Origin of the sequence: Brevibacterium sp. UCMA 11754, from assembly GCF_021532275.1 — a bacterium.
In the GTDB taxonomy this organism is placed as follows: domain Bacteria; phylum Actinomycetota; class Actinomycetes; order Actinomycetales; family Brevibacteriaceae; genus Brevibacterium.
Genome location: NZ_JACBOT010000036.1, coordinates 115,344 through 230,686 on the forward strand (window position 1 = coordinate 115,344; position 115,343 = coordinate 230,686).

The following is a 115,343-nucleotide window of genomic DNA, read 5'->3' on the forward strand; positions in this document are numbered from 1 at the left end:
CGATCCGAAAGGAGGTGCTAGAGCCAATGATAGACGAGTTTTGTCTGTGCGCCAAGCACTGAATGACCTGGTGGCGTCGCGTGTAGCCAGGTTCTGCACGAGAACGCGAAGGGATCCCGTCCGCAGGCTGCCCGCGCCAGAGCAACGAAGGGTCGGTGAGGACCAGCCACCTTGTGCGTTAGCATGGCGCCATGCTGCAGGAAAACGCTACACCGACCACTGTGCGAATGTTCCCGGACTATGCTGACACCGTCTTGTGGCTCGTCTACCCCGTTGACTATGCTGACACCGACTTGTCCCCGGGACTGATTCGCGAGCTGGAAGCGTGGGAACGGACGTACTACGAAGCGTTGGACGCCGACTTCAACTGGAAATCACCGAAAGATGCTCGAGCCTTTACGAAGACAGGCATCGATCTGGCCGGACAGGTCGCAAACGAACTCGGCGAGGAATTCGTCGTCGAATTCGCCTCTTACGAAACCGCTGCACCGACGTACACGGTTCACAGCCGCAGACAGGCAGACAACGAGGGGGCCTCCACAGCCTTTTCGACTATCGCTGCAGAGCTCGAAGCCGAGCAGGAACGCGTGACTCAGCTGATGGCCGAGGCCGGTCCCAGTGCCGAGTGGACGGCATACGCGCCACTTTCCGGTGATGTCTTCACCTGGGGCAGGAGAGCCCCTCAAGCAGAAGATCGTGACTGACGCACAGTTGCGCAGTCCCTATTCGGACAGTCGGATCATACGGATTTGTCCGAATTGCCGTCAACGAACAGAGAGCTCCACATCCGCTCCCGGAGTTGGAGAGAGTCAGGCGCAGAGAGGACTAGTGCCCCCGTAGGTCTCCTGCCACGATCCGACATGGACCTTGGCCATCGCATTGACATCACCAGCGACCGGGGAGCGAACGACAACAGTCATGAACGAAGATTACAACCGTGGTGCCCCCGGTCGGACTTGAACCGACGACCAAGGAATTATGAGTTCCCTGCTCTGACCAGCTGAGCTACGGGGGCGAGCAGAAATAAGATTAACACCAACTGACGACCTTGACCCATTCGGCTCACCAGCCGCTTGCCCAATCCCATCGAAGGAAGAGTCCGGTCAGGGACAGAAGACGATCAACTTGCTGAGGAGACCGGTGATATGCGCGTCAGCGCACTTCGAGCGGCATCGACACAGGTATAACGCTCGGTCGTGATGTACACGTCGAAGACGACCTGACCGTCGCTGCCGGGATCGTTGCGTTTGGAAGCGGCGACGAGACCCGACCAGTCTGGACCGACCACGACGACGCCGTGCTCATTGCGCATGGGATCTGATGCGTCGACGACCCCTGTGCGCACTCCCGGGATCGGCGGCTCTGTGAACCCACCCGAGAACATCGCCGTCAACCCGACCGTGTCGCGAATACGTTCATAGCGGTCTCGGGTGGCTTGGGAGAAGGTCTCATCTTCACCGAACACCCCGAGGGTGATTGTGGCGGCACCTGAAGCCAGGGCACGCTCTTCGAGCGCAGCGATCTGGGCGACCAGAAGCTCACGATTCATCACGAGTGGTTCGCGTCGCAGGCCCTGGGCAATCGAATAGGGAGTTCCCAGAGCCGCGAGGTTACGCGAATGATGATCGATCAATCCGTCCTCGATCGGCTCGGCGAAAGGCTCGGGCTGCTTGGTTGCGGGACCGAAGAACGGACCAGACATGAAGCGTGCGCCCAACGCGCGAACTCGGTCGAGATCGTCCTCGGTGGTGACACCCTCGGCGAGGATCACTGCGCCTGTGCGTTCGAGGTGAGCGTGGAGCAGACGATTGAGTTCGGCCAGGTGGGATTCGCAGTCGATGCGCAGCACGTCGGGATGAAGACCGACCACAGACGGATTGACCAGAGGCACGAAGGAGGTGCTGCGCAGGTCTGCCCCGACCGAGGACATGCCCACACCCCATCCCATCGAGCGCGCCTGACGAACTGCGCGGAGCACAGATGCAGGCGACGATGAAACGCGGGAGGCATCGAGCTGGAGGATGACGGAACGGTCGGGCTCTTCGGTGCGATCTTCAAGGGTGGCGAAGGATTCGTCTTCGGCGTGGAGGAAGAGTCGGTTCGACTTGGGCAGTCCGGCCGCCTCGGCGGTCCTCAGAGCTGTTGCTCGAAGCGAGGCATCGATGTCACCGATCATTGCCGAGGCATGCATCTCGCGGCGGAGATTCTCGGATTCAGCGTGCCCGAGTGCCGGGTCATCGGTGGGGGCCTGCAGGATCTGATATCCCACCTTGTCGAAGGTGTACGCATCGACGACGGGGGCGAAATAGGTTTCGATCCCACCTGAGCGCACCAACTCTTCTAGAGCCAGGTCCAGATCGTGTACCGCCTCAACCACCATATGTCCTTCCATGGGCAAACGTGCGTTCACAGTCTTCCACATGAGGACAGAAGCGATTGTCTAAATTCTGTAACATTATTGCGCTCAGAGCTGACGGCGCCGGCCTCGCCTGACCTCGGCCAAACCGACGATTCCGGCCAGAACCACGATGATCGCAATCGCTGCGAATGAGGCGATCATTCCGATGTTCCAATCGCTGACCGCCGTGACCGCAAAGGCCAAAGCGGTCATGATGGCCAATCCCATCGACGTGCCGATGCGCTGTCCGGTCTGCAGGACTCCCCCGGCCGAGCCTGCATACTTCAGTGGCACTTCCTGCAGGGTCAGGGTCTGGTTGGGGCTGATGACCATGCCCTGTGCGGCACCGATGAAGCACAGGGTCAGCAGCATCCACCATTCGCTGCCGATGCCCCGGGTGAGCAGGAAAACCACGCCGATTGTCGAGACCAGACCCACCAGGCAGGTGATGATCCCCCAGACGACGAGTCGGCGTCCGATCTGGAACACGAAACGTCCGGACACATCTGCCGATACAGCGGAGAGCAACGCAGCCGGAAGTCCGATCATGCCTGCCGCCAGCGCAGTGTGGCCCAAGCCCTGTTGCATGTACATGGCGATGAGCACCCAGACGCTCGTCACGCCCATGAAGTAGAGGGTGATGATGATCGAACCGTTGCTGAAGCTGCGAATGCTGAACAGGTTCAGATCGACCATGGGGGCGTGTCCACGGGCAGAGTACCGGCGCTCCCAACGGGTCCAGACCCAGATGGTGAATAGTCCCAGTGGCAGGCCGAGCCAGATGAACCACCCGACAGAAGACTCGACGAAGGGCAGCAGCACAAGGAGGACACCGACACCGAGCAGAATCACTCCGATGGGATCGAGGTCTCGATCCCTTTTCGGAACGTATCCCTCATTCGCCGAGGCGGCCGCCGGGTTCGCATCGGTGCCGTCGTTGGCGGCAATCGGATGCCAGGCTGATTTCGGCAGCCAGCTTCTGGCAAGGATGAGGGAGATGACCGCAAAGGGGACATTGACCAGAAAGGCCGCACGCCAACCCAGCTCCGGGCCGAAGAGAGCGATGAATACGCCGCCGAGGACAGGACCTGTTGCAACGGAGAGGCCGACGGTGGTGCCCATCAGTCCGAACGCGCGCCCGCGCTGCGGCCCTTGAAAGTACTGCTGCAGCAGTCCGACGACCTGCGGATTGAGCAGTCCTGATCCGAGTCCCATGAAGACGCGAGCAATATTGAGGGTCAATGCCCCGGGCGCGATGCCGGCGACGAGTGAGGCCAGGCCGAACAGGCCCACTCCGATCATGAACAGTTGGCCGCGTCCGAAGACGTCGCCTGCTCGACCTGCTGCCACGAGAACAACGCCGAACGAGAGGGCATAGCCGGTCAGGACCCATTGCAGAGCCGAGGACGATGCCTGGAGATCCGCCTCAATGGCGGGCAGGACGACGTTGATGATCGATACCGACAGCAGAGACATGAAGAGCGGGACGAGACCGATGAGGACGATTCGTCTCTGAATCTGATTCATCCGCTGGCCGTCGCTCACCTGATCACCTCTGTTCAGACCGCATTCCGCACAGAGGATGCCGTACGGAACCAAGTCGATTCGACAGTCCCCTATGTGGGAACTGTTTCATCATACGTGCCATGTTCAGACCTCGGGCGAAATCACACTGCGGAACCGGTCACCGGGCCAGATGTATTGGGTTGCCATCCCAGAGCAGGAGCGATGTAGCTGGCGAAGGACTCGAGGATGTGGAGGTTGTAGTCCACGCCGAGTTGGCTCGGGATGGTCAGCAGGACCGTGTCCGCGGCTTCGACCGCAGGGTCGGCCTTCAGCGCCTCGATGAGTTCGGCGGGTTCGCCCGCAGAGGTCTTGCCGAAGGTCGAGCGCGCACCATCGATGATCCCGATCTGATCACCTTCTCCACCTGAACGGCGTCCGAAGTAGAGGTCATCGAGGTTCGTGGTGATCGGGAAGATGCTGCGGCTCACGGACACGCGCGGAGTCCACTCATGGCCAGCGTCCTTCCATGCTGCGCGATAACGATCGATCTGATCGCGCTGCAGCGCGCCGAAGGATGCACCGGTGGCTTCGGTCAGCAGGGTCGAGCTCATCATGTTCACGCCCTGGGCAGCGGCCCATTCGGCGGTCGCCGCACTGCCGGCGCCCCACCAGATGCGTTGACCGAGACCTGGAGAATGAGGTTCGACGCGCAGCTTCCTGCCTGGACCGAACTGCGTCGGATCTGCTGGGGCGAGTTCTTCGCCCTTGATTGCTGACAGGAACTGCGCGAACTTCTCGCGGGCCATGCTCGCGGCCTTCGCATCGTCGCTGTCGCTGTAGCCGAAGGCTTCCCAGCCTCGGTCGGCTGGTTCCGGTGATCCCCGGCTGATGCCCAAAGCCACTCGCTGATCAGAGAGCAGGTCTAAGGCAGCGGCTTCCTCTGCCAGATAGAGAGGGTTCTCGTAGCGCATGTCGATGACACCGGTCCCGACCTCGATTCGCGAGGTCTTGGCCGCGATCGCCGCCAGAACCGCGGGGACGACAAAGGCCCCGTCCTTCTGGACGGGGCCCAAGCTGCTCCCCCGGCTGGGCTCGAACCAGCGACCCTTCGATTAACAGTCGAATGCTCTGCCAACTGAGCTACGGAGGAAAGGCGCAGTTGCCTGCGCACGTTGTGTCAGCTTAGCAAAGACACTCGGCCTGCGACAAAGCGGGCAACAGTGCTTTAGCTCACAGTTCCGGTTAACCCCACCACCAGACTGCATGGAATCCATACAGTCAGGACAAACGCAGTCAACAACCATCTCGGCGAGGTGACCGCACTGTAAAATCAAAGGGATTCCTCACCCCACCCATGCAGCGGAAGAAGTGCACGTGACCATAGTGGCAATCGCCCTCGCCGTCCTTGCGGCGGTGGCACTGGCCTATGGAGCGCTGTACCAGCATGACGCCGTCGCAGATCAGAACGACTCCCACAACGGACTGAGCTGGGCTCATTTCAAGGAGCTGCTGAGCAACAGGAAATGGCTGATCGGACTGATCATCACCGGTCTGGGCACCGTGGGCAACATCGTCGCTCTGTCGCTGGCTCCGGTCATGGTCGTCCAGCCCGTCGGTGCCTTCTCCCTCATCGTGTCCGTCCTTCTGGGCGTGCGACATCGTGGACTCAAGGTCAACCGACGTCTTATGCAGGCCGTCATCTGGTGCACCGTGGGGGTGACGATCTTCGTTGCTCTCTCAGCCACCACCGCCCGAACAGAGGTGCATCTGGGATCCGACGCGATGCCGTTGGTGTGGATCACCGCTGTCATCGTCGCGCTTGGCTTGGGCATCATGCTGTTCTTCCGCAGTGCGCCCCAACTCGTGCTCATCTTGGCTGCGGGCCTGCTGTTCGCATGTGTGGCCACGAATACACACCTCGTGAGCGTGCAGCTGCTCCGCGCAGGAATCGACCAGGTCACGTGGCTCAACGTCATCGGCCTCATCGCCGCGACTGCGATCGGAGCCTGGTTCGTCCAGAACGCATATGCGGCCGGCCCCCCGGAGATGGTCATCGCCGGCCTGACTGTCGTTGATCCCATCGGCGCAGTGGTCCTTGGTTCGGTCGTTCTCGGGGAAGCGTCATCTGCTCCGGTATGGCTCGTCGTCATGATCGCAGCCACAGGATTGGTCGCGTGTCTGGGCGTCGTTGTATTGTCGCGGTATCACCCCGATGTCAAAGATCGAGAACACCAGCGTCGAGTCGCTCGTCGCACAGACCAGTTGACCGACACCGAGGAGAGTTGAATCCTGTCCGCGCATAGCCACACCCCAGCCCGCCGCATTCTCATTCCGACGGAAACCTACGCACCCGAGGTCAATGGCGCCGCGAAGTTCGCAGAACGTCTGGCCGCCGGGCTGGCTGCCCGCGGCAATGATGTTCACGTCGCCTGTCCCTCCGCGACAGGAAAGGCCTCGGTGAGCACCGAAGACGGTGTCACGGTCCACAGACTGACTTCACATCGTTGGCCCCTGCATCCGACGTGGACCATCTGCATGCCCTGGGAGACGAAACCCGAGTTGTCTCGCCTCCTCGACTCTCTTCAGCCCGATGTCGTGCATACTCAGGCGCATTTCGTCATCGGTCGCTACGCGTTCTCGGAGGCGGGCAAGCGCGGTATTCCAGTCGTCGCCACGAACCATTTCATGCCCGATAACGTGCGGCCCTATCTGCGGGCACCGAAATCCCTCCTCGATGGTGGCACTGCCGTGGCCTGGTGGGATCTGCGCAGGAAATTCCAGTCAGCAGACTTCATCACGGTGCCCACGCAGCTCGCTGCCGACCTGCTCACGCAGAACGGGTTCACCTCCCCGATTCGCGCAGTCTCCTGCGGTATCGACCTGGAACGGTTCGCGCACCTGCGTGACGATCAGACTGCTCAGGTCGATCAAGCCGTCCAGGAAGGTCAGACTGCCCAACCCGAACAGGCGTCCGAAGGTTCGCCGACGACGTCTGAGCGAACGAAGGCGGCTTCCGGCACCGAGGCCGCGGTACCGCCGCGTGTCCTCTTCGTCGGCCGACTCTCTTCGGAAAAGCACGCCGCCGACATCGTCGAAGCGGTCGCGAAGACCGACCCTGCGCTCGGGCTCGAAGCCGACGTCGTCGGTGGCGGGGACCAGGAGGAGCCACTCAAGGAGCTGGCCGCGGCGCTCGGCGTCGCCGATCGCATCCATGTGCTGGGCAAGATCAGCGACAAAGAGCTCATGGATGCCTACCAACGGTGCACCTTCTTCTGCATGCCATCGACAGCTGAGCTCCAATCCATCGCCACGCTGGAGGCACTGGCTTCGCGCAAACCCGTCGTCCTCGCCGACGCGGTTGCGCTTCCACACCTGGTCAGGGACGGGGTCAATGGATTCCTGTTCCCGCCGCGGGATATCGAGGAACTGGCCTCGCGATTCACCCAGATCTGTGAGCTTTCGGACACAGACCTCGACACGATGGCCCGGGCATCGCTCAATGTGGTCGCCAAGCATGACATCGAGTACACGCTCGACACGTTCGAATCCATCTACAACAAGGTCATCACCGAAGGCCTTGCTGCAGCGGCCTGAAACAGTCAGATAATTGAGCCTTCAGCCATCTGCGCCTGTCGGCGGGACAAACACCGTCTCCCCTGTACGAAGACGATCGAAGTCCACGCCTGCCACCATGTCATCGAGAGATGACCACGATCCTGCTGAACCTGCAAACCCGAGGGATGAGCACATCCACGCGTAGACATCCTCGAGTCTCCAGCCTTGGGCGCGCAGCTGCTGGTAGGTGACCGCACCATCACGTTTGGCCAAGCGTCTGCCGGCTGTGTTCACGACCAGTGGAACATGCAGCCACGAGGGTTGCGGCAGGCCCAGCAGGTGGGCCAGATGAGCTTGACGAGGCGCCGAGGTGGCCAGGTCGTCCCCGCGCACCACTTCGTCGACACCGCTGGCACCGTCATCGACGATGACGATGAGGTTGTAGGCGAAGACTCCATCGCCGCGCTTGAGGACCAGGTCATCAACCGGGGACGTGATCTCGCCCAGCAGGCTGTCCTGAACCGTGACCTCAGCGTTGTCGGTCTTCAATCGCAGGGCCGGGCGGCGCCCCTGTTCGTAAAGACGCTGTCGGTGCTGAACTCGTTCGGACTCCAGCAGATCACGACAGGTCCCGGGATACGCTCCGGGCGGAGAGTGCGGTGCCGACGGCGCCTGTTGGATGTCCTTGCGTGAGCAGTAGCACTCGTAGACGAGTCCCTGCCCCTCGAGGCGGCTCAGGGCTTCGGAGTACACGTCGAGACGCTCCGACTGGACAATCGGCGGTTCATCAGGGGTGACGCCCAGTTCAGCGAAGACCTCGAGCTGGGATTGCGCCGCACCGGGCTGGACTCGATCGAGGTCCTCGATGCGCCAGAGGAAGCGTCGCCCGGTCTGTCGCGCGCGGACATACGCCAGCAGCCCCGAACGAATGTTGCCGATGTGCAGGTCGCCGCTTGGGCTTGGTGCGAATCGCCCTGCCCCAATAATCGACGTCTCGAGTCCTGTGGTCTGTGTGCTCAAGCCTGCGTCACGAGGTCGGCGTACTGCGGGAAGCGTTTGAGATAGTCCTGAACATAGCTGCACGTCGGGACGATGCGACCGCCTTCGTCCCGGATCTGATCGAGGACCGTGGTGACCAGTGTGCGGGCGAAGCCACGGCGAGAGAAGCCTTCGGAGATGATGGTGTGCTGGAGTTCGAGCGTCTCGTCGTCAATGACCCGATAGCCCAGGAAGCCAGCGAACTCGACCGGATCCTCAGCCGTGAAGATCTCAAAGCGTTCACGACCGGGATTCTTGACCACCGTGACGGGGGTGGAACTGAGCTCGGGTTGCATATGGGACTCCTTGTCAACGGCATCGTCCTTGTCACGAACATTACAGGGTGGCGCCGGGATCTTCACTCACCGACGCCACCCCGTTGCGGTCGATCAGGCGGCGGTCTGCGCCGACAGACCTTCTGCCCCGACGGGCGCGGTGGCCTTGCGCTGCAGTCGCCTCTCCAGCCAGCGGGCGATTCCTGCGACGATCATATTGATGATGATGAACAGCATTGCACCGACCAGGAACGTCGGCAGCAGGTTGTTGTACTCGCGGCCGATGAGATTCACCTGGTAGAGCAGGTCCTGGTAGGTGACGATGAATCCCAGGGCCGAGTCCTTGAGCAGCACGACGATCTGCGCAATGATCGTGGGCATCATGGCGCGAAGAGCCTGCGGCATCAGCACCAAGCTCATCACCTGCCCCGGACGTAGGCCGATGGCCATGGCGGCTTCCCTCTGCCCCTTCGGGACGGCGAGGATACCGGCACGGACGATCTCTGCGAGAACCATGCCGTTGTAGAGGGTGAGGCCGATGACGACGGACCAGAACGCTCCGATCGTGTTGCCGAAGATGAGGAACATCGCAAAGATGAGGAGCAGGACAGGGACCCCGCGGAAGAACTCGAGGACGATGGTTCCCGGTACCGAGATCGCCTTTTTGCTCGAGAGCCGCAGCAGCGCGAATACGACGCCGACGACCAACGCCAGCACGGAAGCGACGACAGCGACCTTGAGGGTGGCCCCCATGCCTTTGAGGAGCACCAACTGAATCTGGGAGAAGGTGAATGGATACCATTTCGCTGAGTCCAGCTGACCAGCATCGGCGAACTTCCAGATCACGAAGGCGACGAGGCCGGCCAACACAACGGCCGAGACGATCGAGAGGATGATGTTGTTCCGGCGAGCCTTGGGGCCGGGCTCGTCGAACAGGACCTGAGTCGGTGCGCTCATCGCAGGATCACCAGCTTCCTCTCGAGGTAGTCGAAGACGCGACCGAGGATCAGCGCCAGGATCAGGTAAGCAAGGGCAGTCCCGAACAGCAGCGGGATCACCAGATCTCCGCGCACCTCAATAGCATTGCGCATGGCCGAGATGAGTTCTCGATTGTTGAACGCCGACGCGATTGAGGTGTTCTTCAACAGCGCGATGATGACGCTGCCCAGGGGCGGGATGACGGTGCGGAACGCCTGGGGAAGGATCACCTGGCTCAGGGTCTGTCCGAAGGTGAGCCCGACTGCTCGTGCGGCTTCGGCCTGGCCCACTGGAATCGTCGAGATGCCCGATTTGAGGGTCTCGGCGACGAAACATGCTGTGTAGGCCGTCAGCGCCAGAATTGCATAGATGAAGGAGTTGAAGGAGCTGGTCGAGCCGAATCGGATGTCGAGGAACGGCAGCCCGAAGGCACAGAAGAACATCACCAGCGTCAGCGGCGTGTTCCTCACGACGTTGATGTACGTTGAGGCCGCGAACCGCAGGACTGGTGTCGGTGAGACTCGCATTCCAGCCAGGATCGTTCCCAGCACGAGGGCACCGATCAGGGCGACGGTGAAGAGTTTGATGGTTCCCCAGATGCCTGAGAGGAACATCTCGAGAAGTTGCAGAAAATCCATTCCAGATTCCTTAATCGATGCGAGGGCACCATCGGGTGCCCTCGCATCATGTCAATCTGAAGGCTGGTCAGTAACGGTCGATCTTGGGCATCTCGACATCATCGGCGGAGCCGAGGGAGTATTCGAATGCCTTCTTCCAGTCACCGTCGTCCATCCCCTTTTGGAGGGCATCGTTGACGGCTTCGCGCATGGCGTCATCGCCCTTGGGCAGGCCGGCACCGTAGGGTTCTTCGGTGAATGGCTGGCCGACGACCTTGAATTCGCCTTCGTACTGTTTGGCATAGCCACGCAGGATCGCGTCGTCTGTCGTCACAGCGTCGACTGAGCCTGACTGCAGGTCGGTGACGCACTTCGAGTAGGTGTCATAGGCTACGAGCTCAGCCTTCTTGTACTTCTCTTCGATGTTCTGTGCCGGCGTCGAGCCGTCCACGGAGCAGACCTTCTTTCCGTCCAGGTCATCAGGGCCAGCGATGTCGGAATCGGCGGCCACGAGCAGATCCTGCCCGGCGACATAGTACGGTCCGGCGAAGTCGACGACCTTCTTGCGTTCGTCATTGATCGTGTAGGTGGCCACGACCATGTCGACGTTTCCCTGCTGCAGGAAGGGCTCACGGTTGGCAGAGACAGTCTCCGTGTATTTGATCTGGTCCGGGCTGAAGCCCAGCTGCGCGGCCACCATCTTCGCAATCTCGATATCGAATCCCTCGGGCTGCTCCGAGCCGGCCTTGACGTTGCCGAGACCGGGCTGGTCGTACTTGACTCCGACCTTCAGCTCGCCGGCGTCCTTGGCAGCCTTCCAGGTCTTGGAATCTTTAAAATCGGCGCTGTCGTTGACTGTGTACTCAGGTGCTTCCGCTTGGGCGCCGTCGCCCTCGGCAGGAGCATCCGGGGTTCCGCCTTGCCCGCAGCCGCTGAGCGCGAGCAGTCCGATTGCAACAGATGCGATTGAGAGTCTGAGCTTCTTCATCGTTTCTCCTTGTGAGTGTGGTGCTGTGTGACCGACTATTTCGTTCGGTGTGATCAGCGGGTGAGGATCTTGGACAGGAAGTCCTTGGCACGCGGGGTCTGGGGGTTGGTGAAGAACTCTTCGGGCTCGGCGACCTCGACGATCTCACCATCTGCCATGAATACGACGCGGTGAGCAGCCTTCCTTGCGAAGCCCATCTCGTGGGTTACGACCACCATGGTCATGCCTTCTTCGGCGAGTCCGACCATGACGTCGAGGACTTCATTGATCATCTCCGGGTCCAGAGCCGAGGTGGGCTCGTCGAAGAGCATCACCTTCGGCTTCATGGCCAGCGCACGGGCGATAGCGACGCGCTGCTGCTGCCCGCCGGAGAGCTGTGCTGGGTATTTATCGGCTTGGTGGGCGACTCCGACGCGTTCGAGCAGAGCCATTGACTGCTCTTCGGCTTCGGCTTTGGACAGTTTGCGGACCTTGATCGGGCCGAGGGTGACGTTCTCGAGAATCGTCTTATGGGCGAAGAGGTTGAAGGCCTGGAAGACCATGCCCACGTCCGAGCGCAACTCTGCCAGGGTCGCGCCTTCAGCAGGCAGTTCCTTGCCGTCGATCGTGATCGAACCGGAGGTGATGGTCTCCAGACGATTGATCGTACGGCACAACGTCGATTTGCCGGATCCGGACGGCCCGATGACGACGACGACTTCGCGTTCTTTGATATTGAGGTTGATGTGCTTCAGAGCGTGAAAATCACCGTAGTGTTTCTCGACATCTGTGACTGACACCAGCGGTTGTGATTCAGCTCTCATGAGAGTTGATCTTAGTGAATAAAGTTCTCACATGAAAAACGTGAAGTCTTGCCAGAAAAACTGCAACCGACTTGTGACCTGGGTCAGGAGCCGGCTGCAGTCTCGTCTGCGGCCCTCACACCGTCCGCGAAAGGGCAAATCGCGCTCAGCCTGCGATCGTGCTGTGGACGATCCTCTCGCCCTCTTCGCGCAGCTCGATCTTGCGGATCTTGCCCGAGACCGTCATCGGGAAAGACTCCCGAACCTCTACGTAACGCGGGATCTTGAAGTGAGCGAGCTTGCCTGAGCAGAACTCGCGGACCGCCTCGGCGTCCAAGGTTTCCACGTCGTCCTTGAGAATCACCCAGGCCATGAGCTCCTCACCGTACTTCTCATCGGGGATCCCGACGACTTGGACGTCTCTGATCGAGGGATGATGGTAGAGGAACTCCTCGACCTCGCGGGGATAGACGTTCTCTCCGCCGCGGATGACCATGTCCTTGATCCGGCCGGAGATATCGACGTAGCCGTTTTCGTCCATGATGCCGAGGTCGCCTGTATGGATCCAACGGGACTCATCGATCGCCTCGGCGGTCTTCTCCGGGTTCTCCCAGTACCCGAGCATGACAGCGTATCCGCGGGTGCACAGTTCCCCCTTCTGTCCGCGAGGGACGGCTTGACCCGTGACCGGGTCGGCGATCTTGATCTCGAGATGGGGCATGACACGGCCGACGGTCTGAGTGCGGGCCTCGAGGGTGTCATCGACGCGGGTCATCATGGACACGGGCGAGGTCTCCGTCATGCCGTAGCAGATGGCGACCTCTTCCATGTTCATATCGGTGATGACGCGTTTCATGATCTCGACCGGGCAGGGCGAGCCGGCCATGACACCGGTGCGCAACGAGCTGAGGTCGTAGCTCGAGAAGTCAGGGTGCTCGAGTTCGGCGATGAACATCGTGGGCACACCGTAGAGCGAGGTCGCCTTCTCCCCGGAGACTGCGCTCAGACTCGCCACAGGGTCGAATCCGGGAGAGGGCAGGATGATGGCAGCGCCGTGGCTGAGAGCCGCGAGGTTTCCGATGACCATCCCGAAGCAGTGGTAGTACGGGACCGGCAGGACGACGGAGTCCTTCGAGGAGTAGCCCAGCATCTCTCCGATGAAGAACCCGTTGTTGAGGATGTTGTGATGGCTCAGCGTCACCCCTTTGGGGAAGCCTGTCGTGCCGGAGGTGTACTGGATGTTGATCGGGTCGTCCATCGCCAGCTCGTCCATGAGCTTCTGCAGGCGGACCGAATACTTAGCGCTCTCATCGTCGAGGAGGCTGCGACCGCTGCCGATCAGGCGGGCAAAGGACTGACGTTCGCCGATGACCGCATCGCCGAGGAGGTCGGACGGGAGCGTATCGAGGAAGACGAGTTCGAGTCCCGGCACCTTCGCCGCGACCTCGGTCGCGATCGCATGGAAATCCGAGTGGGGCGGGGCGGTGATCTGGGAGACGAGCATGCTCATGCCCGACTGCTTGACGACGTATTCAAGCTCGTGGCTGCGGTAGGAGGGGTTGACGTTGACGAGGATTGCGCCGACCTTCGCGGTGGCGTACTGGATCTGTGCCCATTCGGCGACGTTCTGCGCCCATATGCCGACCCGATCGCCCTTCTTGATTCCACGTTCAAGCAATCCGATGGCCAGGGCATCGGTATCGCGGTCGAATTCGGCATAGGTCCACCGACGGTCTGAATACCGGTCGACGAGCGCCAGTCCATTCGCGTGAGCAGCGGCAGTCGCCTTGATGTGCGCGGGGATGGTTTCTCCCAGCAGGGGTGTGTCCGACGGTCCTGAGGAATAGGAAAGTTCTGCCACGTCGTTGTGCTCCTTTGTACCGGTTCGATGGTGCTAGCGTGATCTACTGCACAGTATGCCTTCTGCGTCCCCGTCGCAAAAGCTGTGGAGGAAGTCGTGTCCAGGTATGTCCGACGACTGACGAGAACTCGCCGACAGGCTGGCTCCGACGTCTCCCACGGGTGCGCTGAACGCAACGCTTCCGGAGTCGATGAGCACCAGCGTGGACGCCAGTGCGGTGACGTCGTCGACATCGTGGGTGATGATGACGGCGCTTCGACCTGACAGCACCTGCCCGAGCACGCGTCGCGTCTCGACTCTGACGTCGACGTCCAGGGCCGACAGCGGCTCGTCGAGGAGCAGCAGCTTCGGATCGGTGACCAGTGCTCGGGCGAGAGCGATTCGGGCTGCCTGTCCCCCGGATACGGCATCGGGTCTGCGGTCCGCGCAGTGACCTACGCCGAGGCTCGAGAGCATGCGTCCGGCGATTCTTCGTGCGTCGCCAGTTCGCTGTCCGTGGGCTCTGAGGCCGAAGGCCACATTGTCGATGACGTTCAGATGCGGGAACAGGAGCGGGTTCTGAGCCAGGTGGACGATGCCTCTGGCGTGAACGGGCGGCCACCTGTTCGCGTCGAGGTCGAAGACGGTCTCATCGCCGACGTGCAGGGAGCCGGATTCGGCGGAGATCGCTCCGGTCATCAGCTGGAAGAGGCTGGACTTTCCCGCTCCGTTGCGACCGATGATCGCCGTCGTCGTGCCGGTCGGCATCGTGAGATCGACGTTGATACCGCGCTCAGGAAGCCGAGCCCTGAGACGAACCGCGGAGGTCTTCGGCCGCGGTCGCTCGGTGTGCGCCTCGGGGCCGAGTCCTCCGGAGAACGTCGAAGACGGTCCCGGACGGAGTGTCGAAGCCTCGACCGCCTCCGGTGCCGCGGCCGAACGCGGAGCGCGCAGTCTTGGTGCGTGAGGAGACCGGTAGGCGAGGACGATGATGACCAGGGCGACGACGATGAGGAGCAGGGACAATGCGATTGCCGACTGCGGGTCGGATTCACGGACCAGATAGATCTGCAGCGGCATCGTTCGGGTGGCCCCCGAGAGAGAGCCTGCAAATGTCAGAGTTGCACCGAACTCCCCCAGCGCTCGGGCGAAGCAGAGGATGGCGCCGGTCATGATTCCTTGGCGCAGGAGCGGAAGTGTGATGTGGAAGAACACGCGGTTGGGCGCTGCGCCGAGCTCGGCCGCGGCGAGTTCGAAGTCCTGCCCCCGGGCGGCGACCGCCGTCTCGACGGACATGACCATGAATGGAAGCGACACGAAGATCTGCGCAAACACGACGGCTGCCGTTGTATATGCCAAGCCCAGTCCCATGTCGGTGAGCAGGTACCCGAGGAAGGCTGTTCTCCCCCAGGTGTAGAGCAGTGCCAGACCGCTGACCACCGGCGGCAGGACGAGTGGCAGCAGGATGAGCGTGCGCACGACACGCTGCCCGCGGAAGGTGCGCGTCGCGAGCAGGTAGCCCAGGGGGAAGCCGATGCTCACGCTCACCAGAGCAGCGATGACGGAGGTCAGCAGTGAGAGTCCCATCGCCAATTGAGATTCCGGCGACAGAATGATCTCGCCGAGGTGGCTGGGCTCGATTCGTGTGATCATCCCGATGATCGGGACGAGGAGGAAGGCGATGCCGAGCCCGGCAGGGATCCAGAGCCACGCCGGCACCGTTGAGTGGCCGCGTCTCCTGCGCGTATTCGTCATATCAGGACTCCCAGGTCAGAACGGTCAGATCAGGGAGTCGAGAATCCGGCGTCCTCGAACAACCTGATCGCCTCGTCAGACTTCAGGAACGACACGAACTCATCGGCGGCTTCCTGGTTCTCACTCGCTCCGACCGTCGCCGCCGGGTACTTGTTGATGACCTTGTCCGCGCCGTCGAGCACGACCTGTTCGACGTCTCCGTTTCCACGGGCGACATCGGTGACGTAGACGATGCCGGCGTCGGCCTGGCCGGCACTGACCTTGCCCAGAACATCAGTGACCGAGTTCTCCTCGCTGACGGGGTCGAGTGCGACATCATTCTGGTGCGCCCACTTCTCGGTGGCGGCACCGCAGGGGACCTGGGGCGCGCAGACGACGAGGTCCTTGCCCGTGAAGTCCTTCGACGAGGCGATGTTCTCCGGGTTTCCCTTCGGCACGGCCAGGGTCAGCGTGTTCGAGGCGAAGATCTGCGGCGCCCCGGCCAGTAGGTCATCACTGTTGAGCGTGTTCATCGTCGACTCATCGGCGGTGGCGATCACGTCTGCCGGAGCCCCTTCCGAGATCTGTGCGACGAGATCGGAGGAGCCTGCGAAGGAGAACTTCACCTCGACGTCGGGCTCGGTCTTGTTGAACTCCTCGGCGACATCGTCGAAGACCTCGGTCAATGATGCGGCGGCGAAGACCGTCAGAGTTGTCTTCTCCCCCGGGTCCGAGCCCGAATCCGAGCCTGAGCCGGTCGAACAGGCGGTGAGTGTGAGCAGTGCGACGATGCACGCTGCAGATAGATGCTTCATTCGTCCATTAAACCCGCATTCGCGGATAAAATGCACATTCATCTCAGCATCTACGACAACGAGGGCGAACTTGTCAGCCGGTTGCCGCAGTGTCGATGGAGACCATCGTGGCCTTCACCGAGGCGGTGGCAAGACTGCCCGGTTCGAGCTCGAGCTGTCTGCAGGCCTCTGCTGACATCAAGGACACGACGCGGAAAGGACCGCATTGGAGACTGACCTGCGCCATTACCCCGTCGATGACCACGTCGGTGACGAGACCGGCGAACCGATTGCGGGCAGAACTCACGACACCGGTCGGATCATCGAGGGCCGCAGAACTCGACTGCGCCAGCGCCACGAGCTCGCGCCCCTCAACCACTGCCCGATTGGATCCATCCTTGTGCTGGGTGAGTTTTCCTTCGCTGACCCACCGGCGGATGGTGTCATCACTGACCCCGAGGAACCGGGCCGCATCATTGATGCGCAGTTCCGTCATTCGAGTGCTCCCACCCATTCATCGTCTCCGTCGGAGAAGAACTGATGCTTCCAGATCGCCACCCGCGCCTTGACCTCGTCGATGAGCTCCGAGCACGCGGCGAAGGAATCATGACGATGTGGTGAGGCGACGACGGCGGCCAGGGCCACGTCTCCGATCTCGAGTGCACCGACACGATGGACCACGGACAGACGCACGACCGGATGCTTCGACGCGATCTCAGCAGCCACCTCGGCGATCTGGGTCGTTGCCAGCGGATGGGATTCGTAGGACAGTCTGTGGACGCCCCGCCCGTCGTCGTGGTCTCGGATGACACCGGAGAAGCTGACCACAGCACCGCAGGTGTCGTTGAGGACATCGGGCTCGAGGGCGTCGGTGCTGATCGGGGTCTCGACGATGTCGGTGTGGATGACGCTCATGTGTCCCGGCTCCAGTCGCCGCTGCGTCCACCCGACTTCTCGGTGACCTTGATATCGCCGATGATCGCCTGATTGTCGACGGCCTTGATCATATCGAAGATGGTCAGAGCGGCGATGGAGACAGCGGTCAGCGCCTCCATCTCGACACCGGTCTTCGACACGGTCTTGACGGCGCCATTGATGCGGACGGCGTCATCGAGGAGTTCGAAGTCGACGTCGATGCCGGTCAGCGGCAGAGGGTGGCACAGCGGGATGAGCTCGCTGGTGCGCTTGGCGCCCATGACAGCGGCGATGCGGGCCACCGGCAGGGCATCACCCTTGGGCAGACCCGCCTCGGCGATCATATCGATGACCTCGCTTCGAGTGGTGATGAGTGCGGTGGCGACGGCGCGACGTTTGGTCACGTCCTTGTCTCCGACGTCGACCATATGGGCGGCGCCGGAATCGTCGATGTGCGTCAGTGTCATGTGATCTTCCACGTCTTCAGCCTATCGCCTGCGCCGGGCTCATTCGACTGCGCGCCGGACGCTGCCGGTGGGATGAAGACGAGATGCGTGCTCTGGGCATAGTTGTGGAGCAGGTGGGAGCGGGATCCGCCCATGAGCTCTAGGCCCTCACCGGTCATCACGGCCCGGCGCACCTGCAGCTTTCCGCTCGGCGGGGCTTCGTCGAGTCCCCCGAGCAGACGGTGGTATTCGGTTTCGCGCGGGTCTTCGTCCACGTCGAGTCCCAACAGTGCGGGGCGGATGAACATCTCGAAGCTGATCAGGGCACTGACCGGGTTGCCGGGCAGCGCCACCCATGCGGTTCCGGCCAGTGTTCCGCATCCCTGCGGTCCCCCTGGCTGCATCGCGATGGGTTCGAAGACCATGGTCGAGGCTTCGTCGAGGTCGGCGGCGAGCTTGACGACCTCATGCGCCCCCTTCGAGATCCCGCCGGTCGAGATGACGAGGTCGCACTCGGATGCCTGCACCGCGTCGAGAAGTGCCCGCGGATCGTCGGGCACGGTGATGATGGTCGTGTCGACGCCCAGGCGGCGGAGACTGGCACCCAGGGTGATCGAGTTTGCGTCATGGATTCCGGCGGCGGCATCGGCGGTGATCTCATCCCCGGTGCTCACGATGAGCACTCGAGGCAGGGTCTGGACCTCGAGCGCGGTGATCCCGCACGCTGCTGCAACGCCGAGGTGGGCCGGCGTGAGCATCAGTCCGGCCCTGAGCACAATGGCTCCGGCGGCAACGTCGCTGCCTCGAGAGCGCACGAAGTCACCCGGGTGAGGGCCTGTCTCCGTGGCCGGCAGGGTGATGGTGATCTCCGAGGACTCGAAGTTCCCCGGCTGCGTATCCTCGATCTTGATCACTGTGTCGGTGCCCGCAGGCAGCGGTGCCCCGGTCATGATCTCGACCGCAGTTCCGGGCGCCACCTCTCCGCCGCGCGCCCCGGCCGCAACCCTGCCGCGTACCGGGATGGGGCCGTAGACTATGTGTGCGCTGCCCTCGGCGTCTGTGTCGTGCCTCTGCTGCGCGTTGCGAAGCGTGGAGACGGCCACGGCATATCCGTCCATGCTGGAGTTGTCGAAACCCGGAACATCGATCGGTGAGCTTACGGTGGTGCTCAGGCGCCGTGGCGAGTCGAGGAGTTCGCCGATCGGCCTTGTCTGCGTGTCGAGAAGCGGGCCGATCGTGTCGAGCACACGACGACGATGCATGATGGCGGTAGTCATGGGACGATGATAACGAAGATGTTGATCAAGGAGGATGGCAGAATGCGTAAGATCAGCCTGCCCACGCCCGTTCTGAGAACTCCGACAGTGGACCCGGGCGAGACGTTTACGGCCCATCAGGAGGATTCGCTCCTGGACACCTTCGGTCGACGTGCCCGCGATATGCGCATCTCGTTGACCGACTTCTGCAACCTGCGCTGCAGCTACTGCATGCCCGAGGAGGGTGTGGAGTTCATGTCTCGCGATGCGGCGATGACGGCCGAGGAAATCATCCGCTTCGTTCGCATCGGGGTCGAGAAGTTCGGCGTCGACCAGGTCCGGTTCACCGGTGGCGAACCGTTGACCCGCAAAGACGTCACCGAAATCATCGCCGGTGTCGCCGCACTTGAGCCCCGCCCCAATATCGCACTGACCACGAATGCGATCGGTCTCGACAAGCGTGCCGCGAAGCTGCGGGACGCAGGCCTCGACCGCATCAATGTCTCTCTCGACACCGTCGATCCCGAGACCTTCGCGACGATCACTCGACGCCCGTTCCTGGGCAGAGTGCTCGACGGGATCAAGGGTGCCCAGGCTGCCGGCATGGATCCGGTGAAGATCAACGCCGTGCTGCTGCCTGGCGTCAACGACCATCAGGCTCCGCAGCTGCTGCGCTGGTGTCTCGATCGCGGGCTCAAGCTGCGCTTTATCGAACAGATGCCTCTCGACGCCGGGCATTCCTGGGAACGCGGCACAATGATCACGGCCGCCGACATCTTCGCCTTGCTCGAACCCGATTTCGTCCTCACCCCCGACTCGGCGCCGCGGGGTGGTGCTCCAGCGGAGAAGTTCCTGGTTGCAAGCAGGGACGATCCGGAGACCATCATCGGCGACGTCGGCATCATCGCCTCGGTGACCCGACCCTTCTGTGCCGATTGCACCCGCACCCGTCTGACTGCAGAGGGACGAGTGCGCACCTGCCTGTTCTCACACACGGAGGTGGATCTGCTCACCGCCATGCGGGGCGGTGCCGACGATGAAGCGATCGCGAACCTGTGGAAGGGCGCGCATTGGAAGAAGCTGGCCGGACACGGCATGGATTCCGAGAGCTTCGAACAGCCCCAACGTCCCATGAGCGCCATCGGAGGATAAGTGCCCCAGATCAGAGTCCGCTTCTTCGCAGCCGCGCGAGAGGCCTTCGGAACCAAAGAATGCAGCGCCGAGGCTGCCACCATTGACGGGCTGATCACGACCCTGACGAAGGATGCCGCCACCGAGGCGAGGACGGTCATCTCCCGCTCGAGTTTCCTGGTCAACGCGATCGCTGCCACGGATCCTCACGCCGCTCTGAGCGAGGGCGATACCGTCGATGTCCTCCCGCCCTTCGCCGGCGGCTGAGTTCGTCAGCGCGGCAGTGACAGATACGCGAGAAAGCCCCCGGAGACAGAGCTGACCTCGCTGCCCTGCGCGCGCAGCTGTGCGCAGGCCCGGGCAGAGCGCACTCCCGAACGGCAGTAGAGAGCCACTTTCCCGTCCCCCGCGATCAGCCCGGGATCGCCCAAGAGGACGTCCATCGGTATGTGCCGAGCGCCTGGTACCATCCCTGCCGAGACCTCCTCCTCGTCTCTGATGTCGACGAGGTCCGTGCCGGGTGTGATCGACCCCCACGACACGCTCGGATCACTCCCCGCGGGCGTCCCGGCGGTCATCTCAGCACCCTGGCTGCGAAGTGCATCACCATAGTCGCCGAGGTGGCTGCCCAGCTCCGTGATCGGCTCACGTTCAGGTAATCGTCGAACCGGAACGCTCTCCCAGCTGGCGTCGAGGCTGCTATGGATGGAGACCGTGTTGTAGAGAGGGGTGCCGATGCCGGTGAGGACCTTGATCGTCTCCATTGCCATGGCCGCACCGATGCTTCCGCAGAGAGCTCCGAGCACACCGGCGGTGGCGCAGTCGGGTACTGATCCGGGGGCTGGGACGACCGGATAGAGGTCGCGCAGCGTTGTCCCCTGCCTCGAGTCGAAGACCGCGACCTGCCCGTCGAAGCCGAGGATCGTGCCCCAGACGAGGGGCTTCTTCAGGATCTCGCAGGCGTCGTTGGCTAAGTACCTGGTCGCGAAGTTGTCGCTGCCGTCGATGACGATATCGGCTGGGCCGATGAGCTCGAGGGCGTTGTCCGGTGTCAACAGCACGGGGTGCGTGATGATGTCGAGGGTCGAGTTCAGTTCTCCCATTCGTGCTTTGGCGGAATCGACCTTCCGGTGGCCCACGCTCGCTTCGGAATGGATGAATTGGCGGTGCAGGTTGCTCAGTTCCACCGTGTCGGGGTCGACGATGCTGATGCATCCGACCCCGGCCGCCGCCAGGTACGTCAGGACCGGTGCCCCGAGCCCACCGGCACCGATGACGAGCACATGAGACGCAAGGAGTGCGGATTGGGCCTGCGGGCCGAAACCGTTGAGGCGGATCTGACGGGCATAGCGTTTCGTGTCCGCAGGGGTGAGTGCATGTGCTGACATGTGACTCAGTCTAGTTGGCTTCAGCAGTCGAGGACCGCGATGATGTCCCCGGTCCGAATCGTCACGGGGGCTCGAGGTGCACGGATGATGACGTCGGCGCCGGAGAAGTCGCGCAGTCGTGACCGGTCCAGGGCTTCGACATCTCCCGCTGTGGTGAATCTGCCAGGCAGCAGGCTGACGGCCTTGTTATGTCCGATGATGTCGGGACCGGCGTAGACGGCCTTCTTCCACCGCGATCCGAGGAGACGCGCCTCGATTAGAGAGCGTGCGAAGAGGTGGAAGGACAGGAAGGCTCCGGTCGGTGTGCCTGGGAGATGCAGCAGTGGGACATCACCGCAGCGTCCGTACCCCTGGGGCCCGCCCGGTCGCAGTGCCAGACGCAGGAACGACGAGTGGTCGCCGCTGAGGGCCTGTCTGACGACTTCGAAGGCACCGGCACTGATGCCGCCGGTGGTGATGATCAGGTCAACGCAGGCCTCGAGCTCGCCGATGATCTGCCGGAAGGCTTCCGGGTCGTCTCCGCAGCTGCGTTCGATGGGGACGGCTCCGGCGGCGGTGATCGCTGAGCTGAGCATGGGCAGGTTCGAGTTGTGGATGAATGGCTGCGCAGACGCGGTGAGACCGGTGTGCACCACATCCCCGGTGCGCAGCTCATCCCCTGTGACGATGAGACCGATGGTGAGAGGGCGGAGGACCCTGACGGTCTCGCGTCCCATCATGGCCAGTGTGCCCACACCGGCGGAGCTGATCGTCTTGCCTGATCGGATGACGGTGTCTCCGACCTGAGTGTCCTCCCCTACTGCTCTGATGTTCCACCCGGCTTGCAGTCCCGTTGGCCACGACGGGACACGGACGTGATCGGGAGCTGGCCCTGCGGCCTCGGCATCGGTGAGTTCGACGGGAACGACCACCACGGCGCTGGAGGGCACCTGCGCTCCGGTCATCACCCGCACGGCGGTGCCCGGTGCGATGTCCACCGGCAAAGCACCGGCGGGGATGTCACCGCTGAGGGCAACCTCGGAGCCGGCCCGGGAGCTGTCCAGTGCCGACTCATCGAAGGCGAAGCCGTCCATCGCCGCGGTGGCGAACGCTGGGATGGGCGCCTCGGCGATCACGTCGGCGGCTGCGGTTCTGTCGGTCGCCGACGCTGTGGGAATCGTCTCCACGGTGTGCGGCGGGGCCGATGAGATGATCAGTCGGCAGTATTCCTCGGGTTCCACGGGTGTCCTTTCGCCTGTGTCAGATACTACGAGGAGTTGCCGGTTCTCGGGCTCGTGTTCGGACTGTGGTGATTTAGAGTGTCAAGCGTGGACACACAAACGCGATTCGAACCTGATTCCAAACGATTCGATCTCATTTCCTGGCCGGGGCTGGCCGCAGTGCTGTTGGCGCTGTCCGCATTCGTCCTGTTCGGGCTCGGAACCACGTTTCCTGAGTTGAGGGCCTTCGGCTACGTGCCGATGGTGGCCTCCCTCATCGTCGCATGGATGGCCGACCGAGAGTTCGCACGCGACCTCAGCGTCATCGCCGGCTGCCTGGGACTGATCTCCTCAATCTCGGTGGCTGCAGACATCTCGTGGACCAACATTGCTCGGATGGGAGTTGTGCTGTCCGCCGTCGTGATCGGGCCATGGCTGATCACCCGATATGGGTTCAAGGATCGGACCATCGTCTTCCCTCTGCGTCGGGGGCAGAAGTGGTCGCGCATGGAATGGGCATGGCTGGCCTTCGTCATCGTCGTCGCCTGGCTCGTCCTCCCCCAGTACTTCATGCGCACCGGGGTCTATCTCAACTGGCCACCGGTGACTCAGTGGGATGAGATCGTGCGACTCTTCTTCGGCGTCAACGCTGTCGGCATCTGGGATGAGCTGTTCTTCATCTGCACGGTCTTCGCCTTGCTGCGCAAGCACTTCGCCTTCTGGACTGCGAACGTGTTCACCACCATCATCTTCGTGTCCTTCCTGTGGGAGCTGGGCTATCGATCGATCGGCCCGGTGCTGACGATCCCGTTCGCACTCGTCCAGGCCTATATCTTCACTCGAACGAAGTCGCTGCCCTATACCGTGACTGTCCATCTCCTCTTCGACGCGCTCGTCTTCCTCACGATCGTCCACGCACACCATCCCGAGGCGCTGCCCATCTTCATCGGGGTGTAGCCGACCGCAGTTGTCATCCAGCGGTGCCAGGCATTTCCCGCACACATGACGAAACGCCCTGGATCACGAGGTGTGAGCCAGGGCGTCTCATCGAGTCAGAGCATGCTCGCACGGGAAGCGTCCCCTGTGCGAGCACCCCGCATCAGCGGATTCCGCGCAGCGCCTTGAGCATCGGCTTGGTCAGGGTCAGAGCCAGCAGACCCAGAATGATCGATGCTGCACCGATCGAAGTCCAATACGGTGTCTGGTTGTCGGCCGAGTAGTAGCCGCCGAGGACACCCGACAGTGCGGTTCCCACGCCAGAGGCGAGGAAGAACACAGCGATCATCTGCGACTGGAACACCTTCGGTGCGACCTTCGAGGAGAAGGACAGACCGATCGGTGAGATGAGGAGTTCGGCGAAGACGAACAGCAGCAGGATGAAAGCCACCCACAGCAGCGGAGTCTCATGCTCGCCGGCATTCGCATACGGCAGGAACAGCAGAAAGGCGATGCCGATGAGGATGAGCGAGAGCCCTGCCTTGACCGGAGTCGAAATCTGACGCGTGCCCAGCTTGAACCACAGTGCCGAGAATACCGGGGCGAAGGCGATGACGAAGATCGGGGGGATGAGCTGGAGCCAGTTGATCGGCATCTGCCAGCCGAAGATCACGCGATTCATCTGCGTGTCCGAGTACGCGGTGAGCGTCCCGAAGATCTGCTGGTACAGGGACCAGAAGACCACACAGGTGATGAAGAAGGGAATGAACGCCAGCACACGTGAGCGCTCATCGGCATTCGTCTGCGGGCTGACGCCCATGACGATGAAGTAGCACGCCGCGGCACCGGCCGAGATCCCTGCTATCCACCAGTCCAGATTGTCCGGGTTCACGACACCGGAGAACCAGAGCACGACGATGAGGATGACTGCAACGACGATGGCCAGCAGGAAAAGGTAGAGCTTCGAGGACGGCAGCGGATTGACAGCACCGCGCGATTCGTCCGGCAGGTTCTTCCGCGCTGTCGCATAGATGATCAGACCCAGAGCCATACCGACGGCGGCAGCGCCGAAACCGACGTGGAAGCCGATCTCCTTCTGCAGGAGACCGGTGATGAGCGGTCCCAGGAACGCACCGAGGTTGACGCCCATGTAGAACAGTGTGAACCCGGCATCCCTGCGCGGGTCCTTCTCCGTGTAGAGCTCACCGACGAGGGCCGAGGCGTTGGCCTTGAGGCCACCGGAGCCGAGAGCGACGAGGATGAGACCGGCGGCGACTCCGCCGAAGCCGGGGATGAGCGCCAGGCATATGTGGCCCACCATGATGATGATCGCCGAGTAGAAGAGGATCTTCTCGGCGCCGAGGATCCGGTCTGCGACCCATGCGCCGAGGATCGTCGCCAAGAACACGGCGCCGCCGTAGGCGCCGACGATTCCGATGGCTGTCGGCTGAGGCATGCCCAGGCCGCCCTCGGACACCTGGAAGTACAGGTAGATGGCGAGGATGCCGTTCATGCCGTAGTAGGAGAACCGTTCCCACAGTTCGAGGCTGAAGAGCTGCATGAGCGGAAGCGGGTGCCCGAAGAATCGGGTGTCGTTCCGCGCGGCCTCGGTCGTCGAGGTGCTTGATGACATATCGTGCTTTCCGTAGTGACGTGCAATCGCGCTCTGCATGCGCGATTCACTCTGAACAAGCGGCCATGCTACTCCCCGTTATTGCTCAGGTCACACGCGCACAATGCTGGGACGTCGCGTCCCAGCAAGCGGAAACTACGAGTGAACCAGGTCTCTTTTTCGGGCTTCTTTGCCGACGAGGAGATTGAGCAGTCCGGCAACGAGGACGAGTGCGGAAGCCGCCATCGGGACAGCCATTGCGGCCGAGGTTCCGGCCTCCTCGGCGAGGATACCGTTGACCGCCGATGCCACCGACTGGCCGACGATGATCGCAGAACCCGCCATGGACATCACGGTCGCCGAGCGACCAAGCGGACTGCGTTCGGCAGCGAGGCTGAACAGAGTCACCAAGGTCGGCCCTACCGCGCAGCCCATGAGCAGGAGGGCGATGACCACGATGACCATCGAAGTCGACGACGCCATGATCACGGCTCCGATGAGCATCAGGGGTGCGAAGGACAGCAGTCTTGCCCAGAGGGCATAGCGTGGAGAGAACACCGCAACGGTGATGGCCAGAATGGCAGAGCCGATGCCCATGATTCCGTAGATGAGACCGGCTTCCTCGGGGCGCCCGAGGTCGTTCATCAGTGAAGTCAGGGCCGTCAGCGTCGACCCGAATACGAGCCCGATGCCGAAGACACCGAGGACGACGACGAAGACGCCGAAGGTGAACAGCTCCTTGGCCGGAGCCTGGACTCGTGGCTGCGCTGAGGTGCTCACAACTGCCCGGCCCGTGGGGTGGAGGGCGAAAGAGGACACGAAGACCAAGGTCATGACGACCGCGCCGATAATCGGCGCGACCGGGTGGAGGGTCGTGGCGAGGAGGCCGACGATGAAGGGGCCGAAGACGAATACGAACTCATCGGCCGCCGACTCGTAGGCCATTGTGCCGTTGAGAGTCTTCTGCTGTCTGGGGCCGTTGAGCTTGGTCATGATGATCTCAACGAGTCGTGAGCGTGACATCGGGGCGACTTGCGGGGCTGTAGCGCCGATGGCGAAGGCGGCGATGAGCACGACGGAATCAGGTAGAGGGCTGAAGACGACCCAGGCCATGAAGATCAGGGCGATGCTGTTGAGCAGACCCACGATCAGCAGGACGCGGCGCTGTCCCCAACGATCAGCTGCGGCGCCGATGAAGGAGCCGAAGATCGCCGTTCCCAGGCCGACCATGGCGGAGTTGATTCCGCCGAGGCTCAGCGAGTCACGGCCGGCGACGACGAGGGTGAGGACTCCGATGACCACCATGGCATAGGGCAATCTGGCCACGAAGGCGATCGGGAAGTAGGTGCGGCCCACGATGCTCAGCAGCGTCGGTGCTGCGATCTGATCGGGACGGGTGCGGGTTTCGTTGCTGGGCATATCAATCCAGTTTCTCCCCCATCACTGCGATGGGGATCGGTGCCGCCGTGGTGACCTGGATCAAAATCACTCGGTAGATGCACTCTTGCTGTCTGTGTCGGCGCCAGTGGGCGCTTCCTCCAGGCTACCGGGATCGGAGCCTGCAGACGAGGGTGATCGTGAACTCAGGCGTTTGAGCTTGCTCACCTTCGCTGTCTGGCACAGACCTCATTCCCATCCGCGACTCAGTAAGAATGCAGACGAGAATGGGAGGATATCTGCATGAACTTCCTCTCTCGAGTAGTCGTCAACGCATGTGCGATCTGGGTTGCGGCTTGGATTCTGCCTGGCGTTGCCATCGCAGGAAACCGAGTCGTGGAAGACCAGACCGGGCCGATCGCCGCCACGATCATCTCCTACCTCGTCGTCGGGTTGATCTTTGGTTTGGCGAACGCGTTCATCAAACCGATCCTCAGCTTCGTGTCCGCACCGATCACGTGCCTGACCCTGGGGCTGTTCTCGATCGTCATCAACGCGATCATGCTGGCGCTGACCAGTTGGCTCAGCGGCTTCACCCCGTTCCAGTTCACCATCGACACCTTCTTCCCTTCGGCCATCTTCGCCGCGATCATCATTTCCATCGTCTCCGCCCTTCTGGGCTGGTTGGTCCCGGAGAAGAGTTCCGCACGCGACTGATCGGTGCCCACCGTGACTCGGGCGTCAGCCGCACCCGGAATCTTCTCTACTGCGTGTAGACTTAATTTCAGTGTGTCAGTCTGCACCCCAATGACCGTCGGAGGAGAACATGTCCAACATCGCCACCACGAAGAGAACACGGAACTCAGCAACGTTCGCTGACGTCATCGTCTTCATCTTCTCGTTTGCCCTCTTCGTGTTCGGCCTCTACCTCTTCGGCGCTGGATTCTTCGGTGCCGCCGGTACTCAGTTCTGGCTCTTCTGGGCCGGTCTGCTCGCCTCCTGCCTCGCGTTCATCGTCCCCATGGTCTATCACTGGATCGTTGACCGTAAGGGCTGAGTCCCTGGCATGATCGAAAGGGGGCCGATGCGTTGATTCGCATCGGCCCTCTTTCGCTGTTCAATCCCTGCCGTTTCGCTGCTCAGTCCCTGCCGTTTCGCTGCTCAGTCCCTGCCGCGACAGAATCCCATGATCGCCGAGGCGGCTTCCTCGGGACGCTCATAGTGCACCAAGTGCCCCACACCGGAGAGCTCGACGGGCTGTGCACACGCCAACTCCGATACGAATTCGCGAGTCGCCGGGATCGGGGCGATGGCGTCCTTGTCTCCGGCGATGACGAGCACGGGCATCCTCAGGTCGCCGGCCACCTCGGTGACGGTGTGGGCGACCGAAACCTCGAAGGCCGCTGCCAGAGAATCCCGATCGCTGAAGGTGGAGAAATGCCGAGCATGCTGGTCGTGGATATAGCGTCGCAGCCCGCGGTCACTGGTCGTGGCCATGACCTCGCTCATCGCCCGCACGATGACCGGATTGGCCAGCAGCTGGTGACCGATCGTCTCCGGCAGCCGGGCTCCGAGGTTGTAGTAGACACGGGTCAGAGCCGTCAGCAATTTGGCGGAGCCTTCGAGCGCCGGTGTCGTGATCGGGTTGATGAGGATGAGCTCACCGACAGTCGCCGGTCGGCGCGCAGCCATATGCGCGACCAGGATCGACCCGAAGGAGTGGCCGAGAACGATCGGCGCGGCCTGCCAACGCGAAGTAACCTCTGCGATGAGCCCGCCGAGATGATCGCAGTAGCTGTCTAGACTCAGACCTGCCGACAGCGGAGGCGTGAGGCCGAACCCCGGAAGATCGCCGACGATGACATCGCGATCACGAATCGCCCCTGCCATGAGGTCCATTCCGTGGTGGTCGCCGCGGAATCCGTGGACCATGAGCACAGGACGCGCGGTCGATCCCGAGGAGTGCACCCACACAGCGGTTGGGTGACCGTCGACGGTGAAGTCGGTGCGTGTGGGAGCAGATCGGCTCACTGCGTCGAGGCGGTGCTGATCGCGCGCCGGGGCACAACGACGACGGGTACCGGCAGCACACGCAGCAGTCTCCTGGCACGAGCACCGATGAACACACGACCGCCTCGGCCGAGTCTGCTCGAACCGATGAATGCGATCTCGCCGGGTTGGAAGTCCACGTTCGCGGCAGCGTCCTCGATGTCGGCTCCGGCCTGAGACTTGACGACGGCTCGGCCCGACTCGAACATCTCGGCCGCGCGGCCGGCCAGCACCGCTCCCCCGTACTCCTCGGCGAATTCCTGAATCTCCACGGTATCGTCATCGCCGAGCCCGTCGTTTTCGATCAGGGACAGCAGCCGCAGGTCGACGTCGAGGGCCGCGGCTGACCGCACGGCGGCACCGATGAGCGCCGCTGCTCCGGGGCGGGCGCCGAAGAGTGTGGTGATTCGGGAGACGGGACCGATGTCCGAGTTGCCTGCCGGAGCCAGGACCACCGGGACCACTGAGGAATGGAGCAACGAGGTCGCGACGGTCCCGATGCGGAATGAGCGCATCAGCGTCGTGGCTCGAGCACCGATGACAATGCCGAGTGCACCTTCGGTCTCGGCGACCTCCATCAGACCTTTGGACTCATTGGACGAGGTGTGGATGACACCGCGGGCCGTGACATCGTCGGGCACCAGGGCCAGCGCCTCGTCGAGCCAGTCTTCGAGCTGCTGCGAGACGATCCCGGTGCCGTCCTGCGGAATCGAATTGCCTGCGGTGAATGTCGATGACTCCGGACGCACGATCGTCACGATGAGTTCGATCCCAGCAGAACGTGCCAGTGAGATGGCCAGAGCGATGGCGTCGCGTCCACGGTCGGTGGCGATGTATCCGACGACCAGTCGTCGAGGGGTGGCAGCAGGCTGTGACATTATCTTCTCCCAGTAAGTCGCGAGTCTGAGAAGATTCTACGTCGGCAAGTCAGCATTCTTCGACCCCACATCCCGAGCCCGATGGAAAGGTGCTCCACGTGACAGTGCGCATCGATGGTCGGCCCCATCGATGGCTGGCCCGAATAGGCCACGATTCTCATTAGCCACAATAAAGTTCAGAAAGAATGAACAAAACCTACACACAGTTCTTCACCTGTGATAAATTCGACAGTGCAATTACGGATTCGCACAAACCCCAGAATTGCACTAGTCCATCTTGAGCGCTGACGCCGCTCAAACGAGATCCACGACCAAGAAGGGAGCGCAGAACTATGCCGAAAATTATCGCATTTCCGAAATCCCAGCACTGCTGGACCGGGAACACTGCCTGCTTGATTGGCGGACAAGGGCTCGTCGGCTGAATTTCAGCCGCATCTTACGTCTTTCTCCACCGGTCATCTGAACGCCGGTACTTTCTCTGCTGCAGGATCACCCAGGCCATACCGCTGTGTCGCCACCGTTGGCGCTCACACGGTGCATTCACGCCTGAGGTGACCTCGCCCAGGACACCGTTGTTCGCCAGGTGCGTTCATTCATGAACACCACCGACCTTATGGGGTCTTGAACCACCATCCGATTGAGCCTGACTGTGGGCTGCTGCCGTCAATTCATCTGATCGACACCAAGACTCAGATGATTGCGGACATCGGTTCGTGAATTCATATCCCAGAAGTCGCTTTCATTCGAGTCTTCGGGCCTTTCTTCAGCTCATTGTCCTCGAACATTTCCACTAACCCTCATTTGGGCACTCCCCCTGCCCGAAAACATTAAGGAATCGTTTTGTCCACGGCATTTCCATTCACATATCCGCGGCGTGTGGCACTGAACACAGGGCTCAAGTTGATCCAATGGGCCCGCCGTCCGACTGCCGCCGCAAAGGATCGCAAGCAAGCCACTCGTCGAGACCGTCGTCAGGCGCAGCTTCGCAGACTCGCTCGAGATGAGCGGGTGAAGGAGCAGCGCGAACGCGAAGTCGCGAAGTATCTCTACTATGTTCGGCCCATGATCTGATGTCCGGTGGCCGGGATCGGGAGATCGTCTGGTCCCGGCCGCCATCAGGTTCCCTGTCCCGGCCACCGGCAGGTTCCCTGTCCCGGCCACCGGCAGACCACACCACCGGCTAACCACATGATGTGGCCAGCGTCACTCTCCGCCGATTTGTCGTCCCGCGTGCACCTGAGTAATATTGATCGAGCAAGCGGGGGTATGGCGCAGTTGGTAGCGCGTCTCCATGGCATGGAGAAGGTCAGGGGTTCGAATCCCCTTACCTCCACCGCGCGAAGGGCCCGGTCTCATCCTAATGAGGCCGGGCCCTTCATCGTATGCGAGACTGCCGTCAGCGACCCGCTTCGAGGTCGAGCAGTGTCCGCTTCCTCTCTTCACCCCAGGCATAGCCGGTCAGCGAGCCATTCGCCCCGATCACACGGTGGCAGGGAACGATGATGCTGATCGGGTTCCGACCATTGGCGGCTCCCACTGCGCGTGCCGCTGTCGGTCTGCTGATCCATGCAGCGAGTTCCCCATATCCGGCGGTGAGGCCGTAGGGAATCGTTGTCAGCGCCTGCCAGACTTCGCGTTGAAATTCGGTGCCCTTCGGGGCCAATGGGATGTCGAATGCGACGCGAGTTCCCGCGAAGTACTCGGCGAGCTGCTCCCCCGTCGCTGCGAACACCGTGAGTCCGTCGTCGAGGACCGGTTCGGCTTCGCCTGACATTGCCAGTCGCTCCAGGATCCGATCGAAATCATCCAGGTAGAGTCCGGTCAGGTGATCACCGTCGGAGGTGAGAAGAATCCTCCCCAGCGCCGAGTCGATGATCGAATATCGCACCACGTTCGCCGTGGGCTGGGTCAGTGTCATCGTCATTGTGTTCTCCGTTCCTGATTCGGTGTGCTGTTCATGGTTGTGGCTGGGAGTGTTGGGCCCACAGCAGGTGGGTGATGTAGGACCTCCACGGTCGTGCGCGGTCCGACTGCTGGGTCCAGCCGGTCATGTCCTTGGCTGAACCGTTGAGCTCCTCCATAGCCTTCCTGACTCCGAGGTCCGAACTGAGAAGGACATCGGGGTCTCCCAGCGCACGCATCCGAATGTAGCCAAGACTCCACGGACCGATTCCCGGGATGGCGAGCAGGCTGTCGTTGACCTCTGTCCGGTCGCATCCCGGACCCAGATCGATCGAGCCGTCTGCCAGGTGTGCACTCAGCGCTCTCAGGGTGCCGATCCTGCGGCCGGGCAGCGACCAATGCTCGTCGGGGATCTCCGCGATTGCGGCTGCGGTAGGAAACACTCGGTCGACGGTGCCGACCCTCAGTTCATCAGGCAGCACCTGACCATAGGTGGTCACCAGGCGATTCAGATGAGTCTGCGCAGCGCTGACCGAGATCTGCTGGCCCAGGACCGTTCGAATTGCGAGTTCGACGGGGTCGCCTGTTCCTGGAGAGCGGATGCCCGGGTACCTGTCGATGAGCGCGGAGAGTCCTGCCTCGGTCAGTGTCGCTCGCACCGCGATGGGGTCCGCGTCGAGGTCGAGGATTCGCCTGGCCCTGGCGACCGCGCTTCCCAGGTCGCGGGTATCGGCTAAACGGAGGTGGCATTCGATGTAGTCTCCGGCACCCGGTGTCAGGGACAGGACAGCAGGTCCGTGCGCTAAGCGCAGCGAACGGGTGTAGCGATCACCGCGGACGTCCTCGATTCCGGGAATCGCACGCACACTCAGATACCTGAACATGTGAGCATGGTCGAATGGCGGCCGGTAGGCGAGGCGGACAGTGATGTCCTGTCCGGTGTGCGCTTTCCCAGCACTGCTGCGCAGATCCCGCGGAGTCGACGAATAGACGGCGCGGAAGGTGTCGTTGAATTGTCGAATGCTCGAGAATCCGGCTGCGAAGGCGATCTCGCTCATCGATAAGCTCGTCGATTCGACCAGCGTGCGAGCAGTCCTGACGCGTTCGGTGCGGGCGATGGCAAGCGGCCCGACGCCGATCTCGGACTGCAGCACTCGTCCCAGCTGCCGTGGGCTGTATCCCAACGCCGAGGCGAGGCCGGAGATCCCCGCCCGGTCGACGAGACCATCTTGGATGAGTCTCACGGCCCGGGCGGTGACATCGGCTCGAATATCCCACTCAGGCGAATTCGGGCTGGCATCGGGTCGGCACCGTTTGCAGGCCCGGAATCCGGCTTCCGCCGCGGCCGCTGCGGTCTGGTAGAAGCCGACGTTCCTGCGCAGCGGAGTTCTCGCCGGACAGGACGGACGGCAGAAGATACCCGTTGAGTGAACCGCGGTGAAGAACATTCCGTCGAAGCGTCTGTCGCGCCCGGCCACTGCCTGGTAGCACTGATCTGTGGTGAGCATGTGACCATTCTGCTCGCCTAAGAGGGACAATACTAGCGGTTTTCGGACACGGCGGTGTCCGGGAGGAGTCGCGGGACCAGACGGACGAGGAGGAGCATGAAGACAAGCTCGACCATCGTCTGCGCGACGACGGTCGAGGGACCGATGCCGTCTGCGGTGATGGCTCGCACGATCGGGAGCATGACCAGCGAATTGCGGGTGACGGCGGTGAAGACGAGGCCTCTCCCCTGACCCACGTTCAGAGGCAGCACCCGCGCCAGGATCGCGCCGAGGCAGGTCATGATGGCCGCGAACACGACGAATGTCGCTATGGCACCACCAAGTTCCCACAGATGCGAAGCGATCAGGGGCACCTGAGCCGCGGCGATCACAGCCAAGGTGAGCATCATCAGCGGCACCATCGACCCCGAGGCACTCTGGACGCAGCGATCCACGACCGTCGACCTCCGAGACAGGAGACGCACGACGACTGAGGCACCCAGCGGCAGGAGGATGAAGATGACGAGGGCGGCGATGAAGGGCCCTGGCGCGATCAGTCCGACTGCGGTGGTGCCGAGAATGATCCACAGGTAGACCGGCAGGAGGATGATCTGGACGAGCATGAGCACCGGCGTCAGTGCCAGCAGGCTTACGTGGTCGCCGCCGGCCAATCTGGTGAAGACGAGGACGTAGTCGACGCAGGGGGTGAGGAGAACGATGAGGACAGGCAGGATGATGGGCTGAGCAGGAGGCATTACGACATAGAGGCCGGCGACGATAAGCGGGACGATCAGGAAGTTGACGAGGGCGACTGCGCCCAGGAACTTCATGTCTGTGAAGGAATCACGGACGGCATCGAACGGGATGTCGAGGAATGTCACGAACAGGAGCGCGATGAGGCAGGGCGTGATCGCAGCGGCGGCGAGCGATGATGCCACCGGCAGGCCCAGCCCGATGAGAGCACCTGTGACTATGGCGATGAGGTACCAGAGAACCTGATGTCTGGTCAGTGAAGCGAGCACGCGGGGACAGTCAGCCGTTCTCGGGCCAGTAGTAGCTGTCAGGCAGTGCCCTTTTGCCGAAGATGGCCTGGCCGACACGAACGCAGTTCGCTCCTTCTTCGATGGCCACTTCGTAGTCCCCTGACATGCCCATAGAGAGTTTCCCGGCACCGATCAGCTCGGGGTCGGTCTCCTGCGCCTGGTCCCGCAGAGTCCGCAGACCCCGGAAGCAGGTGCGGACGCGATCGAGGTCGGAGGAGAACACCGCGAGAGTCATCAGGCCTTGTACGTTCAGGGTCGGGAACTGCGGCAGTTCTCGCAGGAAGTTCAGGAGTTCTTCAGGCGGCATCCCGAACTTCGACTCTTCTGCCGAGGTGTTGACCTGAACGTAGACGTCCAAGCTGCGACCCGCCGCTTCGAGACGTCGGTCCAGAGCAGCTGCGACCTTCAGTCGGTCCAGAGCCTGGAATTCGGAGGCGAACTTCGCGACGTCACGTGCCTTGTTCGACTGCAGATGACCGATCACGGCCCAGTCGATGTCCAGGTCAGACATCTCGGCCGACTTCCGGAAGGCCTCCTGCACCTTGTTCTCGCCGAGCTTGTGGCAGCCGGCGGCAACAGCTTCCCGGATCCTCTCCTGAGGAACCGTCTTGCTCACTGGCAGCAGTTCGATCTCAGAGGAGTCGCGACCGGCCCGTGCAGCCGCGGATTCGATGCGCCGATTCACCTCGGCGATGTTGATCCGGAAGTCCTCAGCCGTCGTCGCAGTCGAATACTGTCCGTTGTGGTTGAGCCCCTCGTTCGCGGCCTGATCCTCGTCCATATCCTCATGGTACCCAGACCGTCTCAGGCGACGATCCGCGCTCGTCCGGCCGGGACACGGTCGGTGGACTTCAGAGCATCGTCCCAGGCAGCGGCGAGGCGGGGGCCGACCTCATCCAATTGCGTCTCGGAGACGGTGTATGGCAGACGGACCCACCGGTCCAGGCCTCCGGCGGGGGCGAAATTGGGTCCGGAGACCAACCCGAGCCCGTGTCTTCTCGCGGCGACGGCAAGGGCGCCCGAACGGTCCTCGGGCAGGCGGCACCACAGCGCCATGCCTCCGCTGGGCACGACGACCTGCCACGTAGGAAGATGAGCTCGCACCTGCGCGGCGAGGTTGTCCCTGGCCGCACGCAGCTTGTCGCGGTATGCGCGAACGATCGTGTCATGGTCACGCATGAGTTCGACGGCGACAAGCTGTTCAAGCACGGGTGCGCCGAGGTCGAGGCTCAGACGCGTGGATGCCATCGCCTCAATACGGTGGGCCGGAATTCGCAGCCACCCGACGCGCAGGCCGCCCCAGTAGATCTTGCTGGTGCTTCCTGCCGTGATCGAGTCGGGAACGAAGGCCGCCATCGGCGTGGGTGTCGGATCTCCTTCGAGCCCCAGCTCGACCAAGGACTCGTCGAAGATCGGCACCATGGAGTTGCGCCGAAGCATGGACCCGAGTTCGGGGCGCTGCTCTTCGGGCAGAAGCGCCCCGGTGGGGTTGTGGAAGTCGGGGATCAGGTAGGCCGATCGCACACGGGTCTGGCGTGCGATGTGGTCCATGGCCTCGATGTCCCAATGGTGTCCGGCCGGGCCCACTTCGAGCGGATAGGGAATCAGAGAGGCACCGGCGCCTTCCAGGGTCGCGATCGCATTCGGGTAGGTCGGACTCTCAATGAGCACCCGGCCTCGACTCTCGTTGAGTGCGCGCACGGCGATGGCCACGGCGCCGAAGGCTCCCGAGGTGATGAGGATCTGATCCGGATCGGTGCGGACACCGCGAGCGGTGTAGCTCTCGGCGATGAGCTCCCTGAGAACGGGAAGCCCCGAAGGATAGTAGCCGGTACCGGGCAGATAGGCGTGGATCTGCGTGACCGCGCGTTCGTAGGCTCCCAACAGCCATGGCGGCGCCACCGAGGCGGTGCAGGTGAGGTCGATCTCCGCCTCGTCGGCTCCGGCCGGGGTCAGGAGATGATCGATGCGACCGCCCGGGACTTCCGGCATCTGGACCACGCTTCCGGAACCGCGCCGGGTGAGGACAAACCCCTGTTCGCGCAGCTTCGCAAAGGCGCGGGTGGTCGTCGTCCGAGACAGGCCGGTCGCGGCTGCGACCTCACGCTCACTGGGCAGCCTGGCCCCGACCGGGATGCGGCCGTCGCCGATTGCGCGCGAGATCCCTGCCGTCAGTGAATCATAGGCTGGTCCGGGCCACGGTCCGGTGCCGATGATGCCTGCCAACCTGGGTCCGCTCATCACTGCCGTGCTCATGCCGCCCTCGCTGTGTCGATGCCTCGTCCACCCCACCGGTGGCGATATGACCACTTTCTTCCAATTGGCTCTTTTTTACAAGGCCAGTTCGAGACAAGATGGTGATATCAGTCAGAACGAACCGGAAAGACCTACGATGTCATCGACACCTGTGCCGAAGCGCGAACTCGCGAATATCGGTCCGATCCAGCAGCTCAAGAGCGGCCGACTCCCCCGTCGACTGCCGCAGCTGCTCTTCGGCCTCTACCTCTACGGCGCATCGATGGCCATGATCGTGACATCCGGGCTGGGCATGATGCCCTGGGACGTTCTCCATTCGGGCATCATCAAGCACCTGCCGCTGACATTCGGCACCATCGTCACGATCATTTCCTTCCTCGTCCTCCTCATCTGGATTCCGCTCAAGCAGCAGCCAGGACTCGGAACGGTGCTCAACGCCCTCTTCATCGGCCCCTCTCTCGACCTGACACGGCTCTTCCTGCCCCAGCCTGAGGAGCTGTGGTGGAATATCGCACTCCTCGTCGGCGGCATCATCCTCAACGGAGTCGCCTCGGCGATGTACATCGGCTCGCAGTTCGGCCCCGGCCCCCGCGACGGCCTGATGACGGGCCTGTCGCGGGTCACCGGCAAGTCGATCCGACTGGTGCGCACCCTCATCGAGGTCAGTGTGGTCATCGTCGGCTGGCTGCTCGGCGGCGTCTTCGGCGTCGGCACCGCGCTCTATGCTCTGGGCATCGGACCGATCACGCAGTTCCTCCTGCCCGCATTCACCGTCGAGCTCCGGCCGCGGCCCCGGCCTCACGCCAAGGGCTGAGCACGGCTTCACGCCTAGGGTTGAGCAGGGCCTCACGCCAAGGGCTGAGCAGCCTCAGAGCGTCGAGTCACTCCATCGTGTCAAGAATGTCGACGAGATCTTCAAAAGTCGTGAGCGGATTGACGATCGCGAACCTGGCATTGGGCCGCCCCTGGTGCGAGCTGGGTACGACGAAGGCCCGCTGATCTTCCAGCAGTCGGTCCGACCACTGCTGATAGTCCTCACGGGACCAGTCGGCACGTTCGAAGACGACGACCGAGAGTTCGGGCTCGCGGACGAGTTTGAGATTCGGACGCTTCTTGATCTCTGTGCCGATCTGCATCGCCAGCTCGATCGAATGGCCGATGGCTTCGCGATAGGTCTCGGCACCGTAGCTGGCCAGGGAATACCACAACGGCAGGCCCCGAGGTCTCCGGGTCAGTTGAATGGCGTAGTCCGAAGGACTCCACTCCTCAGCGTCGGTGAGGGTATCGAGATATTCGGCGCGCTGGGTGTGCGCTCGCCGCCCCAGCGTCGGGTCGCGGTAGATGAGCGCGCAGGCGTCGAACGGGGCGAAGAGCCACTTGTGCGGATCGACGATGACCGAATCGGCGGATTCGACGCCAGCGAACTTGTGCCGCGCCAGGGGTGAGAGCATCGCAGCCAGCCCATAGGCCCCGTCGATGTGAAGCCAGAAGTCGTAGTCATCCTTGAGCGCCGCAATTCCGGCGATATCGTCGATGGTGCCGAAGTTCGTCGTCCCCGAGGTCGCGACCACAGCGATGACGGCATCGCCGTGCTCTTCAAGCGCGGCCCTGACGCCGTCAGGACGCAGAATGCCGTCGTCACCGGTCGGTACGGGTGCCACATCGACGTCCATCACGCCTGCCGCCGAGGCGACCGAGGAGTGCGCTTCGGCGCTGCACACGATGACCCAGCGCCCCGGCTTCTCTTCGCCGAGCGCGGCCTTGCGCGCATCACGGGCCGCGACGAGAGCTGACAGGTTGCCGATCGTGCCTCCCTGGACGAAGACGCCGCCGGCGCTCGTCGGCAGCCCGAACTCTCCGGCCAGCCACGACAGGACCTCGTTCTCGGCATGGACGACGCCTGCCCCCTCGAGCCACGAGCCACCGTAGAGCGCGCTGGCGGAGACCACGAGGTCGAACGCCACGGCCGCCTTCGTCGGCGCGCTCGGAATGAAGGACAGGTATTTCGGGTGGTCAGTTGTGATGCAGGCGGGAGCGAAGATGTGCTCGAAGATCGCCAGCGCGCGAGATGACCCGACACCATCCTCGGTGATGGTCGGTCCGGCCAGTCGTCTGAGTTCGGTCTCGGTCGTCGGATGGTCAAGTGGAGTGTCGACGGCCAAGGTGCGCCGACGCGAGTAGTCGAGGACGAGGTTGACGAGGTTTCGGGTCTCGTCGGATACGACGTGCATGCGTGAATGGAGATTGTCGTTCATGGGCCCCTCCGATGTGGGAACAGTGTCATCAGGCGATCGGTTCATCCCTTCGAGAATATCCGCTCCCCTCTGATCCCGGCGGTCTCCAGGCCGCGAACATGGCAACCGATGCGAACAATGCCAGTCGCAAGTATTGATTTTTCACCAGTATTACTTGCGATCTGCGCATAGGGAAGATAGATTGGCGGCCATGAGGGATCGCAACGCAGCCGGTGTCGACGGAGCCGGTGTCACAGCCCAACGGGCCAAAGAGGCACTGCGCACCAGCGATCTGTCCCAACGACATGTGGCAGCGAGCATCGGAATCGATGAGACGAAGCTGTCGAAGTCTTTGTCGGGCCGACGCAGATTCGGCACCGAAGAGCTCCTCGCTCTGGCCACCACTACCGGAGTGACGGTCAGGTGGCTGCTCGGCGACGAATCGCAGGTGTCCGCGACTCCCCTGCGGTTCCAACCAGGAACTGACCGGAGTCCCGGGTCATCCCTGGACTCCTCGCCGCGCAGGCTCATCGTCGAGACGGCATGGGATCTGTTCGCCCGCCATGGCTATGAAACGGTGCGGATCGCGGACATCGCAGACGCCGCTGGGATCTCGAATGCGAGCATTCACTATTACTTCGATGGGAAGTCCGACCTCTTCGACGCAACACTCGACTATTCGGTCAAGCTCGCCTTCGACCGTCAGATCGCCTGGCTCGACGAGATTCCCAACCCCCACCGCCGGCTCGAACGTCTGCTCGAACTCCAGTCGCCCATCGGCCGCACCTCACGCAGCGAGTGGTCGATCTGGCTCCAGACCTGGGCTCGGCTCGGTCTCGAAGACGCCCATACCTCTGACTACCCGGCTCACTACGAACGCTGGTCGCACACCGTGCGCTCCACCATCGAAGCCGGTCAGTCCGCCGGGCTCTTCCGGCCCGGCGACAGTGAGGCCATGGCCGATGAGCTGACCTCGCTGCTCGATGGCCTCGGGGTCAAGGTCCTCACCGGAATCATGGACGTGGCAACCTTCCGCCGTCGACTCTCCAGTTACCTCAAACGCGCAATCGTCAACACCAACCCTGATGAGGAGTCATCATGAATCGCAAGGTCATACTCACCTGTGCCGTCACCGGCGCCGGCGACACAGCGAACAAGAGCGAGCACGTGCCCGTCACACCGCAGGAGATCGCCGATGATGCGATCGCGGCTGCTCGTGCCGGTGCGTCCGTCGTGCACATCCACGTCCGCGACCTCGACACCAAGCAGGGTTCCCGGGAGGTCGCCCACTACCGCGAGGTCGTGCGCAGAATACGTGCCTCCGACGTCGATCCCGTCATCAATCTCACCGCAGGAATGGGTGGAGATCTCGTCGTCGATCCCCAGGATCCGACCACTCACATGCCGGGCACGGATCTCGTCAATGCCCTCGAACGACTTCCCCACGTCGAAGAGCTGCTGCCCGAGATCTGCACCCTCGACTGCGGTTCCCTGAACTTCGGCGACGGATCGAACATCTATGTGTCCACGCCTGACATGCTGCGTGAGGGCTCGAAGAAGATCCAGACGCTGGGCGTCCGCCCCGAGCTCGAGATCTTCGACACCGGAAACCTGTGGTTCGCCAATGTGCTCGTCGAAGAGGGCCTCATCGATCCGCCGCCGCTCTACCAGCTGTGCATGGGAGTCCCCTACGGAGCACCGGTCGATGCCGGGCTCCTGACGGCCATGGTGAACATGCTGCCGACCGGTGCGCAGTTCACCTCCTTCGCCATCGGTCGCAATCAGCTGCCGTGGGTTGCCCAGTCCGTTCTCGCCGGAGGCCATGCCCGGGTCGGGCTTGAAGACAACCTGTACTTGGCAAAAGGGGTCAAGGCCACCAACGCCTCGCTGACCGAACGCGCTGTCGACATCATCGAGGATCTCGGCGCAGAGGTCGCCACACCCGACGAGGCCCGCAACATCCTCGACCTGCGGGTGCAGGCACCGATCGTGACGGGACTCGACCTGTGAGCGCGGCTGTGACTGCCCAGCCCTACCCTGACGTCGCATCCATCACCACGGTCACCTGCATCGGGGCCGGCACCATAGGCGGCGGTTGGGCCGCCTACTTCCTGGCCCAGGGCTACACGGTCAGAGTCTGGGACCCAGCACCGGATGCGGCCGAGAAGCTCACCCGCCTCATCGATGCAGCCTGGCCCGCACTGGCCGAACTCGACATGGTCGCAGGCGCAGACCGTCATGCCTGGACGGTGCACACTGACCTCGCCGAGGCTGTGGCAGGGACCGGTTTCGTTCAGGAGTCGGCTCCGGAGGACCTCGAGCTCAAACGCAGCCTCCTAGCCAGCATCGATGCCGTCTGTGACGAACACGTCGTCATCGGCTCGTCCACCTCCGGCTACAGCATGACCGAGATGGCGGTCGACGCCAGGCATCCCGAACGCCTCGTCGTCGGGCATCCGTTCAACCCGCCCTATCTCATACCACTCGTCGAGGTCGTCGGCGGAGAGTCCACTGCCGTTGCGGCCGTCGACTGGGCGGCCGAGTTCTACACCCGGATCGGGAAATCCGTGATCAGAATGGACCACGAGGTTCCCGGGTTCATCGCCAATCGGCTCCAAGAGGCGCAATGGCGAGAGGCTCTGCACATGATCGACCATGGTGAGGCCACGGTAGATCAGATCGACAGGTCGATCACCGATGGTCCCGGCCTGCGCTGGCCGTTCCAAGGACCGATGCTCACCTTCCATCTAGCCGGCGGTGAGGGCGGAATGGCACATATGCTCGACCACTTCGGTCCTTCGCTGAAATCACCCTGGACCCGTTTGGATGCTCCGGAGCTCACACAGAAGCTCCGCGATGATGTCGTGGCCGGCTGTGAAGCGGCCAGTGGTGACAAGACGATTCCTGATCTCATCGCCACGCGGGACGCAGGCATCATCGCCCTGCGCAGGCTCACGGCCGACCTCGAAGCCGCAGATGGAACGCAGCGGCGGACAACCTCGGCGGATGCCTCCGAAGCAGAAGGGGTGTCCACCGAGACCGAACTGCGCGGTCAACCAGCACCACGGAGTCAATCGCAGCCGATCGAACTCGGGACCTATCGGACCCAGGTGATTTCAGACTGGATTGACTACAACGGCCACATGTCCGAAGCCTTCTACGTTCTGATCTTCGGTTTCGCCACGGATCAGGTGATGGACCAGATCGGGCTCGGCCAGAAACATCGTGAGGCACATTCCACCTCGCTCTACACAGTAGAGTCCCACATCCGCTACCTCGACGAGGTCGGGCTCGGCGTACAGGTGGAAGTCATACCCACCCTTGTCTCCGCCGGGTCGAAGAAGATGCATCTGGCCTACGAGATGAGAGCCGCTGGGCAGCTCATCGCGACCGAGGAGATCATTGCTGTGCACGTGGACCAGAAGTCGGGCGCGGCCGCACCGTTCCCCAGCGACGTGTCGGAACGCCTCAGGAGGATCGGGTTTGCATCTCCTGACTGGGTGGGACGGAAACTGGGATGAGACCGAGACAGGCTGAGTCATCAGGCTGTCAGCAATCGAGAAGTCACGCATGTGCCAGGAGACTATCCTGGTGACCATGAGCACGAAGAAGAGCACTCCCACAACCATCACATTCTCCACGCAGTTGGAGATCATCAACGACAGACCGATCCTGCGCCTGCCCGCCGATGCCAGTGCGGAACTGCCCTCCCGCGGCCAGGTCGCCGCGCATGGGCAGGTCGGCGGGGTCGACGTCACTACGGTGGTCGAACCCGACGGAATGCGCGGACATTGGATCAATGTCACCGACGAGCTGTCTGCGCAGCTGGGTGCAGACCATGCCGACACCGTGGACGTGTCACTGACTCCGACGAAGGAATGGCCGGAGACCTCGGTTCCCGATGACTTCGCAGCAGCACTCGACGACGCACCCGATCTGGCGGAGGTGTGGGCCGGGCTGACGCCGATGGCGCGGTGGGAGTGGGTGCGGTGGATCCAAGCGACGAAGAACGCTGATACCCGCGCACGCCGCGTGGAAGTCGCGATCTCCAAGTTGGAGTCGGGGAAGCGACGCCCCTGCTGTTTCGATCTGGCCTCCTGCACCGATCCTGAGCTGGCGAAGAGCGGGAAGCTCCTCGGCATCTCCTGACACCCTCTTCTGTCCAGAGTCAGCGCAGGATCATCGACTTCGGGTGCACCGTCAGCGTCATCACCGCACCGAGGATCGAGGCCAGTGATGCAGCTGCGAAGAGGAGCCAGAATCCGCCGACGAGAGCGACGAGTCCTGCTCCCAGCAAGGGCCCCACGAGCTGTCCCAATGCGGCGGAATTGTTGACCATGCTCAGGTCCCGTGCATGGTCATCGGGATCGAGCAGCAGGTCGGTGGCAAAGGCAAGGCTGACTGCCATATAGGCACCGTAGCCGGTGCCCATGATGGCAGCCGCGATAGCGGTGGTGACGAATTCGGGGCTGATGAGGATGATGACTCCAGAGCAGGCCTGCACCAACGCCGAGGTGATCGTCCAGAAGCGACGGCTGCCCGTGCGATCCGATATGATTCCCACCACGATCGACGAGATGACGACGAAGACCGTATAGATGACGATCAGGACGAGCAGCTTGTCTTCGGCTCTCTCTGCCGGAAACCCGATTCCGTAGATCAGGAAGAAGAGCAGCAGAGAGGTGCCGAAGGCGTTGCCCACGTTGACGACGAACCGTGACGCGAGCAGCCACTTGAAATTGTGGTCGAGCAGCGACGAGATTCGAGCCCGGGTGATCGGCTCCCGCCCCGCGTGCAGTGTGATGATACTCGGGTGGACCGGTGCGGGATCGGGCAGCAGAACGGCGGTGCCCACTCCGACGACGGTGATGATCCCGGCCAGGAGTGCATAGGAGGCGCCGAGGCCGAGTCCCAGGAGCACGACCAGTCCGACTCCGACGACGATGCCGACGGCCTGCGCAGAGCTCGCAGCCGCCGATGCCGTCCCCCGCTGCGAGTCGAGCTGATCGGCGATGAGAGCAATCAGCGCCGCGGAGGCGATGGCCACCGAGACGGAGACGACGATCCAGGCGGCGCCGACGAACAGTGGTCCCTGTGCCCAGCCGGTGAGCAGGAGGCCGATGGCGGCCCCAGCGAACCGCCGACGGCCCACGGACGCCTGCGGCCCCACCGTGAACGTGTTCGGTCAGAGAGGCTCCCGGCGATCGGGGCGGCGATGATGCCTGCCAGACCGCCTGCGGAGAGGACGACTCCGGACCAGACGACTCCATACAGCCAGTGTCCGCTTTGAGTGTCGAGCTGCAATGGCAGCAGCAGCTGGATAGGAGTCAGCTGAACCGTCCAGACGGCCAGCCAGGCCAGGGTGAACCACACCATCCACAGAGGTCCGACACTCTTGTCCGGCCGGTGGCCCTCCGCTGGTGGGTTCGCGCTCATGGTCGAACCGAGGCGATGAGGTCCCGATACCACCCATACGAGGACTTCGGCGTCCGCTGACCGGTCTCCATATTCACGTGGACCAATCCGAAGCGCTGGGTGTAGCCGTCCGCCCATTCGAAGTTGTCCAGCAGCGACCACACGGTGTACCCGGCGATCGGCACACCGGCCTCGATCGCCTCGGCGACAGCCTCGAGATGATCGTGCAGGTAGGCGATGCGTTCGTCGTCGCGGATCGGTCCGGTGCACGCCTCGGGTTCGGGAAAGGACGCACCGTTTTCAGAGATCACGATGGGTGGCAGCCTGACCCCATAGCGTGTGCGCATATCGATGAGGAAGTCTCGCAGCGTCTCCGGTCGGATCGGCCACAGCGGTCCGAAGCCGGTGGTGGCAGCGGCGGGAGTCGGAACCATCTCGAAGGGCAGCGGGCCCTCGGCGACTCCGTGCACCGTAGTCGGGTTGTAGTAGTTGAGCCCGTAGACATCGCTGGGCGTCGAAATGAGTTCCATGTCCCCGTCGCGAATCGGCATCTGGATTCCCAGTGCGTCGAGATCCGGATACTCCCCCAGGAGCAGCGGATCGGCGAAGAGGCGGTTGTGGATGAGGTCGAGGACTGCCGCCGCGGCGTGGTCTGCCCCGGCATCCGTCTCGGGAAGGATGAGGCTGTGGTTGCTCGCTGCGGACACCTGCGCGGCGCCGTGCTCACGCAGTATCTTCGTGGCGGTCCCGTGGGCCAGGAGTTGGTGATGGACGCTCGGCAGCGCGTCGAAGAGCATCGCGCGTCCCGGAGCCAGGTCACCGAGCGCATAGCCCTGCAGTGACGTCGAGGCCGGCTCGTTGATCGTGTACCAATGGCGGACTCGATCACCGAGACGGTCCGCCACGGCGTCGACGTATTCGCCGAAGCGATGGACTGTGTCCCCGTTCAGCCACCCGCCCGTGGCCTCGAGGCCACTTGGAAGGTCCCAATGGTAGAGAGTCGGTTCTGGTGTCACCCCGGCGGCCAGGAGTTCGTCGACGAGGCGTTCGTAATAGTCCAGGCCCACGGCGTTGGGCTCCGTCCCCTGCTTCCCGTCGGGGATGATTCGGACCCAGGAGATCGAGAATCGGTATCGGTCGACGCCGAGACCTGCCAGCAACTCGACGTCCTCGGCGCTGCGGTGATAACTGTCGGGACCGGGATCGGCGGTGCTGGAGTCGATGACCTTGCCGGGATCATCGACGAAATCGTCCCATATGTTTCGTCCGCGACCGCCCAAGGTCCTCGCACCTTCGATCTGGAAAGCGGCGGTGGCTGCAGAGAAGCGCAGACGGCGCAATGTCTGCAATGCCTGTGGGGCGAATTCCGGAGTCCCTGCCATTATCAGAATATGCCACGGATGGGGGCTTGCCGCAAGGCCCTGGTCAGGAGGAACAATGGGGTCTTCACTCTTCAGACAAAGGAATCCGTGTGCCCTCCACCGTCTTCAATCTGCCCTCCCGACTCTCTGCCAAGAACACGCCGAAGCTCATCGCAGCCGATGACGCTCATTTTGCTCGCATCTCCGGACGCATCGATAGCGAGCACGCCACCGTCGAGTCCCGACTCGCTGACCTCCGTCGTGCCCCCGGAGGTTCTGGCGAAGCCGCACTGGACCGCGATTCCGCCATCCATCGTCTGTCCTCCGAACTGAGTCTGCTGCAGCGTTTCGCCCTCGACATATGCCTGGGGCGCATGGTGTTCGCTGATTCCGGTGAGATCGTCTACATCGGTCGGATGGGGCTGAGAGATGAAAGCGGTCATAGCCTGCTCATCGATTGGCGGGCGCCCCTGGCCGAACCGTTCTTCGCGGCCACCCTCGCCTCTCCGATGGGACTGTCGACACGACGCCGCTACCGCTGGTCGAACGGACAGATCACGGACTATTGGGACGAAGGATTCACCACGGCGAGCGTCGATGAGAGCGCTGCCCTCGACGATCAGGCTGCGTTCATCGCCTCTCTGGGGGCCAGCCGATCGACCAAGATGCACGATGTCCTCTCCACCATCCAGGCCGATCAGGACTCGATCATCCGTGCCCCGGCCGGCTCGCCGCTGGTCGTCGACGGTGGGCCGGGAACCGGAAAGACGGTGGTCGCCCTGCACCGTGCCGCCTACCTCCTCTACTCCGATCCCGGCATCGCCAGCGGTGGCGGCCTGCTCTTCGTCGGCCCCAATCCCGCGTATCTGTCCTATGTCGACGACGTGCTGCCGCGCCTCGGCGAGGACGGTGTGCGCCTCTGCACTCTGGACGACCTGGTTCCAGAGACCGCTGCGGCCCACGACGACGACCGCGGGGCTCGCCTCAAAGGGAAGCTGAATCCCGGTGCGGTCATCGACCGTGCCGTGAGCATCTATGAGCAGGCTCCCACCACCGCCCTGACGATCGACACGGTGTGGGGTGAACTCACGGTCACTCCAGGCGACTGGGCAACGGCTTTCTCAGCGCATGATACGGACGTCGATCACAACACTGCGCGTGATCTGGTGTGGAACGAGCTGCTGGACATTCTCACCGAGATCGTCGTCGATGCCGATGAGGAGGCCGAACCAGACCAGGTCCGCGCCTTCATCGGACAGGACCCCGATCTGCGAGAGGTCCTGACAACCACTTGGCCGCTTCTCGACCCCTTGGACATCGCGGGTGATATCTGGACCGTCCCGGCCTACCTGAGTCTCGTCGCACCCGAACTCAGCGACGAAGATGTGTCGTGGCTGCAGCGATCCGGAGCCAGAGATTGGACGAAGGAGGACATTCCATTCATCGACGCAGCCAGACGTCGTATCGGTGATCCTGCTGACCTGAGACAGAGACGTCGTGCCGAAGTGGAGGCGGCAGCTGAACAGGACCGCATGGCCGATGTCGTTGCTGATCTCGTTGCCGCTGACGACAGTGAGCTGATGCAGATGCAGATGCTCAAGGGCGAGGACCTGCGAGGCGCGCTGGACAATCCGTCGGCTCGGGAGGCGCTCGCCCCTGACCGTCTCGCGGGTCCCTACGGGCACATCATCGTCGACGAAGCGCAGGAGCTCACCGATGCCCAGTGGCACATGCTCCTTGACCGGTGTCCGTCCAAGAGCTTCACCATCGTCGGTGACCCGGCACAGGCACGTCATGGTTTCCTCCAGACCTGGGACGAGCGGTTGAGCCACCTCGGCCTCGACGTCGAGGAAGTTCACCTCAGCATCAACTACCGCACCCCCGCCGAGGTGATGACCGAAGCGGAACCCGTGATCCGTGAGGTCATCCCTCACGCCAATGTACCGCGTTCGGTTCGCCAGTCAGGTGTCTCAGTCCGTCACATCCGCACAGACGGGGTACCTTCCTTGGTCAGTGCGTGGTTGGGCTCTCACAGCGAGGGAATCGTCTGTGTCATCACGATGGAACCGGACTCGTGGAATGGGATCAGAGATGAACGGGTCACCGTGATGGGGCCGGCTGAGGTCAAGGGACTGGAATTCGATCTCGTCATCCTGGTGGACCCGCAGTGCTTCGGCACCGGTGTGCAGGGTGGGGTTGACCGTTATGTGTCAATGACCCGGGCGACGGCAGAATTGGTCACCGCTGCCCACCAGTCCTCAGTCTGAGGATTCGGCCCGACCATCGGCGATGTTCCAGGACATCCACACGAGGGGAACCTGCAGCGGCAGACGAGCCAGGGCGATTGCACGCCCCCGAGGATTGTGCCAGTGCTTCTTCACGGTGTAGATGTTGGCCGGAAAGACACCGACCATGAGCGCGGCAGAGGCCGATCCGCCCAGTCGGCGTGTGGCAGGCACAGCGAGCATCGTGGCGCAGCCGAGTTCCGCAACACCGCTGGCATAGGTCCAGAAGCGTGGATTGCCAAGACGGGGCGGAACGATCGAGTCGAAAGTCTCGGGTCTGAGGAAGTGCACGATACCTGCAAGGCCGAGAATGCCGGTCATGGTCAATGTCTGCAGCTTCAACTCGCGACCACCTCTGCACCTCTGGGAGAACAAGCTGTCTGTGGGAGACCAACCTGTTCCTGTCAAAAGAACCTGTGGAGCTTAGGGGAATCGAACCCCTGACCTTTTCATTGCGAACGAAACGCTCTACCAACTGAGCTAAAGCCCCTTCGGCTCTCACTTTACGCCGAAGCCCCCATGGTGCACAAAACGGCGAAGCTGAGCCCCTCACCCCAGTTGACTCTCTGTGACCGGCGGTACAGGGTGGAAGAAATCCCCTCTCGGAAGGACAGGCAATGGCTCAGGAATTCGGAACTGTCATCATCGGCGCCGGAATCGGCGGCGGAACAGCGGTCGAGGCCCTACGCGACGGCGGCTACACCGCGTCGATCGCTCTCATCGGCTCCGATCCGGCCGCACCCTACTACCGTCCGGATCTGTCCAAGAAGGTCATGCTCGAAGGATCAGACCCCGCCGAGTCGGCACTGCGCGGTGCTGACTGGTATCCCGCCCACGATGTGACGACGTTCTTCAACACCACTGTCACTGAACTGGATGCGCAGAAGCAGAGCATCACCCTCGACAATGGCGAGAGCCTCGTCTACGGCCAGGTCATCCTGGCCACAGGCTCCACTCCGCGCTCCTTGGACGTCCCCGGCGCCGATCTGGGCAACATCCACACCCTTCGCGATGCCGGTGACGCTGTGGCCATCCGTTCGCAGTTCGGCCAGGACAACAAGGTCGTCATCATCGGCGGTGGCTGGGTCGGCCTCGAGGTCGCCGCGGCAGCACAGAACGCCGGATGTGATGTCACCGTCGTCCTGCGTTCGACTCCCCCATTGAAGTCAGCCCTCGGCACGGAGATCGGTGAGTACTTCGAAGAGCTCCACCGGTCCAACGGCATCGAGTTCGTCACCGAGGCTGACACCACCGGCTTCTCGGGAACGAAGGCCGTGGAAACCGTCCAGACCAGTGCCGGTGACCTTCCTGCCGACCTGGTCGTCGTGGGAATCGGTGCAGACCCGACCATCGAACTGGCCGCCTCTGCGGGCCTGGAGACCGATAACGGCGTGATCGTCGATGAGCACATGCGCACAAGCGATGCCAATATCCTCGCCATCGGCGACATCGCTGCAGCGCAGAACACACTGCTGAACCAGCGACTGCGCGTCGAACACTGGGACAACGCTGTGCGCCAGGCCGAAGTCGCAGCGGCCACCATCACCGGCCGGGACAAGGTCTACGACTGGGAACCGTACTTCTACACGGACCAGTACGATCTCGGCATGGAATACGTCGGTCATGGCAGCAGCGACGACGATGTCGTCATTCGCGGCGACAAGTCGAGTGGTGAGTTCATCGTGTTCTGGACTCGAGGCGGTACCGTCACAGCGGCGATGAACGTCAACATCTGGGACGTCGGTGACGAGCTTCGGGCACTCACCGGCAAGAGCGTATCTGCCTCGCGCCTGCAGGACGAGTCGATCGAGCTCGGCGAACTCTGAGTTCGGATTCGTCCTGACATGGAGTCCCTCTTCGCCGACGAGGCCTTCGACCGCCGCCCCCGCGTCATCGCGCCGGGGGCGGTCTGGCTCCCTGGATTCCTCGACGATGCGGCTCAAACCTGGATCATCAGACAGTACGCGAAGTGGCAATCAGGGCCGGTGCCTGCCCATTCGACATCGATCGGCGGGCATCCGATGAGTGTGAGAACCATTGGCCTGGGGTGGCATTGGCAGCCGGGCCGCTATGATCGCCACGCCCGCGATGTCAACGGTCAGCGGGTGCTCTCGTTCCCGGACTGGATGACTCGCCTGGGCCGCCAGGTCGTCTCCAGCGCCGCCGAAGTGGTCGCTGAGGATCCTGACTCCCCCGCTGACTCCAGGAGCCTCTGGGGTCTTGTGCCCGAACAGTACTGTCCGGACGTGGCTCTGGTGAACTACTACGACGCTCGAGCGAAGATGGGAATGCACCAGGACAAGGACGAATCCGATCCTGCTCCAGTCGTGTCACTGTCGCTTGGTGACACGTGTGTCTTCCGGTTCGGCAATACCGAAAGCCGCAATAAGCCCTATGAGGACATTCGGCTGGCCTCCGGCGATGCCTTCGTCTTCGGCGGGCCCGCCCGCTTCGCCTATCACGGGGTGACCTCCATCCGGGAGGCCACCGCGCCTGATTACGGTCGTCTGGACCACCTCGGCGGAGGCAGAATCAACATCACGATGCGCACCACCGGCAGAGAATAGCCTGCCGAGTCCCGAACTCAACAGCTGGGTCCCAACCGCTCAGTCCCCGGCCCTCGGTTGATCAGGAGAATCGGGGTCCTCGTCGACGACTCCCGCAGGTGGACGGGCCAACCGGTTCGGAGCGGTCTTGCGGTAGACGGGCTGTCCGGACAGCACGCTGGCCCGCGAGAGCGTGTTGCTGGCCACCGAGGACACGATGATCAGGCACAGCACCGCTGCGACAGCCATGAGCAATGAGCCCCAGCTGAAGCCCTCCGTGTGGATGTCATAGACGTAGACCGCTGCCACGATCAGCGGCATCCCCAGGCCAGTGGCCGGTGAGAACACATTGATCCGGGACAAGGCGTCACGGACCCGGAACATCGCAAGCGCGGAGAACAGCATGAGGAGGGACCCGCTGATCCCGAAGACACCGACGAGGGCAGTTGCCACAGCATCATTCATCAGCGCAGCCCCCTGGTAAGGATCCGCGACAGCGCCATGGTGGCGAGGATGCCGACCATGGATGCGAGGAAGATCGCGTCGAGGACGATCGACGAGGAGACGAGGATGCCGAACATCGTGAGCATGCCGATGGCGGAGAAGTACATGAGATCGCTGACGATCGCCCGCGAGCCCAGGTCCTTGGCGGTCAGTACCCTCACCAGGCCGACGATGACGGCCGCGGCGAGGATGACGATGCAGATGCTGACGACGATGGTCATGGGCTTCCTTCCTCCTGTTCAACCTCAGCGGAGCTGGCTGCCGGTCCGGACGGTGCCCGGCCCCTGGTCATTGCGAGCAGTCGTGACTCCATGTCGTAGAGGCCTTCCAAAGCTGCCTCCTCCGATTCTTCGAACAGGGCATGGACGAAGAGCACCGGCGGCTGCGTGGAGGTGCCCGCGGCAATGGCCGTGACCAGTGTGCCGGGCGTGATCGTGATCGATGAGGCGAACAGGGTGACCTCAAGATCGGTGACGCACCGCAGCGGGACCTCAACGATCATCGGTTGCGCATACTGTCTGCCTGGCAGGAACTGCCGGGCCACGATGGTCAGCGACCCGGTCATGATTGCCCAGCCGATGTAGAACAGGTACGAGATGCCGTGGATGAGACGCATCATGGCTTCGTCACCGCCTCGATGTAGGCGCTGTGGTCAAGCAGTCCGGCCGCGGCGCGTGCAGTGATCTCGAGCAGCGGTTCGGGGTAGGCGAAGATGGCCACGGAGACCCCGATCATGATCGTTCCCGGCACCAGCAGTCGGCCCGGAATCCGCACGCTTCTCAAGATGGGCTCGGCCGGAGCACGCCCGGTCTCTGCCGAATCGGGACGGTAGGTCTGCATCGGCGGTCCCCAGAAGGTGTTGCGCCACGTCCGCTGGAGTGCGAGCAGGCTGATCAGAGCGCCGACGACGATCGCCGCGACCAGCCACCAGCCCAGGGCGTCCGAGCTGGCGGTGGCGGCCTTGATGAGACCGACTTTGCCCCACAGACCCGAGGTCGGTGGGAGGCCGATGAGTGAGAAGAGACCGAGGATCATCAGGACCGTCGCCCACCGCTCGCGACCGGCCAGCCCGGACAGCTTCTTGAACGATCCGGTGCCGTAGGTCTGTTCGACTGCGCCCATGATGAGCAGGAGGCCCGACATCGTGATCATGTGGTGGACCATGTAGAAGGCGCCGGCAGCCAGCGCAGTCGAGGTCAGCAGGACCACACCGACGAGGATGTGACCGACTCCCGCCGTCATCTGAAAGGCGAGGACGTTGCGGACCCTGTTCTGCCCGAATGCGGACAGGGAGCCGATCATGATGCTGATGATGGCGATGGTGACGATGACATTGGCCCAAGCGGCAGGCTCGCCGTAGACCGAGGTGTAGATCCGGTAGATCGCATAGAGGGCCACTTTCGAGTGCAGACCCGAGAACAGCGACATCATCCCCGCCGAGGTGTTCGGATAGCTGCGGACCAGCCAGCCGTGGAACGGTGCACCGCCGGCCTTGATGATCAGCGCGAAGAGGACGACGCCGATTGCCAGCGCTGCCTGCCCGGTCGGTGCCCCCAGCTGTGCGAGGATCGCGATGTTGACGGTGCCGGTGGCCCCGTAGACGAAGCCGACCCCGATGAGCAGAATCGTCGAGGTGAGCAGGTTGACCATGACGTACATCCGACCCACGCCGAGGCGGCGCCAGGTTCCGGTCACCGCGATGAGTGCGTAGGCCGGCAGCACCATGACCTCGACGAAGACGAAGAAGTTGAACAGATCGCCGGTCAGCAGTGCTCCGTAGACACCGGTGAGCATCATCAGGATCAGGGCAGGGACGAAACGGTACTGGTCCTCACCGGTCGTGATCAGGAAGACGGAGCTCGCGATCGCTGTGAGCGAGGTCAGCACCAGCATCAGAGCGGTGAAGGTATCGGAGACGAACGGGATCGCCAGACCGGGGACGTAGCCGCCGACGGAGTGGGCGAGCACCGGCTGCCGTTGGTGGACGAAGAGCAGAACGATGCCGGAGATGCCGACGAAGCTCGGGGTCGCCAACAGCAGAATGCGGTCGAAGGTGCGGGAGGTGATGAGCACGCTCAGCGCCGATGCCAGGAGCGGCACGCCGATGAGCAGGAGCAGGAATGCGGGGTTCATGATTCTCGTTCCTCCCCTGTCTCAGGGGCCCGCTTCTGATCGTCGTCATGGCCGAGCACGGCCAGCGCGAGCATGAAGATCGTCACCGCCAGGGTGATGACGATGGCGGTGAGGACGAAGGCCTGCGGCAGCGGATCGGCGGCCAGGCTCTGATCACCGCGACCGCTGATGGGCTCGACTCGCCAGGCGCTGACTCCGGCAGAGAGCAGGATGAAGTTCGCAGCATGCGAGATGAGAGTGAGTCCGAAGACGCCTCTGACCATCGATCGCTGCATCATGAGGTACACGCCGCCGGCGGTCAGCACTCCGATTGTGAGGGCCAGGATCATTTCACACCCTCCTGATCATCTGTTCGTGACTGTTCCGCTGCTTCGCCTCTGGACCGTTCGATGGGAGCGTCGCCGTGGAGGATATGAGTCGACGATGCTCTCACCTTCGCATCCGGGTCGGCGACTCGGGAGCGACGGTCGCGGGGCGGGCGTTCTCCTCTGATAGCGTCCATCGGTCCACTCAGCTCCCCGTAGAGCAGTTCGTCGGCCCGTTCACGGGTGCGTTCGACGTCACGGCGGATGATTCCGTTGGTCAGGACGTCGTCTCCGGCGGGCGTGGCGGCGGAATCCGAGACGCCGAGGAGATTGAAGGAGGCCAGAATGAGGCCGACCACTGCGAGATACACACCGAGGTCGAAGAGCATCGAGGTGGTGAAATGCTGACCCAGGAAATAGCCGTGCAAGGGCTCGAGGAAGGAGCCTGCGAAGATGAGCCCGATGAATCCCGTCGCCACGGCTGTGGCCACTCCCGATCCGATGAGGTACAGGGGCGCCTTGGGCGGACCGATCGCCCGGTCCTTGGCCGTGGACATGTAGAGGAGGCCGATGACCGCAGAGCCGACCAGAGCGGCGATGAAGCCACCACCGGGCTCGTTGTGACCGCGCCAGAAGATCACCAGTGAGCTGATCGCCAACAGCGGTCCGAGGACTTTGATCGTCAGCTGCGGCGGAATCACGTTGGGCCACGCCTCGTGGACAGCGCGATAGGCGGTCGTGCCCCGGGGGCGGACGGAGATCCACGCCTTCTTCGGCGGTTCGGGGATGTTCTCCGCGGGAGGATCGATGAACTTGTCCTTGACCGTCGACATCACCGCAACGATTGCGATTCCGGCCATACCGAGGACGGTGAGCTCGCCGAGGGTGTCCAAGGCACGGAACTCAACGAGGATCGTGTTGACGATGTTGTGCCCGCCGCTGATGTCGGGGGCGTTCTCGATGTAGTACAGACCGAGGTCCGATCGGTCCCGACGTCCGTTGAGAGCCAGTGTCAGCACGGTGGCGGCAAGTCCGACGATAAGGGCGAAGATCACGCGGGTGGCCTGCAGACGCTTCGGATATCTCCAGAAGGAACGTGGAAGCTTCTGCAGCACCAACATGATGACGATGATCGTCATCGCCTCGACCAGCAGCTGTGTCAGAGTGACATCCGGAGCGCCGAGAGCCAGAATCTGGACCGTAGCGAGGATGCCGACTCCCGACAGAGCAACCACTGTGGTCAGCCGGGAGTGGGAGCTGCAGACAACGAGCACGGCCACGGTGATGAGGACGAGGAGGACGATGTCGATGGGTCGCCACAGACCATCCTGCAGAGGTGGCAGGTCCGAGTAGATGATCGGGACGGCTGAGAAGGCGAGAACGGCGAGACCGCCCAACGACATGGCCAGGTAGGGGCCGGAGTTCATCGGCTTGGCGAAGATGCTCAGGCCGCGGCCGGCTCGACGCAGGACCCACGTCAGACCGCTCATCACGTTAGCTCCGTCGAAGCCGAGGGTTGCTCGGTGGAAGAAGACGAAGACGCGGGAGCGGTTGACGATGATGATCACGCCGATCGCGATGATCAGCAGTGAGGCTATGAGTTCCTTGTTCACCCCGTGCCAGAGGGCAAGGTGCACTGCTTCGCCTGCGTCGGGAATGGCCGCTTGGACTGCCTGATCGAGAGGGTTGTCGAAGACGAACAGGACGAAGCTCAGCGGAATCGAGGCGAGGATCGGCATCGCGGCGGAAACGAGCATGACGGGTGACCCGTGTCCCAGTCTCGCCTTCTCCACCGGTTTGCCATCGATGAATGCCCCCCAGACAGTCTTCGCGCAGTAGGCGAAGGTGAGCACCGAGGCGGCGACGGCCACCAGCAGGGCTGCCCATCCGGTCCAGTCCGAACCGGGAGTGTCAGCGAATGCGGTGAAGAGGGATTCCTTCGAGACGAAGCCGAGCAGAGGGGGGATGCCAGCCATGGAGGCGCAGCCGATGATCATGACGAAGAAGGATCCCGGAGCCGCTCGCATCAGTTGTGGAATCCGAGTCAGTTCGCGAGTCCCGGCGAGATGGTCAACGACTCCGACCATCATGAAGAGGCCGGATTTGAACAGGGCGTGGGCGATCACGTGCAGGCACGCAGCGGCGATCGCCGCTTCGGAGCCGACGCCGATCACCGCGGTGATGAGACCCAGCTGCGAAACCGTGGAATAGGCCATCAGCTTCTTGACATCGTATTGGTTGAGAGCGAACCAGCCGCCGATGCAGGCGGTGATGAGGCCGGCAACGATGAGCAGGGTGTTCCACGCAGGGGTGGCGTGGAAGGCAGGTGTGAACCGGAGGAGCAGGAAGATGCCGGCCTTGACCACGGCGGCCGCGTGCAGATACGCGGAGACCGGGGTGGCTGCGGCCATCGCGTCAGGCAGCCAGGAATGGAAGGGGAACTGGGCCGACTTGGTCATCGCCGCGACCGCGATGAGGATCGCGACCAGCGTCGTCACCGGTGCCTGACCGGACCAGACGGGCGAGCTCAGCGCTTCGTGGACGTTCGTGGTCCCGGTGACCGCAATGATGGTTCCGGTTGCCACCAGCAGCGAGAGTCCGCCGATGAAGGTGATGAACATGGTGCGCAGAGAGGGCCCCTGGCCGGGCGAGCCTGACCGGGCGATGAGGAAGAAGGAGGCCAGAGACGTCAGTTCCCAGCACACGAAGAGCACCAAGAGGTCGTTGCTGAGGACCAGCATCACCATTGAGAAGGTGAAGATGACCATCAGCCAGTAGAAGCTCGTGTTTCGTCCCTGGGACAGGTAACCGGTCGAATAGACGAAGACGATCGCGCCGATGATCAGTGCGATGTAGGTGAAGATGACACCGATGCCGTCGGCGCGCAGGGCCAGGTCGACACCGAAGGAGGGGATCCACTGGTAGGTCACTTCCGGAGTGGACCCGGCCATCACCTCGGCGGCGGTGGGGGTGAACAGGCCGGCGACGCCGAGGTAGGCGGCGGCCAGGAGCCATCCACTGGCTCGACCGAGCCAGCGAGTGATGATGGGGGTGAGAATGATGAGTGCGGCAAGAGCGAGAACCGTTAGGATCATGACCGTAGCCTCAGCGCCACGGACGCAGGTGATGGTTCCTTCACTCACTGACCCTTCGTCACGATGAACGTAATCTCGGATGAACGCAGACTTACAGATGATCAGACTATCGACTCGGAGTTCCATGAGCAAAAGCACAAACAGCACTCAGACGAATGAAACGATCCGCGTCTACTTTGATGCCCGCTTTACACGAACGACCCACCACGATGGCATCTCCCGCTACGGATCCTGCCTGCTCGCTGCTCTGCTCACAGCCGTGCGGGGAACCGGCATCGAGGTCACTGCGATCATCAACGATGAAGCTCAGCTGGATCTCCTCCCCGACTGTGCATGGGTCAGACTCAACTCCCCCACGTCTCCGCAGGAGATCTTCATTGCGAAGAAGCTCAACGACCTCGGCGCCGATGTGGTCTTCTCCACCATGCAGGTGATGGGATCGACGGGACGCAGGTACGGCCTCATCCTGACCGTCCACGATCTCATCTACTATTCGCATCCGTTGCCGCCTGCTGATCTGCCTGCGGCTGTCCGGCTGCTGTGGCGGGCCTACCACCTCAGCTACGCCCCGCAGCGCCTGCTGCTGGGGCGCGCCGATGCGATCGCTTCCGTGAGTCAGACGACGAAGGACCTGATCGCAGAGCACCATCTGTCATCGAAGCCGGTGACTGTGGTGTCCAATGCCGCCGAGGCTGCTGTTTCCGAAATACGCACCGTCAACAGGAATGATGCGCGTTCACTGGTCTACATGGGCGCGTTCCTGCCCTATAAGAACGTCGAGACCCTCATTCGATCCCTGGAGCATCTGCCGGGATGGACGCTGCACATCGCCAGTCGAATCGACGGCAGACGTGAAGCTGCGTTGCGTGCACTGATCCCCAACCGGGCGAAGGTGATCTTCCACCGGGGGGTCAGCGATGCGGAGTATGCAGATCTGCTCGAGGGCGCAACCGCTCTGGTCACGGCCTCTCGGGAGGAGGGATTCGGGCTTCCTGTCATCGAGGCGATGGCCCGAGGTGTGCCGGTGGCGGTCTCGGACATTCCGATCTTCCACGAGATCGCCGGCGAGGCTGCTGTCTACTTCGACCCCGATGATGCCGGTGACGTGGCCACCACGATCGAACGTCTCACCGATGCCACGCTGTGGTCCGAACTCTCGGCGGCGGGGCAGAGGCAGGCGAAGCTCTTCGATTGGGACTCATCGGCCCAGGCACTGGTGGGCATGATTCGTACGGTTCACGCCTCACGGCAGTGAGTGCACGAGCTTAAGTGTGCAGTGCAAGCGCCGGGACTGTGCAGAGCACGCGACAGGACTGTGACTGTGCAGAGCACGCGTCAGGAGGGGACTGTGCCCCAGCTGCGAAGGATCCAGCTGGTACCGGTGAATCCGAATTCGCCGTGTCCGCAGTTCCCCAGGACTGCGAGGCGACCTGGCCCGTCCATGCCGAGCAGCAGTTCTGCGGCTGCGCGCAGGACTGCTCCGTGAGCGACGATGGCAATCGTCTTGGCCTCCGAACCAGCGACGATGTCGGTGATCGCCGAGGCGACTCGACGTCCTGATTCGGTGCGGGACTCCCCACCTGGTGGGTTCGTGTCAGCTCCGCTGAGCCATTGTTCGAGCTCGTCTGGCCAGGATGCACTGAGCTCGTCCCGGGTATGGCCCTCCCATTGGCCGAATGCGGTCTCACGCAGACGGTCATCGCGTGTGACACCGACGTTCAGCTGCGAAGCAAGTGCATCGGCGGTGTCAGCGGCCCGCGACAGGTCGGAGGAGACGATGAGTTCAGGTTGCAGATCGCTCAGGTAGCTCGCTGACTGAGCGGCTTGAGTCCGCCCGAGCTCGTTGAGCGGGATGTCGCTTTGACCTTGGAACCGGCGTTCGACGTTGTAGTCGGTCTGGCCATGTCGCCAGAAGATGACGGTCCTGGTCATTGAGAGTCGTCGGCGGCAGCCGGCGCCGGCAGCTCCAGATCGATGACCGGGCAGTCCTTCCACAGGCGTTCGAGCGCATAGTATTCGCGCTGCTCCTGCGAAAATACGTGGACGACGATGTCACCGAAGTCCAGGAGGACCCAGTCCCCGCTCCCCCGACCTTCACGGCGCAGAGGCGTGTGACCATAGGCCGTCTGCAGGGCCTCTTCAACGGCGTCGACGATCGATGCGATCTGCCGATCGTTCTCCGCCGAGATGATGAGGAAGGCATCGGTGATGTAGAGAGTGGCACTCACATCGAGGGCCACCTGATCGGTGCCGAACTTCTCATCTGCCGCACGTGCGGCAGTCCTCAGCATTTGGGTTGATTCAACGGTCTCGCTCACAAGAGCCTTTCAGATGATTACAGCAACATGACCAGTGCAATGACGATGAGTGCGACTGCGAAGAGCGCAGCGACACCCAGCACTACATAGGGTACTTTGGATGGTTCTTCCCCAACAAGGATCCGGCCGTCGTGACCGGTGACCTCGCTGGCGCGAATACGAGTCCCCGGAGGATTCTCGGTCTCTTCGTCCTCGTAGTCAGGATTGGGCAGTGCCCATGCCTCTGGCACGGTCTCCATCGGGCGGGTCTCGGGGTTGGCCGCAAGAGCGCGAGCCGCGTCATCGGACGAGGTTCCAGTTCCTGCAGCAGACGAGTCGTTGGTAGACGACGTCCCTGCGTTCTGGGCTTGGCCGGTGTCGCCGCGGCCCATCGAGGGCTGGTCGGTGCCGGTGTCTGGGGTCGTCGCCGGGCTGTCGGCCTCCGGCATCTGGGCTGAGGCTGCCGTGACGACCCGCACTCCGGAGCTGCTCGGCGGCTGCACGATGGGCATGCGCCGTGAGCGGCTCGTCCCGCCACCATCATCGGCGGCATCATCGTTGAGCGCATCGCCGGCGGCTGCCGACTGTCCAAATTCTGGTGACTGAGCCGGGGCTGGTGAGTCCCCAGTGTGCTGGCCAGGCTGTGTCGATTCAGGCTGTGTCGATTCAGGCTGCGACTGTACAGGCGGCGCTGGTTCGCCAGTGGGCCGCCTGGGAGCGGAGGAAAGAGCATAATCCTGGACTGGCGATTCCGCAGCTCCCGAAGGGGAACTGGTCGCTGCTGCTCCCGGGTCCAGATCTTCGATCGGCTGGGAGAGTGCATCGCGCGGGGCATCGTCGAAGGCAGTCGGTCGCGGTGCGGAGGCCGCGGTGACCGGAGACTCGAAGTCTCGTGCGGCGACTTCGCCGGCCGAACCGCCGAACCCAGCGGTGTCGAAGGATTCGTTCTCGCCGGCTGCAGCCTCGTCTGATTCCTCAGGCGAGCTCGTTTCCGGTCCTGCGATGACAGGGGTCGCGCCGGTGGAGAGGTCGCCTTCAGAAGACAGTCCGTTATCGCGCAGGTAGCTTCTACGGGCGGTGCGCGATTCGAAATGGGGCAAGGGGGCTTGTTGCGGATCGACGGGCTCCGCCGCTTCGGACGGAGGTCGCGACTCCTGCGCCTGGTCGGCAGATGATGCGCCGCGCTCGGGGGCGGTCTCAGACGGTGGCCCGGTGTCGGCCCGCGATTCGGGTGCTTGGGCCCGTGCTGGCGGCGGGTTCAGCAGGTCGGACCGATCGTTCGATGACGGCTCTTTTGGCTGCTCAGGTGTCTCTCGTGCTTCGAACGCCTGTTCCGCAGCCACCCGCTCGGCTTCTCGCCTGGCACGGCGTGACGTGAACTGCTCCTCAGCCATTTTCACTCCTGTACAACTCGTATTTCGCGATGTACTGAACGACCCCGTCCGGTACGAGATACCAGACGGGCGCCCCATCCATCACCCGTAGTCTGCAATCCGTGGACGAGATCGACAATGCAGGGATCTGCACCAAGCTCAACCTGTCCACCGGAAGACCCTCACTGCGAAGTTCGTGCCCCGGGCGGCTCACTCCGACGAAGTGAGCCAAGGAAAACAGCTCATCTACATTCTTCCACGTCAGGATCTGAGCCAAAGCGTCCGCGCCGGTGATGAAGAACATCTCTGTGTCGGTTCCGTAGCTCCTGGCCAGGTCCCGCAGGGTATCGATGGTGTAAGTGGGACCTGGCCGATCAACGTCGGCTCGAGAGACCGTGAAGCGCGGGTTCGACGCGGTTGCGATGACGGTCATCAGATACCGATGTTCGGCGCTGGTGACTTCTCCGGCTTCCTTCTGATAAGGACGTCCGGTGGGCACGAAGACGACCTCGTCGAGATCAAAGGTCGACTGCACCTCACTGGCTGCGACCAGGTGACCGTGGTGAATGGGGTCGAAGGTGCCACCCATGACACCGACCCTGCGTGTTTGCTTAGCCATATCAGTGGCGGTTGGAGATGCCCTTCCACGACCGGCTCACTGCTGCCATCGAGAGGAAGATCGCGAGGGTGATGAGTCCGAAGAAGATCGGATCCATCGGCAATTCGGTGTGGTGGGCTGCCTTCTCCGCGCCTTCGGCAACGGTGGTCAACAGGGCTGCGTTCACGTGCTCTCTCCTAATCGGTGATGATGACGCGGTCTGTCTGCGTCGCAGTGCTTATGCCTTCAGTTTCTCATGAACGGTGAGACAAGTGGGCATCGACATGAGTATCAGTGGGGTTTGAGCGCACCGTCGGTGCGCTCTGGGCCGAGCAGCGTCAGCTGCGGATCTGCCCATTGCCCATCATGACCCACTTCGTGGTCGTCAGCTGTTCGACGCCCATGGGTCCGCGGGCGTGGAGCTTCTGGGTCGAGATTCCCACCTCTGCACCGAAGCCGAGCTCTCCCCCATCGGTGAACCGCGTGGACACGTTGACTCCGACTGCTGCGGCATCGATGGCCGTGACGAATGTCTCAGCATTGTCGATGTCCTTGGTCACGATCACCTCGGTGTGGCCAGAGGAATAGGCGCGAATATGCTCGATCGCCTCGTCGATTCCCGACACCACCTTCACCGCCAATTCGAGATCAAGATATTCCTTCGCCCAGTCGCGTCGAGAGACGCGTTTGACCTTCATCGTCTCCGGTGCCAGCGCCGCGACAGTGGTGTCGGCGTGCAGAACGACCCCGGCCTTGTCGAGTCGGTCAAGTATCTTGGGAAGAACGCGCTTGGCTGCCTTCTCATGGACCAACAGGGTCTCAAGCGAGTTGCATACACTGGGACGATGCGTCTTCGAGTTGACAACGAGGTCGACCGAATTTTTGACGGTGGCCGATGAATCGATGAACATATGGACATTCCCGATTCCGGTTTCGATCACCGGGACCAGCGAATCCTGCACCACTGTGTTGATGAGTTCAGCGCCACCGCGTGGGATGAGGAGGTCGACGTAGTCACGCGCATTCATGAGCACGTTGGCACCGTCACGTCCGAATTGGTCAATTCCGTTGATCGAATCTGCAGGCAGACCCGCCGATTCCACGGCTTTGCGCAGCACGGAGACGATCTCAGCGTTGGAGTTCTGAGCCGCTGAGCCTCCGCGCAGGACGGTGGCATTGCCGGCCTTGAGCGCGAGGATCGCGATGTCGACAGTGACGTTGGGGCGGGCTTCGTAGATCGCACCGATGACTCCCATGGGCACACGGTTCTGAGTCAGTCTGATGCCGTTGGGAAGTACTCGCCCCACAACGACGTTGCCCACGGGATCGTCGAGATCGATGACCGTTCCCACTGATGTGGCCATGGCTTCGATGCGATCATGGTCGAGTCGCAGGCGGTCGAGGAGACCTTCGTTCATTCCGTTGTCGATGCCGGCGGCGATGTCGACTTCGTTGGCTTTGACGATTCGGTCGGAATTCTCACGCAGGGCGTCGGCGATCGCACGCAGCCCGGCGTCCTTCTCTGCCGTCGATGACGTCGCCAGGTGAGCGGCAGCGCTCTTTGCGTTCCTGACTACTCTGGTGACACCCCGGACGGTCTTGGGATGTATCTCGGATACAGCGGTCATGGACTATCTCCCCCCGCTCACGTGCGTGAGTACGAGATCATTGCGATGGATGACCTCTTTACGGTAGTCATTTCCGAGTCGGGTGCCAAGTTCGTCCGTGGACATGCCGAACATCCCGGGCAGTTCCTGCGATGAGAAGTTAGTCATGCCGCGGGCGATGACTTCACCACCGAGGTTCCGAATCTCGATTGGGTCGCCAGCTTCGAAGTCACCGGTCACGCCGGTGACACCGGCAGCCAGCAGGGAGGTTCCGCGGGAGAGCACAGCGGATTCGGCCCCATCGTCGATGGTCACCGAGCCGAAGGTGCGGGCCAGATGGCGCAGCCAGAGCAGACGTGTCCCCCGACGTCTATGCGTCACGGAGAACCACGTGCCCACGTGTTGACCGCCGAGGACTGCTGAGATCTTCTCTGCCGAGGTCAACACCGCGGGTATTCCCGAGTCGGCAACCATGAGCGCGGCTTCGACCTTCGTCGCCATACCTCCTGTGCCGGTGCCGGCGGCCCCGGTCCCACCGATGGCTATGTCGCCGAGATCGGCGGTGGAGGAAACCTGCTCGATGCACACAGAATCGGGCAGATTCGGCGGTCCCGAATATAGAGCGTCGACGTCGGAGAGCAGGACGAGGGCGTCTGCGTGCGACAGGTGTGCGACAAGCGCAGCCAGGCGATCATTGTCACCGAAACGGATCTCTTCTGTCGCCACAGCATCGTTCTCGTTGACGATCGGCAGTGTCCCGAGGGCCAGAAGTTTGTCGATGGCACGTTGCGCGTTCTTGTACCGAGTGCGTCGGATCAGGTCATCGGCTGAGAGCAGCACCTGGCCGGGCACCAGGTCGTAGCGACCCAGCGCCCGGGTGTAGGCGGCCATGAGCAGACCCTGACCGACTCCGGCAGCGGCCTGCTGTGTGGCAAGGTCACGGGGCCGTTTGTTGAGTCCCATCGGTTCGAGCCCGGCCGCAATCGCACCGGAGGACACGAGAATGACTTCGTGTCCGGCAGAACGATGGGCCCCGATGACATCGGTGAGCGCGATCAGCTTTGCTTCGTCCAACCCCCCGTCGAGGGTGGTCAGAGACGAAGAGCCGACCTTGATCACGATGCGGCGTGCAGCTGCGATGTCGGTGCGCACCGAGATGCTGCCAGAATCGGTGGACTGGCTGTCGCTCATTCCTGACCGGACTCGGAATCGGAGGTGACACCGGCGGATCCTTCGCGTCCGCGACCGGACCGCTCTGCGAGGCGCTCCTGTTCGAACTCGGCACGAACAGCGGCCTTCGCATCCATGCGATCGTGGAATGCGGCCTTGCGTTCCTTACGAGTGGAACGGGCATCCTCATCCAGACGCAGGTCGGTACCGCGGCTGCCCAGCAGCTCGGCGCCGCCGACGCTTGTCGGATCCCAGTCGAAGACGACGCCGTCGTCTCCGCCGATCACGATCGTGTCACCCGGCTTCGCACCAGCCTTGAACAGAGACTCTTCGACCCCGAGGCGGTCGAGGCGATCGGCGAGATAACCGACAGCCTCGTCGTTGGCAAAATCCGTCTGCCGCACCCAACGTTCAGGCTTGACGCCGCGGATGCGGAAGACAGGACCGTCCTCGTCGCTTTCGGCTTGAATCTGGAAGCCACGGTCGTCAACGGCCTTAGGGCGGATGACGACGCGCTTCGGCGTCGCCTCGAACTCTGCCCGACGCTCACGTTCGGCTGAGACGAGTTCAGCCATCGCGAAGGACAGCTCCCGCAGACCGATGTGGCTGACGGCGGAGATTTCGAATACTCGATAACCGGCAGCCTCCAGATCGGGGCGGACGATATCGGCCAAGTCATGGCCGTCGGGAATGTCGACCTTATTCAGCGCCACGAGCTTGGGACGTTCCGACAGAGGCAGCAGACCATTTCCGTCGTCGAGGTCGACAGCATAGGCAGCGAGCTCCGATTCGATGATGGTCAGGTCCGAGACAGGATCACGGCCCGGCTCCCATGTCGCCATGTCGACGACATGGACCAATGCGGCGCAGCGTTCGACGTGTCGGAGGAACTCAAGACCGAGGCCCTTGCCTTCTGATGCTCCCGGGATGAGGCCCGGGACATCGGCGATGGTGTATCGCACATCGCCGGCCTGGACCACGCCGAGGTTGGGCACGAGTGTGGTGAACGGATAGTCCGCGATCTTCGGCTTGGCTTCAGACATGGCCGCGATGAGACTGGATTTGCCGGCTGAGGGGTAGCCGACGAGCGCGATGTCAGCGATCGTCTTGAGCTCGAGGACCAAGCTGAGCGCTTCGCCCGGCTCACCCAGCAGGGCGAAACCCGGGGCCTTGCGTTTCGACGAAGCCAGAGCTGCGTTGCCGAGGCCGCCGCGACCACCTGCGGCAGCGACGTATTCGGTTCCGGCATCGACGAGGTCGGCGATGATCTCGCCGTCCTGGTTCTTCACGACCGTGCCGTCAGGGACGGCGATGATGAGGTCACCGCCATCCGCACCATGGCGCAGATCGCCCTTGCCGATGCCGCCGTCGTTCGCAGTCAGATGCGGACGGTGATGAAGCGGGAGCAGCGTTGTGGTCTGAGCGTCGACGACGAACTTGACGTCACCGCCCTGACCTCCGTTGGCACCATCAGGGCCGCCAAGGGGTTTGAACTTCTCGCGCCTGATCGAGGCGCAGCCGTTGCCGCCGTCTCCGGCGGAAAGATGGACTGTGACACGGTCTATGAACTCGGTGGCCATAATGTCCTTATATCAGATGAAGGGTGAGTCTCGAGACTCACCCTTCATGGACCCCTAGCAGGGGAAAAACAGAACTAGTCGATCAAGCGCCGACGATGTTGACGATCTTGCGACCGTTGCGTTTGCCGAATTCCACGGCTCCTGCGGACAGTGCGAAGAGCGTGTCGTCTCCGCCGCGTCCGACGTTGGCGCCTGGGTGGAACTTGGTTCCGCGCTGGCGAACGATGATCTCTCCGGCCTTGACAACCTGTCCGCCGAAGCGCTTCACACCGAGGTACTGCGCGTTCGAGTCGCGACCGTTGCGGGACGAGCTGACTCCCTTTTTGCTTGACATGTGAAGTCTCCTCTTACTTGATGTTCGTGATCTTCAGACGGGTGAGGTCCTGGCGGTGGCCCTGACGCTTCTTGTAACCGGTCTTGTTCTTGTACTTCTGAATGATGATCTTGGGGCCGCGGAGTTCATTGACGACCTCGGCGCTGACCGCAACCTTCGACAGGGCATCAACGTCGGTCGTGACAGTCTCACCGTCGACCAGGAGGACTGCATCGAGTTCGACACTTTCCCCGGCCTTCGCCTTCATCCGGTTGACTGTAATGATGTCTCCGACGCTGACCTTTTCCTGATGGCCACCGGCACGGACAATGGCATAGACCATGGTCGAACCCTTTCTGTTCATACACAAACGAACGGCGGTTGATCCCTTGGCTCCCGAGGAAGGTTTTCCTCAGGTGTCCCATTGAGAGGAATCACCAGCCGTGGTGCGTCGTGCGCACCGACGATCAAGTCTAGTGGATTCGACCGCTGTTGGGCAAACTGCTCGAGTTGGACAACTCAGGCTTCTCGGGTCTCAGCGATCCGTTCGTGATGACGGATTACCTCGGCGACGATGAAGGTCAGGAACTTCTCTGCGAACTCCGGGTCCAGGTGCGCATCTTCGGCCAGCCTGCGGAGGTGGGCGACCTGCCTGCCCTCTCTCTCGGGATCTGCAGGAGGCAGACCGTGGTCAGCCTTCAGCTCACCGACTGTCTCCGTGAGCTTGAACCTCTCGGCGAGCAGATGGATGAGCGCTGCGTCGATGTTGTCAATGCTTCCGCGCAGTTCCAACAGTCGCTCCTGGGCATGTGTCTTGTCGTTGATCTGATCCACGTGCACCAGTCTAACGAGACTCACGGCAATCCATCGACAACGCACGGAGGCCGACCCCGCGCCTTCGCGGAATCGGCCCCAGAGAAGCTGCGCTCAGACCAGCTCCTCCACAGGAACGGCGTCCTTCGTTTCGGGATCCATGAGCGTACCGGCCTTGCGGTCGGCCAGATACTTCTTCATCTCCTTCTTCACCACCGGCATCAGCATGTACAAGCCGAGGATATTGATGAAGGCGCAGAGGAACAGTGCGGCGTCCGCGAACTCGACGATCTTGCTGAAGCTGGCGATGCAGCCGATGACCACGAACACACAGACGAGAACACGGAAGACCGTGACCGCGCCGTTCGACTTGCCGAAGAGATAGGCCCAGGCCCGCTCACCATAGTAGGCCCACGTGATGAGGGTGGAGAAGGCGAAGAGCGCCACCGCGATCGCCAGCAGCACCGGATACCAGCCTGCCACCGTGGAGAAGGCATCGGACGCCAGCGCCACGCCGCCGATCTCACCCGCACCAAGGTCGTTGGTGTAGGAGGGCTGGTTGGCAACGATGATGGTCAGGGCGGTCATCGTACAGACGATCACGGTGTCTACGAAGGGTTCGAGGAGTGCTACGAAGCCCTCCGAGATGGGCCGACGAGTCTTGACCGCCGAGTGTGCGATCGCGGCCGAACCGATGCCTGCTTCGTTGGAGAAGGCTGAGCGCTGGAACCCGATGATCATGACGCCGACGATGCCGCCGGCAACTCCCTGCGGTGCGAACGCACCCTCAAAGATCTGCCCGATGGCCGTCGGAATCTGGCCGAAGTTGATGGCCAGGACCAGCAGACACGAAAGAACGTAGAAGATACCCATGGCGGGAACAAGCTTGTCGGTGACGTGGGCGATGGACCGGATTCCACCGAGGATCACGAGACCAACGAGACCAGCAAAGATGATGCCGAAGATCAAGGACGCCACAGGACCGGCGAGGAAGCCGTCTGCACCGCCGGTCGCGGTACGAACCTGAGCGAAAGTCTGGTTGGCCTGGAACATTCCTCCGCCGACGACGCCGAAGATGAGGATGGAGACTGCGAAGATTCCGGTCAGCAGGCCTGCGATGGGCTTGGAGAACTTACGGAACGCGATAGGCAGGTATTTGAAGGGACCGCCGTAAACAACGCCGTTTTCGTCGATTTCTCGATATTTCACTCCCAGCGTGCACTCGACGAACTTCGTACACATGCCGAGGAGCCCGGCGATGATCATCCAGAAGGTAGCACCGGGACCACCGAGGGCAATAGCCACACCGACACCGGCAATGTTGCCGAGGCCGACTGTGCCCGATAACGCGGAGGCCAGTGCCTGGAAGTGGGTGATCTCGCCCGGGTCGTTCTTGGACGAATATTTTCCACGGATGATTTCGAGCGAGAGCTTGAATCCTCGGGCTTGGATGAATCCGAAATAGATGGTGAAGATTAAGGCTGCGCCGATCAGCCAGAGCACCACGAAGGGGAAGGAGATCGGCCCGAGGGTGATGGGAAAGAAGATGATCCCGCCGAAGAAGGTGGCGATCGGATCGAACCAGGAGTTGATTGCATCATCAACCGGTGACTTGGGGGCATCTGCTGCCCATATCAAAGTGTTCATGGTGCAATAACCTGCCGTACCCCTTGGAAGGTAGCAAGCTCTACGGCACAGGACACGAATACAGTTATCCAACTGTTACGTGCATCACACTTAAAGGGTATTGGTGAGATGCACGTCTCATTCTGTGTCCTAGACTGAAATCATGACTCAGAACCCTCATCAGCACGTTCCTCCCCCGAATCAGCCCCCAGGATCTCAGCCGACACCACAGCGGCCTCTGCCCGGGCGCGGCCAGCATCCCGGTTCCGGTCCTCGGGGCAACCCGCAGCGGCCTCCTCAGGGTGGACCGCCCAGGTCCCCTGGAGTTCCTCCGGAACAAAGCCGACCTGGGCCGTCGAGAATCGCATCGGTCGAGGGCGAACGTGTCAGGGAGACCTCGGCGGGCGGCGTATCTGGATACTTCGCTATCGTCGGCGGAGTCATCCTGTTGCTTCTGGCGCTCCTGCTCGCAGTGTTCGGACTCATCATGACCGTGGCCCAGGCAGCGGTCGGAGTCATCCTCATCGTGCTCGCCATCGTCATGTTCATTGCATCGATGTTCATGTTCAAGGGGTGCACTTCCGTGGCTCCGGGCAACGCTGTCGTGCTCCAGCTCTACGGGAAGTACGTCGGCACAGTGCGCCAATCGGGCCTGCGCTTCGTCAACCCCTTCTATTCGAAGATTCAGGTATCGACACGCATCCGCAACCACGAGACCTCCACACTGAAGGTCAACGACCTCGACGGCAATCCGATCGAAATCGGCGCCGTGGTCGTCTGGCAGGTCCAAGACACGGCTCAGGCGCTGTTCGAGGTCGATGACTTCGAGGAGTTCGTCGCCATCCAGGCCGAGACCGCTGTGCGCCACATCGCAAACTCCTATGCCTACGATTCCTCGGATCCGAACCGGATGTCCCTGCGCGACAACGCCGATGAGATCACGTCGAAACTTTCCAATGAGGTCGCAGCACGAGTCGCCGCCGCTGGCGTGACCATCATCGAATCGCGCATCACGCAGCTGGCCTACGCCGCAGAGATTGCCCGAGCCATGCTCCAACGCCAGCAGGCTACAGCGGTTGTTGCAGCCCGCCAGCTCATCGTCGAAGGTGCTGTCGGGATGGTCGAGACCGCCATTGAGCAGATCGAGGGACGCGGGATCGTCAAGCTCGGGCATCTCGAGCGCAGCGATCTCGTCTCGAATCTGATGATCGTACTCTGCGGTGATCAGGCTGCGCAGCCGACCATCAGCACGACGAGGAATCAGGAATCCAAGAACTGAGGCGTCCTGCCGCCGATCCTCATGATCGGTGGCGGGACGCCTCGTCGTCTCTCCGCATCAGTCACATGAGTGCGGACATGCTGTTCAGTCTTCGCCGATGATGACGAACGAGGTCGGCAGCGACTGCTGCGCCGACTCATCAGCAGCCTGAGCCTTGGCAGCGGGCTTCCGCCGCGGTGCTACCTTGACCGGTTCAGCCTTGGCCACCTTGGTCGCGGTGTCTGCACCGATCATCAGCGGAAGCTCGGCAGCAGGCACCTCAGGCTTTTTCGCCGGAGCCGGCTTGTCCTGGACCGGCTTGTCCTGAGCAGGCTCGTCCTGAGCCGGCTCGACATGCGTTGGCGTTGACGTCTCCGAGGACTTGGCAGTGGACCGCTTCCGGCTGTTGCGGGTCCGGGATCGGCCCGACTTTCCGCTGCCGTTCGAATCGGCGGATTCGTTGCCCTGCGATTCCTTCGTGGTGTCACCGTTCGGCGTCGACTCAGTGCCGCTCGAAACCGAGGTGTCCTGAGAGTTCTCGCCGTCCTTGGACTCCGTCTCGTCCTTCTTCAGCGTGGCCTTGGCAATTGCGGCTACGGCCGAACGTGAGGCGTCGTTGGCCGCGGCGTCGGTGTGGCCTTCGGAGTCGTTGGACTTCGACGACGACTTATTGTCACCGCGACGCTTGCGATCACGTTTGCTGTTCGAGTTGTCGTTGTGTGTGGACCGATTGCCGTGGTGGGCCTTCGAGCCGTCCTCTTCTGAACCCGGAAGCAGCAGTCCCCGACCGGACAGGTCGGCCCCGGCGCTGACAAGGGACTCTGCGAGTCCGGTGCCGATGCGCTTACGCGTCATCTGCACAAGGCCCAGGGAGGTCACCTCGGCGACCTGATGCTTGGTCCTGTCCCGTCCCAGGCATTCGACGAGACGACGCACAACGAGGTCGCGGTTAGATTCGAGGACCATGTCGATGAAGTCGACGACGATGATGCCGCCGATGTCGCGCAGGCGCACCTGCCGGATGACCTCTTCGGCCGCTTCCAAGTTGTTGCGGGTCACGGTCTCTTCCAGGTTTCCACCTGAACCGGTGAACTTGCCGGTGTTGACGTCGATGACCGTCATGGCCTCGGTCCGGTCGATGACCAGCGAACCACCAGATGGCAGGTTGACGGTGCGCTGCAGCGCCTTCTGCACCTGTTCCTCGACCCGGTAGTGGTCGAAGATGTCTTCGTCCTCGCTGTAGCGGTGGACGCGCTCGAGCAGATCCGGTGCCACTGCCTCGACGTATTCGTGAATCGTGTTCCACGCACCGTCGCCGTCGATGACGAGAGACGAGAAGTCCTCGTTGAAGACGTCGCGGATGATCCGCACGATCATGTCCGGCTCGCTGTACAGGAGCTGGGGCGCGAGCACCTTCGTCGACTTCGACTTCTTCTCGATGGTCTCCCACCGTTTCGCCAGTCGTTCGACGTCCCTGCCGAGTTCCTTGTCCGTTGCTCCTTCGGCTGCGGTGCGCACGATGACTCCATTCGAGTCACCGACGAGTTCCTTGAGCAGCTTCTTCAGTCGATTGCGCTCGACGTCGGGCAGCTTGCGTGAGATTCCGGTCATGGAGTTGCCGGGAACGTAGACGAGGAAACGTCCGGGCAGAGAGATCTGACTCGTCAGACGGGCGCCCTTGTGACCGATCGGGTCCTTGGTGACCTGGACGAGGACGGCGTCGCCGGGGCTGAGCGCCACCTCGATGCGGCGAGCCTTGCCATCCATGCCGAGGGCGTCCCAGTTGACTTCACCGGCGTAGAGCACAGCATTGCGGCCCTTGCCGATGTCGATGAAGGCGGCTTCCATGCTCGGCAGCACGTTCTGCACTTTGCCCAGGTAGACGTTGCCGATGAGGGACGACTGCTGGCGGTTCTCCTTCAGGTAGTGCTCGACTGTGATCCCGTCTTCGACGACGACCAGCTGTGTCTGCTCGCCGCTTTCACGCACCAGCATCGTCCGGTCCACGGATTCACGACGGGCCAGGAATTCAGCCTCGGTGATGACGGGGCGGCGGCGCCCTGCCTCACGACCTTCCTTACGGCGCTGCCTCTTGGCTTCGAGGCGAGTCGAGCCCTTCAGCGAGGTCACCTCATCGTTGTCCGTGCTGCGAGTCCGTGAGCGACGGCGACGACGGCGACGCGAACCGTTGTCGTCATCGTCATCATTATCATCATCACCGGAGTCAGTGACCTTCTCAGACTGCTGGCCGGAGTTCTTGTCATCAGAGGATTTGGCGCCGGCGGTCTTGTTCGAATCTGACTGCTGAGCCTTCTTCTCCGACCGGTTGCCGGAACGTGACTCGCGTCTGTTCGAGTGGGAGTCGGAATCCTCGTCAGCAGATTCTTCGGCTGACGATGGCGAATCTTCATAGTTCGATTCACTGCCGTTGTCATCGCGTCCGCGGGAGCGGCGGCCGCGTCCTCCACGGCGACGCCGACGGCCGCCGGAATCGTTGGAGTCATTGTCCTCGGAGTCATCGCTCTTCGCGCTGTTGGTATCCGCGTCCGATGCCTCCGCGTAGTCCGAGTCGCTGTCGTACTCGTCGTCGTCGTCGGAATCGTCGGTGTCGTTCTCAACCTGGACGGGCTGAGCCAGTTCGGCCTTGGGCACCTGGAAGATCAGTCCACCGTCGTGTGGCACGGCTGGCGCGCTGCGCGGGGTCGGGGCAGGAGCGGGGGCCACGGTGGGCGCTGCGAAGGGGTTGCGGGGATCGAATGTGGGGGCCGGTGCCGGCGAGGCGTCATCCGCGGCAGTGCCTGCAGAATCGTCGTCATCGGCATCCGCAGAATCGTTCGCCTCGCTCCCCCGGCCGTTGTTCGCGGCGTTCTGCGGATCCCCGGCAGGATCGCGGACGAACTGTTCGAATACCAGTCCCCCGTTGGCTGCGGAGTCCCGTGCCTCCTTCGGTGTGCCCGGCCTCTGCTCCGGAACGTCTTCGACGTCCTCGTCCGAGTCACCATCGCTCGGCTCAGGAACGCGCAGAGACTGCGCAGCCTCGGCGATGTTGTCGAGCTTCGCTCTGATGCTCTCGTCGACATCCCCATGAGAGGAGTCTGCGGAATTCACCGACTGCTGCAGATTGGCGAGATCGGCGAGGATGCCCTCTGTTGCTTCGTTGCCGTCATTCGACGCGTCATTCATGATTTCTCCCAGTCCGAAGACTCCGTCCACACCTCACGGATCTTCGGATCCTTGCATGGTCCAAGTCGGACCGAAACTTGTGGATGGCACTTCCAGCTCGCGCTCAGCGCGTAGGCTTTCCGTGCTGCCTCTTCTTGGTGTCGACCTGCGAGGTCGTACCCTCGACTCGGTGGAGGCACTTCTCCTGCTCGGTGTGAGAGCAAGTATCCGTCTGGCCATTATGTCACAGATCAACCGAAGTGCTTCGGTCGATCTCCGCCGTCTATGGTCTCCGTCACTTCCCGTATGTGACTATTCACAGCCGCCCCCGTTTGCCGCGCAGTGTCCGGGGAGGCATTCTTGGAGTGTGAATACCGCAGATACTCTCCCTGACGACGATATCGACGTGGTGCCGCAGACCCGATCCTGGGTCCTGCGGCCGACCAGCCTCGGCGTCTTCCTCATCGTTGCATCCGTCGTCGGCTACTTGGCGTCTTTCGCTCTTGCCGTCGAGAAGTACGAGAAGTTGGAGGACCCGAACGCTGTGCTCTCCTGCGACCTCAACCCGTTCTTCTCCTGCGGATCGGTGATGGAGTCTCCCGAGAGCCAGCTCTTCGGCTTTCCCAATCAGCTCCTGGGAATCGGCGCTTTCATATTCCCGCTGCTCCTCGGCGTGTTGCTCCTCGCCGGGACGAGGATCCCGAGGTGGATCATGGCGGGACTCAACATCGGCCTCGCCCTCGGCACCGTTCTCGTCATGTTCCTGTTCTACGTCTCGATCTACAAGATCGGCGTCGGCTGCCCCTGGTGCATGGTGGTGTGGACGATGACGATCCCGATGTTCGTCGCTGTCACAGCCCACAATGTTCTGGCCGGCAATTTCGGCGCCCGGATCGCGCGGAATCCGATGGCCAGAGTCCTCGCTAAGGAGAACGTGGCGATCTTCGTTCTGTGGCTGCTCGTCATCGCAGCCTGCATCGTCGTTCAGTTCTGGAACTTCTTCTCGACCCTGTTCTGAGCAGGACCTGAATAGCTGACTCACCACTGCCATGAAATGACGCGGGTGCCCTGCGGACGATCCCTCGGAGGAAGGACTGCTGCAGGGCACCCGCGTCTGTGCGCTGAGATCTATTCGGCGGGGAACCAGATGCCGATCTCGCGTTCGGCCGATTCGACGGAATCGGATCCGTGCACGAGGTTCTTCTGGACCTTCTCGCCCCAGTCGCGGCCAAGATCGCCGCGAATGGTGCCCGGTGCCGCCGCTGTCGGGTCGGTTGCACCCGCCAGCGAACGGAATCCTGGGATCACTCCCTGGCCGGAGGCGATGATCGACACGATCGGTCCTTCGGACATGAAGTCGACGAGGGGCTGGTAGAAGGGTTTGCCTTCGTGCTCCGCGTAGTGGGCGGAGAGTTCTTCCGCGGTCGCGGTGCGCAGCGACAGAGCATCGATGGCATATCCCTTGGATTCGATCCGAGCGAGGATCTGTCCCACGAGTCCTCGTGCGACACCATCGGGTTTGATGAGGATGAGAGTGCGTTCCATTCCGGTCCTTTTCGTTTGTGCGATGATCGGCGGTCACAGTTTAACCGCCGTTGAGTTCATTGACCGCCGAGGCGGTTCAGGCTCGTTCCGCCACTTCCCTGTCGATCCTCGCCGACCAGTACACCGACACCGCCCAGAGGGCGATGAAGATCGCTGCGACGAAGAACATAGAGGTGACGAGGAATCCCGAAGCCAGCAGGAGGATCTGCACGACCCAGCCCAGTGCCACACCCGGTCGCTTCTGGCCGATCCGTCGTGGCAGCAGCAGGACCGAGACGATGGCCAGAGCGGCAATCACGGACGCGCCGAGGAGCAGCTGTCCCAAGGTCAGGGATCCTGCTGCCTTCACCGCCAGGCCGAAGGCAGTGAGCACTGCGAAGTAGACGACGAAGAGCTCACAGATGAGGATCGAGCCGCACAGGACGGGAAACTTCGATTTCATCGGCTCATTCCTCCTTGCCGAGCAGCAGACGGACCTCTGCCACGGTGTGCAGAGAGCCGGTGACCACGATCCCCGGGCTCGTCGCCCCGGAGTTGTTGGCCAGGTCGATGGCCTTCATCAGGGCGGCGTTGAGATCCGGTGTCTCGATCACGGAGTCCTCATCCACCCATTCGCGGACAGCCTCGGCGAGTTCGGGGGCATCGAGTGCACGAGAATTCAGTGCCTGGCTGATGACGAACACATCGGCGCTGCGGTGAAGTTCCTCGAGCACGCCGAGGATGTCCTTGTCGGCGAACATCGCCAGAACCATCACCGTGTAGTCGAAGTCGAATGCCTCGGTGATGGTCTCGGCCAGCACATGGGCAGCGTCGGGATTGTGCGCGCCGTCGACGACCACCGCCGGCCCAGTCCGGACAAGCTCGGCCCGGCCGGGTGATGTCACACGGGACAGGCCTTCGGCCACGGTGTCGAGGACCAGCGGCTTGTCCTCATCACTCAGAAACGCCTCCGCCGCGACCAGCGCAACGGCGGCATTGTGTGCCTGATGGATGCCATGCAGCGGCAGGAAGATGTCGGTGTAGACATCCCGAACTCCCTGCACGGTGATGAGCTGTCCATCGACCGCTCTTGTGCGGTCGAGAAGCCGGAAGCTGCGGTCCTCGGTCAGAGCGAGAGTCTGCCGACGTTCCACCTCGGCGTCCAGAGCATTCTGCGCCTCTTCGGTCTGTGCAGTGATGACAGCGATCGGATTCGGTGCTGGAGAAGGATCGAGACTGCGATTGAGGATTCCCGCTTTGGTGGTGGCGATCTCGGTGAGCGTGTCACCGAGGAACTGCTGATGGTCGAGGCCGATCTTCGTGAAGACACAGACCTGCGCATCGGCAACGTTCGTCGAATCCCATTCGCCGCCCATTCCCACTTCGGTGACCACCACGTCGACGGGGGCGTCTGCGAACACGGCGAAGGCCAGGATCGTCAGCGCCTCGAAGAACGTCAGCTTTCCACGCCCCTCGGCGACGAGCTCCGCGTCGACGAGGTCGAGCACCGGTGAGATCTCGTCGTGGATGCGGACGAAGGTCTCAGCCTCGACAGGACCGCCGTCGACAGAGATCCGCTCGGTCACCGAATGCAGATGCGGACTCGTGAAGCGGCCCACTCTCAAGTCGTGAGCGGACACGATCGAGTCGATCATGCGAGCGGTCGAGGTCTTGCCGTTCGTTCCGGTGACAGTGATGACCGGTGCTGCCTGATGAATGTCGCCGAGGAGCTCGCAGGCGCGACGGGTCGCGTCGAGTCGGACCTCGATCTGGGTCTCCCCCGCTCGTGCCAGCAGTGCCGCATACACGCGGACGAGCTGGGACTGCGACTTCTCGTCGCGCTCGTGTGTGCTCATGCTCGGCTCACAGCGAGTCGAGTTCCCGCAGGCAGCTCTTCAGGGGTGAATACCTGTTCGGCACCATCGACGTCTGCGAAGTCGAGTGAGGTGGCCAGGGTCTCACCGGCGATGAGGTTCTGATGGGCGCTCAGCGCGGCCACCAGATCCGTCTCCGCCTCGATGACGACAGTGATCCGATCGGAGATGTGCAGGTCCAGCTGTTTGCGGATTCCCTGGATGGCGCGGACCGCGTCACGAGCGACGCCTTCGGCCTCGAGCTCAGGGGTGACACGTGTGTCGAGTGCCAGGAAGCCGGAGTCGAGCGCGGCCAGCTCCATCCCCTCCGTGCCGGATTCGGCCACCGATTCCACGGTGTATTCGCCATCGACCAGGTCGATTCCACCGCTGGTGACGGTGCCGTCGTCGGCGACCGACCAATCGCCGGTCTTCGATGCCTTGATCACCTGCTGAACCTGCTTGCCCAGCCTGGGGCCCGCGGCGCGTGCGTTGATCACAAGACTCTGCGACAGGGAGAATCCTGCAGCTTCCGCCTCGGCGACGTCGAGCACCTCGACCTCGCGGACGTTGAGCTCATCGGAGATGATGTCGGTGAATTCGCTGCCAAGGTCGGTGTCATCAGCAACGGTGAGCTTTGCCAGAGGCAGCCGCACCCGCAGCTTGTTGGCCTTGCGTACAGACGAGGCCGTTGAGCAGATGTCGCGGGTCAGATCCATCGCGGACACGAGCTGATCGTCGGCGGGGAACAGACTCGCGTCTGGGTAGTCGGCCAGGTGGACCGACCGTTCACCGGTGAGTCCACGGTAGATCTCTTCGACGGTGAATGGCAGCAGCGGGGCTGCGACTCGGCAGAAGGCTTCGAGGCAGGTGTAGAACACGTCGAATGATTCGTGGGTCGCCTCGGTGCCGTCCCAGAAACGGCGACGGGAACGACGCACGTACCAGTTGGTGAGCATGTCGAGGTAGCTGCGCACGAGTTCGCAGGCCGCCCAGATGTCGAGGCCTTCCATGGCGTCCGCGAACTCTGCGATCAGGTCGTGAGTCTTCGCCAGCAGATACCGGTCAAGGACCTGGCTCGAATCATAGCGGGATTCGGCCCGGTAGCCGGCCTTCTCTCCGTCTGCCCCGTCTGCAGTGTTGGAGTACGTGGCGAAGAACTGCCAGGTGTTCCAGAGCGGAAGAACGACCTGTCGTACTCCATCGCGGATACCCTGCTCGGTCACGACAAGGTTGCCGCCTCGCAGGATGGACGAGGCCATGAGGAACCAGCGCATCGCATCGGAGCCGTCGCGATCGAAGACCTCGTTGACGTCGGGATAGTTGCGCAGCGATTTCGACATCTTCGCTCCGTCGGAGCCCAAGACGATGCCGTGGGAGATGCAGTTGGTGAAGGCAGGACGATCGAAGATCGCTGTCGAGAGCACGTGCAGGAGATAGAACCAGCCGCGAGTCTGTCCGACATACTCCACGATGAAGTCGGCGGGGAAATGATTGTCGAACCACTCGGAGTTGTCGAACGGGTAGTGGACCTGTGCGTAGCTCATGGAGCCCGAGTCGAACCAGACGTCGAAGATCTCAGGGATGCGGCGCATCATCGACTGACCGGTCGGATCGTCAGGGTTGGGTCGTACCAGGTCGTCGACCCAGGGGCGGTGGAGGTCGACTTCACCTTGGTCGTTGACCGGTAGGCGACCGAAGTCGGCCTCGATGTCGGCCAGGGATCCGTACACATCGGTGCGCGGATACGAGGGGTCGTCTGAGGTCCACACCGGGATCGGCGAACCCCAGAAGCGGTTGCGCGAAATCGACCAGTCGCGTGCGTTCTCCAGCCATTTGCCGAACTGTCCGTGCTTGACGTTGTCGGGCACCCAGTTGATCTGCTCGTTGAGTTCGACCATGCGGTCCTTGAACTCGGTCACCCGGACGAACCAGGAGGACACAGCGCGGTAGATCAGCGGATTGCGGCAGCGCCAGCAGTGCGGGTAGGAGTGCTCGTAGGATTCGTGCCGGATCAGCAGTGCCGAACGACCAGCCATCGGCCCGGTGCCGTTGCGCAGATCCTTGATGATGACCTTGTTGGCGTCGAAGACCTGCTGTCCCGCGTAGTCGGCGACCGTGGAGTCGAAGCAGCCTGCATCGTCGACGGGACGCACAGCGGTGATGCCATAGGAATCGGTGAGGTCTTTGTCCTCTTCACCGAAAGCCGGAGACTGGTGGACGATTCCGGTGCCTTCGTCCGTGGTGACGAACTCGGCTTCGAGGATGGTGTGCATCCGTTCACCGAACTCCTCTTGGCGGCCTTCGAAGTACGGGAAAGGAGGCTCGTACTCACGGCCGAGAAGCTCACTGCCGGAGAATGTGCGCAGCACCTCGGGGTTCTCCCCGAGCTCACGGGAGTATGAGCCGAGGCGCGCCTCGGCGAGGATCAGTGTCTTCCCCTGCAGCTCTTGTGCACCGTCTTCACCGGCGACGACGGCTGCCAGCGGGATCTCGGGATTGACCGCGACAGCCTGGTTGGACGGAACAGTCCACGGCGTCGTCGTCCAGATCAGGACCCATTCGTCGGAGTCTTTGAGCTTGTATCCGATGGTTACGGCCGGGTCCTGGCGCGACTTGTAGACATCGTCGTCCATCCGCAGTTCGTGGTTGGACAGCGGAGTCTGGTCTTTCCAGCAGTAGGGCAGAACGCGGTAGCCCTCGTAGACGAGCCCCTTGTCCCAGAGCTGTTTGAACGCCCAGATCACGCTTTCCATGTATTCGACGTTGAGCGTCTTGTAGTCGTTGTCGAAATCGACCCACCGGCCCTGGCGGGTGACGTACTCTTCCCATTCCTTCGTGTACTTCAGGACCGAGGAACGGCAGGCGTCGTTGAAGGCGGCCAAGCCCATACCGCTGATCTCCGATTTGTCGGTGATACCCAGCTGACGTTCGGCCTCAAGCTCCGCGGGCAGACCGTGGGTATCCCAGCCGAAGCGGCGATCCACCTTCTTGCCGCGCATCGTCTGGAAGCGTGGGACGACGTCCTTGACGTACCCGGTCAGGAGGTGACCGTAGTGGGGCAGTCCGTTGGCGAAGGGCGGTCCGTCGTAGAAGACGAACTCGTTCTCACCGTTCTCGCCGGTGTCGCGCTGGTCGATGGAGGCCTGGAACGTATCGTCCTGTTTCCAGTAGTCGAGCACTGCGTCTTCGATGGCGGGGAAATCCGGCGAGGCACTGAGGCCGAAGGCCGAGGTCGATACCTTGGGATACAACGGTTGCGTCATGAGCGTCCTTTTGAGTCACTGCGGTCACTGTCACGAGGACGACATGTCTGCCGCGGTACCACCTCGCTTATCCGTCCTCAACGACTGTCGGGTGAGACAGACGATCAGCGGATCGCTCATAGCCGGAGTGATGACGGGTCCAACCGTCCGGTTCTACTGGATGCCTTCTGCCGTGCCGAAGCCTTCGGCAGGGGACGAACGCACTGTTCTTCCGGATGCTCCCCGGTGATGGCCGGATCGCTGCACCCTCAATCGTATACCTTGGCCCGGTGTGTCGACCACCTGACCCGGTGTGTCGACCATTTAGCCCAGGGTGTCGGCCATCTGGCTGGGTGCAGCCGCCCGGCTTCCGAACTCAGAGACCCTGGTGGCGTGCCACTTTGTGCTGTGCGGCCTGTGCAATCGGTCTGATCACCATCAGGTCGACATTGAAATGGTGCGGTCGGGTCAGCGAGTAGACCACGGCATCGGCGACGTCTTCTGCAGTAAGGGGGTTCTCCACCCCTTCGTAGACTTTGTCGGCTTTGTCCTGACTGCCGCCGACTCGTTTCAGCGTGAATTCATCGGTTGCGACCATCCCGGGGGCGATTTCGATCACACGGACGGGTTCACCAGCGAGTTCGAGCCGCAGCGTCGCGGCGATCGAATGTGTGCCGTGCTTGGCCGCGACGTAACCGCCACCGCCTTCATAGGCCTGGTGACCGGCGGTCGAGGACATGACGACGATGTCTCCACGCCCGGATTCGATCAGAGCGGGAAGGAATGCCTTGACGACTCGGAGGACTCCGAGGACATTGACATCGAACATGTCACGCCAGCCGTCGACCGAGGCCTCGGCGACTGTGTCGGTGCCGAACGCGGCACCCGCGTTGGCGACCAGGGAGTGCACCGGCCCTCCAGCCAGCACCTCGGCGCTGAGCGCTGCGACCGCGGCATCATCGGTGAGGTCGGCTACAACATAGCTGGCGCCGGTCTCCTCGGACAGTGCCCGCAGCTTCTCCTCTCGCCGTGCCACGGCAACGACGTCCCAGCCCTGCTCGCGCAGCCGGCGCACCGTAGCAGCGCCGATTCCCGAACTCGCACCTGTCACCACTGCTCTGAGTGTTTCCATCGCTGTACCTCTCCGTACTTCTTCGTCGTTGTTCGTGCCGTCGTTGTTCGTGGCTGCAGGCCTGGATCTGTACCTTGACGTACCCGCATCTGGATCTGGGCATGTCGCGTCTGTAACCGGATGTGTCGCGTCTGGTCGAGGACACGATCATCGGGGGCACCGATCAGTCTACGGAGTTTCATCCCAGTCCGGCAGATTCCGTGGCAGCTAAGCGCTCGCGGTGTCCGGGTCGGCCTTCTTCGTTCGGCGCGCCCGTGGGTTCGGCTTCGAATGCGGGTTGCGGGGACCGCCTTCGCCGAAGGCGGCTCGCACGCCGGGAATCTTGACCGCCAGCCAGGTGATGACAGCGCAGATGATCGTGTAGACGATCGGCATCGCGATGGCATGGAGGAGAACACCGGGAACCGTCGTCGGCAGGCCCATCTCATTGCGCAAGGGGTAGAGCACGAGGGGGTGGAGCAGGAACACCCCGAAGGAGTACGGGTAGAACCAGTGCAGGAGCCGGAAACCGCTATCCAAGTGATGATGCAGCAGGAGGTAGGCGGCCACAGAGGCGATGACGACCCCCGGTGAGAGGTACTCGTAGGGGAAGACCCACGGCTTCTCGCCCGGGCCGAGTCCCGCCCACACAATGGTCATCGCGATTGCACCGGCAAGTGCCAGCCATGCCAGCACCACACCGCGGGAGGAGAGCACCACGTCCCGCAGCACCCACCCGAGGATGTAGAAGCCGGCCATCGGCAGGAAACGTGTGGCGATATTGGCCTCACCCACGTCGAAGACGATGCTCGCCCATTGGTCGAGCATGCCGATGCCCAGAAAGATCAGACCCGTCCCCCATTGCAGGCGCCGCGAACCGTGAACGCTGAGCAGCCGGAAGAACGGGGTCAGAAGCGTCAGTCCGGCGAGCACGTAGAGGAAGTAGAGCTGCACGAACGGAGAACCGGTCAGGATCGCGATTCCCGGGTTCCATCCGTCGTCTGTCGGGAGCAGATAGAAGCGCCGGAAGACAACGTATACGGCCGTCCAGAAGACGAGGGGGATTCCGATTCTCCAGACGCGCTTGCTGAGGAATCTACGCGGTTTGTTCCCGCGGGCCGGGTCCAGTGCCAACGCCCCAGAGATCATGATGAACACAGGAACCGACCACCGAGCTGCGGAGTCGAAGCCGTTGGCGACCCACCAGTCGGGGCCCATGGTCGCGTAGTTCTCTTCGACGACAGTTCCCAGCGAATGGATGGCGACGACTGCCACGATCGCGATCGCACGGGCTGGGTTCATCCACGCGGTCGACGTAGGCGGCAGGTTCTCTGATCCGATTCTGTCCAAGGGCGCCATGGTCCAATATTCTCATTTTCGTTCGCAAACGCATCTCACGCTCCACTCAGCGTGTGTCTCTGGCAAGGTGTGTCTCTGGCAGGGTGTGTCACTGGCTCAAACCGCTGAAGTCCGCTCACGCCCGATCATCGGTTTGGCCCCAGGCCGCCCGGGTGAGAAAATCAACAATTATGAACACACCTGCCTTTTCGGACTCGACGCACGAGTCAGTGAACCTGCCGGATAAGCCGGCTCTTGAAGGACTTCGGGACAAATGGGACGCCGCTTGGAGCGACAGCGGAGTCTATGCCTTCGACGTCGATACGGATCGTGAGCAGGTCTATTCGATCGACACTCCCCCGCCCACCGCCTCGGGGTCGCTGCACGTCGGGCACGTCTTCTCCTACACTCAGACCGACATCATCGCCAGATATCAGCGCATGCAGGGCAAGAACGTGTTCTACCCCCTGGGCTGGGATGACAATGGTCTGCCGACGGAACGACGCGTCCAGAACTACTACGGGGTCACCTGCGATCCCACTCAGAGCTACGACCCGAACTTCGAGCCGCCGGCAAAGCCTGCGAAGAATTCTCGTGACTTCGTCAAGATCTCGCGTCAGAACTTCATCGAACTCTGCGAGACCCTGTCCGCCGAAGACGAGCAGATCTTCGAACACCTCTTCCGCTCCACCGGCCTGTCCGTGGATTGGAAGTACACCTACCGCACCATCGATGACACGTCACGCTCGGTCAGCCAGAAGGCCTTCCTCGCCGACCTCGCACACGGTCACGCCTACTCCCAGGACGCCCCCACCATGTGGGACGTCACCTTCGGCACTGCCGTTGCGCAGGCTGAACTCGAGGACCGGGAGAAGGACGGCGCCTACCACAAGGTGAATTTCTACCCCGAGGGCACCGACGGCCTCGCCGACACCTCGGCGGAGGCGATCGTCATCCTCACCTCCCGTCCGGAGCTCATCCCCGCAGCAGTGGCACTCGTGGCTCATCCCGAGGACGAGCGTTACACCTCTTCGTTCGGATCTAGGTACGTCTCACCTCTCTTCGGCGTCAGCGTCGAAGTTCGCGCCCACGAACTCGCGAAGTCGGACAAGGGCACCGGCATTGCCATGGTCTGCACCTTCGGCGACCTCACTGACGTCACCTGGTGGCGTGAACTCAACCTGCCCACACGCGCGGTCATCAACCGGGGTGGACGACTCAACCTCGAAGTCCCCGATTGGATCGCGTCGTCGCCGAAGCCCGATGCTGTGGCCAACTACGAGAAGCTTGCGGGAAAGACGACCTTCACCGCCCGCAAGGAGATCGCGGATATGCTCGCCGAATCCGGTGACCTGATCGGCGAGATCGAAGCGATCACACATCCTGTGCCGTTCTACGAGAAGGGCGACAAGCCCCTCGAAGTCGTCACGTCCCGCCAGTGGTACATCCGCAACGGCGGACGCTCGGCCGAACTCCGCGACGCACTCATCGCCCGCGGTCGTGAGATCGAGTGGCATCCGGCATTCATGCGCTCGCGCTACGAGAACTGGGTGGAAAATCTCAACGGTGACTGGCTGGTCTCCCGCCAACGTTACTTCGGCGTGCCGATCCCACTGTGGTATCGCTTGGACTCGGCCGGAGAACCTGACTACTCGGATCCGATCGTCCCTGAGTCCCTGCCCGCCGACCCCGTCGCCGAGGTGCCGGCCGGCTTCACCGCTGACCAACGTGACGTGCCCGGTGGCTTCACTGCCGATCCGGACGTCCTCGACACGTGGGCGACCTCATCGCTGACCCCGCAGCTGCTGGGTGGTTGGAGTCGCGACGAAGACTTCTTCTCCAAGGTCTTCCCCTTCGATCTGCGCCCTCAGGGACACGACATCATCCGCACTTGGCTGTTCTCGACTGTCGTCAGGGCGAACTCGCTCAATGATGCAGCACCATGGAAGCATGCCGGCCTCTCCGGTTGGATCCTCGATCCGGATCGCAAGAAGATGTCGAAGTCGAAGGGCAATGTCGTTGTCCCCTCGGACATCCTCGGCGAGACGAAACCGGGCTTCGGGCCCGACGCGGTGCGCTACTGGGCGGCCAGTGCCAAGCTCGGTGCCGATACAGCTTATGACGTGACGCAGATGCAGATCGGGCGCCGATTGGCCATGAAGCTGCTCAACGCTTCGAAGTTCGCGCTTGCCCAGGGGGTTCACTCCGGCCTTGTCGGCCAGCTCGGTTCCGTGACGCACGATCTCGATCGTGCTCTGCTCAAGAAACTCGCCGAGGTCATCGAGACCGCTTCAACGCATATGGCGGCCTACGATTACGCACACGCTCTGCGTACCGCGGAGAGCTTCTTCTGGGAGTTCACCGATGACTATGTCGAGCTCGTCAAGGACCGGTCATACGGCGCCAAGGGCGAAGACGATCAGCTGTCGGCTCACGTCACTTTGGCAACTGCTCTCGACGTGCTCCTGCGTCTGTTCGCCCCGATCATGCCCTTCGTGACCGAAGAGGTGTGGTCATGGTGGAGAACGGGATCTGTGCACAGGTCACCGTGGCCAGGAGACGAGCAGCTGACACATCCTGACTCGTCTGTGGATCCGGACCTGCTGGTCTCTGTCGCATTGGTGCTCACCGAGATCCGCAGAGCGAAGACCGAGGCGAAGGTCTCCCAGAAGACCCAGGTGCGCAGCCTCACCATCCATGCGCCTGCAGCTGTCGTCGCCGCGATTGATAGCGCCCAGGGCGATCTGAGCGCCGCTGGACGCATCCAGAATCTCGTCACCGCGGTCAAGGGTGAAGAGATCACGGTTGCCGAGATCGACTTCATCGAACAGGACTGACCGTCCGCGCCTGTTCCAAGATCAAACCGTCCGCGCCTGTTCCAAGATCAGAACAGGATTCTCCGGCACGTGGAGAGCCTGGATGCTTACGATTGAACTCGACAACTGAAGGAGTACGAAGCTTCTTCATGGACGAAAGGCTCTTGAACGATGAGAAGTGAACTCTTTTCGAAGCGAAACGCAGAGATCCAGAACCAGGAACGCTGGACTCTGCAATCGAATAAGATGCTGCGCACAGTGATTACGCCCAATGCGCCCATGATCGCCACAAAGGGTGCCATGGTCGCCTACCAAGGCGACGTCCGCTTCGCTCACCAGGGATCGAAGTCGGTGGGACAGTTCATGAAGAAGGCCGCCACCGGTGAAGGCGGCAATGTGATGAAGGTTGAGGGCCACGGCGAGGTGTTCTTCGCTCGAGAAGCCTCGAACATCTTCATGATGGCCATGGAAGGTCAGCAGGATGCCCTGACGGTCAACACCGCGAACCTCTTGGCCTTCGACGATGCTCTCAACTGGGAGATCAAGCGGATCAAGGGCGGAATCGGTGCCATGGCCAGCGGCTCGGGGCTATTCAACCTCGAACTCAACGGGCAAGGCACTGCTGCCATCTGCTGCAAGGGCGAGCCCATGGTCCTCGACTGCTCACAGCAGCCGACGTTCGTCGACCCGCAGGCCGCGGTGTGCTGGTCCTCGTCTCTGGCACCGCAGATCAAGACCGACGTCAGCGTGGGAACCTTCTTCGGTCGCGGTTCGGGCGAATCGGTTCAGCTTGCCTTCCACGGCCCCGGCTTCGTCGTCGTCCAGCCTGCTGAGAACGCCGTGTACACCGCCCAAGCCTAGCCAGATCAGGGCTGAAGCGCTCTCCCTCAGAAGCGTTCCAGCTGCAGCGGCATGCGAGCCCGAGGCCGCCCGAATCAACACCGGGTTGCCTCGGGCTCGCTGCATTGGACGAGCACTTCATGCCACCGACGTCCGTGGCTCCCCCGCTCCCCCGCGCTCCACGCGATAGTGACGGAACTTCGGGAAGATCAATGCACAGGCGATGACGAGCACAATGACGATAAGGCCCCCTCCGGCGGAGGCGATGGTCGGATTCGTGAACTCCGCGACAGTGCCGTGCAGAACATCGGCAATGCGTGGACCGCCTGCGACAACCACGATGAACACACCCTGCATGCGACCTCGCATATCATCGCTGGCAGCCTCCTGCAGCATCGTAGACCGGAAGGCAGAGGAGATGATGTCGGCGCCGCCGCCGATGGCCAGGCCGAGAAGCGCGACGATAAGAGCCGCCGCCCAGAACCCTGAGGCAAATTCCAGGGACAGGCCGAACACAGACATGGCGGTGCCCCAGACAAGAATCGCTGTGATCACCGCCAGGCCCTGACGTTCGACGCGAGAGACCCAGCCGGAGAAGATCCCTGCCAAGGCGCTGCCTGCTGCCAAAGATGCGAACAGCAGCGAGAAGACGATGCCTCCGGCAGGAGGACCGCCGAAGGACTCGGTCGCAATCTGCGGGAACAGTGCTCTGGGCATTCCGAAGACCATGGCGATGACGTCGACCAGCAGCGACACCATGACAACGGTGTTCGTTCCCAGATAGCGGAAGCCGTCGATGACCCCTTTGACGCCCGAACGCGTGTCGGGCTGTTTCTGAGGTACCAATGGGGGCAGACGCAGCACCGCGTAGAGCGTTGTGGCCAGGAACAGCGCATCCAGGATGTAGAGCGTCTGATAGCCGACGACCGGTATCAGAGCACCGCCGATGATCGGTCCTGCGACAGCGCCCAATGTCATGACCGTCATATTGAGCGAGTTGGCAGACGGGAGAAGTTCAAGCGGAACGATGGTCGGCAGGAGTGCGCCCTTGGCCGGCTGGTTCAGGCCGAAGAAGGCCTGTTGCAAGGAGAATACGGACAGCAGCAGCCACACGTTTCCAAGCTGCATGACTGCGATGAGAGCCAACAGCGAGCTCGCGATGATCAGGCCGACTGTGGAGATGATGAGCAGTCTGCGACGGTCGATGACATCGGCCAGTGAACCGCCCCACAGTCCGAACACGATGAGCGGAACCAGCCCGAAGACACCGCTGAGACCTACGTAGCCGGAGGATCCGGTGATGTGAAAGATCTGTGCGGGAATGGCCACTACAGTCATCTGAGCACCGATGACGGTGACGATGTTGGCCACCCAGAGGCGGCGGTAGTTGTCGTACTTCAGAGGCCTGGTATCAGCGAACAGCCTCATCTAACGAGATGAGTCAGGCTGACTTTTTGGATGCACGAGGCTGCTCGCGAGGTACCAGCGTGGGGGCGACGTTCTTGTCCACGACGTCCCTGGTCACGACCACCTCGGCGATGTCCTCCCGGGAGGGAACGTCGAACATGACCGGCTGCAGGACCTCTTCGAGGATGGACCGCAGTCCACGTGCCCCGGTGCCGCGCAGGAGTGCGAGGTCGGAGATGGCTTCGAGTGCGTCGGTCTCGAAACGAAGCTCTACATTGTCGAACTCGAACATGCGCTGGTACTGCTTGACCAGGGCATTCTTCGGCTCTGTGAGGATCGATATCAGGGCCGCACGATCCAGCGTGGAGACCGTGGCCAGTACGGGCAGGCGTCCGATGAACTCGGGAATGAGTCCGAACTTCAGCAGATCTTCGGGCAGGATGTCGGCGTAGAGGTCTTCTTCGTCGTTCTTCGACTGCAGGAGCGCGCCGAACCCGATGCCGTGCTTGCCCTTACGGCCGGCAACGATCTCCTCCATGCCTGCGAAGGCTCCCGCGACGATGAAGAGCACATTCGTGGTGTCGATCTGGAGGAAGTCCTGGTGGGGATGCTTGCGTCCGCCCTGCGGCGGCACGGAGGCCTGAGTGCCTTCGAGTATCTTCAGCAGCGCCTGCTGAACACCTTCGCCGGAGACGTCTCGAGTGATCGACGGGTTCTCCGACTTGCGTGCAATCTTATCGATCTCGTCGATGTAGATGATGCCGTGTTCGGCCTTCTGAATGTCGAAGTCCGCGGCTTGGATGAGTTTGAGCAGAATATTCTCGACGTCTTCGCCGACGTAGCCGGCCTCCGTCAGTGCTGTCGCGTCTGCAACGGCGAAGGGAACATCCAGTCTCTTCGCCAGCGACTGCGCCAGATAGGTTTTGCCCGATCCGGTGGGGCCCACGAGGAGGATGTTGGACTTCGCGATCTCAACCTCGGTGTCGTCGGAGCCCAGGGTCTTCGTGTCTTCGTCACTCTGCAGGGAGCGGATGCGCTTGTAATGGTTGTACACGGCCACGGACAGGGCCTTCTTCGCCGGTTCCTGACCGACGACGTATTCCTGGAGGAAGTCGAAGATCTCGCGCGGCTTGGGCAGTTCGATATCGGTGTGTTCGGAGGTGCCTTCGCTGAGCTCCTCTTCGATGATCTCGTTGCACAGCCCGATGCATTCATCGCAGATGTAGACGCCAGGTCCGGCGATGAGTTTCCGAACCTGCTTCTGGGATTTCCCACAGAAGTTACATTTGAGCAGGTCTGCTCCGTCCGCACTGCGAGCCACTGTCACAACCTTCCGCCGGGGCACCTGGCCCCAACTCTACCGCTCGTGTTTCCTGTACCTCAATAGCTTCCCATACGGGACTGACATGAGCGGCCAGAACCGTCATTCGGTGTGTCGGAGAAGATGGACGCACCCATGCTGTTGAGAAGGCCCAAACTACTCGGCGCCCCACCAGGTGGCAACTTCGCAGCACAGACCGGTTCGGGCCCGGACAGCCGATGACTGTCCGGGCCCGAAGATATTCGTGTGTCTCAGACCGCCTTGCGAGAGGTCAGAACCTGATCGACGAGACCGTAGTCCTTCGCCTGTTCGGCGGTGAGGAAGAGGTCACGTTCGATGTCGTTGGAGACCTGCTCCGGTGACTTGTTGGAGTGGTCCGACAGAGTCGTCTCCAGCCACTGGCGCATCCGGAAGACCTCTGCGGCCTGGATCTCGATGTCCGAAGCCTGTCCCTGTCCCTGGCCCTCCATCGCAGGCTGGTGGATGAGGACTCGAGCGTTGGGCAGAGCCAGACGCTTGCCCGGAGTGCCGGCTGCAAGGAGTACGGCAGCAGCCGAGGCGGCCTGACCGAGGCAGACAGTCTGGATCTCCGGCTTGATGTACTGCATCGTGTCGTAGATGGCAGTCATCGCAGTGAACGAGCCACCCGGCGAGTTGATGTAGAGCGTGATGTCACGATCGGGGTCCTGTGATTCGAGGACCAGGAGCTGCGCCATCACGTCGTCGGCGCTCGTGTCGTCAACCTGGACGCCCAGGAAGATCACGCGATCGTCGAAGAGCTTCGTGTAGGGATCCTGGCGTTTGAAGCCGTAGGGAGTCCGCTCTTCGAACTGGGGCATGACGTAGCGGGACTGCGGCATGTTGCCGGCGGTGGACCCTGGCATAAAGTTCATTGAATTCATTCTTCCTTGACTCCCACTCAGTTGTCGGTGACGTCGGACGAACGGGTCACCATCTTGTCGATGAAGCCGTATTCCAGTGCTTCTTCGGCGGTGAACCAGTGGTCGCGGTCGTTGTCCTTGAGGATCTGCTCCAGGGTCTTGCCTGTCTGTTCGGCGGTGAGCTCTGCCATCTGCTTCTTCATGTGCAGGATGAGCTCTGCCTGGATCTTGATGTCGGTGGCGGTGCCGCCGATTCCACCCAACGGCTGGTGCATGAGAATGCGGGCATGGGGGGTGGCGAACCGCTTGCCCGGTGCACCGGATGACAGCAGGAACTGCCCCATTGATGCGGCCATTCCCATAGCGACGGTGGAGACATCTGGCTTGATGTACTGCATGGTGTCGTAGATCGCCATTCCCGCGGTGACCGAGCCACCCGGGGAGTTGATGTACAGCGAGATATCCGCATCGGGATCCTCCGCCGCCAGCAGCATCATCTGGGCACAGATCGCGTTGGCGTTGGAGTCACGCACTTCCGAACCGAGCCAGATGATGCGCTCTTTGAGCAGGCGGTTGAAAATATGGTCATCGAGACCCATTGCTCCACCGGCGTCGAGGCCGACGGGCGCTGTCATTTCATGTGCGCTCACGTTTCACTCCTGTTGGTCTTTGGTTGGCTTGATATGGACTCTAACTGCTCACCGGTCGGATTTAGTCCGTCGGAACGCCTGTGTTCGCCATCAGCGTGATCGGGCACCGGATTCCCCCGAGTCTGCTGGGAAGATTCGTGCCGGATGAGCCCCGCACCTGGCTGCGGCCGTCCGATGCACCTATGCGAAACGGTGGGCACGGAATAGTTCCCGTGCCCACCGTTGTCGGCTCTGTCACCGCCGAAGCGGTACGAAATCAGTTCTCGTCGTCGCCTTCGACTGCGACGGCATCGTCTGAGTCATCGGCGCCCTCAGGTGCCTCTTCCTCAGCTGGAGAGGTGAACTCCTCCATATCGACGACGTTGCCTGCTGTGTCCTTGACGACAGCACCGGCGAGAGCAGCGGCCAGGGCCTTGCGGCGTGTGACCTCTCCGACCAGTGCGTTGACCTGGCCGGAGCTGTCGAGCATCTGAGCGAACTCATTCGGGTTCATGCCGTACTGCTGTGACGCAGAGATGAGGTATTCGATGAGCTCGGGCTGTGTCACCTCGACCTCTTCGGCTTCGGCGATCGAGTCGAGGATGAACTGGGTGCGGAGATTGCGCTCGGTCTCCTCGGTGACCTCCTTGCGGTGCTCATCGTCATCCACGCGGCTCTCGGACTCAAGGTGACGCTCAACCTCGTCGGTGACGACCTTCTCAGGAACGGGCACGTTGAGGGTCTCGATCAGTGATTCGAGGACCTTGTCGCGTGCCTGAGCACCCTGGTCGGTCTCCTTCTGCTTCGCGGCCTGCTCGCGCAGGTCCGTACGCAGCTCGTCGATCGTGTCGAATTCGCTGGCCAGCTGGGCGAAGTCATCGTCAGCCTCTGGCAGTTCGCGAACCTTGACCGCGCTGAGTGTGATGGAGACTGTTCCGGTTTCACCGGCGTGCTCTCCGCCCGCGAAGGTGGTCTCGAAAGTGGTGGTCTCGTCTGCCGACAGACCGTCGAGAGCTTCGTCCATGCCATCGAGCATGGTCCCGGCGCCAACCTGGTAGGAGATGTCGGAGGCGGTGTCGATCTCTTCGCCGTCGATGGTGGCGACGAGGTCGAGGGTCACGAAGTCGTCCTTGGCCGCAGGACGGTCAACGGAGCTCAGCGTTCCGAAGCGGGTGCGCAGCTGCTCAAGCTCGGCATCGACGTCTTCATCGGTGACCTCGATCGGGTCGACCTCGACACTGATGGTGTCGTAGGCAGGCAGTTCGATCGTGGGGCGCACGTCGACCTCGACAGTGAAGGTCAGGTCGCCGTCTTCGGTGCCGTCGAGGCCGGGGACCTCGGAGATCTCGACCTCGGGCTGGCCCAATGGTTTGAGATCGTGCTCTTCGACGGCCTCGCGGTAGAACCCGTCGAGACCGTTGTTCACGGCCTCCTGGATCACTGCGGGTCGGCCAACGCGCTGATCGATGATGCGCGCAGGGACCTTGCCCTGGCGGAAGCCCGGAATGGTGACCTGGCCACCGATGGTCTTGTATGCCTCGTCGATGCTCGGCTTGAGTTCGGCGTATGGGACATCCACGCTGATCTTGACCCGCGTGGGGTCGAGTTGCTCGACGGAGCTCTTCACAGTGCGACCTTTCAATTTCGACAGTCATGCATAATCGGTCATCTGGTGACCTGGAGGGAGCGAAAGTCCACGATGAGATCGCGCACGTCCGCAAGACGCAGTCACCCATATTACGCGAAACACGGGACAAAATACGAAACAGGCGGGCCGCCGCAGTACCGGAGTTCGCGAGGAGCGCAATCGATGCCGGTTCTGATGGACAGCGGAGCCGTGCACCGTGAACACATGCCCCCACGGAGGCACCGGCAACTCGGGTCAGGGTCGGGCGCGATGGAGCTCGTCGAGAGTGATGATCACATTGGATGCCGTCCACGACAGAGGCGCCACGGACACTGCCGCGCCTTCTGCACTGACCTTCTCGGGAAGGGAGCCGGCCTGCGTGCGATGGCTGCCCAACCAGTCGAGCACCCCGTCGGCCTGTGTTATACCGCCGATGCGGGCGAACCCGACTCCCATGAGTGATGTCGACGGGGTCCAGCTCGTGTGATCGAAGATCCACCCATGCCCCGGCTTGATCCCGCCGGCGGGTTGGCTAAGTCTGTCCCAAACGTGATCAAGGGTCGATTCTCCAAGGTCCAAGCCCGCGCCGGCTGCGGGCAGATAGGCTACCGCCGAATCGAGACCTCCCGAGGTCGGGTAGCGCTGCAGTCCATTGGCGATGAATGTTCGAGAGAATGTCGCTTCGAACGCATTGCAGCTGTCCCCGAGTGCGTCGGCTCCCCCATCTATGTGATCCCACAGGCCGCTGCTGTGCACTGCCAGCCTGACAAGTGCCTGCAGGCCCAACAGTGTGGGTCCCGCAGTGCCGAGCGTGACTTGGGATTCGCTGACCTCCCAGTAGTCGGACGACACCGGGGGCAGCACTGTGCCCCGCTCGGTGAGGTGGAGCAGACGCTGGGAAGAGCGACGCAGCATCGGTGCCATCGTCTCGAGGGCGACCGCTCCGTCTTTTCGCCCCGTGGCCCGGGCACCGACGTCATGGACGTCGCTGACGGCCCAGAGCAGAAGTCCAAGAGCGTCGAACTGAGAGGGGCGTTCGTCCGGGGCCAGCCCGAGGTCTGGGGTGAACCGTGCCGCGAATGACCCATCCTGCGATTGCCGCGACTGCAGGTGAAGAAGGTGCTGCCACGCCAGGTCGACCATTCCGACTCGGGCCAAAGCAACCGCAGCGAACGCCGCATCCCGCGGCCAGATATATCGCCACGGCTGGTCCCAGCTGGCCACCGTTGCCGGAAGGGAGTCGGTGAGTACCCACAGATCGAGAAGCGCCGAGGTGGCAAGATCGCGACGATGATCGGGCAGTTGCGTGATCCATGCAGTGCACCGCTCCAGGAATTGCTGTTGCCGTACCGCCGGCCCCCGGTCTTCTATTCCGGGCATGACATGTGAGTTCGGCTCCAAGCGCTGCGCCATCTCGACGCCGATGCCTTCGCGCGCGGTCCCAGAGGTGAAGGCGACGGTGGCGGAGCGGAGGGGATCAGTCCGGCGCGCATGGGCGAGAATGTCCGTGCGTGAGGAAGTCACGAAGCCTGCGCCGAGGAGACCTGCACCTGCGAGGCCACCAGTGAGGACCTGTCGGCGGTTCAGCCGGGGCCAGGGCACTCGCCGCTGCTGGGGCTCGGGACTCATATGGGAACTGGCTTTCTGCCGTGGGCCACCATCAGTGATGAACGGTGCCGCCTCGGTCGTGCAGAATCGATGCGGGGACCCGGGCACACGGTGCTGGGCAGAAGGAGATTCTACCGGAACCCACCGCACTGCGGCCGACAGATCAAACGGGAACCGAAAAACCGGCCGGACCACATGGTCCGACCGGTCAAGGGAGGGGATGACGGGAATCGAACCCGCTTGAACTCTCTTTTGAAACACTATTCTTCGTTGGATTCTAGGGGTTTGAAGAGGTTGGTGGGTTTGAGATATCAGTTCGTGCGGCTCCTCTGGCCGCATGATGCGGCCACCGTGCGGCACCATCTCCGCGAGGCATCAGAACGAAGATTATCAAAAAACATGCGAACTTCTACGAACATTAGCCGAACTGCCGCACGTAGGGAGGGTATGAGCAAAACAACACAGGCTTCACAACAGGCGCCCTCACTCGAGTCCACTTACTCCCCTTTGGCAATCATGCCTTCCCCGGGGCAGGACATCTACGTGCCCAACGGATTGCCATGTGTCTACACACCCGAGCAGGTTGCCGCCATCTTGCAGTGCGGAGTTCACTTCCTGCGCGACGGCACCCGGAACAGTGAGCTCCCACATCTACGCATCAATCGATCTGCCGTGCGGTTCACCTCCGCCGACATCAAAGAGATCATGTCGATGTTCGCGGTCAAGCCCATGCCACAGGATGAGCTGGAATCTGCCGTCCCGGCCACGATGGCCGTACCCGAGACTTATGAGGATGGGGATTTGTCCGAGTACCCAGGCGGGAGCTTGCGGACTAGGGCATGTCTCCTTTATTCGAGGCTGTGGGGCTGACGCTGTGGATGGGTGACTACGCACGACCGCCATCAAATCTTCACTGACGAGCAGTGGGAGAAAATCGAACCGCTACTGCCCTCGAATGCCGGCAAGAGAGCCCGACTGTTTGAGAACAATCGTCGGATCGTCGAAGGAATCGTCTACCGATACCGGGCCGGCATCGCCTGGCGCGACCTGCCCCGTGAGCACTTCGGCCCCTGGCAGACAGTGTGGAAACGCCACCGCCGCTACGCCGCCGACGGCACCTGGGACCGCGTGCTGGCCCAGGTTCTCTCTGAGGCCGACGCTGCCGGTGACATCGATTGGAACGTCTCCGTCGACGGCACCATCAACCGTGCCCACCAGCACGCGACGAACACAACCCGCCCCGATCAAGACACAGGGGGTTACATCGAATTACAAGAATCTGCCCGATCCGACGTGTGAACCGGCCGGACACGGCATCGGAGGCTCACGTGGTGGACTGACGACGAAGATCCACCACGCCGTCGACGGCAAGGGCAGACCTCTGGCTGTCGTGGTCACCGGCGGGCAACGCCACGACGGAGTGATGCTGCCGCAGGTTCTGGCCGACATTCGAGTCCCACGGGTCGGTGGCGGTCGTGCTCGCACCCGTCCGGATGCAGTGTTGGCTGATCGTGCTTATGGGTCCAAGGCAATCGCGAATACCTGCGTTCGCGCGGATTCCGTACAGTGATCCCGGAGAAGAAAGACCAGATCGCGACTCGAAAGAAACGCGGCAACAAAGGTGGGCGACCGCCGGCGTTCGATGCCGCCGCGTATCGGAACCGCAATGTCGTCGAGCGTTCGTTTGCCTACGTCAAGCAATGGCGAGGATTAGCGACGAAATACCACAAACTCGCCATCACCTATCGAGCGGCCGTCGTGATCAGCGCGATCCTGAAATGGCTACGTCGATAAACTTGGTTGCGAGCTAAGTAGCTTACAAATATTCAGTACTCCAAGGACCGGTTGCGGTTCCAACGATCACAGTATCTACATCAGCGCCATCAAAATGTACGGCTCCTGCCGGTACATATAAGAATGATCCCGATGGGTAGGATCTGGCAGCGCCAGGTTCGAGCACCGGGCCGTATCCAAGTCTGAGTGTGCCCGCCGCTACATGGAGATGGGCGGGTGCAGAGTGTGAGTGTGGTCCATCGTAGACACCAGCGGGAATGAAGAATGCATAGGAGAACATTTCTCCAGGAGCACGGCTGCCAATGAGAGTCGCAGATTTCGTGCCATCATCGTGCGTTACTTCCCACGGCATGTCATTTGGGTCAAAGGCTGCTGCGCCAGACAGAGAGTTGATCATGGTCCGAGCCTAGTTCTTTGCGCAGCCACACAGCTGGCGGGATTCGGACTTCACACTTTGCAGAATCTCCCGCCATTTGGGAGACGTGCCCTAGTGTGATTACGTCTGCTTGAAACAATCGTGAGGACTGGCCACACCGTGTCGTCAGTCCTCACGATTGTTTACTGCGCCGCTGTCGTACTCAACGGGATCATCGCTTGGCTACAACATTCGTCACACACGCCCTAGGCCAGCAGGTTGTACGTATGAGCTGGTTATGCCCATAGCGGCGGCGAGATTGCGGAGCATCCCAGGCGTTGCGGTCCACTCCGCTGCCGTGATGAGATTACCGTCAATGACGGTATCCATTAGATTGGTCGGCTCCCAGATAGCGCCGACAGATTGGGCCTGGGGACGGCAGCAGGGATGGCCGGTACATGTACGTCCGTCGAGGACCCCGGCCGCAGCCAAGATCTGTATGCCATGGCAGATCGAAGCGACCGGTTTGTCTTCGTCGAAGAACCGGCGGACCCAATCCAAAATCGTCTCGTTAAGCTGGAGACTTTCCGGTGACCGCCCCCCGGGTACGATAAGGCCGCTGTAGTCGGCCGGATCCACGTTGTCAAAATTGCGAGTGATCAGGACCGCGTGGCCTGGACGTTCACTAACCGCCTGGAATCCCACAGGATTACCGCCCGATAGTCCCAGAGAGTTGGCGAACACCACATCTTGAGCGCCATCGATATGAGAACGGTCAAAATCGTGGATGCATGACATCACCATTTGCCCGCGATCCTTGCCCGGGCTCACTACATCGACGACAATATTAAGCATTTCTAACGCCTGGATCGACACCATCGCCTCATAATCTTCAACCCAGTCACCAACGAGCATCAGCACTTTTGGCCCGGCCGGAGCCAGTTTTGCGTCGGAATAGACCATCGATATCTCCTTTCGAAAATTTCACGTTAACCTCTACATGAGGTTCGCGGCAACTTGTGGGCACATGGCCTGTTGTACACTGTCTGTGCAGACACTTCCTCTTCGAAGACGACCTAAAGGCGTGGAAGCAGCATGGAGTCGGTTCGCGCGAAGTCGGGCGAAGGATCCGTTCCTTCAGCGGACCCTCACATCGTCACCGAGCCCATGGCTGGTTGAGCGACAAGCCACAGATCATTTTCAGCGATCATAAACAATCCTGCCTTTCTTGGGCCCCTATTTCTTCACAAAGTAGCCTGCCAATCGATTCCAGGCAAAGGTCCTCGGCTGGGCCGCTGGCGTCTGTGACAACGAGTATCACTAGATCAGGCAGGTTCGCGATGTCTGGCTGGTCGACCAGTCGAACGATTTCAGCGCAGCAGCTCCTCTGGCGCACAAGGCAGAGGTCATCACTGATGATCTGCTCACCCTTACCGAAGCCGTCGATTCCGTGCTCGGTATCTGGGTCTTCTCAAACAACTGCTTCGCCAGGTCACTATCGATCCCGAGGGTGAAGTGCTCTATAGAACGTCGGAACTCATCGGCGAGTTTGCACAGTGACTGCTGACTGACTCCGACTTCGTGGCAAAGACCAGATCGCCACGACAGCAGCCGATATGGCTGCGAGTTTCGGCCCCGAGATCCTCAGTACATCCGCGCCAACGGAACCGGTATTAGAACCCTGGTTGGGCTCGCAATCCACGCCCAACGCACCTCAGTCCGATCCCCACACTGAGCTAACCCGAGCTCTTACGCCCACAGGGCGTGTCAGTCCTGAAGTCGCCAATAAAGGAGACACGCCTTAGACGGCGGATGAAGAAGCTCATCGACGAGCGCAAAGCTGAGCTCGCCAGCAAGAACTAGATAGCTACGCTATCCATAGCTGTCGTCAGCTGAGGGTGATCACCGCCTCCTCAGACACCTATATGTGTATTCCGTGTTGAGAGGTTTTGATTGATATGAGCGCTAAGGAGCAATCCAAAAGCTCAGTCGGGTTCGTGATTGTGCTAGCCCTGCTCATCCTGGCAGGACTGTTCGTCGCCTACGGATGGGACTGATGCAAGGAGAGGTGACAATTTGATTGCCATGCTGCAAAGGCAACTGTCTCTATGATTGCTTCGTACTCTATTGGTGTAACAGGGCGAAGAACGATTGCATCGCCGCGTTGTCCCCAGCGGCGCCGACTCGTCCCATCGATCCGACCAACCCACGATGGGCAAGGGCACGGGTGAGCCTTTTCGACCTAAATTGGCCGTATTCAACTGGTCGTCGCAACAGTTGAATACGGCCTGTATCACAAGATCGCACTGGACACCGATACCGAAAGCAGGATTCAGATTGCGGTAGAGGGCTCTGCACCATGTCAGTGCGTAGCTCTGCTGTTCGGCAATCAGCTTGCGCGGTGCAGGTCTCGCTCGCTGGAGTTACGACATCGCTCAGAGCAGGTCACTAGCAGAATGATATCCGCAGCCTCGCAAGTCAATAAGGCCAGCTACGAATGACGCACCCATATATCGGGTTAAGGTCCAAGGATGGTCTCGCATCTATTAGTATTCCGAGCCCGTCTTGCGTACCGCCGGAACATCTCGTAGCATCGCTCCCTAACGACCATTAGTTAGGAATCAGGATGATGAAGTCCCAGATCCTCGCCAACGCACGAGAAGCATTTGGTAGTCATGGATACGCAGAGACCAGCCTGCGTCAGATCGCCGAGAAGGTTGGCATCAAGACGCCCTCTCTCTACGCGCACTTTCCGAACAAGAGTGCCCTCTACGAGGCTGTGTACAACGAGGTCGCGAGTGAGCACAGTGAGTTCTTCGGCGGTCTTGTCGATGAGACCTCTGATCTCACTCCGCTGGAGCGGCTTCATGCTCTCCTCTCTGGGATCGAGACGTATTATCGCGTTCGTCCTGATCTTGCCGATTTCAGTCTCCGGGCTGCAGTCGCCGAATCTCATCCGAGCGGCCACGGCCTGCGGCGGATATTTCTGGATTCGGAGTCCTCGCTCATCTTTGCCGTGCAGCAGAGCTTCGATGATGGTGTTGCCTCACGCCAGTTCGCGCCCGGAGACACCGAAGAATTTTCTGCGCTTTTCCTCATGTTGATGGATGGCTTGTTCCTCCAACTCACACACTACGAACCGGCAGTGTTCCGACAGCGTTTCGAACTCGCTTGGCGACAGCTGAGCCGAATGCTCGTAACTACCACCTGGGGAGAAGACCATGGAGACGAATGATTATGAGGAAGGCTCGGTTCCAAGCGATCAGCGTCGATCGTGGTTGCCCATCGCCCTTATCTGGGTTGCGATCGGAAGTGACATCTCTGGTGCCTTCCTCGGGATCGAGCTGGCCTCCGGAATGTCGTTCGAACAGGCGATCGCCGCGACATTGGTTGGTTCCCTCATCCTTGGCCTCCTCGCCATGGTTTTTGCCTATGTCGGTGCCGCTACGGGATTGACGACCGCGATGATCTCACGGGCGGTCTTCGGACGCGTCGGCGGCACGATTCTCGCACTCGCTCTGACCGTGAGCATGCTGGGATGGTTCGCTGTTCAGATCGGCTTCTTCGGTGTGAACGCTCAATCAGCATTCACTGAGGTCACGGGGGTAAATATTCCGGTCTTCGTCTTCACCATCGTTGGAGGGGCCGTCATGGTTCTCACGGCGGTGTGGGGGTACAGAGCGATTGCCCGAGTGACGACGGTGACCGTTCCTCTCCTGCTTCTGCTTCTCACACTCGGAGTCATCGTCGCTGTCTCGACTCGGGGTTTCACCGACGCCGCCGCTACGTCGGAAACAGTGTTCACCTTCGGTGGCTCGATTTCATTGGTGATGGGCATCTACATGCTCGGCATCGTCACCGCTCCGGACATGGCACGGTGGGCAAAGTCTCCCGGCAAGGCGATGGCAGCGGGTTTCGTCGGCTTCTTCTTCGGCAATTCTATTATTGTCGTCGTGGCGATCGTGCTGTCAGAGATCATGTCCGACACGGACTTGGTGGGAATGTTCTTCACACTCGGCCTTGGCGGAGCCGCCGTCATCATCCTCCTGCTCGCCCCCTGGGTGGTGAATACAACGAACATCTATTCGACATCACTCGACTTCGCCGCCGTGACCAGGCGGTTCAGTCGTCGCACTTACACCTTGGTCGGTGGATTGGTCGGGATTCTGATCGGCACGGCGGGGTTCTACGAGGCATTTGTTCCCTTCATCTCCGCCATGGGAATCGTCATCTCACCGTTCGGTGGGGTCTACCTCGCCGCGTTCATCCACGACCGTCAGCGTCTCGAGGCCGCCGCAGATCCAACTCGCAGCAACACCAACATGAACGCAATCATCGCCTGGACCTTCGGAATCGTGATCGGGGCACTGACGACGCATCCGGAAGCCGGATTGGGTTTCGGCTCCTTCGACCTGACAACCATCCCCTCTCTCGACGCCATGACCGTTGCCTTCGGTGTCTATCTCATCCTTACCCGCACACTGCCTCACACACGCCCAGCAACAAGCAGGCAATCTTCTTCTGGGCTGGACTCTGCTGGTCAAACTCCGACGCGGCAGAACTCCACCGGAGCCGAATGTCACAGTTCCAACAAATCCGACAATAAACTGTCCGAGGAGGGCAAGGCATGAAGCATGCGTGGATTGACGAATCGGATGTGGACTCACTTGCAACCGGCGCTGCAGTATTGGGCACTGGTGGCGGCGGAGATCCGCATGTTGGTTCGCTCATCGCCAAACGTCTCATCAGAAAGAATGGCCCAGTGCCACTGCTGCCGCTCAGCGAGGTCAAGGACGAGGATTTCATTGTCCCGATCGGTGGTATTGGCGCTCCTTCGATCTCTGTTGAACGCATCATGTCCGAATCCGAGTTGGATATGGCACTTGATGCAATCACCGAGGCAACGGATCGAACCCCGACGGCGATCATGCCGATCGAAGTTGGCGGTGGTAACTCAATGATTCCGGTTGCAGCCGCCGCCATGCGCGGTCTCCCGATTGTTGATGCCGATGCCATGGGACGAGCGTTTCCCGAAGCACCGATGGTGACGTTCCACCTTGCGGGGTACTCCCCCGGTGCCACAGTCCTCGTCGATGCTCATGGCAACATCGTCGTCAGCCGCCCAAGCGATGGTGCATGGTCCGAGCGCTTGGCCCGCGCAGTCACTGTCGAAATGGGAGGTGCAGCCACGATGATCGACTACGCCTACGGTGGTGCTGTCGTTCGTGAGTGCGCGATCGCAGGGACGCTGACGATGGCCCATCGAATTGGCGAGATCCTGCTGGGACGGGACGCAGGCATTCGTGAGCACAGGAGAATCGATGCACTGTGCAGCGACCTGCGAGCCGTCCGTCTGTTCGAGGGGAAGATCGTCGAATTGGATAGGCGCATCGAAGGCGGTTTCACGCGCGGGACCACGCGGCTGGACGGAATCGGAGTCGATCGCGGGGCCGATTGCAGACTGGAGTTTCAGAACGAAATTCTGCTTGCACGGCGCAATGGCGCCCTGGCTGCAGTGACACCTGATCTCATCGCGGTCCTCGATCACACGACAGGCCTGCCGATCACCACGGAGTCGCTGAAGTACGGGTTACGCGCCGTGGTCATCGGCATACCGTGTGATCTCAAATGGAGAACCCAAATGGGAATCGCGACGGCCGGGCCTGAACATTTCGGATACGACGTTGTGTGGAGACCAGTCGAAGAGATTGCGTCGGCCCGAGAGGCGGTTGCCTGATGAGACACCGTCTAGGAATCGACGTGGGTGGAACCAATACCGACGCAGTCATACTCGACGAACAGCTGCGAGTCGTGGCCTCGGTCAAGTCGCCGACCACCGAAGACACAGGCGATGGCATTGTCGCGGCCGTCGATGCAGTCCTCGCCCGCTCTGGTGTTGATCCGGGATCGATATCGCACGCAATGCTCGGAACCACTCACTGCACAAACGCGATCGTCGAACGTCGCGGACTGAGCAAGGTCGGCGTGCTCCGTTTGGGAGCGCCGGCCACAACAGCGGTGCCCCCGCTCGAGGGGTGGCCTGATGATTTGCGCGATGCAATTGGCGAGCACACCTACCTCATCGCCGGTGGCCTCGAACACGACGGCCGCGGGTACTCGCAAATCGACGACGATGAGATACGAGCGGCTTGCCACCGCATGCGCGGCCACGTTGACGCAGTTGCCGTTATCGGAGTGTTCTCCCCGATCGACGAACGCCAGGAGATCCGAGCTGCCGAGGTGGCCTCAGAGGTCCTGTCGGTACCGATTACGCGCTCGGCATGCATCGGATCCATTGGATTGCTCGAACGCGAGAACGCAACAGTGCTCAACGCGGCACTCAAGGACACGCTGACCACATTGGCACAGGGGTTCATAGCCGCACTTCATGCTCGTGCCATTGATGCAGAGGTCTGCATCGGTCAGAACGACGGTACCTTGATGCGGCTCGACTACGCCCTCGAGTTCCCCGTCCTGACCATCGGATGCGGACCGACGAATTCGATACGTGGCGCGGCGCACCTGTCCGCTGTGGCCGATGCACTTGTCGTTGACATCGGTGGGACAACGACCGATATCGGAGTTCTCGTCAACGGTTTCCCACGGCAATCGGCTGAGGCCTCGGATATCGGGGGCATTCGAACCAATTTCCGGATGCCGGACGTGCTGTCCTTCGGCCTGGGTGGTGGGACTCTCGTCGACATCGATGGCGCCTCGGTGCGGATCGGGCCCGAGAGCGTTGGTCATCGAATTCATTCCGAAGCCCTCGCTTTCGGCGGGACAAAAACGACGGTAACCGACATCGCCCTTGCCTCCGGCAACGCAAGTATTCCCGGCGTGGCAGAACCGTCGATCGATCCTACGGTCCGCGATGCGGCACTGGACCGCGTCCGCGCCATGATCGAGGAAGCGATCGACCGGATGAAACCGAGTGCCGATGCGGTGCCTGTCGTGCTTGTTGGAGGAGGCAGCATAGTGGCACCAGATAACTTAGACGGAGTCTCGGAGGTCATTCGACCGGAGCATTTCGGTGCGGCCAATGCTGTGGGCGCGGCCCTGGCGGACGTAGCCGGCCAAGTGGAAAAGCTCTACCGAGTGGAGAATGGTCCCGCGGATGCTCTTGCCGATGCTGCGCAAGAGGCACACGACCGAGCCATTATGGCCGGTGCCGCAGCCAAGACCGTTGAGGTTGTGGAACTCGAGGAACTGCCGCTCGCCTACATGGAAGAGAACACTGTGATGATCCGAGCTCGAGCGGTCGGCCAATTGGCTGAATGACGAATGTTTCGCATAGCAGATGGGGCGCTACCTCTTTACTCTTGGAAAACTTTCCCAACCCGGCTGGCGGAGTGCAATGTGCGCGATCCAGCCAAGGGTCAAGCTGCCCTTGGTCTCCAGGATCGGCTGTTGGCGCCTTCACAGGTCGAACCGTCTGGCCCGGTGACGAAGCTGGGGTACGCGGCGACCATGGATGCCGAGTATTCGCTCATAACTCCTTCTCGGCACGGTAGTCGGCATATCTGTTGGCGATCGTCGCCAGGGCGAAACAAGTGTAGAGAAACTGTGGGTGGAAGGTCTCAAGCTCAGCTTCGGAAGCCAAATGAGTGAGGTGCTCAGACTCGTAGAGCCACCACGCTTCAAGCCTCGCCAAGTTCTCGTCCCGCCAGGCCAGCACACCGTGCTCGACGAGGAACGCACGAACAACGACTTCCGCGCTGCCACTGGCAACCTGGGACAAAGAATCGTGGGAAATTCCCCTAGGATGAGCACTCAACGATCGAAGCACTGCGACCGATTTGCGCCGCTGGAATAGTGTAAAAACTGCTTGTCGCGGGACCGCACGTAATGCCTCACGCAGTAAGTTTCGTCCGTCCGCACCGGGTGACGGGCCGCCTGCGAACAGCGAGTCGACGACGTCCGCGGCTTTGCAAAACGGGCAGAGTCCGAGCTTGGAACACTTTTTGACATGGTGTTATGAGAACAAGCTCGCCTCAGCAAAGGTCACCATCCCCGCCTCTCGTGCAACAGCACTCACGGTTGCCGGCATAACCAGCACTGACATTTGGACGGTACTGGACCAGTTCTTGGACCCCTCGAAAATGATCAGCGGCCAAACCAGACTCGCGGGGTGCCTGCTATTGATCTACGGTATTCGAATCGGCCGTATCGCCGAGTTGAGGCTTTCCGATCCTCGCGAACACGACGGCAAATACAGCATCCTGATCAGAACGGATCCGCTTGAGCTTCCCTCGTCACTGGATATCGCGGCAATCCACGCTCAACACAATCGATCAGCTCCCCGGCTGATGACACCCGCAACGGACGACGACTGGCTATTCCCAGGAGGCGTCCCCGGACGACACCTCACGCCCACGTCATTAGCGGCTCGCCTCCGCAAACTCGGTGTCCACAATCCGACGAAATTCAGGAAGGCAGCTCTGACACCATTGGCTATCTCGTTGCCAGCACCGGTTCTCTCCCGGCTTCTCGGACTCAGTATCTCAACGGCAACGACTTGGACCACCGCAGTTTCGTCCAGCAACGCCTCATACGCCGCTGCACGTCTATCCACGCTACCTGGGTTGTAGTTACCAGCGCTCAACTGCGGTGCACAACCGCAGTACGCCAAGAATCGTCGTCGGCCCCAGCCAGCAGGTCGAGCAAGCCACGCATGCCGCGCCAACAGATAGCTTCTTGGGTCGGGCCCGACGTCGCCTCGCGGGGCGCTGACCGTTGCAGCGCCATGCAGAGACGCGTTCAGATCCAAGACTGCTGTATCGAGCGATACTTGGTTGCCCCATGGGGAGAGCAGTACGAGGGACGCGAAGCCTTGCCGCGCCAACCCCCGGCCGTGCTCGACGGCAACCGTAGTCAGGGGCGCAATGGTGAGCGACAGCGTCCCGAAGAGCTCTTGGTGACGGACCGAGTCGCCTATCCGCACAGCAAGGGCGAGTACCGCGCCGAGCCGTTGGGCGACTTGAGCGCCGCCGGCGTCAGCGAGGATCACGTCCGCGCCAAGCGGCAGATGGCCGCCGTGGTTCTCGAGCGACCCGAATGGCACGACCACCGTCGAGTAGCCGGCGTCGACCTGCCGCCGCAGCTGGCGCGCGGTGAGCATCTCCAACTCGTGCATGCCCAAATTATCCACGCCCAGAGGAGGCATGCTCAGGACCGTCGGCCTGACTGAAAGAGCCACACTATTCGACCGACATTTCGACAGGTACGTCAAATCGATAGCTGAGCGGTTCGCCATTGGTTAGGCCGATGAAAACGGGTCGGCCAACAGGCGTGTAGCCGGCTCTCCACGTTTCCTCGGTAGCTTCGTCATCGAGCTTTACATTTCGCTCTCCACGTTGGTAGACGGACTGAATGCGCTTGGCTTCGATCTGATCGGTAGCAGCAATCTCAATTCTCAATATCGGCATACGACGACCGTAGGCCAGTTCCCTTTGAACGTTCCCGTGGGCTGAACCTGACCATTTCCTGTAAATGCACACGTGCCGATTTCCGGCCGCGGCAGTCTGATCATCGTGTAGAGATGCCTTCAAGTTTGCCTAACTGGCCGTGAAGGTTACCTTCAGTTTGGACAGAGCGTCAGCTTGACTGAGGCGACAGTCCTATATGCCTGGAGACTCGACAGGGACATCAAATCGATACCTGGGCGATTCACCATGAGTTGATTGAGACAGCGTAAATGTGGGGGCCGGGGGTCTTCGCCTTGGGGACTCGGTCGTAGAACTTGACCACCGCGTGCCGGTCAAGTCGGTGCAGGGGCTCTCGTTGATGTCTTGGCACAATACGAACTAGTCTGAACTATGGCTTTCGACAAGGACGCGATTTGCACGGTGCTTCATACGATGAATTTCGCCACACCACCGGGGTCTATGGTTTCCAAAATCGTCGCTATCGACGGATTCGGCGGCGCGGGAAAGAGCACCTTGGCTGCTTCAGTGTTGGGGGAAAGAGACGGAGTCCTTCTCCATACTGATGACTTCGCCAGTTTGGACCAACCGCTGGAATGGTGGCCACGACTATTGAACCAAGTGCTGGAGCCTTTGGGAATCAATCAGACAGCACGGTATCAACGGTATGATTGGGAATCGCAAAAGCGCGCCAGATCGGGGGAGGTACAGAGCTCTACCAGTGCGATTCGAGATCGCCTCGACACAATCAGATCTACTGGAGCCACTACCACGCAGCGTGCGGAACATCAGCCGCTTTCTGGGCGCCTCTCAACCCTTCGCGAAAAGTCGTAAACCGACTATTCGGCCACCCCCGGCCCTGCTAGGACACCCAACAAGGACGGTTACAAGGCCGGTGACGAAATCGCGCGAGGCGATGGAACGACCTTCGAGATCAGTGACATCCACCCCACCGGAACGATTACCGCAGTCGGTCATACAATCGACTCCCCTGTTAAACCTCAGAGCTTCAAACCTCATTAGCTGAGGCTGGACCGTACATGGGTTCAACGCTCAGCACGCCACCATTCGATCAAGCACTTTGAAGTGTCACCGGATGAGGACTGAGGCCAACCTGTGCCATTGCCGCACGTAGTGAGGGTATGAGCAATCTCAATCGTGTGCAGGCTGGCATCCCCGAAGATGGACAAACCTCTGAGGCAGTGAAGTCACGTCCTGATTTGCCGCCACTGGATGAGAACTTGGCCCAGACCTGGTCTCAGGAATACGTGCCCTCGGTCAACGCTGACGCGGCCATGGACTCGCTCGAGACCTCGATCGCCCAGCTGAGTGATGAGCAACGCCATGAGCTCCTGGAGACCGAGGAGCAGGCCCTGGCTTCGACTGATCCTGAGGAGTTGACGCAGCTAGCCTCCCACCCGTCTCCTCTGGTGCGTGGCGCTGTCGCTGCCAATGAGTCGATGGGTGAGCGGGCACTGGTGACGATGCGAGACGACCCGGATCCGTTCGTGAGGGTCTCAGCGCTCGAGAATCCGAACATGAGCGACTACGCGGTCATCCAGTACGCAAAGACTCGAGCCGGAGACGATGAGCTGCGAGCCTGCCTGACCGGACGCGAGGACAATTCAGCAGTCGCGGCAGCGGTGGCTGCCAACCCCAGGACTCCCCCAGAGACGCAGTCGCACTTGGCCTCGATTCGAGAGGACTCTGTTCAGGCCGAGATCGCTGCAAACCCATCTGCAAGACCCGAAGCTCTGAACTACCTCTCAGCACACCCGAACCCAGCCATCCGCTCCGCTGTTGCCGCCAATCCCCACGTACCCGCGAGAACGTTCGGTACCTTGGAACGCGAAGGTGACCCCAACGTTGCCGGAGTCATCGATGCCGAGCGGCGAAACCACGACTCAGCCATCTATGACGGCAGAGACGTCTACGTGGCCAAAGCCTGGAACAAGGAGCAAAAGATTTACCGCAAGTATATGAAGAAGATGGCCAAACGTGGCCTCGATGAGAAGGGCCAGCCGCTTCCACAATCCCAGTTGGGCAAGGGCCGGCGTCGTGGAGGAAGACTGGGACGTCGCGTTGTCTCCTACTGGGTGCACCGCGGTTCCGATCACATCCTCAGAGGCGGTGTGAGAGCAACCATGCGCAAGTTCAAATAGTCAGCGCAAGCCAGTCCCGACCCCATTGCCGAATCAGGTACGAAGCACCGCTTGACCATCTCGAGGAGAAGACCACGAGTTCCACACTTGCCTACGCTGCCGTGGCCATCATTTGGGCCGTTCTGGCCCTGATCTGCCAGTCGGTCGTCACCCCGTCTGAGAAATCCGTCAGGCGCGGAGACAGACTGAGATAATAGCTGCCTGGAAGCGATAGCCTCAGCAGCAGAGGCCGACAGCGGTGACGATCGTGTTCGACGAATGCTGGACCATGACCCTCAAGCACGCCGTGTCTCTAGAATCTTCTTCACGATCGGTGAGACCCACGCCGAGACGACTATATGAGCCGTTCGAGTTCGGGCCCCACTACTCCCCCATGCACTGACCAGAGCCAATCGCACTCCAGGATTCGAGAGTTATGAGACGACATCACTTGGTAGGGAAGCGTAGGATCGACCACATGTCACTCGTCTCCAGCACTGGCTTCGCCCACGTCCGCCTAACAGTCACCGACATCCGCCGCTCCAAGGACTTTTACGACCGCATTTTCGGTTGGCAGGTGGCGGTAGACAGCTCCGAGTTGGCCGAAGATCCCGCGGTGCAGAAGTCGTGAGAGCAGTATTACGGCGGCCTAATCTACCAAACACCTCAGGGCACACTGTTCGGACTACGCCCAGTCGGCATCGAGGCGTTCAACCCTGATGTCAGGGTATTAGATCACGTGAGTTTTGCTGTCGAAACACGGGCCGAGTTCGAGGCTGCTGCGGTCGAGTTTGACAATGCCGGCATCGAGCACGGCGAGGTGACCGACCTGACCGATGTCGGCCTTGCGATCCTGTCATTCCAAGACCCCGACGATATCAACGTCGAGTTGACCGCACCGCTGGAGTGAGCCGGTTGCATCCCCTGCAGCACCCGGGTGTACCGGTTGGCGATCACTATCGAAATGGGTCCACGTATCCAGCCGACGCTGATCGCGAGGTTGCACAACGTTGACAGGGTCGGCGGCGTAGTCCGCGCAGTACAACGGATTCGTCTGGGCACTTGTCGGGTATGCTCCGGCGTCCGTCCTGCTGTGACGTCGAGCCCCGCACATCAATCTCCCCTTCGGACGGGACGCGCACCGCGACTCTGGCCCAAACGTGCGATTGCCCCTTCCGATTGGACTTCGGCATTGTCGAGTTCCAACCCAATTCCCGGCCGGTCCCGCAACAACAGTGTGGCGCCCAATCCGATTACGGTGAGTACGCCCAGGTAGGCTGAGACAGAAACTGTCGTACCCGTCGAGGCCACGAGCGCGGCGGAGATGGTCGGGGCGAAGGCGCCGCCGACTATTGTGCCGAATGCGGTCGAGATGGAGATCCCGGAATAGCGAACCGTTGCCGGAAACAGCTCGGCGTACCAGGCCGACTGCGGCCCATAGGTGAAACCCAGTCCGAGTGAGAGCAGACAGATTGCAATGGTCAACAACGCGATGCTGCCGGTGTTGATGAGCCAGAAGAGTGGAAAGACCATGGCGAGCTGCCAGATCCAACCGATGATGTAGCACCGTTTCCGGCCTATGCGATCAGCCAGTATCCCCGCAGCAAGGGTGGAGACGAGCCATGTGAAGGCACCGGCCATGACAGCAAGCAGAACTGGGGTGCGTTCCAATCCCACCGGGCCGGAAGGGTCTGTTGCGTAACCTTGGATGAATCCGCCTGTCACCATGTAACCAGCGGCGTTGTTCCCGGAAAAGACCAATGCACATAGGAGGACGAGCACCCCAAAGCGCCTGAAGAGGACGACCACTGGCATGTTCGTCTGTTCTTTGTTCTCCGCGATCTGGGTGAAGACCGGACTCTCAGAAACGGCGCGGCGCACAAGATAGCCCATGACGATCAGAATCGCGCTGAGAAGAAATGGTACGCGCCACCCCCAGTCGACAAAGGCTTCGCCCGGGGAGATGACGCCAGTCATCAGGGACAAGACTCCGCTGGCAAGCAGCATGCCAAGGGGCACTCCGATCTGAGGGTAGGTTCCCCATCTGCCCCGGTGGGAACTCGGAGCCGATTCCACAGCCATGAGTGCGGCGCCTCCCCACTCTCCTCCCGCAGAGATCCCCTGGATGATTCGGAGGAGGACAAGCAGAACCACCGCAGCCATACCGATTGTCTCGGTGGTGGGCAATATTCCGATGATTGTCGTCGCACCGCCCATCAGGATCAGTGTGAGGACGAGCATGGCCTTTCGTCCGATCTTGTCGCCGTAATGACCTGCGACGATGGCCCCAATCGGGCGGAAGAGGAAACTGACTCCGACTGATGCGAAGGAGATGATCACGGATGCCGCTGGCCCAGCTGGCTCGAAGAACAGCTGGGGGAAGACCAAGGCCGCCATGCTGGCATAGATGAAGTAGTCGTACCACTCGACGGTGGTTCCGACAATTGTAGCGAGCGCGATCCGACGGCCGTTCGATGGTGGCGTGGACCAGCGAGAATTCTCTGTTGCATCTGGGAGTGCATGCATCATTGTTCACCTGTTTCTGTGGATTTACGGCCCTCTATCCAGGCCGAGCGCATATCTCGGAGGACCCATTTCAGGTCATCATCGGGTATCAGATAGCCCCCCACACCGGTTGTGAACAGGATGTCGTAAATTCGACCTCTCGCTTCGTCGAGAGCATCATCGATCATTTCTTTACGCGGTGGAGGTGAAGGCATTAGAGCTGTGATCGTGTCGTGGCGCTGATCAATCACCTCAATTCTGTAGTCACCGGCTGGCATGTATCCGAAGTACCTGTCGAGTTCGGCTTTGGGTTCGTTGATCAGCTGTTCACGGGCCGCTGAATCCGAGCTGAGCAGACGATAGTGATCGGCGGGGTCGACAGTTGGTGATCGGTCCGCGTCATGCACGTCACGAGACGGTACGTGCGAGGGCTCACGTGCGGGGCCCTCTTCGCGCTCGAGCTCGCGCTTTTCAGATGAGGGAGGTGCCGCAGGCAGTGTGGGATACGGCAGTCCTTTTCCCCGGAGAGAGCGTGCCTGTGCGATTGCCGCATTTTCAACAACTCGATTTTGAGCCGTTCGGGAAGTATCCAGCAGAATTGATCGGCACTACTCCAGAGGTCCATTTGATTCGGGGTCGAATCCTCCGGTTCCGCGGTCGACCCACGTCCATGTGTCATCGGTGGAATGACGAAGTATAAGGTGTCCCGGCGTTGTACCCGTGCGTCGAAACGCACCCCGGAAGGTAATGAGACGCCGAGCCCGGCCAATGCAGCCGCGGGATCCTGCTGAAGCTGTTGGGTATACTGCGAACTTCTCCAGGAGCACTCTGTGAGGGCTCCTTCGAGATCAATGCGTTTGTCGTTGGTCCGCAGGTCATTCATTTTCTGTGTCGTCCTCGTCCGAGAGTGGCGCGAGCTGTGCTCCCTCTTCGTCCTGTAGGCGGGTCACCGGCTGCTGGGGCCGGTCGTCCAGTACCAGCCGAGTCACGTCTGGTCGCGCATAGTGGCCGGCTGGATCAACGATGTTTTTGGACAGATCAATGGATGCGAGGTCAAGGTCTGCAATGGCGATGCCCTCCTGTGTCGGGTCAAGGGGGCCTGTGAGCAGTGACGAGTCCGGCCCGTACACTCGCGCATAACCTCCGCCTCCGGTGTACACAGGGGTCGGGCCACCGTCGGCGGCGGGAAATTCAAGAGCGCCTCCATCGCTCATGATCTGGGTTGCCATGATTACGAAGGCACTGCCGACGAGGGCGTATGCCTGTGTGGCGGAAATGAGTGTTTCGGGGCTGAGCGCGGGAAAGTTGCCAAGGATGCCGAGGCACGGCCATGCGGCGATGTGGATCTGTTCGTCCTGGGCAGACATTGCATAGCTCGTCAGAGGTTGGATATGTTCGAAGCAGTTCAGCGCACCGATCCTTCCAAGGGTCGTGTCGATGACTGTGAGACCGCTGCCGTCACTCTCGCCGAACAGTGTGCGTTCTGCATGAGTCGGCTTGAGTTTGCGTCGGTGGAGCAGCACATCGCCATTGGGGCCGATGATCGACTGCGCAATGTAGAGGGAGCCGCCTTGCTTTTCGCTGAATCCCAGAGCAACCATGATTGAGTGCCTGCGGGCGGCTTCCCGAATTCTGGTGAACTCAGGTCCATCCAGGGTGACTGAGTTCGCATGGTACCGAGCAACGAATGGCCTCTGTTCATAGACCGGGTAGCTCCAGAGGAAGACTGGATATCCCGGCAGCCACGTCTCGGGAAAGGCAAGCAGCTCGACCCCCCGATCGGCCGCCTCAGCGATCAGCTCGATCGTCTTGTCGACCGTCTTATCGAGATTGAGCCACACCGGCTCGGCCTGGACCGCAGCTACTCTGATCTTTTTCGACATTCCTGCTCCTTGGCGTAGGGAAACTCTTCTTATGCCCGAGCGTAGAAGGGACGCACATCACACACATCTGCAGAACGTGCATGAAACTGAGCACCATCTGCATGGTTGCCCATTTCCTGGAACAGGTCTCTTTATCGAGACCACTGCACATGCGGAGTAGACTCTTTCTGCAAACGATGGATCAACGACGAATGATTGAGGAATCGGGGAGCAATGTCGCTGTTCTCTGCGGAAACCATTGCCCAATGGCAAACGGTCACCAGCCGTGTCTATGTGCCTCTCCGCTGTCGTCCGGTTTCCGATGAGTTTGCAGCACGTGTCCACGTGCTGCAGCTGAGCCCGTTCCTCTCGTTGTCCAGACTCAAGACTGGAAGCGTCAAGGTCCAGCGCAGTGCCTCTATGGCGTCGAAAGCGCAGGAGCAGGAGCTTCTGTTTGCTCTGCAGGTCGGCGCCTCCGGTTCAGTCTCGCAGTGCGGTAGGGAAGCCTTCATGAATCCCGGAGACGGGGTACTTTACGAAACGACTCAGCCCTACGAGATTGATCATCGTATGGCGGGCCAGGACGAAGTCATCGCCAAAGTCCATCGCTCGGCGATTCGCTTACCACGAAGCACGGTTTCCGAAGCGTGTGGAAAGCTCATCGGCGCCGATGATCCTCGCCTCCGGGTTCTGTCGTCCTATCTGCTGGCGCTGTATGAAGATGCACAGGATATGAACCCAAGGTCTCGCTTCGAGATGGCGGCAGTCTGCGTTGATCTGTTGGAGACCCTTCTTCGCCCGGGGTTAGCCACTGCAGGAGCCACTCTTGGAAAAGAACAGCTGCTTGAACAGCTGCAAGCGCATATTCACGATTATCTTCACCGCCCCCAGCTGTCGGTCGAGACGCTTGCCCGACATCATCATGTCTCGGTTCGCGCCGTATATCAGGCGTTCGAGGTAACCGGAGAACCGCCAGCCTCTTATATTCGTCGTCTTCGCTTGAGACGCGCGGCCTCGCTTCTCCCCGATGCAGCCGCGGGAACTCGTACCATCGGATCGATTGCCAGCGAGAGCGGATTTCATGACGCATCAGCCTTCGCTCGTGCTTTCAAACACTCGTACGGTCAGACACCGTCATCATGGACTACCCACATGACCGGCAGGTGACCCAGACAGCGCGAGCATCTTCGAACAGCGGAAATGGAACTCGCGTTTCAGATGCCTCGACCCACTTTGAGCTCGGCCACAAAGCCCACGGTGCACGTCTGTCTCGCGAAGTGCGTCGACGCAGCGTCAGGGAATCGACAACGATGGCGGCCCGCAGGTGGTTTTCGCGCTGCTGTGGTATAGGTCCAAGCATAAGAGCGCTTCACTCTCCGACCAGCGGAGGCCGGTGCCTGCCAAGGTGCGAATGAGGAGCGAGAAGTGCGGATCGATCGCCTTCATGATGACGTCGATGTCTCTTTGAGCAATGATGGGCGGCTCGGTCTTGATCAGAGTTGGCAGTCTCACGCCGGTGCAGGGGTTGACCTGAACGCGGCGATCCTGGACAGCCAGATTGAAGGCGGCCGAGACGATGGTGAAGATATTGCGAATGGTCTTCGGCGAGAGCTTCTTCGCCAACAGTGTCTTCACGTACTTGCGCAGGTCTTTGGCTTCGACACTCGCTGCCGACTTCCAACCGATCTCATTCGTGATGTGGTTGCGTTGGAGCGCCTGATAGTCCTTGAGTGTTCGTGAGTCACCACGCGATTGGAAGGCAATGTATTCGGTGACGAGATCTTCGACAGATTCTTCTTGAGAATGTGCCGCGTTCCACCGGCGTCCGGCTTCGATGACGTCCGATCCGGTCTCATCGAGCATGGTCTTCCACATTCGAGCTTCAGCTTCGGTATCGAATGTCATCGAAGTTTTGTCGCGAGAACCAAGCTTACGCCAGTCGACGCGCCACCTGTTTGCCTTCGTCGTGGAGTACTTTCGGATGCTTGCCATGCCCCGATAATACGGGTTTCATGCGGCCAAATCACCTTCTCGGTGACGTTTGCCCTGGTGAGAGGGCTAAAACTTGGAGGGGATGACGGGAATCGAACCCGCACCATCAGTTTGGAAGACTGAGGCTCTACCATTGAGCTACATCCCCGTGTTGCGTTAACGACTATAGTCGACATCCGCACCGGCCGCCAAATCGACCGAAGATGAGCTGAGTCACACCGCCTGCTGCGACTTCACGTGCCGCCTGTGACCTGCATCCCATTCGTGATGAGGAGCCGAATCGATGTGCATCTTGACCCCTGCCTGTGGTTAGATTGTCTACGTCGCGGGATGTGGCGCAGCTTGGTAGCGCATCTGTTTTGGGAACAGAGGGTCGCAGGTTCAAATCCTGTCATCCCGACGATAGTGAAGCCGTTCGGACTGAATCTCCGGGCGGCTTTCTTCGTATCTATGACCCACTGCCTCGTGCTGAACTCAGTCTCATGATGATCTCGCCTCCCATCTTTCGTCAGTACAGGGGACAATGGAAAGGCAGGCTCGCAGATTGCCGAGGCCGAAAGGTGCGCCGCCGATGCCGATCCGACGACACGACAGATCCCTCCTCCACAAGGAGCCACCATGCACGGGTCCGCACCACCTCGCGGCACAGATCGGAGACCGTGCTGCTGGCTCCGCTCAAAAACGTGCCGCTGTCGCGATGACACTCATGCTGGCTCTGAGTGGCTGCGGCTCCGATCAGGGCGATACGCCCCACGCAGATTCCCCCTCAGGAAGCTCAGCGGCTCCCGCCTCGCAGAACGGCAACGGGGCCGATGAGGATAGCCGGCCCGATGTCGAATCGGAGGTGGTGGCGCAGAATCTGGAGGCCCCATGGTCGATTGCCTTCTATGAGGAAACGGCTCTGGTCAGTGAACGGGATTCCGCTCGCATCCTCGAAATCGACTCTCAGCGCCCCGCAGACATCCGGGAGGTCGCCACGGTTGCAGGCGTCTCCGCCTCGGGTGAGGGTGGTCTCTTGGGACTGAGCGTCCGCGGCGACAGTCTCTATGCCTACTTCACTGCCGAATCGGACAACCGAATCCAGCGCTTTCCGATCACGCGCGGTTCTGATGGGCTCGAACTCGGCTCGCCGAAGACGATTGTCGACGGCATCGCCAAGGCCGGATTCCACAACGGTGGGCGCCTGGCTTTCGGCCCGGACGGGATGCTCTATGCAACGGTCGGCGACGCCGGCGACCAGAGTGCCGCACAGGATCGTGAGTCGCTCTCGGGTTCGATCCTGCGAATGAAGCCCGATGGCAGTGTGCCCGAGGACAACCCCTTCGACGATTCCCTCGTCTATTCCTATGGCCACCGCAATGCGCAGGGATTGGCCTGGGACGAGGACGGCACCATGTATGCCAGCGAGTTCGGCCAGGACGCCTGGGACGAGCTCAACATCATCGAGGCCGGCGGCAACTACGGCTGGCCGGAGGTCGAAGGGATCTCAGAGGGCGGCGCCGAAGACAATGATTTCATCGATCCGGTTCAGCAGTGGAGCCCTGACCAGGCCAGCCCGAGTGGAATCGCCATCAGCCACGACACAATTCTCATCGCGAACCTTCGCGGGCAGGTCCTGCGGACCGTGCCATCAGCGGATGTCGCCAAGGCCGATGTTTCCTACTCCGGTGATTTCGGTCGCCTGCGTGATGTGGTGACGACACCGAGTGGCGAGGTATGGATCCTGACGAACAACACGGACGGGCGCGGCGATCCGGCCGACGGCGACGACCGGATCCTCCGCATTCCCTCCGACCTCAGTACTGGAAGTCGATGACCTGCCGCACAACAGTTCCGTCCGCCAGAGCGTCGAAGGCTTCATTGAGGTCATCGAGGCCGATGGTGTCCGACACCAGCTCCTCGACCGGCAGTTTGCCCTGACGCCACAGATCGGCGTAGACGGGAATATCACGGCTGGGCACCGCCGAGCCCAGGTACGAACCGATGACGGTGCGTGCCTCGGCTGTGAGAGTGACCGGGGTGATGTGTGACTGCGCGTCCGGGGCAGGCAAGCCCACCGTGATGGTCTTCCCGCCCACCGCGGTCGCAGAGAACGCGGTTTCGAAGGCCCGCGGATGGCCGACGCATTCGATGACGATCGGCGCCCGTCGCTGGCCCAGCTGCTCGGGAGTGTAGACCTCGGCCGCGCCCAGTTCCTGTGCCCGGACCAATTTGTCCGGATTCGCATCGACGCCGATGACGCCGGCAGTCTCAATGGACAGGGCCGTGATCAGGGCAGCCATCCCGACCCCGCCCAGCCCGACGATCATGACCTCGTCCTCAGGCCCCGGAACTCCCGCGTTGAGAACCGCTCCCCCGCCTGTGAGGACCGCGCAGCCGAGCACTGCCGCGATCGATGCGGGAACGTCGGAGGCAACCGGGACGACGGAGGCGCGATTGAGCACAGCGTGGGAGGCGAACACCGACGCACCGAGGTGGTGGAGCACTTCGGCACCCGAATCATCGTGAAGGCGGACCTTATGTCCGTCGAACGGCAATGTTCCCGCGCCGTTCGTGGCACTGCCCGGAGTGCACGGGAGTTTGCCGTCCGTGAGACAGTTCGCGCATTCGCCGCACCGCGGCAGGAACACGGTGACGACCTGATCGCCGATCTCCAGGTCATCGACACCTGCACCGAGCTGTTCGACGACTCCTGCGCCTTCGTGTCCGAGGAGCATCGGCAGTGGCCGCGGCCGATTGCCGTCGACGACTGAGAGATCGGAATGGCAGACACCGGCCGCGCTGAGTCGGATGAGAATCTCACCGGGACCGGGCCCGTCGAGGTCGAGGTCCTCGATCGACATCGGCCGAGTCTGAGCGTAAGGGCGCTGGGCACCCATGTCCCGAAGCACGGCTCCACGGATCTTCACAGCGTGTCCCCCGCGATCACAGACCGGCCTTGCCTGTGGCCTCGTACTCGTCCATGATCCGAATCCGACGCTCGTGCCGCTCTTCGCCGGAGAAGGGCTCCGAGAGGA

At 61.7% G+C, this 115,343-nt stretch carries 102 protein-coding genes, 6 tRNA genes and 2 pseudogenes (1 of these 110 only partly in view); 33 read left to right on the top strand and 77 right to left on the bottom strand.

Annotated elements, in window-relative coordinates; translation table 11 throughout:
• The first annotated feature begins 191 nt into the window (after positions 1-191).
• Positions 192-704 carry a hypothetical protein gene (locus tag HX613_RS20720; RefSeq protein WP_235347051.1) on the top strand — a complete coding sequence of 171 codons (513 nt, stop codon included), beginning with the start codon at positions 192-194 and terminating at the stop codon, positions 702-704.
• Positions 705-938: 234 nt separating this feature from the next.
• On the opposite strand, the gene HX613_RS20725 is transcribed toward HX613_RS20720, so the two are convergent.
• From HX613_RS20725 to HX613_RS20745, 5 genes are all read right to left on the bottom strand, one after another.
• Positions 939-1,015 (bottom strand) — tRNA-Ile (locus tag HX613_RS20725).
• 105 nt (positions 1,016-1,120) lie between these two features.
• Positions 1,121-2,380, bottom strand: coding sequence for an EAL domain-containing protein (locus tag HX613_RS20730; RefSeq protein ID WP_235347052.1), 1,260 nt, complete (start codon positions 2,378-2,380; stop codon positions 1,121-1,123).
• 84 nt (positions 2,381-2,464) lie between these two features.
• Positions 2,465-3,943 (bottom strand): MFS transporter, encoded by a 1,479-nt coding sequence (locus tag HX613_RS20735; RefSeq protein ID WP_235347053.1) that lies wholly within the window; start codon positions 3,941-3,943, stop codon positions 2,465-2,467.
• A gap of 122 nt (positions 3,944-4,065) precedes the next feature.
• On the bottom strand, positions 4,066-4,977 hold the full coding sequence (locus HX613_RS20740) for an LLM class flavin-dependent oxidoreductase (RefSeq protein ID WP_235347054.1): 912 nt from the start codon (positions 4,975-4,977) through the stop codon (positions 4,066-4,068).
• Positions 4,978-4,981: 4 nt separating this feature from the next.
• A tRNA-Asn gene (locus HX613_RS20745) sits at positions 4,982-5,054 on the bottom strand.
• Positions 5,055-5,278: 224 nt separating this feature from the next.
• On the opposite strand from HX613_RS20745, the gene HX613_RS20750 reads away from it, so the two are divergent.
• Positions 5,279-6,190: a DMT family transporter gene (locus HX613_RS20750; protein ID WP_235347055.1), complete on the top strand. Its 912-nt coding sequence runs from the start codon at positions 5,279-5,281 to the stop codon at positions 6,188-6,190.
• 42 nt (positions 6,191-6,232) lie between these two features.
• Positions 6,233-7,498, top strand: coding sequence for a glycosyltransferase (locus tag HX613_RS20755; RefSeq protein WP_235347187.1), 1,266 nt, complete (start codon positions 6,233-6,235; stop codon positions 7,496-7,498).
• A gap of 21 nt (positions 7,499-7,519) precedes the next feature.
• Here HX613_RS20755 and gluQRS read toward each other — a convergent pair whose 3' ends face one another.
• The 13 genes from gluQRS to HX613_RS20820 all read right to left on the bottom strand — a co-directional run bounded on the left by gluQRS (position 7,520) and on the right by HX613_RS20820 (position 19,143).
• Complete coding sequence (gluQRS, locus tag HX613_RS20760; protein ID WP_235347056.1) at positions 7,520-8,479, bottom strand: tRNA glutamyl-Q(34) synthetase GluQRS; 960 nt, start codon at positions 8,477-8,479, stop codon at positions 7,520-7,522.
• Positions 8,476-8,793: a GNAT family N-acetyltransferase gene (locus HX613_RS20765; protein WP_235347057.1), complete on the bottom strand. Its 318-nt coding sequence runs from the start codon at positions 8,791-8,793 to the stop codon at positions 8,476-8,478. Before HX613_RS20765 ends, gluQRS begins: the two co-directional genes overlap by 4 nt.
• A 93-nt stretch (positions 8,794-8,886) precedes the next feature.
• Positions 8,887-9,729, bottom strand: a complete 843-nt coding sequence (locus HX613_RS20770) for an amino acid ABC transporter permease (RefSeq protein WP_235347058.1) — start codon at positions 9,727-9,729, stop codon at positions 8,887-8,889.
• Entirely contained in the window at positions 9,726-10,388 is a 663-nt protein-coding gene (locus HX613_RS20775) for an amino acid ABC transporter permease (RefSeq protein ID WP_235347059.1), read from the bottom strand. The genes HX613_RS20770 and HX613_RS20775 overlap by 4 nt, the downstream gene beginning before the upstream one ends.
• Before the next feature lie 67 nt (positions 10,389-10,455).
• Complete coding sequence (locus HX613_RS20780; RefSeq protein ID WP_235347060.1) at positions 10,456-11,355, bottom strand: glutamate ABC transporter substrate-binding protein; 900 nt, start codon at positions 11,353-11,355, stop codon at positions 10,456-10,458.
• Between the two features lie 53 nt (positions 11,356-11,408).
• Entirely contained in the window at positions 11,409-12,158 is a 750-nt protein-coding gene (locus HX613_RS20785; protein WP_442862627.1) for an amino acid ABC transporter ATP-binding protein, read from the bottom strand.
• 145 nt (positions 12,159-12,303) lie between these two features.
• Entirely contained in the window at positions 12,304-13,998 is a 1,695-nt protein-coding gene (locus tag HX613_RS20790; RefSeq protein ID WP_235347061.1) for an AMP-binding protein, read from the bottom strand.
• Between the two features lie 33 nt (positions 13,999-14,031).
• Positions 14,032-15,732 carry an ABC transporter permease gene (locus tag HX613_RS20795; protein ID WP_235347062.1) on the bottom strand — a complete coding sequence of 567 codons (1,701 nt, stop codon included), beginning with the start codon at positions 15,730-15,732 and terminating at the stop codon, positions 14,032-14,034.
• 29 nt (positions 15,733-15,761) lie between these two features.
• Positions 15,762-16,526, bottom strand: a complete 765-nt coding sequence (gene modA, locus HX613_RS20800) for a molybdate ABC transporter substrate-binding protein (protein ID WP_235347063.1) — start codon at positions 16,524-16,526, stop codon at positions 15,762-15,764.
• 73 nt (positions 16,527-16,599) lie between these two features.
• On the bottom strand, positions 16,600-17,001 hold the full coding sequence (locus HX613_RS20805) for a TOBE domain-containing protein (protein ID WP_235347064.1): 402 nt from the start codon (positions 16,999-17,001) through the stop codon (positions 16,600-16,602).
• On the bottom strand, positions 16,998-17,420 hold the full coding sequence (locus HX613_RS20810; RefSeq protein WP_198395595.1) for a molybdenum cofactor biosynthesis protein MoaE: 423 nt from the start codon (positions 17,418-17,420) through the stop codon (positions 16,998-17,000). The genes HX613_RS20805 and HX613_RS20810 overlap by 4 nt, the downstream gene beginning before the upstream one ends.
• On the bottom strand, positions 17,417-17,887 hold the full coding sequence (moaC, locus tag HX613_RS20815; protein WP_235347065.1) for a cyclic pyranopterin monophosphate synthase MoaC: 471 nt from the start codon (positions 17,885-17,887) through the stop codon (positions 17,417-17,419). Before moaC ends, HX613_RS20810 begins: the two co-directional genes overlap by 4 nt.
• Entirely contained in the window at positions 17,884-19,143 is a 1,260-nt protein-coding gene (locus HX613_RS20820; protein ID WP_235347066.1) for a molybdopterin molybdotransferase MoeA, read from the bottom strand. Before HX613_RS20820 ends, moaC begins: the two co-directional genes overlap by 4 nt.
• Positions 19,144-19,185: 42 nt before the next feature.
• Between HX613_RS20820 and moaA the strand changes: the two genes are divergently transcribed.
• Together moaA and HX613_RS20830 are read left to right on the top strand one after the other, a co-directional pair.
• Positions 19,186-20,274 carry a GTP 3',8-cyclase MoaA gene (gene moaA, locus HX613_RS20825; protein ID WP_235347067.1) on the top strand — a complete coding sequence of 363 codons (1,089 nt, stop codon included), beginning with the start codon at positions 19,186-19,188 and terminating at the stop codon, positions 20,272-20,274.
• The gene (locus tag HX613_RS20830) at positions 20,275-20,520 is read left to right on the top strand and encodes a MoaD/ThiS family protein (RefSeq protein ID WP_235347068.1); all 246 of its coding nucleotides are present in this window, start codon (positions 20,275-20,277) and stop codon (positions 20,518-20,520) included. It abuts the gene before it with no gap.
• A gap of 5 nt (positions 20,521-20,525) precedes the next feature.
• Here the strand turns inward: HX613_RS20830 and HX613_RS20835 are convergent, their stop codons facing one another.
• Together HX613_RS20835 and HX613_RS22885 are read right to left on the bottom strand one after the other, a co-directional pair.
• Positions 20,526-21,641: a ThiF family adenylyltransferase gene (locus HX613_RS20835; RefSeq protein ID WP_235347069.1), complete on the bottom strand. Its 1,116-nt coding sequence runs from the start codon at positions 21,639-21,641 to the stop codon at positions 20,526-20,528.
• Between the two features lie 20 nt (positions 21,642-21,661).
• Positions 21,662-22,861, bottom strand: coding sequence for a molybdopterin molybdotransferase MoeA (locus HX613_RS22885; protein ID WP_235347070.1), 1,200 nt, complete (start codon positions 22,859-22,861; stop codon positions 21,662-21,664).
• 78 nt (positions 22,862-22,939) lie between these two features.
• Here HX613_RS22885 and HX613_RS20845 point away from each other — a divergent pair, with 78 nt between their 5' ends.
• On the top strand, positions 22,940-23,797 hold the full coding sequence (locus tag HX613_RS20845; RefSeq protein ID WP_235347071.1) for a CPBP family intramembrane glutamic endopeptidase: 858 nt from the start codon (positions 22,940-22,942) through the stop codon (positions 23,795-23,797).
• Between the two features lie 142 nt (positions 23,798-23,939).
• Here HX613_RS20845 and HX613_RS20850 read toward each other — a convergent pair whose 3' ends face one another.
• Both HX613_RS20850 and HX613_RS20855 read right to left on the bottom strand, forming a co-directional pair.
• Positions 23,940-25,409, bottom strand: coding sequence for a peptide MFS transporter (locus tag HX613_RS20850; protein WP_235347072.1), 1,470 nt, complete (start codon positions 25,407-25,409; stop codon positions 23,940-23,942).
• Positions 25,410-25,544: 135 nt separating this feature from the next.
• Positions 25,545-26,807 (bottom strand): MFS transporter, encoded by a 1,263-nt coding sequence (locus HX613_RS20855; protein WP_235347073.1) that lies wholly within the window; start codon positions 26,805-26,807, stop codon positions 25,545-25,547.
• Between the two features lie 261 nt (positions 26,808-27,068).
• Here HX613_RS20855 and HX613_RS20860 point away from each other — a divergent pair, with 261 nt between their 5' ends.
• Together HX613_RS20860 and HX613_RS20865 are read left to right on the top strand one after the other, a co-directional pair.
• Positions 27,069-27,482, top strand: coding sequence for a phage holin family protein (locus HX613_RS20860; RefSeq protein ID WP_198395586.1), 414 nt, complete (start codon positions 27,069-27,071; stop codon positions 27,480-27,482).
• Positions 27,483-27,591: 109 nt separating this feature from the next.
• Complete coding sequence (locus HX613_RS20865) at positions 27,592-27,822, top strand: hypothetical protein (RefSeq protein ID WP_235347074.1); 231 nt, start codon at positions 27,592-27,594, stop codon at positions 27,820-27,822.
• A 104-nt stretch (positions 27,823-27,926) separates the two neighbouring features.
• Here the strand turns inward: HX613_RS20865 and HX613_RS20870 are convergent, their stop codons facing one another.
• Positions 27,927-28,796 carry an alpha/beta fold hydrolase gene (locus HX613_RS20870; protein ID WP_235347075.1) on the bottom strand — a complete coding sequence of 290 codons (870 nt, stop codon included), beginning with the start codon at positions 28,794-28,796 and terminating at the stop codon, positions 27,927-27,929.
• Positions 28,793-29,692 carry a universal stress protein gene (locus HX613_RS20875; protein WP_235347076.1) on the bottom strand — a complete coding sequence of 300 codons (900 nt, stop codon included), beginning with the start codon at positions 29,690-29,692 and terminating at the stop codon, positions 28,793-28,795. The genes HX613_RS20870 and HX613_RS20875 overlap by 4 nt, the downstream gene beginning before the upstream one ends.
• A 1,260-nt stretch (positions 29,693-30,952) precedes the next feature.
• On the opposite strand from HX613_RS20875, the gene HX613_RS20880 reads away from it, so the two are divergent.
• Positions 30,953-31,025 (top strand) — tRNA-Ala (locus tag HX613_RS20880).
• Positions 31,026-31,088: 63 nt separating this feature from the next.
• Here the strand turns inward: HX613_RS20880 and HX613_RS20885 are convergent.
• Genes HX613_RS20885 through yczR form a run of 5 tightly spaced genes read right to left on the bottom strand, consistent with a single transcriptional unit; the run spans position 31,089 to position 36,380 of the window.
• The gene (locus tag HX613_RS20885) at positions 31,089-31,616 is read right to left on the bottom strand and encodes a methylated-DNA--[protein]-cysteine S-methyltransferase (RefSeq protein ID WP_328285014.1); all 528 of its coding nucleotides are present in this window, start codon (positions 31,614-31,616) and stop codon (positions 31,089-31,091) included.
• Between the two features lie 31 nt (positions 31,617-31,647).
• Entirely contained in the window at positions 31,648-33,102 is a 1,455-nt protein-coding gene (locus tag HX613_RS20890) for a DNA-3-methyladenine glycosylase 2 family protein (RefSeq protein WP_235347077.1), read from the bottom strand.
• 32 nt (positions 33,103-33,134) lie between these two features.
• On the bottom strand, positions 33,135-34,103 hold the full coding sequence (locus tag HX613_RS20895; protein WP_235347078.1) for an arsenic resistance protein: 969 nt from the start codon (positions 34,101-34,103) through the stop codon (positions 33,135-33,137).
• A gap of 10 nt (positions 34,104-34,113) precedes the next feature.
• Positions 34,114-34,905, bottom strand: a complete 792-nt coding sequence (locus HX613_RS20900) for a YggS family pyridoxal phosphate-dependent enzyme (RefSeq protein WP_235347079.1) — start codon at positions 34,903-34,905, stop codon at positions 34,114-34,116.
• Positions 34,906-34,928: 23 nt separating this feature from the next.
• Positions 34,929-36,380: a MocR-like transcription factor YczR gene (yczR, locus tag HX613_RS20905; RefSeq protein WP_235347080.1), complete on the bottom strand. Its 1,452-nt coding sequence runs from the start codon at positions 36,378-36,380 to the stop codon at positions 34,929-34,931.
• A 136-nt stretch (positions 36,381-36,516) separates the two neighbouring features.
• Between yczR and yczE the strand changes: the two genes are divergently transcribed.
• Positions 36,517-37,194 carry a membrane protein YczE gene (yczE, locus tag HX613_RS20910; protein WP_235347081.1) on the top strand — a complete coding sequence of 226 codons (678 nt, stop codon included), beginning with the start codon at positions 36,517-36,519 and terminating at the stop codon, positions 37,192-37,194.
• A gap of 67 nt (positions 37,195-37,261) precedes the next feature.
• On the opposite strand, the gene HX613_RS20915 is transcribed toward yczE, so the two are convergent.
• A complete protein-coding gene (locus tag HX613_RS20915; RefSeq protein ID WP_235347082.1) occupies positions 37,262-38,635 on the bottom strand; it encodes a pyridoxal phosphate-dependent decarboxylase family protein in 1,374 nt (457 codons plus the stop codon).
• 190 nt (positions 38,636-38,825) lie between these two features.
• Here HX613_RS20915 and HX613_RS20920 point away from each other — a divergent pair, with 190 nt between their 5' ends.
• The 4 genes from HX613_RS20920 to HX613_RS20935 all read left to right on the top strand — a co-directional run bounded on the left by HX613_RS20920 (position 38,826) and on the right by HX613_RS20935 (position 42,763).
• A complete protein-coding gene (locus HX613_RS20920; protein WP_235347083.1) occupies positions 38,826-39,716 on the top strand; it encodes a TetR family transcriptional regulator C-terminal domain-containing protein in 891 nt (296 codons plus the stop codon).
• On the top strand, positions 39,713-40,624 hold the full coding sequence (locus tag HX613_RS20925; protein ID WP_235347084.1) for a 3-keto-5-aminohexanoate cleavage protein: 912 nt from the start codon (positions 39,713-39,715) through the stop codon (positions 40,622-40,624). Before HX613_RS20920 ends, HX613_RS20925 begins: the two co-directional genes overlap by 4 nt.
• Positions 40,621-42,135 (top strand): 3-hydroxyacyl-CoA dehydrogenase NAD-binding domain-containing protein, encoded by a 1,515-nt coding sequence (locus HX613_RS22890; RefSeq protein ID WP_235347085.1) that lies wholly within the window; start codon positions 40,621-40,623, stop codon positions 42,133-42,135. Before HX613_RS20925 ends, HX613_RS22890 begins: the two co-directional genes overlap by 4 nt.
• A gap of 76 nt (positions 42,136-42,211) precedes the next feature.
• A complete protein-coding gene (locus HX613_RS20935) occupies positions 42,212-42,763 on the top strand; it encodes a YdeI/OmpD-associated family protein (protein ID WP_235347086.1) in 552 nt (183 codons plus the stop codon).
• Positions 42,764-42,782: 19 nt separating this feature from the next.
• Here the strand turns inward: HX613_RS20935 and HX613_RS20940 are convergent, their stop codons facing one another.
• Positions 42,783-43,766 (bottom strand): MFS transporter, encoded by a 984-nt coding sequence (locus tag HX613_RS20940; protein ID WP_235347087.1) that lies wholly within the window; start codon positions 43,764-43,766, stop codon positions 42,783-42,785.
• 280 nt (positions 43,767-44,046) lie between these two features.
• Positions 44,047-45,411 carry a GH1 family beta-glucosidase gene (locus HX613_RS20950; RefSeq protein WP_235347088.1) on the bottom strand — a complete coding sequence of 455 codons (1,365 nt, stop codon included), beginning with the start codon at positions 45,409-45,411 and terminating at the stop codon, positions 44,047-44,049.
• Positions 45,412-45,500: 89 nt separating this feature from the next.
• Between HX613_RS20950 and helR the strand changes: the two genes are divergently transcribed.
• The gene (gene helR / locus HX613_RS20955; protein ID WP_235347089.1) at positions 45,501-47,657 is read left to right on the top strand and encodes an RNA polymerase recycling motor ATPase HelR; all 2,157 of its coding nucleotides are present in this window, start codon (positions 45,501-45,503) and stop codon (positions 47,655-47,657) included.
• Here helR and HX613_RS20960 read toward each other — a convergent pair.
• Together HX613_RS20960 and HX613_RS20965 are read right to left on the bottom strand one after the other, a co-directional pair.
• Positions 47,649-47,996 (bottom strand): DoxX family protein, encoded by a 348-nt coding sequence (locus HX613_RS20960; RefSeq protein ID WP_235347090.1) that lies wholly within the window; start codon positions 47,994-47,996, stop codon positions 47,649-47,651. The genes helR and HX613_RS20960 overlap by 9 nt on opposite strands.
• A 96-nt stretch (positions 47,997-48,092) precedes the next feature.
• Positions 48,093-48,165 (bottom strand) — tRNA-Ala (locus tag HX613_RS20965).
• 127 nt (positions 48,166-48,292) lie between these two features.
• On the opposite strand from HX613_RS20965, the gene HX613_RS20970 reads away from it, so the two are divergent.
• Positions 48,293-49,501, top strand: a complete 1,209-nt coding sequence (locus tag HX613_RS20970; protein ID WP_235347091.1) for an NAD(P)/FAD-dependent oxidoreductase — start codon at positions 48,293-48,295, stop codon at positions 49,499-49,501.
• Positions 49,502-49,519: 18 nt separating this feature from the next.
• A complete protein-coding gene (locus HX613_RS20975) occupies positions 49,520-50,242 on the top strand; it encodes an alpha-ketoglutarate-dependent dioxygenase AlkB (RefSeq protein ID WP_235347092.1) in 723 nt (240 codons plus the stop codon).
• A gap of 39 nt (positions 50,243-50,281) precedes the next feature.
• Here HX613_RS20975 and HX613_RS20980 read toward each other — a convergent pair whose 3' ends face one another.
• Genes HX613_RS20980 through HX613_RS21005 form a run of 6 tightly spaced genes read right to left on the bottom strand, consistent with a single transcriptional unit; the run spans position 50,282 to position 56,258 of the window.
• Positions 50,282-50,686, bottom strand: coding sequence for a cation:proton antiporter (locus HX613_RS20980; RefSeq protein ID WP_235347093.1), 405 nt, complete (start codon positions 50,684-50,686; stop codon positions 50,282-50,284).
• The gene (locus HX613_RS20985; protein WP_198395567.1) at positions 50,686-50,946 is read right to left on the bottom strand and encodes a monovalent cation/H+ antiporter complex subunit F; all 261 of its coding nucleotides are present in this window, start codon (positions 50,944-50,946) and stop codon (positions 50,686-50,688) included. Before HX613_RS20985 ends, HX613_RS20980 begins: the two co-directional genes overlap by 1 nt.
• Positions 50,943-51,344 (bottom strand): Na+/H+ antiporter subunit E, encoded by a 402-nt coding sequence (locus tag HX613_RS20990; protein WP_235347094.1) that lies wholly within the window; start codon positions 51,342-51,344, stop codon positions 50,943-50,945. Before HX613_RS20990 ends, HX613_RS20985 begins: the two co-directional genes overlap by 4 nt.
• Positions 51,341-52,858 carry a monovalent cation/H+ antiporter subunit D family protein gene (locus tag HX613_RS20995; RefSeq protein WP_235347095.1) on the bottom strand — a complete coding sequence of 506 codons (1,518 nt, stop codon included), beginning with the start codon at positions 52,856-52,858 and terminating at the stop codon, positions 51,341-51,343. Before HX613_RS20995 ends, HX613_RS20990 begins: the two co-directional genes overlap by 4 nt.
• Positions 52,855-53,187 carry a sodium:proton antiporter gene (locus tag HX613_RS21000; RefSeq protein ID WP_198395565.1) on the bottom strand — a complete coding sequence of 111 codons (333 nt, stop codon included), beginning with the start codon at positions 53,185-53,187 and terminating at the stop codon, positions 52,855-52,857. Before HX613_RS21000 ends, HX613_RS20995 begins: the two co-directional genes overlap by 4 nt.
• On the bottom strand, positions 53,184-56,258 hold the full coding sequence (locus HX613_RS21005; protein ID WP_235347096.1) for a DUF4040 family protein: 3,075 nt from the start codon (positions 56,256-56,258) through the stop codon (positions 53,184-53,186). The genes HX613_RS21000 and HX613_RS21005 overlap by 4 nt, the downstream gene beginning before the upstream one ends.
• Positions 56,259-56,382: 124 nt before the next feature.
• Here HX613_RS21005 and HX613_RS21010 point away from each other — a divergent pair, with 124 nt between their 5' ends.
• Positions 56,383-57,513, top strand: coding sequence for a glycosyltransferase family 4 protein (locus HX613_RS21010; RefSeq protein ID WP_235347097.1), 1,131 nt, complete (start codon positions 56,383-56,385; stop codon positions 57,511-57,513).
• 80 nt (positions 57,514-57,593) lie between these two features.
• Here the strand turns inward: HX613_RS21010 and HX613_RS21015 are convergent, their stop codons facing one another.
• From HX613_RS21015 to HX613_RS21070, 12 genes are all read right to left on the bottom strand, one after another.
• Positions 57,594-58,190: a histidine phosphatase family protein gene (locus HX613_RS21015; RefSeq protein WP_235347098.1), complete on the bottom strand. Its 597-nt coding sequence runs from the start codon at positions 58,188-58,190 to the stop codon at positions 57,594-57,596.
• Positions 58,187-58,549: a ribosome silencing factor gene (gene rsfS, locus HX613_RS21020; protein WP_143921537.1), complete on the bottom strand. Its 363-nt coding sequence runs from the start codon at positions 58,547-58,549 to the stop codon at positions 58,187-58,189. The genes HX613_RS21015 and rsfS overlap by 4 nt, the downstream gene beginning before the upstream one ends.
• Before the next feature lie 44 nt (positions 58,550-58,593).
• Positions 58,594-59,949, bottom strand: coding sequence for a hypothetical protein (locus HX613_RS21025; RefSeq protein ID WP_235347099.1), 1,356 nt, complete (start codon positions 59,947-59,949; stop codon positions 58,594-58,596).
• Entirely contained in the window at positions 59,942-60,547 is a 606-nt protein-coding gene (gene nadD, locus HX613_RS21030; RefSeq protein ID WP_235347100.1) for a nicotinate-nucleotide adenylyltransferase, read from the bottom strand. The genes HX613_RS21025 and nadD overlap by 8 nt, the downstream gene beginning before the upstream one ends.
• Position 60,548: 1 nt before the next feature.
• Positions 60,549-60,713 carry a hypothetical protein gene (locus tag HX613_RS21035; RefSeq protein WP_167389343.1) on the bottom strand — a complete coding sequence of 55 codons (165 nt, stop codon included), beginning with the start codon at positions 60,711-60,713 and terminating at the stop codon, positions 60,549-60,551.
• Between the two features lie 151 nt (positions 60,714-60,864).
• A complete protein-coding gene (locus HX613_RS21040; RefSeq protein WP_235347101.1) occupies positions 60,865-62,154 on the bottom strand; it encodes a glutamate-5-semialdehyde dehydrogenase in 1,290 nt (429 codons plus the stop codon).
• A gap of 3 nt (positions 62,155-62,157) precedes the next feature.
• Positions 62,158-63,324: a glutamate 5-kinase gene (proB, locus tag HX613_RS21045; RefSeq protein WP_235347102.1), complete on the bottom strand. Its 1,167-nt coding sequence runs from the start codon at positions 63,322-63,324 to the stop codon at positions 62,158-62,160.
• Positions 63,321-64,883, bottom strand: coding sequence for a GTPase ObgE (obgE, locus tag HX613_RS21050; RefSeq protein ID WP_235347103.1), 1,563 nt, complete (start codon positions 64,881-64,883; stop codon positions 63,321-63,323). Before obgE ends, proB begins: the two co-directional genes overlap by 4 nt.
• A gap of 82 nt (positions 64,884-64,965) precedes the next feature.
• Positions 64,966-65,217 (bottom strand): 50S ribosomal protein L27, encoded by a 252-nt coding sequence (gene rpmA / locus HX613_RS21055; RefSeq protein ID WP_143921531.1) that lies wholly within the window; start codon positions 65,215-65,217, stop codon positions 64,966-64,968.
• A gap of 13 nt (positions 65,218-65,230) precedes the next feature.
• Positions 65,231-65,539 carry a 50S ribosomal protein L21 gene (gene rplU / locus HX613_RS21060; RefSeq protein ID WP_029417392.1) on the bottom strand — a complete coding sequence of 103 codons (309 nt, stop codon included), beginning with the start codon at positions 65,537-65,539 and terminating at the stop codon, positions 65,231-65,233.
• A 176-nt stretch (positions 65,540-65,715) separates the two neighbouring features.
• A complete protein-coding gene (locus HX613_RS21065; RefSeq protein ID WP_143921530.1) occupies positions 65,716-66,030 on the bottom strand; it encodes a chorismate mutase in 315 nt (104 codons plus the stop codon).
• A gap of 93 nt (positions 66,031-66,123) precedes the next feature.
• Positions 66,124-67,656: an alanine/glycine:cation symporter family protein gene (locus HX613_RS21070; protein ID WP_235347104.1), complete on the bottom strand. Its 1,533-nt coding sequence runs from the start codon at positions 67,654-67,656 to the stop codon at positions 66,124-66,126.
• A gap of 142 nt (positions 67,657-67,798) precedes the next feature.
• On the opposite strand from HX613_RS21070, the gene HX613_RS21075 reads away from it, so the two are divergent.
• Positions 67,799-68,914 carry an SPFH domain-containing protein gene (locus tag HX613_RS21075; RefSeq protein ID WP_235347105.1) on the top strand — a complete coding sequence of 372 codons (1,116 nt, stop codon included), beginning with the start codon at positions 67,799-67,801 and terminating at the stop codon, positions 68,912-68,914.
• An 84-nt stretch (positions 68,915-68,998) separates the two neighbouring features.
• Here the strand turns inward: HX613_RS21075 and HX613_RS21080 are convergent, their stop codons facing one another.
• Positions 68,999-72,076, bottom strand: coding sequence for an Rne/Rng family ribonuclease (locus HX613_RS21080; RefSeq protein ID WP_235347106.1), 3,078 nt, complete (start codon positions 72,074-72,076; stop codon positions 68,999-69,001).
• 346 nt (positions 72,077-72,422) lie between these two features.
• Between HX613_RS21080 and HX613_RS21085 the strand changes: the two genes are divergently transcribed.
• Entirely contained in the window at positions 72,423-73,073 is a 651-nt protein-coding gene (locus HX613_RS21085; protein ID WP_235347107.1) for a vitamin K epoxide reductase family protein, read from the top strand.
• A 110-nt stretch (positions 73,074-73,183) separates the two neighbouring features.
• On the opposite strand, the gene ndk is transcribed toward HX613_RS21085, so the two are convergent.
• The 6 genes from ndk to HX613_RS21115 form a co-directional block, all read right to left on the bottom strand.
• A complete protein-coding gene (ndk, locus tag HX613_RS21090; RefSeq protein WP_235347108.1) occupies positions 73,184-73,600 on the bottom strand; it encodes a nucleoside-diphosphate kinase in 417 nt (138 codons plus the stop codon).
• Between the two features lie 76 nt (positions 73,601-73,676).
• On the bottom strand, positions 73,677-74,042 hold the full coding sequence (locus HX613_RS21095; protein ID WP_235347109.1) for a DUF4233 domain-containing protein: 366 nt from the start codon (positions 74,040-74,042) through the stop codon (positions 73,677-73,679).
• Between the two features lie 4 nt (positions 74,043-74,046).
• Positions 74,047-75,435: a bifunctional folylpolyglutamate synthase/dihydrofolate synthase gene (locus tag HX613_RS21100; protein WP_235347110.1), complete on the bottom strand. Its 1,389-nt coding sequence runs from the start codon at positions 75,433-75,435 to the stop codon at positions 74,047-74,049.
• Entirely contained in the window at positions 75,432-78,698 is a 3,267-nt protein-coding gene (gene ileS / locus HX613_RS21105; protein WP_235347111.1) for an isoleucine--tRNA ligase, read from the bottom strand. The genes HX613_RS21100 and ileS overlap by 4 nt, the downstream gene beginning before the upstream one ends.
• Before the next feature lie 355 nt (positions 78,699-79,053).
• Positions 79,054-79,809, bottom strand: coding sequence for an SDR family oxidoreductase (locus tag HX613_RS21110; protein WP_235347112.1), 756 nt, complete (start codon positions 79,807-79,809; stop codon positions 79,054-79,056).
• Positions 79,810-80,016: 207 nt separating this feature from the next.
• The gene (locus HX613_RS21115; protein WP_235347113.1) at positions 80,017-81,147 is read right to left on the bottom strand and encodes an acyltransferase; all 1,131 of its coding nucleotides are present in this window, start codon (positions 81,145-81,147) and stop codon (positions 80,017-80,019) included.
• A gap of 170 nt (positions 81,148-81,317) precedes the next feature.
• Between HX613_RS21115 and valS the strand changes: the two genes are divergently transcribed.
• The gene (gene valS / locus HX613_RS21120; RefSeq protein WP_235347114.1) at positions 81,318-83,963 is read left to right on the top strand and encodes a valine--tRNA ligase; all 2,646 of its coding nucleotides are present in this window, start codon (positions 81,318-81,320) and stop codon (positions 83,961-83,963) included.
• 150 nt (positions 83,964-84,113) lie between these two features.
• Positions 84,114-84,803 carry an AIM24 family protein gene (locus HX613_RS21125; RefSeq protein ID WP_235347115.1) on the top strand — a complete coding sequence of 230 codons (690 nt, stop codon included), beginning with the start codon at positions 84,114-84,116 and terminating at the stop codon, positions 84,801-84,803.
• Positions 84,804-84,920: 117 nt separating this feature from the next.
• Here the strand turns inward: HX613_RS21125 and HX613_RS21130 are convergent, their stop codons facing one another.
• From HX613_RS21130 to HX613_RS21155, 6 genes are all read right to left on the bottom strand, one after another.
• Positions 84,921-86,210 carry an MFS transporter gene (locus tag HX613_RS21130; RefSeq protein ID WP_235347116.1) on the bottom strand — a complete coding sequence of 430 codons (1,290 nt, stop codon included), beginning with the start codon at positions 86,208-86,210 and terminating at the stop codon, positions 84,921-84,923.
• A gap of 13 nt (positions 86,211-86,223) precedes the next feature.
• A complete protein-coding gene (gene clpX, locus HX613_RS21135) occupies positions 86,224-87,510 on the bottom strand; it encodes an ATP-dependent Clp protease ATP-binding subunit ClpX (protein ID WP_143921517.1) in 1,287 nt (428 codons plus the stop codon).
• A gap of 251 nt (positions 87,511-87,761) precedes the next feature.
• Complete coding sequence (locus HX613_RS21140; RefSeq protein WP_029417364.1) at positions 87,762-88,403, bottom strand: ATP-dependent Clp protease proteolytic subunit; 642 nt, start codon at positions 88,401-88,403, stop codon at positions 87,762-87,764.
• A gap of 26 nt (positions 88,404-88,429) precedes the next feature.
• Positions 88,430-89,026: an ATP-dependent Clp protease proteolytic subunit gene (locus HX613_RS21145; protein WP_101618803.1), complete on the bottom strand. Its 597-nt coding sequence runs from the start codon at positions 89,024-89,026 to the stop codon at positions 88,430-88,432.
• A gap of 271 nt (positions 89,027-89,297) precedes the next feature.
• Positions 89,298-90,647: a trigger factor gene (gene tig / locus HX613_RS21150; RefSeq protein ID WP_235347117.1), complete on the bottom strand. Its 1,350-nt coding sequence runs from the start codon at positions 90,645-90,647 to the stop codon at positions 89,298-89,300.
• Between the two features lie 255 nt (positions 90,648-90,902).
• Complete coding sequence (locus tag HX613_RS21155) at positions 90,903-92,276, bottom strand: hypothetical protein (protein WP_235347118.1); 1,374 nt, start codon at positions 92,274-92,276, stop codon at positions 90,903-90,905.
• 861 nt (positions 92,277-93,137) lie between these two features.
• Between HX613_RS21155 and HX613_RS21160 the strand changes: the two are divergent.
• Positions 93,138-94,049: pseudogene (locus tag HX613_RS21160) on the top strand (IS5 family transposase).
• A 22-nt stretch (positions 94,050-94,071) separates the two neighbouring features.
• Here HX613_RS21160 and HX613_RS23135 read toward each other — a convergent pair.
• From HX613_RS23135 to HX613_RS21170, 3 genes and pseudogenes are all read right to left on the bottom strand, one after another.
• The gene (locus tag HX613_RS23135) at positions 94,072-94,446 is read right to left on the bottom strand and encodes a cupin domain-containing protein (protein ID WP_442862628.1); all 375 of its coding nucleotides are present in this window, start codon (positions 94,444-94,446) and stop codon (positions 94,072-94,074) included.
• A gap of 213 nt (positions 94,447-94,659) precedes the next feature.
• The gene (locus HX613_RS21165) at positions 94,660-95,367 is read right to left on the bottom strand and encodes a DJ-1/PfpI family protein (protein WP_235347119.1); all 708 of its coding nucleotides are present in this window, start codon (positions 95,365-95,367) and stop codon (positions 94,660-94,662) included.
• A 1,164-nt stretch (positions 95,368-96,531) separates the two neighbouring features.
• Positions 96,532-96,654, bottom strand: a pseudogene (locus tag HX613_RS21170) (IS3-like element ISAar45 family transposase); the annotation flags it as partial.
• A 376-nt stretch (positions 96,655-97,030) separates the two neighbouring features.
• Here HX613_RS21170 and HX613_RS21175 point away from each other — a divergent pair.
• The 4 genes from HX613_RS21175 to HX613_RS21190 are packed head-to-tail and all read left to right on the top strand — an operon-like array spanning position 97,031 to position 101,682.
• On the top strand, positions 97,031-97,639 hold the full coding sequence (locus tag HX613_RS21175; protein ID WP_235347120.1) for a TetR/AcrR family transcriptional regulator: 609 nt from the start codon (positions 97,031-97,033) through the stop codon (positions 97,637-97,639).
• Positions 97,626-99,035 (top strand): cytosine permease, encoded by a 1,410-nt coding sequence (locus tag HX613_RS21180; protein WP_235347121.1) that lies wholly within the window; start codon positions 97,626-97,628, stop codon positions 99,033-99,035. The genes HX613_RS21175 and HX613_RS21180 overlap by 14 nt, the downstream gene beginning before the upstream one ends.
• On the top strand, positions 99,032-100,141 hold the full coding sequence (locus HX613_RS21185) for a DUF917 domain-containing protein (protein WP_235347122.1): 1,110 nt from the start codon (positions 99,032-99,034) through the stop codon (positions 100,139-100,141). Before HX613_RS21180 ends, HX613_RS21185 begins: the two co-directional genes overlap by 4 nt.
• On the top strand, positions 100,141-101,682 hold the full coding sequence (locus tag HX613_RS21190) for a hydantoinase/oxoprolinase family protein (RefSeq protein WP_268827095.1): 1,542 nt from the start codon (positions 100,141-100,143) through the stop codon (positions 101,680-101,682). Before HX613_RS21185 ends, HX613_RS21190 begins: the two co-directional genes overlap by 1 nt.
• Positions 101,683-101,890: 208 nt before the next feature.
• Here the strand turns inward: HX613_RS21190 and HX613_RS21195 are convergent, their stop codons facing one another.
• Complete coding sequence (locus HX613_RS21195; protein ID WP_235347124.1) at positions 101,891-102,142, bottom strand: hypothetical protein; 252 nt, start codon at positions 102,140-102,142, stop codon at positions 101,891-101,893.
• 540 nt (positions 102,143-102,682) lie between these two features.
• A complete protein-coding gene (locus HX613_RS23140; protein WP_442862629.1) occupies positions 102,683-103,657 on the bottom strand; it encodes a creatininase family protein in 975 nt (324 codons plus the stop codon).
• Between the two features lie 1,311 nt (positions 103,658-104,968).
• Here HX613_RS23140 and HX613_RS21205 point away from each other — a divergent pair.
• The 3 genes from HX613_RS21205 (at position 104,969) to HX613_RS21215 (ending at position 106,877) form a co-directional block, all read left to right on the top strand.
• Entirely contained in the window at positions 104,969-105,988 is a 1,020-nt protein-coding gene (locus HX613_RS21205; protein WP_235347126.1) for a variant leucine-rich repeat-containing protein, read from the top strand.
• Positions 105,989-106,445: 457 nt separating this feature from the next.
• The gene (locus tag HX613_RS21210) at positions 106,446-106,598 is read left to right on the top strand and encodes a VOC family protein (protein WP_235347127.1); all 153 of its coding nucleotides are present in this window, start codon (positions 106,446-106,448) and stop codon (positions 106,596-106,598) included.
• 108 nt (positions 106,599-106,706) lie between these two features.
• Positions 106,707-106,877 carry a hypothetical protein gene (locus HX613_RS21215; RefSeq protein ID WP_235347128.1) on the top strand — a complete coding sequence of 57 codons (171 nt, stop codon included), beginning with the start codon at positions 106,707-106,709 and terminating at the stop codon, positions 106,875-106,877.
• Between the two features lie 203 nt (positions 106,878-107,080).
• On the opposite strand, the gene HX613_RS21220 is transcribed toward HX613_RS21215, so the two are convergent.
• The 3 genes from HX613_RS21220 to HX613_RS21230 all read right to left on the bottom strand — a co-directional run bounded on the left by HX613_RS21220 (position 107,081) and on the right by HX613_RS21230 (position 110,355).
• A complete protein-coding gene (locus HX613_RS21220; protein WP_235347190.1) occupies positions 107,081-108,493 on the bottom strand; it encodes an MFS transporter in 1,413 nt (470 codons plus the stop codon).
• Entirely contained in the window at positions 108,493-108,879 is a 387-nt protein-coding gene (locus HX613_RS21225; protein WP_235347129.1) for a hypothetical protein, read from the bottom strand. The genes HX613_RS21220 and HX613_RS21225 overlap by 1 nt, the downstream gene beginning before the upstream one ends.
• A 468-nt stretch (positions 108,880-109,347) precedes the next feature.
• Entirely contained in the window at positions 109,348-110,355 is a 1,008-nt protein-coding gene (locus tag HX613_RS21230) for a carbon-nitrogen hydrolase family protein (protein WP_235347130.1), read from the bottom strand.
• Between the two features lie 213 nt (positions 110,356-110,568).
• On the opposite strand from HX613_RS21230, the gene HX613_RS21235 reads away from it, so the two are divergent.
• Positions 110,569-111,501, top strand: a complete 933-nt coding sequence (locus tag HX613_RS21235) for a helix-turn-helix domain-containing protein (RefSeq protein ID WP_235347131.1) — start codon at positions 110,569-110,571, stop codon at positions 111,499-111,501.
• Between the two features lie 126 nt (positions 111,502-111,627).
• On the opposite strand, the gene HX613_RS21240 is transcribed toward HX613_RS21235, so the two are convergent.
• Positions 111,628-112,326 (bottom strand): tyrosine-type recombinase/integrase, encoded by a 699-nt coding sequence (locus HX613_RS21240; protein WP_235347132.1) that lies wholly within the window; start codon positions 112,324-112,326, stop codon positions 111,628-111,630.
• Between the two features lie 74 nt (positions 112,327-112,400).
• A tRNA-Gly gene (locus tag HX613_RS21245) sits at positions 112,401-112,474 on the bottom strand.
• Between the two features lie 178 nt (positions 112,475-112,652).
• On the opposite strand from HX613_RS21245, the gene HX613_RS21250 reads away from it, so the two are divergent.
• Together HX613_RS21250 and HX613_RS21255 are read left to right on the top strand one after the other, a co-directional pair.
• Positions 112,653-112,726: transfer RNA gene (locus tag HX613_RS21250), tRNA-Pro, on the top strand.
• 171 nt (positions 112,727-112,897) lie between these two features.
• Complete coding sequence (locus HX613_RS21255; RefSeq protein WP_235347133.1) at positions 112,898-114,142, top strand: PQQ-dependent sugar dehydrogenase; 1,245 nt, start codon at positions 112,898-112,900, stop codon at positions 114,140-114,142.
• On the opposite strand, the gene HX613_RS21260 is transcribed toward HX613_RS21255, so the two are convergent.
• Both HX613_RS21260 and HX613_RS21265 read right to left on the bottom strand, forming a co-directional pair.
• On the bottom strand, positions 114,123-115,235 hold the full coding sequence (locus tag HX613_RS21260) for an alcohol dehydrogenase catalytic domain-containing protein (protein WP_029417351.1): 1,113 nt from the start codon (positions 115,233-115,235) through the stop codon (positions 114,123-114,125). The two genes, HX613_RS21255 and HX613_RS21260, sit on opposite strands and share 20 nt — an antisense overlap.
• Positions 115,236-115,251: 16 nt before the next feature.
• Positions 115,252-115,343, bottom strand: the final stretch of a protein-coding gene (locus tag HX613_RS21265; protein ID WP_009884076.1) for a ribose-5-phosphate isomerase. 382 nt of this gene lie beyond the right edge of the window; 92 of the gene's 474 nt are visible here — the last part of the coding sequence; the start codon falls outside the window, past its right edge — the gene reads right to left on this strand; the stop codon is at positions 115,252-115,254.

Bases quoted from the DNA above. Each gene is read 5' to 3' on its own strand.
- HX613_RS20925 (WP_235347084.1), top strand. From the start codon at position 39,713: ATGAATCGCAAGGTCATACTCACCTGTGCCGTCACCGGCGCCGGCGAC.
- HX613_RS21125 (WP_235347115.1), top strand. From the start codon at position 84,114: ATGAGAAGTGAACTCTTTTCGAAGCGAAACGCAGAGATCCAGAACCAG.
- HX613_RS21180 (WP_235347121.1), top strand. From the start codon at position 97,626: ATGGAGACGAATGATTATGAGGAAGGCTCGGTTCCAAGCGATCAGCGT.
- HX613_RS21145 (WP_101618803.1), bottom strand. From the start codon at position 89,026: ATGACAGCGCCCGTCGGCCTCGACGCCGGTGGAGCAATGGGTCTCGAT.
- HX613_RS20935 (WP_235347086.1), top strand. From the start codon at position 42,212: ATGAGCACGAAGAAGAGCACTCCCACAACCATCACATTCTCCACGCAG.
- HX613_RS20765 (WP_235347057.1), bottom strand. From the start codon at position 8,793: ATGCAACCCGAGCTCAGTTCCACCCCCGTCACGGTGGTCAAGAATCCC.
- HX613_RS20850 (WP_235347072.1), bottom strand. From the start codon at position 25,409: ATGTCATCAAGCACCTCGACGACCGAGGCCGCGCGGAACGACACCCGA.
- HX613_RS20980 (WP_235347093.1), bottom strand. From the start codon at position 50,686: ATGAATGATGCTGTGGCAACTGCCCTCGTCGGTGTCTTCGGGATCAGC.
- HX613_RS20960 (WP_235347090.1), bottom strand. From the start codon at position 47,996: ATGACCGGCATTCTCGGCCTTGCAGGTATCGTGCACTTCCTCAGACCC.
- HX613_RS21115 (WP_235347113.1), bottom strand. From the start codon at position 81,147: ATGGCGCCCTTGGACAGAATCGGATCAGAGAACCTGCCGCCTACGTCG.
- HX613_RS21095 (WP_235347109.1), bottom strand. From the start codon at position 74,042: ATGAAATCGAAGTTTCCCGTCCTGTGCGGCTCGATCCTCATCTGTGAG.
- HX613_RS20860 (WP_198395586.1), top strand. From the start codon at position 27,069: ATGAACTTCCTCTCTCGAGTAGTCGTCAACGCATGTGCGATCTGGGTT.
- HX613_RS20865 (WP_235347074.1), top strand. From the start codon at position 27,592: ATGTCCAACATCGCCACCACGAAGAGAACACGGAACTCAGCAACGTTC.
- HX613_RS21235 (WP_235347131.1), top strand. From the start codon at position 110,569: ATGTCGCTGTTCTCTGCGGAAACCATTGCCCAATGGCAAACGGTCACC.
- rpmA (WP_143921531.1), bottom strand. From the start codon at position 65,217: ATGTCAAGCAAAAAGGGAGTCAGCTCGTCCCGCAACGGTCGCGACTCG.
- HX613_RS21025 (WP_235347099.1), bottom strand. From the start codon at position 59,949: ATGGCTGAGGAGCAGTTCACGTCACGCCGTGCCAGGCGAGAAGCCGAG.
- ndk (WP_235347108.1), bottom strand. From the start codon at position 73,600: ATGGAACGCACTCTCATCCTCATCAAACCCGATGGTGTCGCACGAGGA.
- HX613_RS21175 (WP_235347120.1), top strand. From the start codon at position 97,031: ATGATGAAGTCCCAGATCCTCGCCAACGCACGAGAAGCATTTGGTAGT.
- HX613_RS21075 (WP_235347105.1), top strand. From the start codon at position 67,799: ATGACTCAGAACCCTCATCAGCACGTTCCTCCCCCGAATCAGCCCCCA.
- HX613_RS20730 (WP_235347052.1), bottom strand. From the start codon at position 2,380: ATGGTGGTTGAGGCGGTACACGATCTGGACCTGGCTCTAGAAGAGTTG.
- HX613_RS20770 (WP_235347058.1), bottom strand. From the start codon at position 9,729: ATGAGCGCACCGACTCAGGTCCTGTTCGACGAGCCCGGCCCCAAGGCT.
- HX613_RS21210 (WP_235347127.1), top strand. From the start codon at position 106,446: ATGTCACTCGTCTCCAGCACTGGCTTCGCCCACGTCCGCCTAACAGTC.
- HX613_RS21010 (WP_235347097.1), top strand. From the start codon at position 56,383: ATGAGCAAAAGCACAAACAGCACTCAGACGAATGAAACGATCCGCGTC.
- HX613_RS20820 (WP_235347066.1), bottom strand. From the start codon at position 19,143: ATGACTACCGCCATCATGCATCGTCGTCGTGTGCTCGACACGATCGGC.
- nadD (WP_235347100.1), bottom strand. From the start codon at position 60,547: ATGGCTAAGCAAACACGCAGGGTCGGTGTCATGGGTGGCACCTTCGAC.
- HX613_RS20975 (WP_235347092.1), top strand. From the start codon at position 49,520: ATGGAGTCCCTCTTCGCCGACGAGGCCTTCGACCGCCGCCCCCGCGTC.
- proB (WP_235347102.1), bottom strand. From the start codon at position 63,324: ATGAGCGACAGCCAGTCCACCGATTCTGGCAGCATCTCGGTGCGCACC.
- HX613_RS20810 (WP_198395595.1), bottom strand. From the start codon at position 17,420: ATGAGCGTCATCCACACCGACATCGTCGAGACCCCGATCAGCACCGAC.
- obgE (WP_235347103.1), bottom strand. From the start codon at position 64,883: ATGGCCACCGAGTTCATAGACCGTGTCACAGTCCATCTTTCCGCCGGA.
- HX613_RS20985 (WP_198395567.1), bottom strand. From the start codon at position 50,946: ATGACCATCGTCGTCAGCATCTGCATCGTCATCCTCGCCGCGGCCGTC.
- HX613_RS20805 (WP_235347064.1), bottom strand. From the start codon at position 17,001: ATGACGGAACTGCGCATCAATGATGCGGCCCGGTTCCTCGGGGTCAGT.
- HX613_RS20900 (WP_235347079.1), bottom strand. From the start codon at position 34,905: ATGGACGAGGATCAGGCCGCGAACGAGGGGCTCAACCACAACGGACAG.
- HX613_RS21185 (WP_235347122.1), top strand. From the start codon at position 99,032: ATGAAGCATGCGTGGATTGACGAATCGGATGTGGACTCACTTGCAACC.
- HX613_RS20775 (WP_235347059.1), bottom strand. From the start codon at position 10,388: ATGGATTTTCTGCAACTTCTCGAGATGTTCCTCTCAGGCATCTGGGGA.
- HX613_RS21220 (WP_235347190.1), bottom strand. From the start codon at position 108,493: ATGCATGCACTCCCAGATGCAACAGAGAATTCTCGCTGGTCCACGCCA.
- HX613_RS20890 (WP_235347077.1), bottom strand. From the start codon at position 33,102: ATGCTCACCACAGATCAGTGCTACCAGGCAGTGGCCGGGCGCGACAGA.
- rsfS (WP_143921537.1), bottom strand. From the start codon at position 58,549: ATGCTGAGGACTGCCGCACGTGCGGCAGATGAGAAGTTCGGCACCGAT.
- HX613_RS23140 (WP_442862629.1), bottom strand. From the start codon at position 103,657: ATGGCGAACCGCTCAGCTATCGATTTGACGTACCTGTCGAAATGTCGG.
- ileS (WP_235347111.1), bottom strand. From the start codon at position 78,698: ATGACGCAACCGTTGTATCCCAAGGTATCGACCTCGGCCTTCGGCCTC.
- HX613_RS20995 (WP_235347095.1), bottom strand. From the start codon at position 52,858: ATGAACCCCGCATTCCTGCTCCTGCTCATCGGCGTGCCGCTCCTGGCA.
- HX613_RS20780 (WP_235347060.1), bottom strand. From the start codon at position 11,355: ATGAAGAAGCTCAGACTCTCAATCGCATCTGTTGCAATCGGACTGCTC.
- yczE (WP_235347081.1), top strand. From the start codon at position 36,517: ATGTCATCGACACCTGTGCCGAAGCGCGAACTCGCGAATATCGGTCCG.
- HX613_RS23135 (WP_442862628.1), bottom strand. From the start codon at position 94,446: ATGATCAACTCTCTGTCTGGCGCAGCAGCCTTTGACCCAAATGACATG.
- valS (WP_235347114.1), top strand. From the start codon at position 81,318: ATGAACACACCTGCCTTTTCGGACTCGACGCACGAGTCAGTGAACCTG.
- HX613_RS21230 (WP_235347130.1), bottom strand. From the start codon at position 110,355: ATGTCGAAAAAGATCAGAGTAGCTGCGGTCCAGGCCGAGCCGGTGTGG.
- HX613_RS20990 (WP_235347094.1), bottom strand. From the start codon at position 51,344: ATGATGCGTCTCATCCACGGCATCTCGTACCTGTTCTACATCGGCTGG.
- HX613_RS20795 (WP_235347062.1), bottom strand. From the start codon at position 15,732: ATGACGAATACGCGCAGGAGACGCGGCCACTCAACGGTGCCGGCGTGG.
- HX613_RS20920 (WP_235347083.1), top strand. From the start codon at position 38,826: ATGAGGGATCGCAACGCAGCCGGTGTCGACGGAGCCGGTGTCACAGCC.
- HX613_RS21000 (WP_198395565.1), bottom strand. From the start codon at position 53,187: ATGATCCTGGCCCTCACAATCGGAGTGCTGACCGCCGGCGGCGTGTAC.
- HX613_RS20875 (WP_235347076.1), bottom strand. From the start codon at position 29,692: ATGTCACAGCCTGCTGCCACCCCTCGACGACTGGTCGTCGGATACATC.
- HX613_RS21240 (WP_235347132.1), bottom strand. From the start codon at position 112,326: ATGGCAAGCATCCGAAAGTACTCCACGACGAAGGCAAACAGGTGGCGC.
- HX613_RS20970 (WP_235347091.1), top strand. From the start codon at position 48,293: ATGGCTCAGGAATTCGGAACTGTCATCATCGGCGCCGGAATCGGCGGC.
- HX613_RS21165 (WP_235347119.1), bottom strand. From the start codon at position 95,367: ATGGTCTATTCCGACGCAAAACTGGCTCCGGCCGGGCCAAAAGTGCTG.
- HX613_RS20915 (WP_235347082.1), bottom strand. From the start codon at position 38,635: ATGAACGACAATCTCCATTCACGCATGCACGTCGTATCCGACGAGACC.
- moaA (WP_235347067.1), top strand. From the start codon at position 19,186: ATGCGTAAGATCAGCCTGCCCACGCCCGTTCTGAGAACTCCGACAGTG.
- HX613_RS20855 (WP_235347073.1), bottom strand. From the start codon at position 26,807: ATGCCCAGCAACGAAACCCGCACCCGTCCCGATCAGATCGCAGCACCG.
- HX613_RS20785 (WP_442862627.1), bottom strand. From the start codon at position 12,158: ATGAGAGCTGAATCACAACCGCTGGTGTCAGTCACAGATGTCGAGAAA.
- HX613_RS21040 (WP_235347101.1), bottom strand. From the start codon at position 62,154: ATGACCGCTGTATCCGAGATACATCCCAAGACCGTCCGGGGTGTCACC.
- rplU (WP_029417392.1), bottom strand. From the start codon at position 65,539: ATGGTCTATGCCATTGTCCGTGCCGGTGGCCATCAGGAAAAGGTCAGC.
- HX613_RS21100 (WP_235347110.1), bottom strand. From the start codon at position 75,435: ATGAGCACACACGAGCGCGACGAGAAGTCGCAGTCCCAGCTCGTCCGC.
- HX613_RS21080 (WP_235347106.1), bottom strand. From the start codon at position 72,076: ATGAATGACGCGTCGAATGACGGCAACGAAGCAACAGAGGGCATCCTC.
- HX613_RS21140 (WP_029417364.1), bottom strand. From the start codon at position 88,403: ATGAACTTTATGCCAGGGTCCACCGCCGGCAACATGCCGCAGTCCCGC.
- HX613_RS20950 (WP_235347088.1), bottom strand. From the start codon at position 45,411: ATGGCAGGGACTCCGGAATTCGCCCCACAGGCATTGCAGACATTGCGC.
- HX613_RS20885 (WP_328285014.1), bottom strand. From the start codon at position 31,616: ATGACGATGACACTGACCCAGCCCACGGCGAACGTGGTGCGATATTCG.
- HX613_RS21255 (WP_235347133.1), top strand. From the start codon at position 112,898: ATGCCGATCCGACGACACGACAGATCCCTCCTCCACAAGGAGCCACCA.
- HX613_RS21130 (WP_235347116.1), bottom strand. From the start codon at position 86,210: ATGAGGCTGTTCGCTGATACCAGGCCTCTGAAGTACGACAACTACCGC.
- HX613_RS21155 (WP_235347118.1), bottom strand. From the start codon at position 92,276: ATGAGTCCCGAGCCCCAGCAGCGGCGAGTGCCCTGGCCCCGGCTGAAC.
- moaC (WP_235347065.1), bottom strand. From the start codon at position 17,887: ATGACACTGACGCACATCGACGATTCCGGCGCCGCCCATATGGTCGAC.
- modA (WP_235347063.1), bottom strand. From the start codon at position 16,526: ATGAAGCATCTATCTGCAGCGTGCATCGTCGCACTGCTCACACTCACC.
- HX613_RS20835 (WP_235347069.1), bottom strand. From the start codon at position 21,641: ATGTCAGCACATGCACTCACCCCTGCGGACACGAAACGCTATGCCCGT.
- HX613_RS21015 (WP_235347098.1), bottom strand. From the start codon at position 58,190: ATGACCAGGACCGTCATCTTCTGGCGACATGGCCAGACCGACTACAAC.
- HX613_RS21070 (WP_235347104.1), bottom strand. From the start codon at position 67,656: ATGAACACTTTGATATGGGCAGCAGATGCCCCCAAGTCACCGGTTGAT.
- HX613_RS20720 (WP_235347051.1), top strand. From the start codon at position 192: ATGCTGCAGGAAAACGCTACACCGACCACTGTGCGAATGTTCCCGGAC.
- HX613_RS21190 (WP_268827095.1), top strand. From the start codon at position 100,141: ATGAGACACCGTCTAGGAATCGACGTGGGTGGAACCAATACCGACGCA.
- HX613_RS21110 (WP_235347112.1), bottom strand. From the start codon at position 79,809: ATGGAAACACTCAGAGCAGTGGTGACAGGTGCGAGTTCGGGAATCGGC.
- HX613_RS21205 (WP_235347126.1), top strand. From the start codon at position 104,969: ATGAGCAATCTCAATCGTGTGCAGGCTGGCATCCCCGAAGATGGACAA.
- HX613_RS21005 (WP_235347096.1), bottom strand. From the start codon at position 56,258: ATGATCCTAACGGTTCTCGCTCTTGCCGCACTCATCATTCTCACCCCC.
- yczR (WP_235347080.1), bottom strand. From the start codon at position 36,380: ATGAGCACGGCAGTGATGAGCGGACCCAGGTTGGCAGGCATCATCGGC.